Annotated in this window: 90 protein-coding genes and 6 pseudogenes (2 of these 96 only partly in view); 39 read left to right on the top strand and 57 right to left on the bottom strand. The window is 33.7% G+C overall.

Features of this window, described 5'->3' with window-relative positions:
• From OPR37_RS03080 to pyrF, 4 genes and pseudogenes are all read left to right on the top strand, one after another.
• Positions 1–524: the 3' portion of a valine--tRNA ligase gene (locus tag OPR37_RS03080; RefSeq protein WP_264684782.1), read on the top strand. 2050 nt of this gene lie to the left of the window's left edge; only the last 524 of its 2574 coding nucleotides appear in the window; the start codon falls outside the window, past its left edge; its stop codon occupies positions 522–524.
• 41 nt (positions 525–565) lie between these two features.
• A pseudogene (locus OPR37_RS03075) lies at positions 566–2656 on the top strand (zinc ribbon domain-containing protein).
• 137 nt (positions 2657–2793) lie between these two features.
• Entirely contained in the window at positions 2794–3960 is a 1167-nt protein-coding gene (locus OPR37_RS03065; RefSeq protein WP_214303371.1) for a hypothetical protein, read from the top strand.
• A 43-nt stretch (positions 3961–4003) separates the two neighbouring features.
• Positions 4004–4684 (top strand): orotidine-5'-phosphate decarboxylase, encoded by a 681-nt coding sequence (gene pyrF, locus OPR37_RS03060; RefSeq protein ID WP_012481735.1) that lies wholly within the window; start codon positions 4004–4006, stop codon positions 4682–4684.
• Positions 4685–5123: 439 nt separating this feature from the next.
• Here pyrF and OPR37_RS03055 read toward each other — a convergent pair whose 3' ends face one another.
• Positions 5124–5276: a hypothetical protein gene (locus OPR37_RS03055; protein WP_156220886.1), complete on the bottom strand. Its 153-nt coding sequence runs from the start codon at positions 5274–5276 to the stop codon at positions 5124–5126.
• Between the two features lie 167 nt (positions 5277–5443).
• Here OPR37_RS03055 and OPR37_RS03050 point away from each other — a divergent pair, with 167 nt between their 5' ends.
• From OPR37_RS03050 to OPR37_RS03025, 6 genes are all read left to right on the top strand, one after another.
• Positions 5444–6607 (top strand): phage major capsid protein, encoded by a 1164-nt coding sequence (locus OPR37_RS03050; protein WP_265016816.1) that lies wholly within the window; start codon positions 5444–5446, stop codon positions 6605–6607.
• 74 nt (positions 6608–6681) lie between these two features.
• A complete protein-coding gene (locus tag OPR37_RS03045; protein WP_264685025.1) occupies positions 6682–7239 on the top strand; it encodes a hypothetical protein in 558 nt (185 codons plus the stop codon).
• A 121-nt stretch (positions 7240–7360) separates the two neighbouring features.
• Positions 7361–7558, top strand: a complete 198-nt coding sequence (locus OPR37_RS03040) for a hypothetical protein (RefSeq protein ID WP_264685024.1) — start codon at positions 7361–7363, stop codon at positions 7556–7558.
• A 405-nt stretch (positions 7559–7963) separates the two neighbouring features.
• Positions 7964–8752: a 4-hydroxy-tetrahydrodipicolinate reductase gene (dapB, locus tag OPR37_RS03035; RefSeq protein ID WP_264377758.1), complete on the top strand. Its 789-nt coding sequence runs from the start codon at positions 7964–7966 to the stop codon at positions 8750–8752.
• On the top strand, positions 8749–9507 hold the full coding sequence (gene pstB, locus OPR37_RS03030) for a phosphate ABC transporter ATP-binding protein PstB (protein WP_264682728.1): 759 nt from the start codon (positions 8749–8751) through the stop codon (positions 9505–9507). The genes dapB and pstB overlap by 4 nt, the downstream gene beginning before the upstream one ends.
• A 68-nt stretch (positions 9508–9575) precedes the next feature.
• On the top strand, positions 9576–10349 hold the full coding sequence (locus OPR37_RS03025) for an ankyrin repeat domain-containing protein (RefSeq protein ID WP_264685023.1): 774 nt from the start codon (positions 9576–9578) through the stop codon (positions 10347–10349).
• 267 nt (positions 10350–10616) lie between these two features.
• Here the strand turns inward: OPR37_RS03025 and dxr are convergent, their stop codons facing one another.
• A complete protein-coding gene (gene dxr, locus OPR37_RS03020; RefSeq protein WP_264685022.1) occupies positions 10617–11792 on the bottom strand; it encodes a 1-deoxy-D-xylulose-5-phosphate reductoisomerase in 1176 nt (391 codons plus the stop codon).
• A gap of 27 nt (positions 11793–11819) precedes the next feature.
• Complete coding sequence (locus OPR37_RS03015; RefSeq protein WP_007302735.1) at positions 11820–12314, bottom strand: hypothetical protein; 495 nt, start codon at positions 12312–12314, stop codon at positions 11820–11822.
• A 286-nt stretch (positions 12315–12600) separates the two neighbouring features.
• Between OPR37_RS03015 and proS the strand changes: the two genes are divergently transcribed.
• Positions 12601–13860 carry a proline--tRNA ligase gene (gene proS / locus OPR37_RS03010; RefSeq protein ID WP_264685021.1) on the top strand — a complete coding sequence of 420 codons (1260 nt, stop codon included), beginning with the start codon at positions 12601–12603 and terminating at the stop codon, positions 13858–13860.
• Positions 13857–14231 carry a holo-[acyl-carrier-protein] synthase gene (locus tag OPR37_RS03005; protein WP_213863686.1) on the top strand — a complete coding sequence of 125 codons (375 nt, stop codon included), beginning with the start codon at positions 13857–13859 and terminating at the stop codon, positions 14229–14231. The genes proS and OPR37_RS03005 overlap by 4 nt, the downstream gene beginning before the upstream one ends.
• A gap of 52 nt (positions 14232–14283) precedes the next feature.
• Here the strand turns inward: OPR37_RS03005 and OPR37_RS03000 are convergent, their stop codons facing one another.
• The 5 genes from OPR37_RS03000 to OPR37_RS02980 all read right to left on the bottom strand — a co-directional run bounded on the left by OPR37_RS03000 (position 14284) and on the right by OPR37_RS02980 (position 17090).
• Positions 14284–15018, bottom strand: coding sequence for a hypothetical protein (locus OPR37_RS03000; protein WP_213863685.1), 735 nt, complete (start codon positions 15016–15018; stop codon positions 14284–14286).
• Positions 15019–15076: 58 nt separating this feature from the next.
• Positions 15077–15466 carry a phage tail tube protein gene (locus tag OPR37_RS02995; RefSeq protein ID WP_007302803.1) on the bottom strand — a complete coding sequence of 130 codons (390 nt, stop codon included), beginning with the start codon at positions 15464–15466 and terminating at the stop codon, positions 15077–15079.
• Positions 15441–15896 (bottom strand): DUF3168 domain-containing protein, encoded by a 456-nt coding sequence (locus OPR37_RS02990; RefSeq protein WP_012481716.1) that lies wholly within the window; start codon positions 15894–15896, stop codon positions 15441–15443. Before OPR37_RS02990 ends, OPR37_RS02995 begins: the two co-directional genes overlap by 26 nt.
• Positions 15897–16178: 282 nt before the next feature.
• A complete protein-coding gene (locus tag OPR37_RS02985) occupies positions 16179–16709 on the bottom strand; it encodes a head-tail connector protein (protein ID WP_007302801.1) in 531 nt (176 codons plus the stop codon).
• Positions 16710–16811: 102 nt separating this feature from the next.
• Positions 16812–17090 (bottom strand): hypothetical protein, encoded by a 279-nt coding sequence (locus OPR37_RS02980; protein ID WP_264685020.1) that lies wholly within the window; start codon positions 17088–17090, stop codon positions 16812–16814.
• Positions 17091–17784: 694 nt separating this feature from the next.
• Between OPR37_RS02980 and dut the strand changes: the two genes are divergently transcribed.
• Positions 17785–18246 (top strand): dUTP diphosphatase, encoded by a 462-nt coding sequence (gene dut, locus OPR37_RS02975; protein WP_052264873.1) that lies wholly within the window; start codon positions 17785–17787, stop codon positions 18244–18246.
• 68 nt (positions 18247–18314) lie between these two features.
• Positions 18315–18992, top strand: a complete 678-nt coding sequence (locus tag OPR37_RS02970; RefSeq protein WP_213863683.1) for a hypothetical protein — start codon at positions 18315–18317, stop codon at positions 18990–18992.
• A 99-nt stretch (positions 18993–19091) separates the two neighbouring features.
• Here OPR37_RS02970 and nusB read toward each other — a convergent pair whose 3' ends face one another.
• From nusB to yidC, 3 genes are read right to left on the bottom strand one after another with little or no spacing between them, the layout of a single operon-like run.
• Positions 19092–19574: a transcription antitermination factor NusB gene (gene nusB / locus OPR37_RS02965; RefSeq protein WP_006014794.1), complete on the bottom strand. Its 483-nt coding sequence runs from the start codon at positions 19572–19574 to the stop codon at positions 19092–19094.
• Positions 19574–20002, bottom strand: a complete 429-nt coding sequence (locus OPR37_RS02960; protein WP_052264871.1) for a 6,7-dimethyl-8-ribityllumazine synthase — start codon at positions 20000–20002, stop codon at positions 19574–19576. Before OPR37_RS02960 ends, nusB begins: the two co-directional genes overlap by 1 nt.
• On the bottom strand, positions 19980–21689 hold the full coding sequence (yidC, locus tag OPR37_RS02955) for a membrane protein insertase YidC (RefSeq protein ID WP_019236304.1): 1710 nt from the start codon (positions 21687–21689) through the stop codon (positions 19980–19982). The genes OPR37_RS02960 and yidC overlap by 23 nt, the downstream gene beginning before the upstream one ends.
• Positions 21690–21802: 113 nt before the next feature.
• On the opposite strand from yidC, the gene OPR37_RS02950 reads away from it, so the two are divergent.
• On the top strand, positions 21803–22327 hold the full coding sequence (locus OPR37_RS02950) for a TIGR02281 family clan AA aspartic protease (RefSeq protein ID WP_007302795.1): 525 nt from the start codon (positions 21803–21805) through the stop codon (positions 22325–22327).
• A gap of 5 nt (positions 22328–22332) precedes the next feature.
• Here the strand turns inward: OPR37_RS02950 and secF are convergent, their stop codons facing one another.
• Together secF and dnaA are read right to left on the bottom strand one after the other, a co-directional pair.
• Entirely contained in the window at positions 22333–23208 is an 876-nt protein-coding gene (gene secF, locus OPR37_RS02945; protein WP_007302794.1) for a protein translocase subunit SecF, read from the bottom strand.
• 157 nt (positions 23209–23365) lie between these two features.
• Positions 23366–24748 (bottom strand): chromosomal replication initiator protein DnaA, encoded by a 1383-nt coding sequence (dnaA, locus tag OPR37_RS02940; RefSeq protein ID WP_012481713.1) that lies wholly within the window; start codon positions 24746–24748, stop codon positions 23366–23368.
• Between the two features lie 326 nt (positions 24749–25074).
• Here dnaA and OPR37_RS02935 point away from each other — a divergent pair, with 326 nt between their 5' ends.
• Entirely contained in the window at positions 25075–25812 is a 738-nt protein-coding gene (locus tag OPR37_RS02935; RefSeq protein WP_007302792.1) for a type I glutamate--ammonia ligase, read from the top strand.
• Positions 25813–25815: 3 nt separating this feature from the next.
• Here OPR37_RS02935 and OPR37_RS02930 read toward each other — a convergent pair whose 3' ends face one another.
• A complete protein-coding gene (locus OPR37_RS02930) occupies positions 25816–26466 on the bottom strand; it encodes a hypothetical protein (protein WP_007302791.1) in 651 nt (216 codons plus the stop codon).
• A gap of 161 nt (positions 26467–26627) precedes the next feature.
• Between OPR37_RS02930 and OPR37_RS02925 the strand changes: the two genes are divergently transcribed.
• From OPR37_RS02925 to ubiA, 5 genes are all read left to right on the top strand, one after another.
• Entirely contained in the window at positions 26628–29702 is a 3075-nt protein-coding gene (locus OPR37_RS02925; protein ID WP_214303362.1) for an efflux RND transporter permease subunit, read from the top strand.
• Between the two features lie 87 nt (positions 29703–29789).
• Complete coding sequence (gene nusA, locus OPR37_RS02920; protein ID WP_010407241.1) at positions 29790–31343, top strand: transcription termination factor NusA; 1554 nt, start codon at positions 29790–29792, stop codon at positions 31341–31343.
• A gap of 7 nt (positions 31344–31350) precedes the next feature.
• A complete protein-coding gene (gene infB / locus OPR37_RS02915; RefSeq protein WP_264376839.1) occupies positions 31351–33672 on the top strand; it encodes a translation initiation factor IF-2 in 2322 nt (773 codons plus the stop codon).
• A gap of 9 nt (positions 33673–33681) precedes the next feature.
• Positions 33682–34032 (top strand): ribosome-binding factor A, encoded by a 351-nt coding sequence (locus tag OPR37_RS02910; protein ID WP_006015187.1) that lies wholly within the window; start codon positions 33682–33684, stop codon positions 34030–34032.
• A 3-nt stretch (positions 34033–34035) separates the two neighbouring features.
• Entirely contained in the window at positions 34036–34923 is an 888-nt protein-coding gene (gene ubiA, locus OPR37_RS02905; protein WP_007302787.1) for a 4-hydroxybenzoate octaprenyltransferase, read from the top strand.
• A gap of 486 nt (positions 34924–35409) precedes the next feature.
• Here ubiA and OPR37_RS02900 read toward each other — a convergent pair whose 3' ends face one another.
• The 4 genes from OPR37_RS02900 to mgtE form a co-directional block, all read right to left on the bottom strand.
• Positions 35410–37104, bottom strand: coding sequence for an ankyrin repeat domain-containing protein (locus OPR37_RS02900; RefSeq protein ID WP_096097158.1), 1695 nt, complete (start codon positions 37102–37104; stop codon positions 35410–35412).
• 476 nt (positions 37105–37580) lie between these two features.
• On the bottom strand, positions 37581–38597 hold the full coding sequence (locus OPR37_RS02895; protein ID WP_230609100.1) for an ankyrin repeat domain-containing protein: 1017 nt from the start codon (positions 38595–38597) through the stop codon (positions 37581–37583).
• Between the two features lie 253 nt (positions 38598–38850).
• On the bottom strand, positions 38851–42378 hold the full coding sequence (locus OPR37_RS02890; protein WP_264685019.1) for an ankyrin repeat domain-containing protein: 3528 nt from the start codon (positions 42376–42378) through the stop codon (positions 38851–38853).
• 503 nt (positions 42379–42881) lie between these two features.
• On the bottom strand, positions 42882–44252 hold the full coding sequence (gene mgtE, locus OPR37_RS02885; protein ID WP_007302783.1) for a magnesium transporter: 1371 nt from the start codon (positions 44250–44252) through the stop codon (positions 42882–42884).
• Positions 44253–44407: 155 nt separating this feature from the next.
• On the opposite strand from mgtE, the gene prfB reads away from it, so the two are divergent.
• Positions 44408–45509 (top strand): peptide chain release factor 2 gene (gene prfB / locus OPR37_RS02880; RefSeq protein ID WP_230440360.1). Its coding sequence is split into 2 segments (ribosomal slippage): positions 44408–44473 and positions 44475–45509, totalling 1101 coding nucleotides; the frame shifts between segments, so codons are not numbered across the junction.
• Positions 45510–45683: 174 nt separating this feature from the next.
• Here the strand turns inward: prfB and OPR37_RS02875 are convergent.
• Positions 45684–46970, bottom strand: coding sequence for a Na+/H+ antiporter NhaC family protein (locus OPR37_RS02875; protein ID WP_052264662.1), 1287 nt, complete (start codon positions 46968–46970; stop codon positions 45684–45686).
• 173 nt (positions 46971–47143) lie between these two features.
• On the opposite strand from OPR37_RS02875, the gene OPR37_RS02870 reads away from it, so the two are divergent.
• Positions 47144–49501: an ankyrin repeat domain-containing protein gene (locus tag OPR37_RS02870; protein WP_149168896.1), complete on the top strand. Its 2358-nt coding sequence runs from the start codon at positions 47144–47146 to the stop codon at positions 49499–49501.
• A gap of 108 nt (positions 49502–49609) precedes the next feature.
• A complete protein-coding gene (locus OPR37_RS02865; RefSeq protein ID WP_264685034.1) occupies positions 49610–50533 on the top strand; it encodes an RluA family pseudouridine synthase in 924 nt (307 codons plus the stop codon).
• Between the two features lie 7 nt (positions 50534–50540).
• Here the strand turns inward: OPR37_RS02865 and OPR37_RS02860 are convergent.
• A pseudogene (locus OPR37_RS02860) lies at positions 50541–51804 on the bottom strand (MFS transporter).
• Positions 51805–51981: 177 nt separating this feature from the next.
• Here OPR37_RS02860 and OPR37_RS02855 point away from each other — a divergent pair.
• Positions 51982–52614, top strand: coding sequence for a glycoside hydrolase family 25 protein (locus tag OPR37_RS02855; RefSeq protein ID WP_007302899.1), 633 nt, complete (start codon positions 51982–51984; stop codon positions 52612–52614).
• A gap of 98 nt (positions 52615–52712) precedes the next feature.
• On the opposite strand, the gene aspS is transcribed toward OPR37_RS02855, so the two are convergent.
• A complete protein-coding gene (aspS, locus tag OPR37_RS02850) occupies positions 52713–54515 on the bottom strand; it encodes an aspartate--tRNA ligase (RefSeq protein WP_012481816.1) in 1803 nt (600 codons plus the stop codon).
• 131 nt (positions 54516–54646) lie between these two features.
• Between aspS and OPR37_RS02845 the strand changes: the two genes are divergently transcribed.
• Positions 54647–56023 carry an ankyrin repeat domain-containing protein gene (locus OPR37_RS02845; protein WP_012481817.1) on the top strand — a complete coding sequence of 459 codons (1377 nt, stop codon included), beginning with the start codon at positions 54647–54649 and terminating at the stop codon, positions 56021–56023.
• A 60-nt stretch (positions 56024–56083) separates the two neighbouring features.
• Here the strand turns inward: OPR37_RS02845 and mutS are convergent, their stop codons facing one another.
• On the bottom strand, positions 56084–58585 hold the full coding sequence (gene mutS, locus OPR37_RS02840; RefSeq protein ID WP_264685017.1) for a DNA mismatch repair protein MutS: 2502 nt from the start codon (positions 58583–58585) through the stop codon (positions 56084–56086).
• A gap of 113 nt (positions 58586–58698) precedes the next feature.
• Here mutS and OPR37_RS02835 point away from each other — a divergent pair, with 113 nt between their 5' ends.
• Entirely contained in the window at positions 58699–61026 is a 2328-nt protein-coding gene (locus tag OPR37_RS02835) for an ankyrin repeat domain-containing protein (protein WP_265016911.1), read from the top strand.
• Positions 61027–61076: 50 nt separating this feature from the next.
• Here OPR37_RS02835 and OPR37_RS02830 read toward each other — a convergent pair whose 3' ends face one another.
• Positions 61077–63158: a heme lyase CcmF/NrfE family subunit gene (locus tag OPR37_RS02830; RefSeq protein WP_458694651.1), complete on the bottom strand. Its 2082-nt coding sequence runs from the start codon at positions 63156–63158 to the stop codon at positions 61077–61079.
• Between the two features lie 155 nt (positions 63159–63313).
• Here OPR37_RS02830 and OPR37_RS02825 point away from each other — a divergent pair, with 155 nt between their 5' ends.
• Positions 63314–64555, top strand: coding sequence for a hypothetical protein (locus OPR37_RS02825; protein WP_007302893.1), 1242 nt, complete (start codon positions 63314–63316; stop codon positions 64553–64555).
• A 214-nt stretch (positions 64556–64769) separates the two neighbouring features.
• Here OPR37_RS02825 and radC read toward each other — a convergent pair whose 3' ends face one another.
• Positions 64770–65450: a RadC family protein gene (radC, locus tag OPR37_RS02820; RefSeq protein WP_019078756.1), complete on the bottom strand. Its 681-nt coding sequence runs from the start codon at positions 65448–65450 to the stop codon at positions 64770–64772.
• A gap of 687 nt (positions 65451–66137) precedes the next feature.
• On the opposite strand from radC, the gene OPR37_RS02815 reads away from it, so the two are divergent.
• On the top strand, positions 66138–67244 hold the full coding sequence (locus OPR37_RS02815; RefSeq protein ID WP_012482049.1) for a D-alanyl-D-alanine carboxypeptidase family protein: 1107 nt from the start codon (positions 66138–66140) through the stop codon (positions 67242–67244).
• 32 nt (positions 67245–67276) lie between these two features.
• On the opposite strand, the gene OPR37_RS02810 is transcribed toward OPR37_RS02815, so the two are convergent.
• From OPR37_RS02810 to OPR37_RS02785, 6 genes are all read right to left on the bottom strand, one after another.
• The gene (locus OPR37_RS02810; RefSeq protein ID WP_007302846.1) at positions 67277–68617 is read right to left on the bottom strand and encodes a DNA recombination protein RmuC; all 1341 of its coding nucleotides are present in this window, start codon (positions 68615–68617) and stop codon (positions 67277–67279) included.
• 273 nt (positions 68618–68890) lie between these two features.
• Complete coding sequence (locus OPR37_RS02805) at positions 68891–70051, bottom strand: porin (RefSeq protein ID WP_007302847.1); 1161 nt, start codon at positions 70049–70051, stop codon at positions 68891–68893.
• Between the two features lie 100 nt (positions 70052–70151).
• Positions 70152–70955, bottom strand: a complete 804-nt coding sequence (locus OPR37_RS02800) for a hypothetical protein (protein WP_264685015.1) — start codon at positions 70953–70955, stop codon at positions 70152–70154.
• A gap of 174 nt (positions 70956–71129) precedes the next feature.
• A complete protein-coding gene (locus tag OPR37_RS02795) occupies positions 71130–71492 on the bottom strand; it encodes a hypothetical protein (protein WP_265016910.1) in 363 nt (120 codons plus the stop codon).
• 32 nt (positions 71493–71524) lie between these two features.
• Positions 71525–71992, bottom strand: a complete 468-nt coding sequence (locus OPR37_RS02790) for a hypothetical protein (protein WP_264685013.1) — start codon at positions 71990–71992, stop codon at positions 71525–71527.
• A 127-nt stretch (positions 71993–72119) separates the two neighbouring features.
• Positions 72120–72287 (bottom strand): hypothetical protein, encoded by a 168-nt coding sequence (locus OPR37_RS02785; RefSeq protein WP_264685012.1) that lies wholly within the window; start codon positions 72285–72287, stop codon positions 72120–72122.
• Between the two features lie 241 nt (positions 72288–72528).
• Here OPR37_RS02785 and OPR37_RS06305 point away from each other — a divergent pair.
• A pseudogene (locus OPR37_RS06305) lies at positions 72529–73448 on the top strand (IS110 family transposase).
• Positions 73449–73662: 214 nt separating this feature from the next.
• A complete protein-coding gene (locus tag OPR37_RS02765) occupies positions 73663–74643 on the top strand; it encodes an IS481 family transposase (protein ID WP_019078870.1) in 981 nt (326 codons plus the stop codon).
• Positions 74644–74710: 67 nt separating this feature from the next.
• On the opposite strand, the gene OPR37_RS02760 is transcribed toward OPR37_RS02765, so the two are convergent.
• Both OPR37_RS02760 and OPR37_RS02755 read right to left on the bottom strand, forming a co-directional pair.
• On the bottom strand, positions 74711–80311 hold the full coding sequence (locus tag OPR37_RS02760) for an ankyrin repeat domain-containing protein (protein ID WP_264711302.1): 5601 nt from the start codon (positions 80309–80311) through the stop codon (positions 74711–74713).
• A gap of 619 nt (positions 80312–80930) precedes the next feature.
• Positions 80931–85730, bottom strand: a complete 4800-nt coding sequence (locus OPR37_RS02755; protein ID WP_265016909.1) for an ankyrin repeat domain-containing protein — start codon at positions 85728–85730, stop codon at positions 80931–80933.
• A gap of 783 nt (positions 85731–86513) precedes the next feature.
• On the opposite strand from OPR37_RS02755, the gene OPR37_RS02750 reads away from it, so the two are divergent.
• On the top strand, positions 86514–89168 hold the full coding sequence (locus OPR37_RS02750) for an ankyrin repeat domain-containing protein (protein WP_264685008.1): 2655 nt from the start codon (positions 86514–86516) through the stop codon (positions 89166–89168).
• A gap of 450 nt (positions 89169–89618) precedes the next feature.
• On the opposite strand, the gene OPR37_RS02745 is transcribed toward OPR37_RS02750, so the two are convergent.
• Positions 89619–90638 (bottom strand): IS110 family RNA-guided transposase, encoded by a 1020-nt coding sequence (locus OPR37_RS02745; protein WP_214303242.1) that lies wholly within the window; start codon positions 90636–90638, stop codon positions 89619–89621.
• A gap of 56 nt (positions 90639–90694) precedes the next feature.
• On the opposite strand from OPR37_RS02745, the gene OPR37_RS02740 reads away from it, so the two are divergent.
• A complete protein-coding gene (locus tag OPR37_RS02740) occupies positions 90695–91081 on the top strand; it encodes an OTU domain-containing protein (RefSeq protein ID WP_264711303.1) in 387 nt (128 codons plus the stop codon).
• Positions 91082–91558: 477 nt separating this feature from the next.
• Here OPR37_RS02740 and OPR37_RS02735 read toward each other — a convergent pair whose 3' ends face one another.
• From OPR37_RS02735 to OPR37_RS02715, 5 genes and pseudogenes are all read right to left on the bottom strand, one after another.
• The gene (locus tag OPR37_RS02735; RefSeq protein WP_264685006.1) at positions 91559–93034 is read right to left on the bottom strand and encodes a recombinase family protein; all 1476 of its coding nucleotides are present in this window, start codon (positions 93032–93034) and stop codon (positions 91559–91561) included.
• 2 nt (positions 93035–93036) lie between these two features.
• Positions 93037–93468: a DUF2924 domain-containing protein gene (locus OPR37_RS02730; RefSeq protein ID WP_264377723.1), complete on the bottom strand. Its 432-nt coding sequence runs from the start codon at positions 93466–93468 to the stop codon at positions 93037–93039.
• Positions 93469–93472: 4 nt separating this feature from the next.
• A pseudogene (locus OPR37_RS02725) lies at positions 93473–93955 on the bottom strand (ankyrin repeat domain-containing protein).
• A 38-nt stretch (positions 93956–93993) separates the two neighbouring features.
• Positions 93994–94698: an ankyrin repeat domain-containing protein gene (locus OPR37_RS02720; protein ID WP_265016908.1), complete on the bottom strand. Its 705-nt coding sequence runs from the start codon at positions 94696–94698 to the stop codon at positions 93994–93996.
• Between the two features lie 168 nt (positions 94699–94866).
• Positions 94867–95241, bottom strand: a pseudogene (locus OPR37_RS02715) (phage tail protein); the annotation flags it as partial.
• Between the two features lie 221 nt (positions 95242–95462).
• Here OPR37_RS02715 and OPR37_RS02710 point away from each other — a divergent pair.
• Positions 95463–96407, top strand: a complete 945-nt coding sequence (locus tag OPR37_RS02710) for an IS110 family RNA-guided transposase (protein WP_264336326.1) — start codon at positions 95463–95465, stop codon at positions 96405–96407.
• 81 nt (positions 96408–96488) lie between these two features.
• Here the strand turns inward: OPR37_RS02710 and OPR37_RS02705 are convergent, their stop codons facing one another.
• The 19 genes from OPR37_RS02705 to OPR37_RS02615 form a co-directional block, all read right to left on the bottom strand.
• A complete protein-coding gene (locus OPR37_RS02705; RefSeq protein ID WP_265016907.1) occupies positions 96489–97442 on the bottom strand; it encodes a phage tail protein in 954 nt (317 codons plus the stop codon).
• A complete protein-coding gene (locus tag OPR37_RS02700) occupies positions 97442–98242 on the bottom strand; it encodes a baseplate assembly protein (protein WP_264685004.1) in 801 nt (266 codons plus the stop codon). The genes OPR37_RS02705 and OPR37_RS02700 overlap by 1 nt, the downstream gene beginning before the upstream one ends.
• Before the next feature lie 2 nt (positions 98243–98244).
• The gene (locus OPR37_RS02695) at positions 98245–98580 is read right to left on the bottom strand and encodes a GPW/gp25 family protein (RefSeq protein WP_264685003.1); all 336 of its coding nucleotides are present in this window, start codon (positions 98578–98580) and stop codon (positions 98245–98247) included.
• Positions 98577–98831, bottom strand: coding sequence for a PAAR domain-containing protein (locus tag OPR37_RS02690; protein ID WP_015587734.1), 255 nt, complete (start codon positions 98829–98831; stop codon positions 98577–98579). Before OPR37_RS02690 ends, OPR37_RS02695 begins: the two co-directional genes overlap by 4 nt.
• Before the next feature lie 3 nt (positions 98832–98834).
• On the bottom strand, positions 98835–99299 hold the full coding sequence (locus OPR37_RS02685; RefSeq protein WP_214303501.1) for a phage baseplate assembly protein V: 465 nt from the start codon (positions 99297–99299) through the stop codon (positions 98835–98837).
• On the bottom strand, positions 99286–99762 hold the full coding sequence (locus OPR37_RS02680; protein WP_214303502.1) for a hypothetical protein: 477 nt from the start codon (positions 99760–99762) through the stop codon (positions 99286–99288). The genes OPR37_RS02685 and OPR37_RS02680 overlap by 14 nt, the downstream gene beginning before the upstream one ends.
• A complete protein-coding gene (locus OPR37_RS02675) occupies positions 99759–100259 on the bottom strand; it encodes a phage tail protein (RefSeq protein WP_264685002.1) in 501 nt (166 codons plus the stop codon). The genes OPR37_RS02680 and OPR37_RS02675 overlap by 4 nt, the downstream gene beginning before the upstream one ends.
• Positions 100260–100565, bottom strand: a complete 306-nt coding sequence (locus OPR37_RS02670; protein ID WP_264377128.1) for a head-tail joining protein — start codon at positions 100563–100565, stop codon at positions 100260–100262.
• Between the two features lie 124 nt (positions 100566–100689).
• Positions 100690–101694, bottom strand: coding sequence for a major capsid protein (locus OPR37_RS02665; protein WP_264711305.1), 1005 nt, complete (start codon positions 101692–101694; stop codon positions 100690–100692).
• A 32-nt stretch (positions 101695–101726) separates the two neighbouring features.
• Positions 101727–102101 (bottom strand): head decoration protein, encoded by a 375-nt coding sequence (locus tag OPR37_RS02660; RefSeq protein WP_264685000.1) that lies wholly within the window; start codon positions 102099–102101, stop codon positions 101727–101729.
• Positions 102102–102176: 75 nt separating this feature from the next.
• Entirely contained in the window at positions 102177–103238 is a 1062-nt protein-coding gene (locus OPR37_RS02655) for a S49 family peptidase (protein ID WP_264684999.1), read from the bottom strand.
• A 14-nt stretch (positions 103239–103252) separates the two neighbouring features.
• Positions 103253–104665 carry a phage portal protein gene (locus tag OPR37_RS02650; RefSeq protein WP_264684998.1) on the bottom strand — a complete coding sequence of 471 codons (1413 nt, stop codon included), beginning with the start codon at positions 104663–104665 and terminating at the stop codon, positions 103253–103255.
• Positions 104665–105696, bottom strand: coding sequence for a PDDEXK nuclease domain-containing protein (locus tag OPR37_RS02645; protein WP_096097252.1), 1032 nt, complete (start codon positions 105694–105696; stop codon positions 104665–104667). Before OPR37_RS02645 ends, OPR37_RS02650 begins: the two co-directional genes overlap by 1 nt.
• Before the next feature lie 26 nt (positions 105697–105722).
• The gene (locus OPR37_RS02640; protein WP_007302777.1) at positions 105723–105947 is read right to left on the bottom strand and encodes a gpW family head-tail joining protein; all 225 of its coding nucleotides are present in this window, start codon (positions 105945–105947) and stop codon (positions 105723–105725) included.
• Positions 105940–107772: a phage terminase large subunit family protein gene (locus OPR37_RS02635; protein ID WP_264685033.1), complete on the bottom strand. Its 1833-nt coding sequence runs from the start codon at positions 107770–107772 to the stop codon at positions 105940–105942. Before OPR37_RS02635 ends, OPR37_RS02640 begins: the two co-directional genes overlap by 8 nt.
• Positions 107769–109244 carry an ankyrin repeat domain-containing protein gene (locus OPR37_RS02630; RefSeq protein WP_406848666.1) on the bottom strand — a complete coding sequence of 492 codons (1476 nt, stop codon included), beginning with the start codon at positions 109242–109244 and terminating at the stop codon, positions 107769–107771. Before OPR37_RS02630 ends, OPR37_RS02635 begins: the two co-directional genes overlap by 4 nt.
• 14 nt (positions 109245–109258) lie before the next feature.
• Entirely contained in the window at positions 109259–109744 is a 486-nt protein-coding gene (locus OPR37_RS02625; protein WP_264684995.1) for a hypothetical protein, read from the bottom strand.
• A 15-nt stretch (positions 109745–109759) separates the two neighbouring features.
• Positions 109760–110980, bottom strand: coding sequence for a DNA modification methylase (locus OPR37_RS02620; protein WP_264684994.1), 1221 nt, complete (start codon positions 110978–110980; stop codon positions 109760–109762).
• Between the two features lie 109 nt (positions 110981–111089).
• Positions 111090–111554: a RuvC family protein gene (locus OPR37_RS02615; RefSeq protein WP_264685032.1), complete on the bottom strand. Its 465-nt coding sequence runs from the start codon at positions 111552–111554 to the stop codon at positions 111090–111092.
• A 292-nt stretch (positions 111555–111846) separates the two neighbouring features.
• Here OPR37_RS02615 and OPR37_RS06300 point away from each other — a divergent pair, with 292 nt between their 5' ends.
• The 5 genes and pseudogenes from OPR37_RS06300 to OPR37_RS02585 all read left to right on the top strand — a co-directional run.
• Entirely contained in the window at positions 111847–112077 is a 231-nt protein-coding gene (locus tag OPR37_RS06300) for a hypothetical protein (protein ID WP_264377351.1), read from the top strand.
• Positions 112019–112388 (top strand): annotated as a pseudogene (gene rhuM, locus OPR37_RS06295) (RhuM family protein). The gene OPR37_RS06300 and the pseudogene rhuM overlap by 59 nt, the downstream one beginning before the upstream one ends.
• 16 nt (positions 112389–112404) lie before the next feature.
• Positions 112405–112650 carry a virulence RhuM family protein gene (locus OPR37_RS06290; protein ID WP_264376393.1) on the top strand — a complete coding sequence of 82 codons (246 nt, stop codon included), beginning with the start codon at positions 112405–112407 and terminating at the stop codon, positions 112648–112650.
• Positions 112637–112789, top strand: coding sequence for a hypothetical protein (locus tag OPR37_RS06285; RefSeq protein ID WP_264376392.1), 153 nt, complete (start codon positions 112637–112639; stop codon positions 112787–112789). The genes OPR37_RS06290 and OPR37_RS06285 overlap by 14 nt, the downstream gene beginning before the upstream one ends.
• A gap of 2258 nt (positions 112790–115047) precedes the next feature.
• On the top strand, positions 115048–115343 hold the 5' end (the start) of the coding sequence (locus OPR37_RS02585) for an AAA family ATPase (protein WP_264684993.1). 1819 nt of this gene lie beyond the right edge of the window; 296 of the gene's 2115 nt are visible here — the first part of the coding sequence; the start codon lies at positions 115048–115050; the stop codon falls past the right edge of the window.

The raw sequence follows: 115343 nt of genomic DNA, 5'->3' as shown, positions 1-115343 counted from the left end.
TAGAAGAATTTTTTTGGAAAGATTTTTGTGATAATTACTTAGAGTTAGTTAAAAAACGTGCATATGGAGATGCATTGGACAGCGAGGCAAACATGAGTGCGAAACAGAGTTTGGCATATGTACTCAATATTATTTTGCGGTTATTTGCACCATTTTTGCCATACATTACAGAGGAAATATATCATCAGTTGTATAGTTATAACTCCGTTCACAATAAAAGTAATTGGCCTAACAAGGAAGAACTTATCTATGATAAGTATTCTGAAGAAATGGGAGATAATTTCGTGCAGATATTAAACCTTGTGAGAAAAATAAAAGCAGATAATAACGTATCAGTTAAGCATCTTATACAAAAGTTGATGATAAAAGCGAGTGTAAAAGAGGATGAGTTAAATTATTCTGCTCAGCATGATTTGCAGTCAGTTTGCAATGCTGAAGTGATAGAATGGGTTGAGAGTACAGAAGCAGAGCTTATAACTGAGAATGGAAAATTTACTGTAAGTTTATTGATTGATGTAACTTAGCATTCGTATTACTATACTAATTATTTAGTTGTGAGGTAATAATGATTGGTAATTCATATAATAATAAAATTGAAGAGCAAAAAGATGATTATCATGACTTCATTCAAAGGTTTTTGTTTTTGCTCGGTAAGATAAAAGAAAAGAATAAATCAATTCACACTGCTGTAGCTAGTCTTCACATATTATCTTTTTTAATAAAATACAATGCCAATTTTAATGAAGATGAATTGTATAAAGCCGTTATCCAAGATTTCAATAATGTAAAGGAGGCGAGACTAGAGCTTCAAGATAAGGCTAAAAAAGTATTGAATGGGTATATTGAAAGTGGTGTTGAAACAGTGTCAATATATGGTAGTTGTGCAGAAGTTAAATTGGGAGCTAATAAAAACAAATTCAAAGTCAGTGAGTTTTTGAATAGTAATTTCTGTCAAGATAATGGAATTTCAGGGTTTTCAACTCTGCATAGCAATGGAAAAAATGGAATGCACGGTTTTGTTTCTGAAGAAGGAATAAGGCACTATGTTGTAACTGATAGTGCATACGAAATGACTCTGAATTGGTGTGATGAGGACGGAAAAAAGTGCACTATTATAATTAATATTGATGCTAATGGTATAGAACTTATCGAGCGTAATCGTGTTACTGATGATCAATTGAAAGCAAATAAAGATGTAAAAATAGGTAACTTATTCTTGTATCAAATAAAATTTAGAAATAAGGAGAAAGGCAATCATAAATCATCTGAGATTGTGATAGAAAATAGTAATAGAAATATTAACATTCAAACAACTCAAGAAATTGAGCGTGGCATCAAAAAAGCTCAAATAGGTAGTACTAAAATGCAAGACAAAATTGCACAAGTTGTAGATGAAAGCTTAAACGAAAGAATTAATAAATTGGAAAAAGAAAATACAAGATTAACTGGAAATAATCAAACTATATTAGAACAATTACAGCAAAAAATGAGAGAGGTAGAGGAATTAAATGGAAAGGTAAGGGAAAAAGATGAAGTTTTGGCTGAAGTAACACAAAAACTCAAGCAGCTAAGTGATTCGGTAGAGAGTGAATTTGAGGAGAAAAGAATAGAGAAGGAAAAGTTAAATAAGAAGTTAAGGGAAATGCAAGAAAAGATACAACAGTTAAGTAAAGAAAAGCAAAATTTGGAAGAATATGCTGAAGGTCGAGATGTCAGAGTAAAAAGACTAAAGGATCAAATAAGGAAATCAGAGTACGGACTGGCTGAATCAATGAATGAAAATAAAAGGTTAGAACAAGAACTGAATGATGCTCAAAAAAAGTTAAGTAATAAGGACAATGAAATCCAGAGATTAAAAAATCAATCACATGAATTAGAATCTAAAAAAGTAACAGAATTGATGACATGTTTAGAAAAGAAAGAGAAAAAAATAGCAGAGTTAGAAGCGCAGTTGCAAAAAGAAAGTTCTGAAACTTATGATTTAATACTTAAATCATCGGATTTAGAAGAAGAAAAAAGACGATTATAAGAAAAGTTAAATGAAAAAACTCAAGAAGTGATTAAACTAACTGTAGATTTAGAAGAACTAAGTAAGCAATCGGAAGAGAAAGAAACTAAATATTTCAGTAGGATTAAAGAGTTAGAAAAAATTCTTAATAAAGAAAGAAAAAACAGTGAAGAGTTGGAAAATTATAGCATCAATCTGGAGGAAGAAAGTCAAATTCAACATGAAAAGTACAAAGAGTTACTATTTGAGAAGCATTCTATAAAAGAAGAAATTTCAGATTTGAATGATCAATCTTCATTAGTTCATCAGAATCGTGTGAGCTTAGCACAAGATTTGGCAAAAAACATGATATATTTGTTCAAAGAGAATGTAAGAGAAGGAGATAAAGTGATTATATCGCAGGAAACTGTATTAGAGATTTTGAATAGATTGGAGGAATTAATCAAGAATGTTGGAGTCAGTGATCAAGAAATAAAAGGAGTAATTGAAGAAATATCTGTACAAACTAATGATAGCCTTCCTCCTTCAGATATAAGTAATGGAGATTTATCAGCACTACCAAATAAAGAGCTGGATGAAGCTTCATATTCAGAAGATTTTGGATATTCTAGTAGATGTTCTACTCCTAGATGTTCTACTCCTGTCTGATGCCACCTTGCATTTTGAGTTTAGTTAGAATATCAACTAAAGTTTATCACTGGTAAAATTGTGATAAGTGTTCTCCTCTACAGGTAAGACAATTTTAATCAATATATACAAGACTGCTGCAGTTTTGTGTATAGGTGATGAGCAATTTACTTAATAAATATAATACATTTTATTTTATAGCTAGTTCTCTGGCTACTCTCACGTTACTTACATCTTTAGCGCTTATTAATGTACCTAGTTCTTTAATTCTCGCTTTAGCTGTATTATCTGTTTTGGCTTTTATGATTTTGTATAAAATAATTATTGACACTAGTAAAGTGGAGAAGAAATTTGCTCACAAAGAGCGTGAGTTGACTCAAGAAAAGCACAATTTATACGAGGAAGAAAGAAAATTTGGTCAAAAAATAGAAACTGAGAGGAAATCTTTTCTTAAAGAAAAAAAATCTTTGGAGGAGAAATTAGAAGCAAAAATGATCCATATAATTGGAATAACAGACGAATTAGAAAAAGTAACGAAGGAGAAAGATGAGCTTGCTGCACAAGAAAAAGAACTACTCCATAAAATCTCATATTTGTGTAAACAGTTACAGGAAAAAGAAGCTAATCTAACTGAGAGGAAAAAACTTATAATCGAATTGAAAAGAAAAATAGACAATGATAAATATGAGGAATTATATAAGGAAGTAGAGAAATTATCTAAAGAAAAAGAGGAGTTATCTAAGGAAATAGACAAATTACGTAAAGAGAAACATATACTGTATATGAAAAAAGAAGAATTACATAAAAGAAAAGAAGAACTTTGTGTGAAATTAGATGAATTACAATGTAAATTTAAAGAAATTGATCAGAAAAATAAAAACTTATCTCAAGAGTTAAAAAGGAAATTTGAAGAGCTAGATAAAGCAGACGGTTTAATTAAAAATCAATCTTTTGAGTTAGACAGAATAAGACAAGATTGTAATAACGAAGTGAAAAATTTAAGAAATTCACTTTTAGAGCGAGACAGTCAAATAAAACAACTTCAATATGTGATAGATAAGATAGAAGAATCAATAAGAGAAAATGAAACAATTAAAGATTATAGCAAAAAAATAATATTAGGGGAGACTCAGAAAATAAAATTTATATTAGGGCAGCTTGTGCAATTCAAGCCAATGAAAGGTTCCAAAACATCGGAGGAAACGTCTGATTCTTTACAGGAAGATCTTGGATATGCCAGTCGTTCACCCACTCCGACCAGATTATCGTGTTCAGTGTCTGTACAAAGCATTGCAAGTGGACCAATCCCTGAATATGGATTGTAAAATGCAACAATTACTCTTATTATAAAAAAAATTATACAAGATAATGAACCCAATAATATGCGCACTGGATACACAAGATTTGAATGAAGCCATATCTTGGGCTAATGGTCTGCGTGATAAGGTTGGCATGGTAAAACTTGGGTTAGAATTTTTTGCTGCACATGGTCCTTCTGGAGTGAGAGAAGTTGCAAAATGCAATGTACCAATTTTTTTAGATCTAAAATTGTATGATATTCCAAACACTGTAGCTAGAACAGTTGAAGCAATAAAAGCTCTAGATGTTGAAATGCTAACATTGCATATCAGTGGTGGAACAAAAATGCTTAAAGAAGCACTAAGTATAGTGCAAGGAAAGAAAATAAAGCTAATTGGAGTAACAGTACTAACTAGTATGGGCAATGAAGATCTGAGTGAACTCGGAGTAGCAAGGGAGGCAAAATCACAGGTAATTTTGCTAGCAAAGCTTGCAAAAAAGATTGGACTACATGGAGTAGTTTGCTCTGCACTAGAAGCTCAAGAAGTGCGCCAAGAATGTGGTAAAGACTTTAAAATTATTACTCCAGGAATCCGTATGAATCGAGGTCATGATGATCAAAAAAGGACAGCAACACCAAAAGAAGCAATAAATTCAGGAGCTGATTATATCGTAATTGGCAGACCCATTACAGAGAGTAGCAATCCCGCAAGTAGTGCAGAGTTAATATTGAAATCCCTTACTGATTGAAGCAGGGCAGATAAGGTAGCATAGAGTAAAAGCAACAAACGGTATGTATCCGTTCAGCAGGGTGGCAAAACAAGGTAGACGAGAAAAGATAACTAAATGGGTCAGTGCTTGACCATTTTTCTTTTTTTTCTGGATTCCAGCGTCACGCACTGGAATGACAGGGCTGTGAGTGTCATCGAAGTAGCCGATACAGGCCTTTTTCTTCTGTCATCCCAGTGCCCTGAAACTGGGATCCAGTTAAATTTACAGGTATAAAAGTAATCAACGTTTCTGGTGATGATAGAAAAATGGATCCCAGCTTTATACGGCTACGTACTTTATTTGCACATTCTCCTACTCAGTGAAAAAAAGTGCTTGACACAAAAAAATGGATGCTGTATAGTACTGACAATTAAGTATAATACTTAGCGTGGTGTAATACTACACTGCTTTTTTTACTTCAACAAGTAATCATTATCATTTTTCTCCCGTTACCAAGCAGCTTACGTTCATTTGTATCTACCATGAAGCCAATGCTAGAATCCAGAAAAAAGACCGGTGAATGGCAGGTACGAGCATTATACGTCACAGTTGTATGAACGTTGTTTACCATGAGGGCGCCTCCCAGCACTGGTTGTAAACAAGCGTTTGAGTTATACTAAGCTGCCATTCACCGGTCTTTTTTCTGAATGCAGGTTGCATGACAACGCTGAGATTACTGATAAAGATTACCTTCAAATTACAATAACTATTCTAATTTTATTTTTAAAGGAGGCTATTATGTCACTTACTGATATCGCTCACCGTGTTAATGAACTTGCTTCATCATGGGAGCAATTTAAACTAATAAATGATCGTAAACTAAAAGAAATCGAAAGCAAAGGGCCTGAGCAGCTATGCAAGATAAATAGTAATATTGATAATTGCAAAGAGCGCTTAGATTTTATTGAAACCTCAGTTCAACGCCCAGAGATTAGCACAGATTTTAATACAGGTGATAAATATTTTTCTGATTATATTCGCAAAGGAATGGAAAACAGGTTATCACACAAAACCCTAAGTGGAGATGACAATGATATTGGAGGGTATTTAGTTACTCCTCATATTGTAAAACGCATAAACAAGCGTATAGCTGATTCATCTCCAATGCGGCAGATATGTTCCAAGCAAAAAATCTCTACTGAAACATTGGATTATATTATAGAAGATTGTGACCGTGCTGGTGCAGGTTGGAGTGGTGAAGTCGTAGAGGACGAAGATGGTGGCTATAAATCCAAGTATGATTTTGCACAAGACACAAGTACACCTAAAATTCAAAAGATTTCCATCACAACTTATGAGCTCTATGCTCAGCCGCAAATATCACAAAAATTGCTCGATGATGCATTTGTCAATGTTGAAAGTTGGCTTGTAGAAAAGGTTGCCGAAACTTTCAGTAAGAAGGAGAATGAAGCCTTTATTAAAGGTGATGGCACTTTTCAGCCTAAAGGAATTTTAACTTACGAAAATGGAAATGGTCATAATAAGATAGAGCAAATTAAAGCTGATAAGCTAGACAGCGACGCCATAATGATATTGTACTACTCTCTAAATGAACATTACTCTAAAAATGCATCATTTTTGATGAACAGGAGTACGTTAAAGGACGTGAGGCTACTAAAATCTGAAACAGGTCAGTATCTTTGGCAGCCGAGTTTATCGCTTGAAACACCAGATACTTTGATGGGAATACCAGTATATCAATCTGCTGATATGCCACCTACAATGATTGCAGTAGCGGATTTCAAACAAGCTTATAAGATCGTGGATAACAGAGGAATGAGAATATTGAGAGACCCTTATACAAACAAACCTTATGTTAGATTTTTTGTTACTAAGCGTGTCGGTGGGGAGGTTGTCAACACCAGTGCTATTAAATTATTGAAAATTGCAAGCAAGTACTAAAATTTTTATGAAATAGTTGACATATTATACTTTTTATGTAATAATTAAATTATTGTTAATTTAAGGAGTAAAATATGTTAGAAAAAATAAAAAACTTTTTTCAGTCGATTGCAGGAAGAATTGCATCAGTCTGGAACAGCATTAAAAACTTGTGGTCTAGTAATAAGGCAAACCTAGTAAGTGACCCTAAGGAAAGGATAGTGGCGTTATCTTTTGTAGAATTGAGCGACGGTAAAATAGGGTTGGTTATACCGCAAGGTGTAACACTTCCAAAGAATAAAGATAGATATGGTAATGTAATTGATGATGAGTTTCGTTTAGATTCACATTATAATAGAAAAGTATATATCACAGGTCGTTACGACTCGGAAATGGTGATAGAAAATGGCAAGATACGTCTATCTATAAATTCAGTTGGGACTCTAGATGGCAAAGAAGTTTATGGTGATAATAAACCAGAAGAAATGAAAAGGCTGCTAGATGTGAGCAATAAAAGTTGTATAGAAATACAATTGAATTCACCTAAAGTTATTGCAAATAATAGTAACACACCAAATTCAGAAACTACTAATGTAGAAGTAGAGCAACACGCTGCTGATACTAGTCAATCTCTTAATGCACAGTCACTATAGCAAACTGTTAAAAAGAGCACCTCCTTTGGTGCTCTTTTTCTTTATAAGTTTTCTCCATAGGGAAAATTGACAAATTAAACTTTATATATAATAATTAAATTATTAATTTAAGTAGTAAAGTATGTGGGAAAGTATAAAAAAATTTTTTAAGTGGATTGCTGATCACATAGGAATTTCATGGATTGCAAGAAAAATTTCATCAGGCTGTAAGCGGCTGTTTGGTGGTAAAAAAAGTGAAACAAGTGTTGCGAAACAAAGCATATCACAGCAAGGACAATCTTCAGGTAAAACTACTATTGAAGAAAAAAACAAGAGTTAATAAATGCTTTTACTGCATCTCTTTCTAAGTTTAGAGAAGATTTATCTGATCTTACTCTGAGGAAGTGACTACTGAATCAGAGGAGTTTTATGATGCAGAAGTTACATAACCAAGTTCAACAACTCGAGCACTAGCAACAGAAAGACATTGTGTCTCTAATCCGAGTATAGTAGGAAACGGTTATTATTAAAACAAACCCTTCACAAAAGAGCACCTCCTTTGGTGCTCTTTTTTTCTTTATAAGTTTTCTCCATAGGAGAAAATTGACTAATTACAATTTTTCGTATCAATTTTCAATAGATTCATCGATGTATAGCTATAGTTTTATCAGTGTAAGGCTAAATATGCTAAGCTTATAAAGATGACAAAGCTTCAAAAAAAGCCTAACATAGTGGAAAAAGCTTTATGAAAATCAAAGTTGGAGTAATAGGCTGCTTAGGCAGAATGGGTAAGAAAATACTCAATGAATTAATTACGAATACCAAAGTGGAAATAGCAGGTGCTGTTGCTCGCTTGGGCAGTGAGTATATAGGCTTAGATATTGGGCCTATTGTAGGCAATAATTGCAATTTAGGAATCAAAATTACAAGTTCTATTAGTGAGGTATTTGAATCGTCCGATGTTGTAATAGATTTTACAACTAAAGAATGTATGCTAGAATGCCTTAAGGCGGCCGTGAAATTTAAAAAACCGCTAGTTAGTGGCACAACTGGAATAGAAGGTCTAAATTTAAAAGAATATGCTGCTAAAGTTCCAATATTATGGTCAGCAAATATGAGTATAGGAGTTAATGTGTTGCTGAAATTGGTAAAAGAAGCTGCCAAACTTTTAGGTAATGAGTATGACGTTGAAATTTGGGAAATGCATCACAATTTAAAAAAGGATTCACCATCTGGAACAGCTATAGAGTTTGGTAAAGCAGTTGCTAACGCTGCAAAAGTGGATTTTGAGCTCAATCAATATTCACATAATAATTCAAATATAAGAGGGAAAGGAGGAATAGGCTTTGCAGTATCTCGTGGAGGTGGAGTAATAGGAGATCACAGTGTCATGTTTGTCAATTCCGATGAACGAGTAGAATTAAATCACAAGGCAATTGACCGCACAACGTTTGCTAGAGGGGCTATTCAAGCAGCAATATGGTTGTGCGAGAATAAAACTCCAGGACTTTATTCAATGCAGGATTTAGTATGAGCGATAAATACGCTTTCGTTAAAAATTTAAATCTTTGGTATGGCTCTAAACAAGTTTTATTCGATATAAATTTGAATATTTGCAAAAAGAAAGTCACAACTTTTATCGGACCTTCTGGGTGCGGTAAATCGACATTTTTGCGTTGTTTTAATCGTATGAATGATTACGTACCTGGATGTAGAGCGACTGGTGAACTGGTAATCGATGGGCTGGGTAATATATATTCACGTGATATGGATGTTGTATTGCTCAGAGCAAAAGTTGGTATGGTATTTCAAAAACCCAATCCTTTTCCAAAGTCAATATATGATAATGTTGCTTATGGGCCTAAATTGCATGGCATGGTGAAAAATAAGCAAAAATTAGATGAAATAGTAGAAAGTAGTTTAACTAAGGTTGGTTTATGGGAAGAGTTGAAAGATAGATTGCAAGATAGTGCACTAAATTTATCTGGTGGCCAGCAACAAAGATTATGCATTGCTCGTGCAATTGCAGTAAAGCCAACTATTTTATTAATGGATGAACCATGCTCTGCCCTTGATCCAATGGCAACCAACGCAATCGAAAATCTTATACAAGAATTGAAATTGAGGTTCACCATAATTATGGTAACTCATTCGATGAAGCAGGCTAAAAAATTATCTGACAGCGTAATTTTCTTTTGCAATGGCAAGATTGTTGAATTCGGAAGTACTCAAGAAATCTTTGAAAATGCTCAGTCTCCTTTAACGAAGGAGTATATTCTGGATCATTAGCTTAATAGTTGATATTTTAATTTTTTCTATGTATAATTTTATCAAGTTTGTTGTGATAGGTGGTTAAAATGTTTAGTACAAGTGAAGCAACAAAAAAGTTGTTTAAAGCTATTGAATTTCAAAATGCTAGTGGTGAAAGAATAACACCTGAGGAAGCTTGGAATCATTTTCAACAAGCATTGAAAGAAGGAGCGAATGTTAACGCTTTTGAGGATGGGATGACACCTTTGATGTGCATTGCTTCAGCTTTTGTTACTAGTAATAACGAGGAACATCAATATTTAGAGCTTATGGCTAAGTTGCTTGTAGAGCATAAAAAAATTGATGTAAATATTAAAAGCAAGCAAGCTGTTATTAAGAGAAAACCAAAGGAACATGATGGTTATCCAGTTTACGAATTTGAGGGGAGAGAAGTAGTAGATAAGGATATAAGGGGTTGTGTATACCTTGACAATTTACAACCTGTTAATGAAGGATTTATACCTCAAAATTATGCTCGTGCAGAGGAGGAAATTAAGACCGGCAAGAAGGAAAAAAATACAGCTCTACACATTGCTTGCAAGTTGGGAAATGTAGACATGGTAAAAATATTACTTACACATCCAAAGATCAAAACTAATATTAAAAACTATGAAAACAAAAATCCAAAAGATTGTATTGCAGGACATGTCAAGAAAGCAATAGAACCAGAATTCCTAAAGATAGAAGCAGTCGCTCAAAAAAGGAAACAAACTGATTGTGCTTATGCTTTTTTGTTATCTGGAGTACTTGCTGCTGGTATATGTTTCGCAGTTGATAACCCAGTTCCGTTTGCTGCAACTTCGTTGCTTTTTTTGCAATAGGATGTGGTTGTCTGTATAGAGCAAATACAGTTCTTAACGATGTAAATTTCTCTCAGGTTGATTTCGAACATGCTAAGTGATTTATCTGTTCAGGTAAGGTGTAATTCCAGCACTTGATGCTGGTTTTCATTTAATCTCATTGAATTTAGCATAAGCTCAGTTTACTTGTAAATTTTTCTGGATCCCAGTGTCAGCTACTAGGATGACAGGAGTATGAAATGGGTCTACTTGACCATTTAGTTGTCTTTTCTCGTCTACCTTATTTTATCACTCTGCTGAACGGATACCTTTATTTTCAATAATTTTGTTAGCAATAATACGGCTTTCAAAATCGATACTTGTTATGTCAGATAGTGATTTAATATCAGAGTACTTGTCAAAATTTTCTATTGTTGATTTTACTACCTCTAATATTTCTAAGAAACCGATTCGTGATTTCAAAAATTCGTTAACAGCCATCTCATTTGCAGCATTGAAAACAATACTGTTTGTATGTGGAGAAGAAGAATTTAACACTTCCATACTGAGCTTTAGTGCAGGAAAACATTTGTGGTCTGGTTCTTGAAAGGTCAATTTTCCTTGCTTTGTTAAATCTAATTTATGATTTAAAGTTGATCTTTCTGGCCAAGACAAAGCATATGCAATGGGAATTTCCATATCAGTTTCTGCAAGCACAGCAAAGCTGAACCCATCTTGATAAACTACAACTCCGTGTACTATCGACTCAGGGTGAACTACTGCTTCAATTCTATTTGGACTCATATTAAACAAATGATGTGCTTCTATTATTTCTAGTGCCTTATTCATCATTGTTGCACTATCAACTGAGATTTTCTTTCCCATTTTCCAAGTAGGGTGACTTAGTGCCTGATTTACTGTGATATTTCTTAATTGTTCAAGGCTATAATTTAAAAATGGTCCACCAGAGGCAGTGAGTATAATCTTTTCTACACATTTATCATCGTTTTGCAAAACTTGAAAAATTGCGTTGTGTTCAGAGTCAATAGGGATTATTTGTACGCTCCTTTCTTTAGCTTTTTTAAGTAGTAACTTACCACCGCAAACAATACTCTCTTTGTTTGCTAGAGCAATAACTTTAGTACCGCTTTCTATAACCTTTATAACTGGATCAAGGCCTGCAATGCCAACTATTGCAATAACTGAGAGATCAACAGGTAGAGAAGCAACATTTGCTAGACCTGGAGCACCAACTTCTACTTTGACGTTTGTACCAAGTAGATCTTCTTTTAAATCTTTGTAGAACCTTTCATCAGAAATGGCAGCATATTTTGCATTAAGTAGATTTGCCTGTTGTGCTAGCAGAGCAAAGTTAGAATTGGCACTTAGTGCTTCCACCTGATATTCTTCCTTTCTCTTTAAGAGCAAATCTACAGTCTTTTTTCCAATGCTTCCTGTTGATCCTAAAACTGAAACTTTTTTCACTAATTACAATAAAATCTTCTTAGTTATTTAGTAACCAAGCTCATGATCATCACCAACAGATGGTGAAGGACCAGGTGAAAAAGATTGGCCATGATGATCACCTGCATCATGCATATCATGCAAACCATCAGCACTATGAGCCATTTCATTGCTAGCGTGGGGATAATCATCCGGATGATGCCCCTCATCACCGTAGTCCATACCCATTCCTTCTGATGGCATATCTTCTCCACCACCACCTGAAAAATATTCAGCAAGACTTTCAAGAAATTTTATGCCAAACATATTACCTGATTTCCCAAATAACGTTACTAGACTGCTACCACTTACCAAACCTTCGAATACATTATTATAAGCAGCAATTGCTCCTTCATGAAAGTTGAACATCCACTTCATTCCATCCACAATTGTTGCAACAGAGTCACTATGACCAAGACCGAAACCACTTTTCTCACTAGCGGCTTCCTGGTGTTGCTGCTGTGCCTGCCATTCTGCAATATTTGGACCTTGTGCTTCACTCATAAACTTTTATTCTAAGCTTTAAGCTATTATTTTACCAAAAACACTGTAAAATATCAATTGTTTAAGAGAGGTTATCATAAAAATAGCTAACACTAAGCTATTTTTATGATTCTGATTACTCTATACCAAAACATCGATGATGTGCTGTGGTAACAAAGTGATGACTTGAGGTTTAAGATAGCTTCTATTTCTTCTTAGAAGACTGCTCCTCTCTCTTTCCTTTTTAAATAAGTTTACCTACAGGTCTGATTGTATTAAGATTACTTAGTACAATCAGATTTATCAAATGCGCTTATCTCAATATTACCTGCCAACTTTAAAAGAAACCCCTGCTGGTGCTGAAATTATTTCTCATCAATATTTATTACGTGCAGGCTTAATCAAGCAGACAGCATCTGGAATTTATTCTTGGCTGCCGCTTGGTCTTTTGGTACTTAAAAATATTGAAAATATTATCAGAGATGAAATTGGTGCAATTGAAGTGTTGATGCCTTGTGTGCAGCCAGCAAGTCTTTGGCGAGAGTCAGGACGTTACGATGATTACGGCAAAGAAATGCTACGTATTAAAGATAGGCATGAAAGCGATATGCTTTTTGGTCCAACACATGAGGAGGTGGTAACTGATTTGATTAGAAATACGGTAAAAAGTTACAAAGATTTACCACTTTGTTTATATCAAATTCAGTGGAAGTTTCGTGACGAAGTAAGACCTCGTTATGGCGTTATGAGAGGCAGGGAATTTCTGATGAAGGATGCATACAGTTTTGATGTAGATTACGAAGGTGCACTGAATTCATATAATTTGATGTATAAAACTTACATAAAAATCTTCAAACGAATGGGGCTTACTCCAATTGGAGTGAGGGCAGATACAGGACCAATTGGAGGAAATTTAAGTCATGAATTTCATATATTGGCAAACACCGGTGAGAGCACTCTATATTATGACAATAAACTTTTTGAATTACTAGAAAGCGAAGATATTGAAAGCCTGAAGAGCATATATGCAGTTGCAGACGATATGCATGATCCTGAAAGTTGTCCTATAACGCAAGAACAGTTAAATGTTAGCAAGGGTATTGAAATAGGGCATATTTTTTATTTTGGTGATAAATATTCGAAACCTATGAAGGCAAGTGTTACTTCTCAAGATGGAAAAAATGTTAACATGCATATGGGTTCGTATGGTATTGGAGTTTCAAGGCTTGTTGGCGCAATAATAGAAGCTTTCCATGATGATAAAGGAATTATCTGGCCAGAGGCAGTAGCTCCTTTTAAAGTTGGTTTGATCAATTTACAAACAAAAGTAACGGAGGCTGCAGATAAAATATACAAAGCTTTGAAAAGCGATGAAGTGCTTTATGATGATACGGACGAAAGTGTAGGAGTGAAATTTGCCAGAATGGATCTGATAGGCTTGCCGTGGCAAATAATTATTGGAAAGAAAGCAGTAACTTCAAATATAGTTGAAGTAAAAAATAGGGCAACTGGAGAGGTAGAGGAAATACAAGTTGAAGAAGCAATAAATCGTTTTAGCGCAAAATGATATACGGTATTGGCACTGACATAGTATATATACCCAGAATATTGAGAATATCACAAAAATACGGGGAAAAATTTCTCAATAAAGTCTATACTAAGAAGGAAATAGAGATAAGCAAAAAATATAATAGCCAAGAAGTAAGAGCAAAATATTTTGCTAAACGCTTTGCTGCAAAGGAAGCTTTTGTTAAAGCGCTAGGCACTGGATTCAGCCAAGGAATTATAATGAAAGATATAGAAATATACAGTAATATCAGGGGAAAACCACATCTTGCTATCACAAAGGATTTCATCTCGAAAGACTACAAGATACACCTTTCTCTAAGTGATGATCAAGATTATGCTACTGCGTTTGTTGTAATTTCCGTTGAGTAGATATTGTTTAGTACATACGATTTCAAAAATTTTTTTGAAATTATACTTTGACCTACACAGATCGACCTTTCTGTGAATCCTGGTTTCTGCTTTCTTCAACTTGTTTTGCAAAAGACGTCTCTTGTGTATTCATATGTTGAAGTGGTTTAGCAATTTCGCGCACAACAGCAGCAACTGCAGTTAAAAACGCCTTGAATAATCCACCTAAAACTCCACCAACTGCTTCTCTACCGTACATAAGAGCTTGCTTTTCATTGTCATCAGCAGTTTCCCCTGCCCTCCTTCGTGGATCCATTCTATGAGCAATAACTGAAAACAACACCCCCCTAATTGAAGACTTCACTCGTGCTTTTGCCTTCTGAACATCCCCATCACTTGCTACTTCATGTTTTTCCCTACTATTCATTAGCTCCTTTTGTTGTTGAAAACTTAAGATCTCTTCCATCAGTTGTTTCTTTCTCTTTTCCAGAACTCTTTTCTTGGACTCTGATTTATCGCGAGTGTGTTTTGTGGTTTCAAGTTCTACATCAATATCCTCAGATGCTGCTTGGCTATATAAGGTTTCTATGAGCCTATCTATACTTCGCTTTACTTGCATAGTCCTTTCGTAACTATCTAAATTATCAACTCCTTCATCAATTTGACTTAAAATATCCTCGAAAGGTTTTAAATACTCTTTAAATTGCTCTTCGAGCTGATTTTCATTCTTCAAATTCCTTTCTCTTCTGTCATCGCTATTCTCTTCAACATTATCATCGCCTTCTTCGAAAAGATCCTCATCATTCATAATTTTTTTTAATTTATTCCCACTTATTATTATTGTATATGAAAAAATTAAATTAACACTAATGAAAAGTGTTCACAACTTCAGCACTGGCTAAAACTACAGTGAAGCTGTCAAAAGTGGCAGGATCATAATATCTCTCATACAATTCAACCGAACACCTGAGTTTTATCTTCTCCTTAGCATTAAAACTAATCTCATAATCATTATTAGAGTTTAACATTGCAGAATTACGCAATAATTCATCAGCCAATACTGAATTTAAAATGCCATTAATTTTTATTGTAATCTTTCTACTTCCAGCACAATCAAGCACTTTTCTCCAGCCAAAAGAGGAAATATCTTTCATCTCCTCTTTGTTATTACGCAAAGTAAACCTTAAGTTTCGTATATTATTCAGCACAACAAAATTATTGTCATGACCTTTAATTTTCAGCTGTAATTTGCTCATCGCTACCTCCTTGTATTAAAATATCAAAATTAATTGTTGAATGTAAAACTTCATCATGCTGATTTATAACACAATTACTTTCCAAAATGGTCTCACTACTAATGCTCTTTACCACCAAGCCAACATGCTTTATAGCAGCAAGCATGCTGCTTATATGATAAGTATATATGTCGCATGAAAATCTTACTTTTGTAGCAAAATTAGATAGCATATGCAGGTTAACATAATTTACTATGCGCAATCTCAGATAAGGAATAGTAACCTGCTTAGGCAGGTAATCATAGATGTTAGTAACATATTTCTTTAAATCAGAGTTTGCTTTTAATGCTGCATAAATACTATCATACAACTCATTTATAATTTGAATTTTTTCCATCTCACAGATACGTTTACGAAGATTGCAATTTGCAGGTACAACAGATGGTATCATCCTAGTGCTTACTGCACGAACATTATCTGTCAAGAAGATGTCATCCCATCCCCAGACACTGGTTCACTTTATAATGATGTCGTTCCAGTAGCTCTTTCTTGTAATCCCAGTACTGGGATCCAGGAATTTTATTAAGTTGGTAAGCATAAAAGTAGCCGTTTTATTTTAAAATACAACGTTTTGATGATCATGAAAAAACTGGATCCCAGTACTGGGATGACATCGAAGGGGCTACTCGGATGACACCATCTGTTGTATCTGCTATTGAATGACAAACAGGAACTACAAAACAACCTTTGGTTCGCGAAATGGAGAATACACCTTCTTTACCTCAGATAAATGGCTACTTACTTCTGATTCACGATTTTTATAGAGAGCAGAAACATGCTGTATAATACCTAGCTTTATTTGCTCAGGAACACTATCATAACCAGCTTCATATACAACATCAGCCCTTATTATGTTCAAATAATTGAAAAATTCAATATAGCTTCCTATATCACTAAAATAATAACTAAGTTTTCTATTCTTATCAGTAGCCAATATTATTTTATTCACAGGACCATAGCTTAAATATATTCTACGAGGTATATAACCTTCATATGAAACTTGCCACGTTTGCTTTACTAGAGACTTTTCCATATGCCACTGAGCATAATCAGTTGCCATAAAAATAAAACTTGAAATCAACTTATCATCTTGATCATTTTCAATTCGTAAAAAAGATTTAACCTCTCCTAAAGTTACTGGAAAAGATTTAGGCTTAGACTTACGTTGTATATTTATGATTGGATACTTTAGTCTTGTTGACATAACAACCCTCCTTTTCTATATATAGCTAAAATAAGTAAGACTTATCTATAAAAAATCTTACTTATTTTAGTTATCACTTAATATTAAATTGCAGCAGCAACTCTATCGTACAAGTATATTGAGAAGAGAACGTATTAACGCTGTTTCTCCTTTTTTTAGGCCGGATTTTAGTAGATTGACATTCTGAGAATGAATGTTATTGAAAGTGAAGTTTAGCTCTTTAGCAAGTAGACTGCGAAATTTCTGCACACTTTCATATGCGATATTTTCAAGTTCATGTGCAAACTTATCTTGAGCTACAGCTGATATGTCTTCAACTTTCTCATTGAACTCTTCTAGCCTTCTTTCCTTACCTTTAAAATTTTTCGTAAAAGTTTTCATATTAATTGGCCTCAACTATTCTTATAATTATAATGACAATAAAAAGACTACCGAAGTAAAAAATTAGCACTACAATACTGCAAACAACAGCAGCACACCAAACCGGTTCACTTTATAGCGTAAATTCAAGTATGTCATTCAAGTAGCCCCTTTGATGTCATTCCAGCGCGTGACGCTGGAATCGAGTCTTTCAACCGTTGTGTTTTAGCATAAAGCAACTACTTTTGTGCTTACCAACCTAATAAAATTTCTGGATGCCAGTGTCTGGGCATTGACCATTTGCTGTATTCAAAAATGAATGTTCGTACAATTATGTGTCACGTGCTGGAACATAAGGTGTCATTCAAGTAGCCCCTTTTTTCTCATCCCAGTGCCCAGACACTGAGATCCAGGAACCAGCGTCACGCGCTGGAATGACACCCTCTATACAAACGTACTGTTTTAAACGTTTTATAAGCCCGTTTCAGCTTATATTAGGTAGAAATTATTGTGAAGACATAAAGTGCACATAGCGGAAAGATTTATAAGACGCCAACTGTATAATACTTTTGTCGTTTAATCTGAACAGATTGAAGGTAATAAAACACTTTGAATTTTATAGTAAGTAAGCTGAAAGATTTGTCAAGTAGTTTTCTTATCTTTTACAGGCATAATTTACATGCTACAATCAAATTTTCATAACTGGTGAATAAAAATGCAAAGAGACAAAATTAAAGTAGAAATAAAAAAGTTATCACATGGCGAAAGCCTGCCTCTTCCCTGTTATGCAACTATGCAGAGTGCTGGCATGGATCTTTATGCTGCATTGAATGACTCTGCTGTTTTAAATCCACTTGAGAGATTACTTGTTCCAACTGGAATTGTGATTGCAATACCAAACGGTTTTGAGGGGCAAATCCGCCCACGTTCTGGGCTTGCTGCAAAACATGGAATCACTGTCTTAAATTCTCCGGGCACTATAGACTCCGATTATCGAGGTGAAGTTAAAGTTTGCCTAATCAATCTAAGTAATCAGCCATATGAAATAAAAAGAGGAGATAGAATTGCACAAATTCTTATCACTCCTGTACCTGAGATAATTTGGAACAACATAGAAGAATTCTATGCAAAAGAAACTGCTCGCAATGAAGGAGGCTTCGGCTCAAGTGGTAGATAATTTATTGTTTATAAGTTGACAATAATAATTCTTTACATACAACTTTAATTAATTTAAATGAGGCAATTATGTTAATTTTTAAAAACCACCGTGGCCAGCTCCACAAAACAAATACTGCACTTTTAGTACTTACTTCTCTGTATGTTATAGGCGCAGCAGTAGCACTTTCATCACCATATTTGATGTCTTCAACTTATATACTTGCTCCACTTGCAGCTTTTGCAGCTACACCACTTGGAATGAGTGTTTTAGCATTTGTTACTGTTGCACTGATTAGTTTAGCAATATATTCCTTCATGAAAAATAATGAAATATCTGAACTTAAAGCTCCGAGAATTGTTGCTGGTAGCTCTCAAAGATACCTGATGTTGCAGGTAACAAATAAAGATCTTGAATTTATTGAAAAGAACTATAAGAACGAAAATGGTGAATATACTATAGATTTTACTAACTCAAAAGGCGAAGTATTCAAAGCTGAGAGTTATGGTCAGATCAGATATATTGATAATCCTGATCCAATCTTGCTTGGCAACACTAAACTCCTTGATATACATCAGCTATACAAGAAGAAAGGGGATAGTACATTTGAACAGATAAATTGTGGACAGGAGTTAAAAACGTTAGGTTTAAACGTTGAAGAAAATAATGTTCAAGAACTAACCATCGAATTTGTGCCAAGCTCAATTGTTAAGTCACCAAAAGTTGAACACGAAAAGCCAGAAAGATTATTAATCAGCCAAGTATAAAAGGAATAAGTCTTCCCTTCATTTTTTAGTGTTAATGACTTAAACTTATTGTAGAAACTGTCTCAAAAAATAGATATTCACATACTTGTAAGAAATTTGCTAAGGATTTTTATTTAGTCTGACTGCATCCTTTACCTTATCTAACAACCCATTAATAAAGCCAATTTTGTTTGGAGCATCAAGTAAATCAGATGCAATGTTAGTATATTCATTAATAACAATTGGTGCTGGTGTATCAAAATCAATTAACTCACATACTGCAATACGCAAAATAGATAAGCTTATAAGATTTAATCGTGAAAGTGACCAGCTTGGGTGTAAATAAGACTCTATTATTTTATCATATTCTTCACTGCTTTTTATAACCTTACATAACAAGTTTTCTAAGAACTGATGTTCAAATTCTTCACATTCAAATATATCTTTCAACGTACTTATGTAGTCCTTAAGCTCACAATTTTCCAATTTAAAAGTGCTTTTGTTGTAACTTACAAAAATATTTGAATAAGCAATTTGTACAGCAAGAAATCTTGCCGTACTTCTTTTTATGCGCCACTTTTTATCTACTGGTTTTTCCTCCATTATTTTAATTTATTGTGTAGATCTATCATATGCAAAACAGTTGAGGCTGCATGGCCACCAACGTTCTTTTTATTTTTGTCAGCTCTAATTAGTGCTTTATCTTTGCTGTCAGCGGTAATTACGCCCATACCAAGGGGTATTGCATAATGCATAATAACTTCATTTAAGCCTTCGATTACTCCTTTACAAACGTATTTATAATGATCAGTTTCACCGCGAATCACGCACCCAAGAGCTAAATAACCGTCATAATTAGCATTCTTGCTTTTTACTGCAAAGAGAATTGTAGCTGGTATCTCAAATGCACCAGGAACTTCAATTATGTCATAGCTTGCATGACTTTCTTTTAATCTATCGACTGCACCTTCAAGCAAAAGGTTCGCTATTTCGGTATAATAAATTGAATTAACTATTAGTATTTTCGACATTTATCCCGACTTTTCTTGTTAAGAAGAACTTTATTAAGTATTGTTGAACCAGAGTTATAATATTACTAAATATCCAATATATTACCAGGCCGGCAGGAAAAGAAGAAAAAATAAAGACGGAAATGTAAGGTAAAAACTTCATAACATTTACTTGAATATCATCTTTACTGGTTTGATCTTTCTCACTTAGCTTCTGCTGAATTATCATGGTAGCGCCGAAAATTATAGGTAAAATGCCTATAGAAATAGGAAAGTTATAATTAAACAACCCAAATAATGTAAAAATGTTTGTTGGATCAGAAGCTGAAAGATCCTTAATCCATAAATAAAAAGGGGCGTGTCTCATCTCTATAGTAACAAATAATACTTTATACAGAGCAAAAAATACTGGTATTTGTATGAGCATAGGGAAAATGCTCGACATTGGATTTACATTGTTTCTCTTGAACAACGCAATTGTCTCTTTGTGCTGCTTTAAGCTGTCATTTTTGTACAACTCTTTTATACGAGTTAATTCAGGCTGCAGGCTTTTCACCTTGAACATCGAAATATATGATCTATTAGATAAGGGAAGCATCAAAAGTTTGATTACTAAAGTTAGCAATAATATTGCTAAGCCAAAATTTTTCAAAACAAAGTTAAAATATTCAAGCAGTAAAAACACCGGCTTGGTTATAAAATAAAGAACACCAAAATCTACAGCCTTATCAAACAAAGGTATATTGAGAGTGTCTTTATAAGAATCAAGTAAATTCAATTTCTTTGCCCCAGCAAAAAAGTAGTTCAGAGTAGAAACACTTGCACCAGGGAGTATGTGTTTGTAAGGTTTAACAAAATCTACTTGAAACTTATCAATGTTATTAACATTCGTATGCTTAATACTTACATTTATTTGATCAGATTTTTCAGGTATGATAGCTGTAAACCAATATTTATCAGCAAAACCAAACCAACTTTTTTCACTTGTGCTGGCCTTTATTAAACGTTTCTTGGAAATATCCTTATATGTCCACTCCTCTAGTTTATTGTTAAATGCACCTAGTACTCCTTCATGTGATATCCAATAGGATTCGTTAATATTATCACGTTTACGATTGATTTTACCATAGGGAACCAAAACTACATTATCTTTTGTATTGTTTTCAATAATTTGCTCAACTTTAAACATGTAGTTATCGTCAAGGCTAATTTTCATTCTAAATAAAATGCCATTTTCATTATCCCAAAATAAATTGACCTCTTTTTGATTGAGTTTATCTGCTTGCCATACTGTTTTAGAATCTGGAACTTTAATCTTTTCATTCGGATCGAGCCACCCAAATTCTGCGAAATATACATCTTTTGATTCTGCAGGTGACAGTAACACCACTTGTGGAGAAGAAGAACTCGGTTCTAAGTGGTAGTTAGTTAAGATTAAGTCATCAAACCTTGCACCTTTCAGAGAAATTGATCCTTCAAGCATGTTATTGGTTAAATTAACTCTCTGTTCTCTAGTAGAATTAATAATTTCAGAACGATTTTGGTATATCATAGGAGCAAGGTCGTTAGAAGATTCGATATGTTCAATATTTTCAATCGATGGTTGGCTTTGGCTCGTGTTAAGAAAATTATCATAAATAATATGCCATAATACTATAATCAATATAGAAAGAATTGTTGCTAAAATTAAGTTTTTTGCTTCTGACATGAAATTAAATCGAACATACCTCCTTAAAGTATATATTAAATATTGTACTAAAACAATAAAATTTACTTATTTTTAATAATAGCTTTTAACGCTAATCTTAAAAATTTACTCTTATGGCTTCAAATTTTAATAATATGAATGCAGCAAAAAATCTAGTTATTTGGCTACTGATAATAGTCATTACTGCAATGTTTATTGATTCACAAGGGGATAAACTAAGCAATAGGTTTCTGAGCACTTTTCTACCGTACAAAGGAAGGGTTCAAAATGGCGGAAGTATTGAATTTACAAAGTCATACGATGGACACTTTTATATTCAAGCTCAAGTCAATGATCGTAATATAACGTTTTTGCTTGATACCGGAGCAACTGATATTGTTCTATCGCAAAAAGATGCGTTACATGCTGGTATTAACTTACAAAACATTCAAGACTTTAAAATATATGAAACTGCAAAAGGTCAAATAAAAGCTGGTGTTGTTCACATCCCTCAAGTTAAAATAGGAAATTTTTTAATTAATGATGTACACGCTAGTGTTAATACTCACTCTATGTCCCATTCATTACTTGGTATGAGCTTTTTGAGATATTTTCATTTCACTATTAGGGATAATAAGCTAATATTATATCGTAGTTAAACGTTCTATACTCTACTTATCAACGCTCTGCAGGTCAATATAGGAGCAGAGATAAATATTGCGGAACAGGTGCCGATTGCAATGCCAAAAGAAATGATTAAGCAGAAGTCTCTGACCACACCTGTACAAATCAGCACTAAAGGAAGAGCAGCAAGAAGAGTAGTACCTGAAGTTAACATAGTACGAAATAGTGTAGAATTAATGCTAGCATCAACTATTTCATCCATTTCTACATCTTTTCTATTTTTTTTATACTCTCGAATCCGATCGTATATAACCACTGAATTATTGATTGAATAGCCAATCACGGTAAGTAGAGCTGCAACTGATGAAATATTAAACTCAATACTCGTTAAGCTGATAAAGCCAAGAGTTAAAATCACATCATGGATCAGTGCCATTATTCCACCAAGTCCACACTGCCAGCTAAATCTAAGCCAAACATAAAAAAATATTCCAATAATTGCAATTAACATGGCTGATATCCCTTCAAATATCTGCGTTGAGCCTATTTGTGGACCAACATAATCTATTTTACGATAAGTTACTAAATTACCTAATTTGCTTTCTAATATACTTTTAACCTTTTTAATTTTATCTTCATCTCCCTCATCTTTAAACCGCACAACTAAGTTATCACCAGCTTTTGAACTCTGTATCGTAAATCCACTCTCTTTTAATATACCGAGAATAGCATCATCCTTGCTTGAAGATTTTATCTCTATCAAAATTCCACCTGTAAAGTCTATACCCAAATTCATTCCACGCAGCATAAAAGTAAGCATTGAAAAAATGATAAGAATAACGCTAACAAGTGCTGTCAAATTTCTATATTTACTAAATCTTATATCAAGATTATCTGGAATAAGTCTAATTGCCATATTTCCTACTTAAATTGTGATTTTATATACTTTTTAAGCAATCGACTAGCTATTTTCTCTTAGCTTATACTAATAATGATCTTTGATTTACTTAATCTACTTGAACAAGATATTTGATCAAAAAAATGAAAACAGCCTGGTTGTCATTAATAAAGTGCTACTTAAACATCTTTTTTAATCGATTGATTTCATCAGCAAATTTTGGGTCAGTTCTTATGAAATTTTCCACTTGTTTGACTGCGTGTATAACAGTAGCATGATCTCTACCACCAAAATTTCTTCCAATATCTGGTAAACTTTTTTGCGTAAACTTCTTTGCGAAATACATAGCTATTTGTCTCGGCCTCGCAAGACTGCGGAGCCTTCTATTAGATTGCATATCTGCAATCTTTATATTGAAAAATTCAGCTATTTTTTTCTGTATTTCTTCTATTGTGATTGACCTATGATTTGACCTAAGAAGATCAATTAGGGTCTCACTAGCTGATTCTACTGTCATGCTTCTTCCAATTAAAGAGGTATGAGCAACCTTATTTAATGCTCCTTCTAGTTCTCTTATATTGGATTTTATATTCCTTGCCAAAAATTCTAGGACATCCTTTGGAACATACATATTCATTCGTTCCACTTTCGCCTGCAATATACCAAGTCTTAATTCAAAAGTTGTTTCATTAATATCTGCAACTAATCCCCAACCAAGTCGTGATTTTATTCTTTCTTCTACTCCATCAAGATCACTAGGAGACCTATCAGCTGATATAACCAATTGTTTATTTTGGTCTATCAATGCATTGAAAGTGTGAAAAAATTCTTCTTGTGTACTATCTTTACCACTGATAAATTGCACATCATCTACCATCAATACATCTACTGATCTAAATTGCTCTTTAAATAACATAATATCTTTGCTCCGCAGCGCCGTAATATATTGATACATAAATTTCTCTGCTGATAAATATACCACTTTTCTTTTTGCTGACGGAGAATTGACTATGTCCCAAGCTATAGCATGCATTAAATGTGTTTTACCAAGTCCCACTCCACCATATAGAAATAAAGGGTTGCTTCCTGATATTGGATCTATAGATTCCGCTACACGCTTTGCCGCTGTAAATGCTAACTCATTTGACTTTCCTACCACAAAATTATCAAAAGTGAATCTGGTATCTAGTGGTGAACCAAGATTATGATTATTTTCCTCTCTATTTTTTAGTATCGTATTAGAATTTGAATTTCTTTCTTCAATTAATTGAATATCAATAGAACATACACTTTGATCTTCGCTTTGCCATAATGACAATATTTTTTCCATGTAGTGAACTGTAATCCACTCCTTTATAAATCTTGTTGGTACAGACAACAAAACTTCTCCATTTCTGTTGCTGATAAATCTTAGTGAACTCAGCCAGCTGTTATATGTTGCTTCTCCATAGAGATTATGGAGATAATTTTGGATTTTTTCCCAAGTAACATTGTGGTCCGTTACTGTAATAATCTGATCAAAAAACATAGTAGAAACCTTAGGGTTAGTTAAGTTCATATACCACACCAAGAAAGAATAATAATCAGAAAGATGCAAGATAATCAATAGCTTACTGTAAGATAAAAAGCTAACACTACTTAATACATATCTAAAATTATGAGGATTTTTTGACGAGTTGTAAAGAGTATAAAAGCACTAAAATTGATCATTTTTTTGAAATAAAAACAATCAATTTGTAAATGTCGCTTGTACCGAGGATTAGAAGTATGTTATTAAAAAATAGTAATATATTATGTATAAATAAGATATTAAATTTACTGATAAATAAGTAAAGTACTTGTATAAATATAGCTGATTTAGTATAAATTTATTGAAGTAAATTTGTGATTATATTAAGTAATTTGAGTCATAATACTGTATTCGGTATTGAACTGGAGTTTTACACTGAGGGAATAAAAAAAGAATATTTATTTCTGAATAGCATCAAAAATAAAATAGCTTCTCTTGGATTTTTTTGTGAGAAAGAGAGTTCTTTAAACCAATACGAGATAAAAAGTGATTGTTATACGAGTCCTGATAATTTAATTATGCATTTTGAGTTAGTAAAAAAATTACTGATTGGAACAGCACAAGAGTTCGATGGTAATGTTTCTTTTAAAGCAAAACCTTATTTGGATAGAGCAGGCAGCGCACTAAATGTACATGTTAGCCTCATGGATTCAAATAATAATAACTTATTTTATGGCAATAAGCAAAAATATAGTGACCACCTGATTCACAGCATAGGTGGATTATGTGCAATGATGAAAAAACATATGTTGTTTTTTGCTCCAAATGATGATTCATATTTAAGATTTCAGTACCCAGATATTCATACTCCAACTACGATTAGTTGGGGAGTGAATAACAGAACTGCTGCGATAAGAATTCCCTATTTTGGCAACGATTCCAAAAGATGCCGCCTAGAGCACCGTGTTCCTGGAGCAGATTGTAACCTTGAAAAAGTACTCACAGCAATAATTGAAGGTATAGTTTTTGGTATAGAGAACAAAATTGCTCCGCCAAATAGAGTGTATGGCATTGCATCTGATCCTCAATATAAGATGGAGAGTTTGATATAGCAACTACCTGTTAAACCCTAACCCATTAAACTCCTTTGAGGTAATTGGCCATTCTAGCACTTTCCTCACATCATTATTTACATTCCCATACTGTAATAGCAAGTCTGCAGCAGATAGTTTCTGCGTACTTTTAGATGATCCAAGCCCTATATTGGTAAGGTTGCTCGGTGGCTGCTCAGGAAGTGGATTACCAAGTGCATCCATGTGTTTAGGTAAAGGTTCCATAACAATATTTGTAGCACTAGAAACGAAATGACTATCTGTAGTATCAGCACTTTTAGAAAGTGAATTACCTTTGAAATCCATATGTTTAGGTAGTCCATTTTTCATTTCTTCTTCTGCTCTTTTATTTTTTAATTCTTCTTCTAGCTCAGTTTCAGTTCTTTTTGGTTCTTTTACGGTATCTTTTTCTTCACCTTCATCAACACTGCTATACCCTTCATCTTCTGACATATCATCAGTTTTAACAGACTTAGGTCTTGCTTTATTAAGCAATGAAAGTAATGCGTAAGTAACTGCAGCAGCAGTAACTATAATGGCTATCTTTGCAGCAATGTGAATCATTGTTAAAAATACTAAAGTTGATGAAACACCAACCAACCCAGATACGATCGCTTTATTCTTGCCTTCTATCACACTTAAAACTGCTACCACAATAATCCCTCAAGTACCATACTAAAGTCATATTATATAGAAATTTTCTTACGCTTGCAAAACTGTAAAAATTTTAATCATTTACATAAAGCTATATGAGGATTAATTAATATATAATTTATCTTAGCTATAATATGATATAAATACGTATAATGTTTGGCATGAAAAGCTTACTTGTAGAGAGGAATAGAACAGTAATATTATTGCTTATCGTGATTTTTACCTTCGGCTCATACACTTATATAAAGATGCCAAGAGAAAGCAATCCTGATATACAGATTCCTATAATTAGTGTATTTGTCGGGTTTCCTGGTATTTCTGTCGAGGATAGTGAAAAGCTATTAGTGCTTCCTATAGAAAATGAACTAAGATCCATCGAAGGTGTAAAAGAATTGAGAGCTTTTGCAACTAATGATGGTGCTCACATGATAATCGAATTTAGAACAGAGTATAATAATAAAGAAGTGCTCGATAATGTCCGTTCAAAGCTTTTAAACATAAAATCAAAATTACCTATTGAAGCAGAATCTCCGATAATCAATGAAATAGACTTGAGCTTATTTCCGATACTAAACGTTGGCTTGATTGGTAATTTGCCGGAAAGAACTTTAACTGAAATAGCACGCAAACTAAAGAAAGAAATAGAATCTCTGCCAAATGTTCTTAAAGTTGAAGTAGCAGGTATGCGTAAAGAAACAGTGGAAGTTATAATTGAGCCCACAGTTCTAACAAAATATAACATTCAATCAAATGAGATATTTCAAGCTATATCAAACAACAACAGATTGGTAGGAGCCGGATCACTAGAAAATGATACCGGTAAATATTCGATTAAAATATCAGGGTTATTAAAAGACATAGAAGATATTATGAATATTCCTATTAGATCTCAAAGTGATGCAGTTTTGAGAATCAAAGATATAGCAAAAGTATACCTTGGGTTTGAGGATCACCAAGGATTTGCTCGTATTAATGGACTACCTAGCATTGTACTAGAAATTTCAAAACGTAATGGAAAAAACATAATAGACACGGTAAATCAAGTAAAATACTTAATGGACAAAGCAAAAGATCAATTACCTGAAAATTTAAAAGTAGTTTATTTGAATGACCAGTCAAAAAATGTACGTGATGTGCTTGACGACTTGGAAAATGGTATAATATTTGCCGTATTACTAATATTAACCATAATAATGCTCTTTATGGGAACAAGGGCTGCTATTCTTGTTGCACTATCAATACCTGGCTCCTTTCTAATAGGAATAATGGCTCTTTACCTCATGGGTATTACTCTAAATATAGTTGTGCTCTTCAGTTTAATTATGGCAGTTGGCATGCTGGTTGATGATGCAATTGTAATCAGCGAATATGCTGATAGAAAGATGATTTGTGGCATGGATAAAGTAGAAGCCTTTTGCACCTCAGTTCATGATATGTTTTATCCAGTTTTATCATCAACATTGACTAAATTAGCAGTGTTTTTCCCTCTGTTACTCTGGCCCGATACAGTCGGTAAATTTATGCAGTACATACCAATTACAATAATTCTAACTTTAACTGGATCGCTAATTATGGCTTTGGTTTTTATACCAACACTTGGTGCAATATTTGGTAAACCTTCAATAACTTCAAAAAAAGAAATAATAAGAATGAGTGCTATAGAAAGTGGTGAGGTAAAAAATACTGGGCTTATAATAAGAACTTATGTACGTATGTTAGAGAAAGTCTTAGATCACCCCAAAAAATTTGTATGTGTTGTTGTGTTTGTTTTATTTTTGTCTAGTATATTATATTTTACTTTTGGTCCTGGATTAAAGTTCTTTCCGAATGTAGATTCAGATAACATTTTAATCAGCGTTAAAGTAAAAGAAAGCTTATCAGCCAAAGAACGAGATTTGATACTTAAGAAAGTAGAAGAACGTATTTTGGGTGTTGAAAAGGAAATTTATGTTTTTTATGCTCGATCAGGAAAATTTTCAGACAACGTTATTGCCAAAATTCAATTGGAACTTGTAGATTGGCGCTGCAGGCGCAAAGCTACGCAAATACTAAATGATATAAGGAGTAGTGTACAAAACATAAAAGGAGTAATAATTGATGTACAGGAACAAAAGTCAGGACCATCAGCTGACAAGCCAATACAAATTAACTTAAGCGGAAGTGCATCCAACTTGAATTCAGTAGCAGAGAAAATCCTAAAAATTATGGACCAACCTTCATCTGGATTTATAAATATTCAAGATAGTAGATCAGCACCTGAAATAGAGTGGAATATGAATATTGATAAGAGTAAGGCTACAAGCTCTGGAGTAAGTGTTGCAACCATCGGTGATTTTATAAAGATGGTTACAAATGGAGTATTAATTGGAAAATATAGACCAAATAACGCAGATGAAGAAATTGATATTGTACTACGCTTTCCCAGAAAGAATCGCAACATGAAAACTATAGATAACCTTTTTATTAATACAGCAAATGGACCATATTCTATGAGTAGCATAGTGAAATACGTTCCCGAAAAAAAGGCAAATAAACTAAGTAGGATTGATGGATCACGCACAGTAACAATCTCTGCTGACGTTGATACTGGCTATCTTGTTGATGAAAGAGTTAAGTTCATTCAAAATTCGATTACTCAAGACTGTAGTAAAGGAGTAAAGATTGATTTCAAAGGTGATAAGGAAGATCAACAAAAATCAGGAGCATTTTTATTAAAGGCTTTTATATTAGCAATTACATTGATGATATTGGTGCTAGTGGCACAGTTTAACAACATATACTATACATTTATCGTAATGACAGCAGTGTTTTTATCAACAACATGTGTATTTTTCATTTTCTTTCTTATTCAGAAAGTTTTTGTAGTTGTCATGTGTGGAGTGGGGATAATTGCTTTAGCAGGAATTATAGTGAATAATAATATACTATTGCTTGATGCCTTTCATCAGCAAATTAAGGTGCGCAAAAATAACATTAAGCAATGTATAATAAACGCTTCAATTTCTCGCATCAGGCCAATACTACTTACCGTTGCAACTACAGTTCTTGGTTTAATACCGATGATTACTAGGTTAAATATCAGTTTTTTTACGCTACAAATCACATATGATGCTCCATCAAGCCAGTGGTGGGTTGATATTTCAGCAACCATAGCAAGTGGAATATTGGCTGCAACGGTCTTAACTTTATTCTTTACTCCGGCATTGCTTATCATACAAAGACATGAAAAAACTTGACTTAAATTAGCAATCATTTAACATTTAAGATAGCGTTCTTTACCTGTTGAAGCTATAATTATAACTAATTAAATTGGATTTATTTATATGATTGCTAATCGTAAAAGCAGTGTTAAGCAGAAAAGCAACAAGAATAACATAGTTGGAAGCCTTGATGTAATAAAAACAGCGGGAGAGCTCTCACTTCAAAAAGGTTTGGATTTTAATATTATAATAAATGCACTTAAAAGTGCTATCGAAGCAGTAGCTCAACAAAAGTATGGTAGCAAAAGTAAAATTGTAGTTAATATAGATAGAAACACAGGCAAAGTTACCTCATATAGACAACTAAAAGTCATTAATGATGAATCAAATGAAAATGAGTGTGACTTAATTAAGTTGACACAAGCTAAGTTAATAAAAGAAGATGCAAAAGTTGGAGATACTATTAGTGAGTTGATTTCTCTTAACACTGATCTTGTTTCAGCAAGAATTGCCCAGCAAAAGATTTCTGAAATAATCAAAAATGAAGAGTTAAAAAAGCAATATGAGGAATTTAAAGATAAGGTAGGAGAAATGAGGTATGGCATCGTTAAACAAGTAGAATATTCAGATCTTATTATAGACATAAACGGAATTGGAGCATACCTCCCTTTACGAAACTTAATTGGTGGTGAGTCATTTCGTGAAGGCGATAAGGTTAAAGCTTACATACAGGCTGTTAAGCGCTCTGACGATGGACGTCAAATCATTCTTTCTAGGACTCATGAAGGCTTTTTAGAGGCATTGTTGAATCAAGAAGTACCAGAAGTTGCTGACGGATTGATAACAATTAAAGGTATAGCTAGAGACGCTGGTTCAAGATCTAAAGTTGCTGTTTTTTCATCTGATAAGAATATCGATCCAGTAGGTGCTTGCGTTGGAGTTAAAGGAGATAGAATAAAAACTATTATACACGAATTAAACGGTGAAAAAATCGACGTCATACATTACTCATCAGATTTGGGTCAATTTGTTATTAAAGCCATTACTCCTGCAGAAGTATCAAAGGTCATTATTGACGAAAATGAAAATTGTATAGAGTTAATAGTTGCTGAAGATCAATTGAGTTTAGCTATAGGAAAAAAGGGTCAGAATGTAAGATTAGCTTCAGAGCTTGTTGGATGGAAAATTGAGATATTAAGCACTCAGCAAGAATCAGAAAGAAGAAACAAAGAATTTAGTCAATGTTCAGTTTTATTTGCTGAAGCTTTAAACTTAGAAGAGATTATGGGCCAATTATTGGTAACAGAAGGTTTTTCAAGTGTAGAAGATATATCTAACACTTCAATTAAGGAACTTGCTTCAATAGAGGGCTTCAATGAAGATATTGCAAATGAACTTCATAATAGAGCAAATAATTACCTGAAAGCAGAGAATGATAGAAAAATAGAAGAGCTAAAAAATTTAGGTATGGAAGACGATGTAATCAACTTAGCCTTATCAATAGATAATAAAATTGCTCTTAGTAAACATAATATTAAAACTTTAGAGGACATAGCAGATTTATCAAATTATGAGTTTTGTAGCATACTCTCTTCCTCAACTAATAATAAAGACAATCTAAAAGATACAGCAGATTTAATAATCATAGAAGCACGTAAAAAGCTTGGATTAATATAAAAACAATATGAATAATGAAGATATCAGTAATAAAAAATTAACCCTACAAGGCTTAAGCAAGCTTAAATTAGACATTAATTTAAACTCTTTAGATAGTCAAAGTACTGGTACTACAATAGTAAAAAAAAGAAGAAAAATTCATTCTGCAGAAGAATATAGTTTATTTGACGAGAGTAAATTAGGCTCTTTAACTGAAAAAGAACAAATTTCCCGCATTAATGCTGTACAGAATGCTACTTTGCTGAAAGAAAGGAATCAGAGAGAACAAGAAGAGAAAATAAAAAAAGAAGAAAGCAATCAAGAAGCTGAAGATAAAAATGAATCACACTCTGTACCTAAAGAAATAAATAAGGAAGTTTTAAGTAATACTAACTCAGTTGAACAAAAAGAAGATAGTATTGAATATGAGAACAATGATAAAAAGTCTTTTAAAGCTAGCAAAGATATATACTCTAAGCATTCTAAGCTAGTAATTACACAGGCAATAGATGAAAGAAATGAACACCTCCCTGTATTTAAGCAAAAATTTGGTATAAGAAGTAAACAATCAAAGTTTACTAAGGGTAAAAATATAGCAAGAGAAGTTATTATACCAGACAAAATAACTATCAGGGAGTTATCTATTCGTATGGCAGAAGATAGCAAGAGTGTGCTAAAAATGCTCAAAGAAGAAGTTGGGGAGAGCTATAGAGTAGATGATCTAGTAGATCCAGATATAGCATGCGAAATAGCAAAAAAATTTAATCATACGGCTAAACGAGTAAGTGATGCTGATAAAGAAAAGAATTTACTCTTCATAAGCAACAGAGAAAACTTACCTAAAAGACCAAAACCACCTATCGTTACTTTTATGGGACATGTGGATCATGGTAAAACATCATTGCTTGATGCATTTCGTGAATCCAATGTTGCAGAAAAAGAGTCAGGTGGCATCACTCAACATATAGGTGCTTATCAATTAACGACAAAAAATAAGCAAAAAATTACTTTCATTGATACACCAGGGCATGAGGCGTTTACTGCAATGCGTGCACGTGGTGCCAATATTACTAATATAGTTGTGATAGTAGTTGCAGCTGATGATGGAATCATGAAACAAACAGTTGAAGCAATAAACCATGCAAAAGCAGCAAATGTCTCTATTATAGTTGCCATTAATAAAATTGATAAATCACAACCTGGCGATGTAGAAAGAATAATTAATAGTTTGCCTCAGTATGACCTCATCCCCGAAGAACTTGGTGGTGATGTTATAATTGTGCCAGTATCAGCAAAAAAGAAAATCAACTTAGATAAACTAGAAGAGGCAATTTTATTAATTGCTGAATTAATGACGCTAGAAGGAATAGAGGATTGTCGAGCACTTGGATGGGTAATAGAGTCCAAAATAGATAAAGCTAAAGGAATATCAGCTACATTAATAGTTGAAGAAGGAACATTAAAGATTGGTGACATATTGATAGTTGGTACAACATACAGCAAAGTACGCAGTATGGTTAATCACCTTGGTCAAAGAGAAAAAGCGTCACTACCTTCTACTCCAGTTGAAGTTACTGGTTTAAATGGTGTACCAAATGCTGGAGATAAATTTGTTGTTGTAAACTCTGAAAGGCAGGCTCGTGAAATTGTTGAATACAGGTTAGAATTAATCAAGAAAAAGCAAGAAGATTTAGACGACAGTAATTTAGATATATTCAGTCGTAATGATAGTGAAACAGAAGAACTATCTGTAGTTTTAAAGTGCGATGTCACTGGTTCTATTGAAGCAATATCAAGCTCAATTGATAAGCTTGGTAAAGATCAAGTGAAATTAAATATTCTACACAAAGCAGTAGGAGGAGTAACAGATTCAGATGTGCTGCTTGCAGAAGCATCAAGCGCAGTAATTTTAGCTTTTAATGTAAAAGTGGATTCAAAAATCAGAGAATTAGCAAAACAAAAAGGTATAGAAATACATACTTACAATATAATATATGAGCTTATTGAAGACATGAGGATGTATCTAACTAAAATGTTAAAGCCTGTTACACGAGAGGTTCGTGTTGGTTCTGCATCTGTAAGGCAAATATTTAATTCATCCAAAGCCGGTAATATCATCGGATGTTATGTCACTGATGGAGTTATAAAAAAAGATTCTCTAATTAAGGTAGTACGTGGCAGCAAATTGGTGCATGAAGGAAAGTTAAAAGCACTACGTAGATTTAAAGATGACGTTAAAGAAGTGGGTGTAAATTTTGAATGCGGAATATCGCTAGAGGGTAATATCGATATTAAAGTTGGAGACATTTTGGAAGCTTATCAATTAGTGCAAGAAGAAAGGACGTTATAGTAGTTGAATATGAAAAAGGAAATTAGAAACCTAAAAGTAGCATCGGTATTACATAGGGCAATATCAAAAGTCTTAATGGAAGGTAATGTTCTTAATGAAAAAGTAGTAGTATCTGATGTAAAGCTAAGCAAAGATTTGAAGAAAGCAGATGTATATATTGTGTTATCTTCATTAAACATCCAAAATGATAATGATGATATCAGCACTGTTGTTAATGAAATGAACCAATCTGCATGGTCAATACGTAAATCTATATTGTGTTATGTTGATTTGCGATTTATACCTGAGTTAGTTTTTAAGCCTGATTTAGCATTCGATAATTTTGTCAATGTAAGCAAAATATTACATAATCACACTTAATTAATGTATTTCAACCATTATTTCTCATTAATGAGAATACACAGTTTAACAGGTTTGTGGCTTGTGCTATTTTCTAGCTTAAGCGGCATTCTTTTAGCCTCAACTTCTCTATCGTATCAGGCTCTTTTTCTCCTTGTTTTGTTTACTATAGGTGCATTTTTAATGAGACCCGCAGGGTGCATAATCAATGATATCTTCGATAGAGAAATAGATGCGCACGTTGAACGAACAAAATATAGGCCACTTGCAAGTGGTGCATTAAACATAAAGCAGGCTTTGGCTTTACTTTCACTGTTACTGTCTATTGCCCTGGTAATCTTATTATTAACCAATAAAACTACTCTTATACTTGGAATAATTTCAATGTGCATGATAGTTATCTACCCCTTGCTAAAGCGTTACGTTTGGTGGCCACAATTGTTTTTAGGGTTTACTTTCAACATGGGATCACTCATGGGTTCAGCAGCAATAACAAACCAGATTAGCATAGAATCCTTGCTATTTTATATAGGATGCGTCTTTTGGACGCTTAGTTATGATACTATATACGCTCATCAAGATAAAAAAGATGATGAGAAATTAGGAATGAAATCTACTGCATTATATTTTGGCAATACAACAAAATCTTGGTTGAAAAGATTTTATTTAATATCCTTAATGGCATGGTTGTACGCTGGTATACTATCATCATTAAATAACATCTTTTATATTGCTTTACTTGCCATAGGATTCATATTTCACCACCAACACAAAAATTTCAATCCAGACGATTCTAATCAATGCATGTCCATATTTAAAAATAATTCCCAGATAGGACTCCTGCTCTTTTTCGGTATCCTTTTAGATAGAATTCTAAATTCTACTTTTGTATCCGTTCAGATGCATGGCTAATGTGTAAATATCGAAGCAAAAATGGTGTCATTCCAGTGTCAAGTACTGGGATGACAGGGGATGACACCATTTATTTCTATGGCTGTCTTTTCTATCTTATTTTGTCACCCTGCTGAACGGATTCTACTTTTTAGAACATATCTTGAAAGGAAATCAGGAAGATAATATGATAGGATCAGTAAAAAATATATACCAGGTGATGTAAGTGACAAAGAATGGAAATTTCTTGAGCCAAGAGTTGCACAAGGTGTGGCCAAGAAAGCACAAAATAAGAACAATTATTAATGTTATACAATACATAATGAAAGGTATTTGCCAGTAGAGCAAAAGATTTTCCTCTATGGAAGACAGTGTATGATTATTTTTTTAGGTGGCGTAATAGTCACACATTGGTTGAATGCATACAAAACAAAGGCTAGTGTGCCCATTGATGTTATAAGATCAAATTACCAACCTTTTACTAGATGAAATCAAAAAGCTAAGGAATTAAGCCTTACCTTGATTTATTAAACCTCTATCCTGAATTAAATGACCTTGAACAGAAGTATTACTTAAATAACTTTGAGGCTCTAAGTTTATTTGCTGTTCTTCAACTTCTAATGTACTATCTCTATTGTGTAATATCTGCTCTATTGATTGATTTACTATTAAATCTAGTTCCTTATTAAATACAACCATAAATTTGTTAAACTTCTTTGGACTTAACTTACCTGTTTCTCTATCGTGGCATGCTTGCTCTACATATGAGTTTAAAAATCCTGAAATCTCATTAAACTTACCACCCGTGATTTTTGCAGTAACCTCTTTCTGCATTTCTACACAATCAATATTTAACCGATGCATTGATACCCCACTTTTTAATGCAGCTTGTTCTACTACTTTCTCAAATTCCTCTATAATATTTAATGCATAGCCCTGTGCTTCTAATGGTGATATAGACTGAACTACTGTGGAAATATACTTCTGACCTGTGATTTTCCTTATAAATACATCTAATAAAAGAAGTACACCGTTGTTATCAATACCTTGAACTGTAATAGCTTTAGAAGGTTCCATACTTATAGCTGCCTTAAAAGGAGAAGAAATAAACTGAAAAACACCTTTAACAGTATCTACTGTAGTGTAAGCAAAAATATTGATCCATGAAGATGGCTTGCTTGCTCCGCTTGTAACTCCTATTTTATCATTTTGCAATGAATTTTCATCTTCTTTTACAATACTACGGCGATTATGGACACCTATTGATAGAGAACTGCCTTCCTCTTGTGAGTATCGATGACGCCTATGTCTTATAAAATGTTGTGTAGTTTCTTCATTTTTCCTTATTCTTTCCTCTAGAAGGTTTCGTATTTCTAAGCTGTTTTCTTCATTAAGCGTATTTGCCATGGCTAAAGCTCCTCTAGCATCAACATAATCACTTTTATCAAGAATGAGCTTAACTATATTTAAATTACCATAAGCAGCTGCAAAGTGCAAAGATGTCCAACTATCTTTATTTTTAGCGTTAACGTCAGCATGTTTACTTATAAGAAATTTAGCTACTTCTAAATGACTGCTTTTAACAGCCCAATGCAAAGGAGTATTGCCATTATTGTTCTTAGCATCAATATCAGCTCCTTTGTTTATAAGCTCTTTTACTACATCTAACCTACCATAACTTGCAGCCCAGTGTAAAGGGGTATTACCATATTTGTTTCTTTCATTAATATTAGCTCCTTTCTCTATGAGCTTTTCTAATACATCTAAGTGATCATTTTTAGTAGCCAAGTGCAAAGGAGTACTGCCATTATTGTTCTTAGCATTAACATCAGCCCCTTCCTCTATAAGCTTTTCTATTACACTTAAGCTACCATAACCTGCAGCATAGTGCAGAGGGGTATTATTGTATTTATTCTGCTCATTAACATTAGCCCCTTTCTCTATAAGCTTTTCTACTATACTGCAGCGCTGGTTAAGAGCAGCCCAGTGCAGAGGAGTAGCATCGTGATTGTTCTTAGCATTAACATCAGCCCCTCCCTCTATAAGCTTTTCTGCTACCTGTAATTCATCTGCAAGAGCAGCTAAGTGCAGAGGGGTATTGCCATTATTGCCCCTGGCATTAACATCAGCCCCTTTATTGATAAGATCCGCAACTTGATTGGCATCTCCACTACGTACAGTAGCAAATAATTCATTAATCATTTAACCCTCCATAAAAACAACTCAATTTCAAAGTAAGAAAAAAATCTTTTTCTGAATAAAACAGCTACCTCATAATATAAAGAAAAATATTTTCACTATCATATTTATTGTACATAAAAAATTAATAGCTCAATATACTTTTCATAAAATACTCCATCTCTAAAACTTGTCAATCCCTATTTAGAAGTTTTTTTGATAATCTTTAATGAAAGTTCTTAACGAATTAATACTGACTTAATAGTATATATTACTAAAAATTTAAATAAAACAACCATTCCCAACAACTAAAACCGGCTAGTGAGAGAAGAGTTCGTTTTGGGATGGATTGGTCTGTTGCTGGAACTCAAGAACTGCTGCAAAAGGAAAGCCCCAGTTTTCATAGTAATTATGATATTAAAAAATCACGTTTAAAAATACTTTATACAAGTGAGAAACACCTCTTTTTGTTTTTGCAGCAGGTTTCCATGTATCCCTCTTTAATTAAGAGACTGACTAGCTCCTTGAGTTTGTTCAGTGTTTGGGTGATGAAGATTGCTGTTTACACCCTCGTTTCCAATTGTCTCTACAAACGCCTGTAATTTTAGTTTAGGAGCGTACCTCTTTTCAACATTAAAGTCTACAAAGTAAAATAGTGTATTATTTCGGACTCCTACTCTTTCTTCTTTAAAGTCATTTTTGTGCACCTCAAAAAATCTCTCCATGCCAAAGAATTTCGCCTTTTGAAAATCATATCTATAATGTGTTGATAGAAAATCCACCAATGGTTTATTATTGTGCAGGAAAATTTCTTTTTTTACTTCATCAGCCTTATTAATTAAAATATGTGCATATTCTGGATATAGCTTTTTTAAATTCTCTTCATTATCAAATTCATTACGTACGTTTTCATTTTGCTCCCATATGCCAGCCATTTTATTAACGTCATTTTCCCTCAAAAAGTCATATAGTGACTTATTTCTTTCTTTAATCTTTTTAACTTCTTCTTCACAATTTTTAAGATGCTGTAAATAATTGTTATACCTCTCGGTTGAAGTGGTTATAAATTCATTTTTCTTTTGTAAATTTTCCTCACTTACATATAAGCCAGCAACTTCTAGTCTTGCTATGTGATTTAGTATAACCTCACAAATATCTGTAAAGCCTATTTCAGTAGCCCGATGCAAAGGAGTTTTTTTATTCTTATCTTTTGCATTAATATCTGCTCCTAAGTCTATTAGAACTTTTACTATCTCTGTATAACCCTTTACAGCAGCTATATGCAAAGGAGTTCGTTCATTCTTATCTTTTGCATTAATATCTGCTCCAGCTTCTATTAGAACTTTTACTGCCTTTGTAGAGGAATGTTCAGCAGCAGCATGCAAAGGAGTTCGTTCATTCTTATCTTTTGCATTAATATCTGCTCCAGCTTCTATCAATCTCACAATTTCCTTCATATTTAGTGTTCTAACAGCATCCAAAAGTTCTGTTGATTTCGTTTCTTCTAGTTGTGGCATAAATTATCTCTAAAAGTTTGCTTGACTTTTCTTTACTATTCCTAAATAAATTATTACTAATTTAGTATATCTTTTTGTTAAGAATTTAAACGATATATCTACTTTCAGCAGCCAAAATCAAGGGCTGTGAGAAGTGTTTTCTTTGGAATCGTATGGTCTACCACTTGTTCTACGCGAATTTATATCAATTTATTACTTTATTTCTCTGTTTTTTTGAAATTCCCCTCATAAAATTAAATAGCTTACTGTAAAATTATAGTCTTAAGTCCTTGTTTGCAGGTTGTACAGAGACGCTGTTAAATGAAGATATAGGTGACCTATGAGTTAAGTTAACTGTGCTTTTATCTTCAAATTGCAATGCTTCACTTATATTTTTTAATTTTCTTTTTTTAGGTAGTGTATGTTCATCAAATGTCTCTAGGTTTCTTTTATGTGATTGTGTTTTTAAGTATGGAGCTGAGTACACAGTAGATTGAGGTTGATAGCAACAAATACTACTTGGGTAATAATTGTTAGTATAATGGTACAAATCATCGTTGAGTTCAAGTTTCACATTAGCTCCTTGTTCTAAAGAAAAAAGGGACCTAGCGCTGTCGTAGCAATGAAACTTAACATCGTAGTTCTGAGAAATATTATTACTAATATCCTCTAGATTCGTATTAACGTTATTCATTACAAGGTAGCGAACAGTGCTTGAGTGACCATATATATCAGCAAAGTGCAAAGGAGTCGTATGATCTTCATTCTGTAAATTTATATCAGCCCCATGCTCTACGAGGTAGCGAACAATTCCTAGGTAACCATACATAGCAGCAAAATGCAAAGGAGTCATACCATCCTCATCCTGTAAATTTATATCAGCCCCATGCTCTACGAGGTAGCGAACAATTCCTAGGTAACCATACATAGCAGCAAAATGCAAAGGAGTCATACCATCCTCATCCTGTAAATCTACTGTAGCCCCGTACGCTAGAAGGTACTCAAAAATCTCCAAGGAATTATGTTCAACAGCATAGTGCAAATAACCTTTACCTTCTCCATCTTGTAAATTTATACAAATCTCTTCTTCCTCTATAAAGTATCTAACGACCTCTAAGCAATTATTTTCAATAGCATAGTATAAAACAGTACTATCAAACTGAAAATGTTCGTTATCAATAAAATACCTAACTATTTCTAGTCGATTATGGAGAGCAGCACAGTCTAAAAGGGTAAGGCTCGGGTCATCACTTACCTTAAAATTAGCCCCTTTTCCTATAAAGTATTTAACTAACGCTAAATGACCATATATAACAGCATATTCTAAAGGAGTAGATCCATCTTTATCACCGATATTAACAATTTTACTTAATTTACTTAGATCTACATTCTCGAATATAAGCTTAATAACTTCTTCATTATCATCTATGGCCAGAAAATGTAAGATATTCATTCCATAATAATCAGATTCAATAAATTCATTAACTAACTTTTTATATTCACTTGCATAATTCCAAATGGATATGATATGGCTTACATTTTTACAGTTATTATTCATCAATGATGTCATTATTTTTCTTAAAAATTCTTCTTCTCTTTTTTCTTTTCTTTGCTCTAACCTTATAATTTTTTGTACTTCTTGATGAATTTTTGCTATCCCTTTCTCTAATCCAATCAATGAGAACTGATTAAGTAGATCAAGTGCATTCAAAACCCTTTGTTGATTTTCTTTTGATTCCCTCTTGAAAAAAATTTCTTTTGTATTAATTTGATTAGGGTCCAGGTAAGCCATGAATACTAAAATAACATATGCTTGCTGTCCAACATTTTTTTCTTCTTTTATTTTATCAATGTTAACCTTCAAAGCTTTAAAAGATTTTTTATTAACAACTTGTGTCTCCAAAAAATCAGTTTTTGATTGCTGAGCTACTCTATATTCCTCCAGATATTCTCTAATACTAAGACCTTTTTGTTTAATGCATGATGTTGCTGCTTTCAAATCTAATGGAAAACAATTAAACTCTTCTATTAACTCTGATATAGATTTACCTTGTGATTCATCTTCCCCTAAGGCTTTTCGAGTAAATTCCTCGGCTTCTTCTTTTTTTAAATTACCCAACTTTATTTCTTCTATATCTTCTATTTCTTCTTTCCAATTCTTGTTAGGAGAAGTAATTAAAACGTAAGGTTTTTCTCTATTAGAAAAAACAGGAAAGCTTGATGGCAAAAAATTTTCAATCTCCTTATAACTACTAGCATCATCGAAAACAAACAAACTTTTTGTGTCTTGAAGATACTCATATACATCCTCGACAATAGATTTAATGTTTCTCTCTCTCCTTTGCTCACTTTTTCTAGAAATCCCTAACCTTTCAGCCAACCCATGAAATGAATTTGAAAGCTTGTTATATGACGAGGCATCTATCCACATAATCCTTGCCCAAGTACCCTTACGCCTTTCACTAAACCCATAGCCTCTAGCAAGTTCGCTTTTCCCTATTCCAGACTTCCCACTAATTAAGACTACTCGTGACATTTTTACTTCTTGACTACTACTGTGTAACCTTAGGTTCAAATTTTTTACCACCTCTTTTCTTTCAATGAAATTTTCTGGTGTCTTGCCAAAACTATAGGAAAATTGACGCCTATCTTCATCTTGTTTTCTAAGATGTTCTTTTACATCTTCTATATCTTTCCTTTTCACAGGATCTTGTCCATTAATCTCCTTTAATATAAAACGAGCTAATTCTTCTTTTTTTTCATCATTTAAAATATACACATATCCTTCTATGGGTGCTTTAATGGATACATACTTTTGTTTTACCTCTTCCCACTTTCTTAACTCCCATTCAAAGGGAAGCCGATAGCCGTATTTTTCAGCACATCTATATTCCTCTAGATTATGTTCCTCAGAATTATATTGATAATAATTAACAGTTTCATCTTCTTCTTTTTTCTTTATTCCTACCCATTCATACAATTCTGAGGTTACTAAACTTTCACCACCTTGCTCATCTTTTATTTCATATCCAGGACGCGTAAAATATCCTTTCTTTTTTGACTTATCTAGAACAACACCTTGTGTTATAAGATCAACAGAAAAGTCTTGTTCCTCAGAAGTTAAAAGGTAATTCATTGTTCTATGTACAGCATCTATTGCTAACTTCTTAACTCTCCTATGATAAAAAGAGGGATTGATATCTACAACCTTTATGAATGGTTCCTCAAACCTGTGAAAAATTTCTAAGCCAGCTTTTACTAAAATCTCTCTCATTTCAGCTTTGTAGCAAGGTATAATTATTGTAAAAATATTTTTCGCTCTTTTCTTATGCTGTTTTCCTATAACACAATAATTGATACTCTCATTAACTTTAACACTAAATAATTTTAGTGGACTTGCTGGAATAGTATTATTCAAAATAGAATTAAAGCTGGCTGAAACTTTACTTATTTTTTGTATATTTGAATCTGGTTCTGCCTCCTCAAAATATTTAGATAATTTTTCCTCGAATTCTTTAACAAAAGTCTTAACAAAAAAAGTTGCTTTTTCCACTACTTCATTATCTGTAAGACTTATAACATTGGCTGTATCATTCGATGCGCTATACCATACACTACCGCTGCTTATAGATGAAGATCTTGTTACTCCAAGACTCTCTTGACTTGGTCCACACTGAAGTTCTCCACTAGATAATCTATCTTCATGATCAAGACCTCCTTTTGCTCCTATTGTTGACTCATCATCTACATAATCAATTCGATCATCTGCTACTTGTTCTCCTTTATTTCCTTTACCTAACATAAAACCCCCTATATTTTAATATTCATACTTGATTATTTTACCGTAAATCTCTTTTCTGAAGATTGGTTTTAATATCTAATTCATTTGATTCTTATACAGCTGTACTAAACTGCTCTACAAATTTACTGTAGAAACCTCACGGTAACCCCAGGTAACTTTAATTGCTGAGTAACAGTGTGCTTTTCTTTTGACTTCTGACTAAATTAGATATACTCTTAAAAAATCGAGAATTGCTTTCTGAGTGATATACATAATACAATGCATCTAACTCACACCTCATGTTTTCATTACGTTAGACTGCATTGTAGCTAAAAAGATCTAGCAAAGCAAGAATTTTTTTGCATACTTTAGCATCTTATTTTAGTTTTTATTTTAAAACTAAAGCAGCTCAGTTTCATGTACTTTTACTTCTTTATCGACTGTTATTTTTCTTCTTCAATGCACCTGTGAGTAATGATAACGTGGCAGTTAAAGCTTGTAAAGCAATTTTTATATAGCAAGATTCAGCTATTTAATAAAAAGATCGTGGCTAGACCAAAAAATATAAGAGCTGAGAGAATATCAGTTGTTGCTGATGTTAAGATTGAAGACGAAACAGCAGGATCGGATCTTAAACGATGAAGCATTATAGGAATAAAAGTGCCGATAAATGTTGCAATGATCGACATTGCAATCATGGAAACTACGAAAATGATCTCTACTTTTAAACTATGGAACCTTATTGCTAATACTACGAGCGAAATTGTAGATAAAATCACTCCATTTATAAGACCTATTAAAAATTCTTTCATCAGTATTCTTTTTGCATTTTGCTCAGTTAGATATTTTGTTGCGATTGCCCGGATAGTTAGTGTTACTGTTTGGGATCCTGCATTTCCGCTCATCGATGCAATGATTGGCATAATTATTGGCAGTACTATAAAACTTTGTATTACGTTATCGAAAAAGCCAACTACTATAGAACATATTGTTGCAGCTAAGAGGTTAAACAGTAACCAAGGTAGTCTTTTAATTATAGTTTTATGTATAGGGGCATTTATATCAGATTTAGAAGATACACCGCTTATTTTAAGCACATCCTCTTCTGCTTCTTGTTGAACAATTTTGATTACATCTTCAATAAGGATTACACCTATAATTTTACCATTCTTATTTACTACTGGAGCTGATAATAGAGAGTAATCTTTAAATATTCTTGCTACTTCTTCTTGGTCCATTCCAGTTTTAATTATTTTTATATCTTGACTCATTATCTCTTTTATTATTGTTTCTCCTGAGTGAGATATTACCTTATTTAAGTTGAAAATGCCTATGGGTTCTAATTTTGAGTTAATGATGAAAATTTGATAAAATGTTTCTGGTATTTTTTTATAGTTGCGCAAGAATTCCATTAGCTGATTTATCGTCCAATAATATGGAGCTATAACCATATTTTTATGTATCAACCTTCCTGCACTTTCTTCTGGGTATGATAACAATTCCTCTACTAATTTTTGAGTTGCATTGGGTAAGTAGTTAAGTATATTTTCTATAGACTTTCTATCTAAATCTTTCACTATAGCTACTATGTCTTCTATATCAAGAAGCATTAGTAACTTTGCTGTATTTTCTATTCCCAATATTTCTATGATCTCTACTTGTAAATCTGGTACTACATGTACTAAGGCATCACTTAACAAATGTTGATCGAGGATATTAACTAATTTCTCCCTGTGATCATTGATCGAAGTAGATAAAAAATAAGCTAACTGAACGCTATCTATCGTTTTTACAATATTACGAACATTCTCTAATTCTTGATTATCGAGAGACTCTATTAAATCATCAATAGCCTTTTTGTCTAAACCATAATGAGAACTTGTTTTAATATTCATTACTTTACCTTATTTTTTTAATAAATATACACACTTGATTTTATTGAACATTCAAGTATAATAAAATTATTTTGAATTAACTATTATATGGTTAAATTTCTATTTTGTTTGCTGTTATTGTTAGTGATAATAAATATATTAAAGTCTAAAGTATAATGAAAACCCATCCAGAAATCCTTGAATACTTTCAAGGCTTAAATAAAAGTATTTCTCTTATCAGGAGGTGTCTTTGACATAGAAAAATTGAAGTTGCGTCTTGAAGAGCTGGATTCTCAAGCGTCGAATGATAATCTGTGGCAAGATAATCAAAAAGCACAAGAGATTTTAAAAGAACGCTCTAAAATTAAGCATGAAATAGAATCGTTTTCAAAGCTAGAAAGCGATTACAACGATTCTATCAGCTTGATGAAATCTGCTATTGATGAGAATGATGAAGAATTTTTTTCTGAAGTTAAAGGTGAGTTAGTAAAGCTAGAGAAATTAATCAAACTTAAAGAGACAGAATCCTTATTTACTGGTGAAGCAGATAACAATAACTGCTTTTTAGAAATCCACTCAGGAGCCGGTGGAACAGAGAGCAATGATTGGACTGAGATGCTCATGCGCATGTATACAAGATGGGCAGAAATTTATCACAATTTTAAAGTTGAAGTTGTAGAAAAATTAGATGGTGATGCAGTTGGTATAAAATCTACAACAATAAAGATCATCGGAGAAAAAGCTTACGGGTGGGCAAAAAGCGAAAGTGGAGTTCATAGATTGGTTAGAATATCACCATTTGATGCAAATGGTAAACGTCATACCAGTTTTGCAAGTGTAGGAGTAACTCCAGTGATTGAAGATTCAATAGATATTGTTGTGGATGAAAAGGATTTAAAGATCGACACTTACCGTGCTTCTGGAGCAGGTGGTCAGCATGTCAATAAGACTGAAAGCGCGGTACGTATTACGCATATTCCAACAGGCGTTGTAGCTCAATGCCAAAATGGTCGTTCTCAACATAAAAATAAAGATGAAGCACTTAAACTACTTAAAGGACGTTTATATCAAATTGAATTGGAAAAAAAAGAACAGAAAATGGCCGAAGAATATGGCAAGAAATGCGATATAGGTTGGGGCAGTCAGATCAGATCGTATGTTATGCATCCATATCAAATGGTAAAGGATTTAAGGACTGGACATGAAGTTGGCAATATAAATTCCGTTTTTGATGGCAATATAGATTGTTTCATAGTTAGTGTATTGGAGTTAAAATGAGATTTATTAAAAAGCTAAGTTTTATGCTCTGCTAATAAGGGGAAAAGAAAACCAAAATCTATTGAGAAAAATGGAACAATTTTGTGAATATATCTATTATCCAAGTAGCTGATGAAAATGGCAACTCGTTTCTTATGGGCACAAAAATGTAATATGAAGAGAAATCTTCGTACATTAAGTTGTAGCCGCGCAACGTCTGCCATTGATGATTATTTCACCTACTGTAACTGCTGCTAAAATAAAGCAGTAATAAACTTGTGTTAACAAAGAAATAGGTGAGACAGAAGCAATGCTACCTGCTAGCAGCAGCTGGGAACCATAAGGCAAAATGCCTTTTGTAACGCAAGCAAAAATGTCTAACAAGTATGCACTACGGTATGACGGAATATTATGCTTTTGCGCGAGCCTTTTTGCAATATCGCCACTTAATAAAATAGCAATGGTATTATTAGCAACTAAAACAGTAAACATAGATGCTATGCCCGCTATTACAAATTCAGCTTTAGTTTTTGTGATATTGCTTTCATCGATAAGTTTGTGTAATGCCTTTTGACCCTGCTTGTACATTATATGACTCAATCCGCCAATAAATAGAGCAAATATCACTATCTCGTTTACTTTTTTGAAACCGTCATATATGTCATGAGAGAGTTGAATGATAGTATAGTCAAAAAAAGCCATCCCTAATACACTAGCAACAATTATATTTATAGTTATTGTTACTAAAGTAGTAACTTCAAATAACCCCATGATTATTAAAGAAATATAAGGAATAATCTTTATTACTGATAAATAATCTAAATTTGATGTAGGAATAATTTTTGTACTATCTGCCATAATTGCCAGATAGACAAGCGTTATAATGCTGGCAACAAATGCTACTTTAGAATTCACTTTAAGTTTATCCTTTATCGTGGCCCCCTGTGAAGAAACAGATGCAATAGTAGTGTCAGATATCATTGAAAGATTATCACCAAATACGGCACCTCCAACTACAGTTGCAGTTCCTATTTCAAGACCAAAAGCCCCATTTTTTGCTAAGTTAACAGCTATTGGTACCATTAATACAACAACTCCCATAGACGTACCAATTGCAGTTGATATAAAAGCGGAAGCCAAAAATACTCCAGGCAGTAGTAATCTTGCTGGAAGGAATTTGAGAATTAAATCAGCAACAGTATCTGCACTACCAATTGATTGAGTCACCACAGAAAATGCTCCAGAAAATAGAAAAGTTAAACACATAGTAAGGGTGTTTTTATCGCCCATACCCTCGATGACAGTATCGATGTGACGTTGAATTTTACCTGCACTGCATGCAACAGCAAAAAATAGCGCCGGTAGTAGGCAAATTACCGGTGAAACTTGGCGAAGCGGATTATCAATTCCAATAAAGAAAAAATAGACACCACTTCCAAGGTATAAGATTAAAAAAATAACCAAAGGAAAAAAAGCTGTCATTTTACTGCCTTAAAAGCTATGATTATAATCAATTAAGTGATTTCAGGCAAGCTTGGTTTTCTGTAAGTTAATAACAGTCCTTTTAGACTCTCAAGTTACGCTATGGAAAATGCGTTGACTATTCTACCATAATATATAGCATCAAAAAATACTCTATAGTATGAGGTAAAGCCATGGTAATGACATATGAACAGTGGAACATAATATTAGGTGTAATTGATCAAGAGGTAAATTTAAGTGAAGACAATGTAATTGAAAGAATAAAAGAGCTATTAAAGGAAGTAAAGATACTAGGGCAAGCAGAAATATTAAGAATGTTAGAAGAGATATCGCATGGATTAGAAGTACCAAGCAAGATTCCAAGAGTACAAGAGACACAAGAGCCATTAAAAAAGAGACTAAAGGTGGTAAATGTACCGCAGACAAAAGAAGAAGCAAAAAAGATACTAAAGGAGTCAAGGGTATCAAATGCTCAACAGATGGTAAAAAGAATGCTAAAAAGGTTAGGTGTACAAGAGACATCAGAAGAATCAAAAGCAGTGGCGCTAGAGGATGTGCTAAATGCACGAAAGATCTCAGAAAAGGTACCAGTGATGCTAGATGTAGGAAAGATATTAGAGACACTAAAGGCACTAAAGAGAGCAAGTAAAAATGTGTATAGAGAGTGGGAGAAAAATAAGTTTGATGTAAATCATTGGTTTAAAGTAGATTGTTTGCATGAACGCTTTTCATACACGTTATTGTATTTAGCTATTGATTTTAAGCTGAACAATTTAATAAATGCTATGCTTAAAGTAAAAGGAATCGATATTAATGCACCAAGTCCGTTTTCCGAATGGACTGCTTTACATTGGGCTGTTGAAGATAGGAACACAGAAGTAGCACGCAAGCTAATAGAAAAAGGGGCAAATGTTAATCAGTTGGATTCATCTCAACGAACTACTTTATATCAGCCAGCTGTAAATGGCGATATAGAAATAACAAAAATCTTAGTAAAAAATAATGCAGATGTTAATGCAGAGGATCTAGCGAGATTGACTGCTTTATATAAGGCTGCCGATAATGGCCATGAAGAAGTAGCAAAGTACTTAATGGAGAATGGAGCAGATGTTAAGAAGAATGGAGCGCTTAAACTTACTCCTTTACATATTGCTGTTGCAAATGTTGATGAAGCAATGGTGAATTGTATAATAAAAAATGATAAGAATATTGTTGAAAATATTGAGATAGTAGATGTATTTGGATGGAGTCCTTTATATTGGGCTGCTGCAAAGAATAATACATTAATATTAGAGATCCTATTACAGGCCACATCACGATATAGAGCAAGTGTTGATATAGAGGATAAGTTAATTGGGCGATCTCCCTTACATATTGCTGCTACGAATGATAATGTGGAAGCAGTAGAGCTCTTAATAAACTATGAAGCAAATGTTAACCATAAGGATGCATGGGGATGGACTCCTTTTAATTGTGCTGCCGCAAAAGGCAATAGAAAAGTAATGAATTATCTAATAGCCCATGGAGCAAGTATTGAGACAAATGATCCACAGAAAATATTACTTTCTATTTGTCCATATAATTATCTAGAAGCAGTAACTACTATAACACAACTTGGAATATGGAAGGATGTGATGAAATTGATGGTAGCTGAGTTTTTACGTTGTGCTGCCGGACATGGTGATACACTAATGGTACATGCTCTATTAGAATCTGGAATAAATGCTAATGCACGTGACGATTTAGAATCAACTGCTTTACATAAAGCTGCCAAAGGTGGCCATGCGGAAGTAGTAAGGACCTTAATTTTATATGGAGCAAATGTTAATGCACAGGATAGCTCAGGGCAATCTCCTTTAGCTTATGCTTTCGAACATAGACACTGGATAGTAGTAATGACTTTACTATGTTATGGCGCAAGTACTTTATTGCCTGATCACTGCGGTGAAACTGTAAGAGATTTAGCTGAACATCAAGGCATAAGTAATCTTCTAGTGGAAGCAGAACAAAGAGCACTAGATATACTTACGCGGCTTAACTTAGAATCAAGTATACTCAGAAACAAAAAATTAATGACAGTGCAACACATAGAATCACATATGTTGAGAGAAATAGAATCACATAATCTATCTATCAGCTTTGAACGTATGATAAGAGATCAAGCTAATCAAATTGAACAATTACAGTATAACGCTAAACTTAATGAAAAAGGAGTAGCATTTATAACTGACCACATTAAATGTGTGCAGTTAGAGACTAACACTAAAGCGTGTTCAGCTGAAATGGATGGAGTAAAAGAACAAATATTACATAGTCCTTGCAGGTGGTCATATCGCACTAAAAATGTTAATGTAAGAAGAGTAACATCTTTAGCTAACGGCATTGAGTGTATGAAGTTAGGGCCTAACACTGAAGCGTGTCAAGGCCCTAGTACTAAAGAGCCTAATACTCACCTCTCTATGATCGAGAAACTATCATTGTTACCACTTTACTCAGCTGTAGGAAAATATGAAGCCGTTATAAATAGTTAAATAATCCTCTAAATTCCAGCACGTAGCACTCGATGCAAGTAGCTGAAACTGAGAAGTACATTAGGTATGTTAGATTTTAGTTTACACAATAAAATTTTTATAAGTAAGATGTCAGAAGGTATCAAAACCATATTAGTAGAAGACAATAATGTTAGGCTCGATAGGTACATTAGAAGAATTTTTCCCAATTTGAAACAATCTGCAATTGAGAAGTCTTTAAGGAAAGGATTAATCAAGGTTGATAATTGCACGGCAAAATCCAGCGATAGGGTAAGCTCTGGGCAAACTATAATGATAAGATACTTAGACTATATTGAGAACACTAATTCTGACTGCAAATATAATGAAAAGTTAGTGAATCTACTAAGAGAGAACATATTATATGAAGACGAATATATACTAGCTATAAACAAACCCGCAGGGGTCATTGTTCAAGGCGGCATAAAGGTAAAAATTAGCATTAGTGATTTGCTTGATCAAGTAAGAGAAGGGGAAGTATTTAAAATTGTCCATAGACTTGATAGAGATACAAGCGGAGTAATAATATTCGCACGCAATGCCAGCGTTGCCAAATACCTTATGGAAGAATTTAAAGGACGGAGGATAAAAAAAACTTACCTAGCATTAACTTTTGGTATACCGAGCAAAGATAATGGAACAATAGACTATCCGTTGGTGAAAAAATATATTTCAGGGCAAGAAAAAGTAGTCGTTGATGAAGATTCACCTCAAAATGCCACTACGCATTTTTTAATTATAGCAAGGTTAAAACATAATGTTGCTTATTTAAAATTACAACCAATTACTGGCAGAACTCATCAATTACGTGCACATTTAGCTCATATAAATTGTCCTATTCTTGGTGACGGTAAATATGGCGGTAAAAAAGCTTTTATTGATGGAGTAGCAAATCAGATTCACCTACATTCATATTCTTTGTCTTTAAAATTGCCAAATAATAAAGAAGTCACTATTACTGCTCCTGTCCCTAAACATATCGAAAAATCTATTGAAGCGCTATCTTTTGACTAAAGCGATTTCACCAATCAATTTTTTTGTCTTTGGCTTTAATTTGAAGTACAGATATTAGGCTAATCAATGCACAAACAGTAAGGTAAATCCCTGCGGCAAGTTTTGTTTCGGTTTTTTCTATAAGCCACATGCATATCGATGGAGAAAGGCCGCCAAAAATACCTGCAGATATGTTATGTGCGAGGCTAAAGCCGGTGCACCTAACTTTTGTTGGAAATAACTCGCAGGCAAGAGAATTATATATTCCAAAAGATGCACCTATCGGCACACTTATCAACAGAAAAGAGAGCGTGACAATATAGTGGTTATCATTTGATAATAGCGAAAGTACCGGCAAACCGGCGCAAGCTAGAGCTACTAATGTAGGAATCATTACATTTTTTCTTCCAACTTTATCAGACAGTATTGCAAATAGCACTGCGGACGTTCCAAATGTAATTTCAACTATAATCCTTACTACATTTTTAATATCAATACCTGACAGAGTAAGCGCTTTTACAGATATGTTATAAAACATTATTACCGAATAAACGATTGCATTTTGAGCGATACCAAGCCCAATTGCTAATATAAATGCTTTTTTGTAGGTTTTGATTAATTCTAAAAATGGAGAATCAGATAAGCTTCTATTTTGATCATGAATTTTATATGCTAAGCTCTCTTCCATTATATATCTTGTTAAAAAGCCTATTATGCCCATAATGAAGCAGAAATAGAAGGGCAACCTCCAGCCCCAAATTTCATAATTTTCACCTGTAAACTTTTTGCAAATAGCTATCATTACAAAGCATGTGATAGAACCGAGAGCACCACTAAACGCTTTCATGCTCCCTAAGAATCCTAGATTTTTTTTATCGCTTGAATGCTCTATTAAAAAAGCAGAGTTAACACTTGTTTCTCCACCTGCTGCCATTCCTTGTACTATCCTACAAAACAGAAGCAGTATAGGAGAAAATATTCCTATTTCTCTAAAGCTAGGTATAACCGCAATTGCAGTAGACGATATCGAAGCTAATATTACGGAAGTCAGTAAAATTTTCCTCCTGCCATACTTATCTCCAATGTAACCAAAAATAAACGCACCAAGTGGTCTAAATCCAAAGCCAATTGCAAAACTGCCAAGGAATTTGATTTTTTTTATGTAGTCGCTTTCTGATGAAAAAAAAAACGTCACTTATTATATGCGTCAAAACTCCAAACAGAGTTATTTCATACCATATAATCATATTGCAGATTATACTTGATAGTATTGCTTTTTGAATATCGCTCATAATTTTTAACTCACTATAATTTAACTTACTAATAACAAGTATTTTTGTCTATAGATTGTAGTTTAGAACTTTGTAACTGTTTTAGTATAAAATTGTTTACAATATGCTCACAAGATATTCATTAAATTTTCACTATTATATTCTATATTCAACATTTATTGTAATTATGAGGTTAGTATGAGTGAAAAAGGTATAGACGTATCTCATTGGAATGGAGAGATTGATTGGTTGAAAGTTGCAAAGGATGAGGTAAGGTTTGCATTTGCCAAAGCAACTGAGGGAGAAACTTTTCAAGACACTAAATTTGGACAAAATTTTCAAAGTATGAAAGATAATAATGTGCAAGCTGGGGCATATCACGTATTTAGGATGACCTCAACACCTGAAGGTCAGTTGAATAACATAGTTAACGAACTTAAAAAAGCTAATTTTGAGCCAGGTACAAATAAGTTAGCTGTTAGTGCTACAACTGGTATTTGCGAAGGAAGAACAACAAAATGTGATGATCCTACAAAACACACTAACACACAGAGAGCCGAAAAACTTCATTCTTTATTGACTCAATTGAATGAAAAAGGATACAGTCCAATTGTATATGCTTCACCAAAAACGTGGAATGATTACTATACACAAGAAGAACATAATTTTTCTCACTACCCATTATGGGTTGCTGATTGGAGAGGAAGATCGGAGCCTGAATTACCTAAAGATTGGAAGGATGCGGGTAAAAACTATACTTATTGGAATTACACCTCTCAAGGAGAAGTAAACGGAATAGAGGGCCAAGTCCCGCTAGACCAAACTTTTTGATATCCTAAAACTATAAAGTAGTGCTAGGGCCTAGCACTACTTTAACAGAATTCAATATTCTTGTTTTTTCCCCACCTAAACTCAAGTTATATACAACTTTATTCAACAACCTTTAAAGACAACTCACGTAAATGCTTATCATCTACTTTAGAAGGAGCGCCCATTAGAACATCTTCTCCTTGCTGATTCATAGGAAAACAGATTACTTCACGAATATTCGGCTCATCTGCAAGTAGCATAACCATTCTATCAACCCCTGGCGCTATTCCACCATGAGGTGGCGCTCCAAACCTGAATGCACGCACAAGCGCGCCAAATTTTGTATCAACTTCCTCTTTACTGTAGCCTGCAATGGCAAAAGCTCTGTACATAATATTCAGTTTGTTATTACGAATTGCTCCACTTGACAGCTCTATTCCATTGCAAACAAGATCATATTGGTAAGCAAGGATATCCAGCGGATCTTTTTCTTCTAAATCTTTCAAGCCACCATGTGGCATAGAGAATGGGTTGTGAAAGAAATCTATTTTTTTGCTCTTATCGTCATATACAAAATATGGAAAATCAATAATCCAACAGAATTTGAAGATATCGTCATCTATTAATCCCAATTCTGAACCTAAAAGAGTGCGCACTTTCCCTGCAATTGTTGCTGCTTCATTTTCCTTATCAGAAGCAAAAAATACACTATCTCCGGGCTTTACATTCGTTATTTCTTTTATGGAATTTAGCCTATTGTCATCGAGGAATTTAGCAATTGGCCCTTTTGCGATGCCATCTTTATCAAACGTTATATATCCAAGACCTTTAGCACCGAATTCTTTTTGCGCATGTTCTATTTTTTTATCAAAAAAACTGCGTGGTTCCTCTGCTGTTTTAGGAGCAGGGATGGCTCTGACTACCATACCTCGCTCGATATTGCTTTTGAAAATATTGAACTCTGAATCACGGAAAATTTCTGTTACATCGCTAATTAATAATGGATTACGCAAATCTGGCTTATCAGATCCATATTTGAGCATTGCTTCTTTGTATGTAATACGTGGAAAATCTTTATCGACAGACTTGCGAGAAAATTTCGCGAACACTTTATATAAAGTAGATTCAATAACCTGAAATATATCTTCTTGAGTTACAAAAGACATTTCAAGATCTAGCTGATAAAACTCCCCAGGAGAACGGTCAGCCCTTGCGTCCTCATCACGAAAACAAGGTGCAATTTGAAAATATTTATCAAACCCTGAAACCATAAGCAACTGCTTAAAAATCTGTGGAGCTTGTGGTAATGCATAGAATTTACCAGGATTTAGTCTGCTTGGCACTAAATAATCACGTGCTCCTTCAGGAGAAGAGGCAGTAAGTATGGGAGTTTGAATATCTAAGAATCCTTGCTCTATCATGAGCCTCCTGAGCTCTGAAATGATCTGTGAACGTAGAATAATGTTATTACGAACCTTTTCACGTCTTAAATCAAGAAAACGATATTTAAATCTCATGTTTTCTGGGTATTCTTGCTCACCGGCGATACTTGCTAATATACTCCTTTCTTCTTTTGCTATTTCTTCATCACAGTGGAACTCAACTTCAGATTCAACTTGTAAATTACTAACTATAACTTCAATTTCTCCTGTGGAAATAGAGCTATTTACCGTATCTTCAGTTCTAGCTTTGACTATTCCTGTGACAGTAATCACACTTTCTGATTTTAAATTCGAAATTTCATCAAAAAAATCTTTATCGTTATTGAATACCAACTGAGTAATCCCATGAAAATCTCTTAAATCAACAAAGATTAGGTTACCATGGTCACGTTTACGGTACAGCCACCCAGAGAGAGTAACTTCCTTTTCTACATCATTCTTCCTTAATTCATTACACTCGTGAGTTTTATAACAGTTCATTTAATTGAAATTTCTAGAATACAAAAAGATTATAAAATAAATTAACCTTTGGGCAAGATAATATCTAAAGATCCTTTATAAGCAATTCTGATTTAGATATACTTTTTTATTATGTGTGTTGAGGTGTATTTATGAACCCTGAAGAATTAAAAGAAATTTTAGCTAAAAAAGAGAGGGTGAATGCTGTAATAAAAGATCTTGTTGATACTGTCACCAAAAATGATTTAGAAAAAGTAAAGTCAATTTTTGAGGAAAATAGTTCCATTATTCGAGATGTTGTCACTGAGGTTAATTCCCAAAGCGGTACAAATTTATTAAAGTGTTCTACTAATAACAAAATGGCCGAATATCTAATAGAAAAGGGTATAAGCTTTAGCGCTGCAGTCACAAAGGCAGTTAAAAGAAGAGATTTAGAGTCAGTAAAATCAATCTGTCAGATTAACAGCTTAATAGCTAAAGATGAGTTATCGCAAAATCCTGAGCCACTAGAATCTGCAACTTATGATCACAAATTTAATGATAAAATTGCAAGGTATTTGATTGAACAAGGTGCAAATCCTAATGCAACTGATCATCTTGGTCGTTACTTACTTCATCTGCAAACTGCACAAGGCAATTTCGAAGGAGCTAAGGCTTTAATAGAAAACGGTGCGGATGTTAACTTAATAAATCAAGAGGTAAAAAGCTATCAGAACTTAATTATTGGTGGTAGTGCGTTAAAGGGTCAAACTGCGTTGAATTTTGCAATTAGAATATATTACAGACATAAAGACATAGACGATCAAAAATCTGATAAAACCTTAAAATTTATAAGTTATTTAATAGAACACAAAGCAAACTTAAATATCAAAGATTGTAATGAGATGGTCCCTTTAGATATTGCTATATTTCATAATTCTCCAAAGATAGTAGAATTATTGATAAAAGCTGGTGCTGATCTTAATGTTGGAAGGAAAAAAGCAGAAGGTGTTTTAAAGTATGCAATTACTGAAGGGCATATAGATATAGGGAAAGCTACAATTCGATATATTTTGGAACATGACTCACACTGGTTAACAACTTCAAATAAACCAGATCTTCTCAATGACCAACAAGAGTTATCAAACTATTGGGATGAATATAAAGCTCAAGTTAAAGAGCTTCATGATATAGTGGGAGATAGAATTGACTTGACTGGTGACGGCTCTACCCGTCCTATAATGAGAACAGTGAGTGGCTTTTTAGATCATGAAAGTAGAAAAAATCTAGTAAAATCATCATTTATATCTAGTGCTGAGGCACCAGAAAATTTTTGTCCGAGAAAGCTGGCTGTTATAAGTGTAGCTGCAATAACTTGCGCTTTAGCATTATATTTTCTTGCTCCATTAATCATTGGGTCTTCTGCTGGAATTGGTACTCAACTAGCATTAGGAGCTGTAGGTGCAGTTGTAGGTGGTGGAATTGGAATCTTGACTAATGTGGCAATCGATCAATGCTACGTTAATTCAGTTACTCAGAAAGCTGACTAAAATTAAAGCGCCATAGATTGCTAAAATCCATAATTGTGGAGTAATATAATGTTACTTTCCTCAAGCCTTTAGCTCCTCAAATACTTCTCTTGCTCTGTTTAAAACAGAATCAGGAAAACCAGCAAGTTTTGCTACATGTATTCCATATGACTCATCTGCAATGCCTTCAATTACTTCATGTAAAAAGATGACTTCTCCTTTCCATTCTTTTATTTTCATACAAAAACATTTCACATTTTCTAAGTATTCACCTACTTTAGTCAATTCATGATAATGAGTTGCAAAAATGGCGCGGCACTTATTTACATTGTGAATATGTTCAATCACCGCCTGTGCAATAGATAATCCATCATACACCCCTGTGCCCCTACCAATTTCATCAAGTATCACCAAGGAACGGTCCGTTGCCTGATTTACTATCGTTGCTGTTTCGATCATCTCTACCATGAAGGTAGAATAACCAGCTGTTATATTATCCGTTGCGCCAACCCTGCTGAATATCTTGTCAATCACTCCTACATGCGCACTCTCTGCTGGCACAAATGACCCCATGTGAGCTAAAACTGCAATGAGAGCGTTTTGCCTCAAGAAAGTGCTTTTTCCAGCCATATTAGGACCAGTAATTAGATGTATACCAGCTAAATTGATGCTATTTGCAATGAATTTATCGTTAACTTCAACCACTGGGTGTCTTCCGCTACAGATATTGAACTCTTTGCTGTCATCAATAATGGGTTTTACGTAATTATTTTGCACTGCAAGCTCTGCAAATGCAGTTCTAATATCAAGTTTTGCCAAAGCATTTGCAGCAAGAGCAATTTTTTCAGATTCTTTAGCGACTTCACTACACAGTTCACTAAAAATTTTCATTTCTAAGCCGATTGCAGCATCACGTGCCGTAAGAATTTTATTTTCTAGTTCTTTCAATTCATTAGTAGTGTAGCGCATGCTATTTGCTAAGCTTTGTCTATGAATAAATATATCCGAAGTTATTTTGTGATTTGCCGACACTTCAACGTAATAACCAAGTATATTGTTGTGTAATATTTTGAGTGCAGCAATGCCAGTTAGGTCGCGATAAGATTCACGGAGCTTAGTTACCAACTTGTTACTGTTGTTCAATATATAAGATAACTCAGATAATTCTGAGTTGTATTTTGGATTGATAAATCCTCCTTCTTTTACGGAACTGAGGTTGTTATCAAGTATAGCGCTGTTTAGAAGCTCGAATAGATCTTTATGATTACCAAGACTTTTATGTATTGTGCTTAGTTCACTCTCGTCACTACTTATCACCTGAACTGGTTCCTTTTCTCTGGTCAAGCACTGGAATGACATCTGAGAGTTAATTTCTGATTTTTCACTTAAACAATAATTATGCAAGGTAGACAGAAACTCAGACAATTCTAAAGTCTTTCCTAGGCCTATTTTCAATAGGTTCATATCCTTTGGTGAACCACGCCCTAGTATTAAGCGCGATAAAGACCTTTCAATATCCGGAATGTTAGATAATATCTCTCGTATTTTTCTGCGTGAATCATGATTATTTACAAAAAATTGAGCGGTGCTGAGCCTCAAATTAATTGCCTTAGAGCAAGCAAGGGGTGAAGCGAGCATTTGTTTGAGCAGGCGTCCACCAGAAGCTGTAACTGTATGATCAATAACTGAAATTAGTGAACCTTTCTTTTCACCAAATTGAGTTGAAAACAACTCAAGATTTCTCCTTGCTGAAGCATCAATAAGCATGAAATTTTGTTGCTTATAGGTTTTTGGGAATTCAAGCCTTGGAATGGAGCCCCTTTGCGTTACTCTGACATATTCAAGCAGTGCACCACACGCCATGATTTCTACTTTGCTGAAATTTCCTATACTCCCAAGTTCCCTGATTTTATAAAACTCGCATAATGTTCTGTGAGATTTACTATACTCAAAAAAGCTCTGTGCGTGTTGCGTAATTGATATTTTATAATTTTTTAAAATCGATCTAATTTTTTCATCCTCAGTGAATTTTTCAGAAATTAATAATTCTCTTGGTGATATACGCAATAAATCACTATCTAGAGCTTTCAAACTCGTTAAAGTGTGAAAAAATTTTCCCGTCGATAATTCAAGCCAACTCATAGCATATTCGTCATTTTGTTCAACTATGGATGCGAGATAATTATTGCTTTTATCCTCCAGTAGTGAATCTTCTATAATTGTACCTGGAGTTACAACTCGCACTACATCACGCTTTACTATGGATTTATAGCCCCTCTTTTTTGCTTCATCAGCAGTTTCTAATTGGTCACAGATTGCTACTTTGAATCCTAAATCTATTAGCTTGTGTAGGTAAGATTCGCTACTGTGTGCTGGCACTCCACACATTGGTATTTCTTGCCCATTTGAATTGCCCCTCTTGGTTAGCACTATATTCAGCAATTTCGCAGCTTTAATAGCATCATCGAAAAACAATTCATAAAAATCGCCCAGTCTATAAAACAATAGATGATCCGTGTATTGAGCTTTCAAATTTAAATATTGCTCCATTACAGGGGTATTTTTTTCTCTTATTAAGTTCATAACATTTTTAAATATGTTAGCAGCAAACCACTTACTCTGGTGTTGGTTATTTTATTATGGATCAATAATTTTTTTTAGCTATAGTACAAAAACAAATAGTTTGAGGTAGAATTATGGAATATGAACGGTTGTTAAAAATATTAAGGACAATAAGTGACTTAAATGAGAACAATATAATCGAAAGGGTAAAAGAGGAATTGGAAAAAGAAGATCCAGACACGTATAAAAAGTGGCAAGATAATGGATTTAACATAAATTATACATTCGATGATCAAAGTACATTGTTACATATAGCTGCTAGAAATGATCTTGTAAAGATAGCAGAGCTTTTAATAAAAAAAGGGGGTAATGTTAATACAGCAGATCAAGATGGATGGAATACTTTACACTTTGCTGCTGCAAGTAGCAGTATAGGAGTGGTAGAGATTCTCATAGCAAACGGGGTTAATGTTAATGTAGCAGATCAAAATGGGTTTACTCCTTTGCATTGTGCTGCTCACAATGAAAATAAAGAGATAGTAGAACTCATATTAGACAAGGGGGCTAATGTTGATGCAGTAAATCAAAATGGGTGTACTCCTTTGCATTGTGCTACTATCAATGGACATGAAGAAATAGTAGAACTCCTATTAGAGAAAAGGGCTAATGTTGACGTAGCGGATGAATACGGGCGTACTCCGTTATGCTGGGCTATTAGAAATGGCTATTCAGAAATAGCAAGAATTCTACTTGAAAACAAAGCAGATCCTTTATTGGGACATAAAAGTTTTAACACATTAAAGCTTTTGATTGAATTAATAAAAAATGATTTTAAGCACTCTAAGAAAGCAGAAGAAACACAGCAACAAGAAGATGATGAATATGAATTGATTAAATACTCGTTGCTACTTCGCAATGACTGCTCCTTAACGGATGTTGTCGAAAGAAGTGCATTTGGCAAGCTGATATCTACGTGGCTTGTTGACATGTCCAACTTAACAGAGAGTCAGAAGGAATTGAATAAAAAATTCTTAAGTACTTTTAAAGACTTTTCACATGTTACTTATAAGGATTATAAGAACGATGTTGAAAAAATTAAAAAATTTTTACTAGATCATAAAAGTAATCAAGATCTAAAAACCATTCTCAACCTTAAAAGAGGAGAATCTAAACTGACAATACTGCATATTCTATCAAGTATGGAATGTAGCAATTCAGAAGAATGCATAGATTTACTGTTGAATTCAGGTGCTGATCCTAATGAAAAGGACGACACAGGAAGGACGCCTTTGCATTATGCTACTCGTTCTGGTCATTGTGATACAATTATCAAATTGCTTCTAAGGAAAGGAGCTAATCTTGATATAAAGGATAAAAAAGGTAAAACCCCAATAGAATTTGCAGTTAATAACCCCCACCTTAATATTAAAGAGTGCTTTTTAACTGATGATGTTATTTATGGAACTTTTCGTAAAAAAACACAAGCTGACTATAATGGAAAAAAGTATTTGCGCAAAAGTGTAAATCTATGGGGGAATGATTTTCTACTAGATGAGCAAGATCCAGATAAATATTTTTGTAAATTAGATGAAGTTCAAGACATAAATCAGCTAGAACAGGTTGTAAATGAAGCTATAAAATCTAGGGTAAGGTTCAATCTTACTTGTGAGGGAAATATATATGAAAATACTTATGAGAATAAGTATAATTTTACAGATTATGTAATAAGAAGAATTAGTGAATTAAAGATTTTTCAAGTTGAAAGGGACATAGAAGTTGCTAGTCGCATAGTATGTAATTTGGTAAAAAGAGGTGCAGTACTTGAAACTCTAAGTAGTATAATTGTAATTGATAAACTAGAGAAGTTTAAAGACCACAAAGCTAATCTGAAAGAAGCACGTAAAAGCTATATACATTATTCTCTAAGGTTTTTGGAAGCTGCAAAAAACGCAACTACTGGTAAGGTAAAAGAGGCAAAAATGGACAACTTCACTTTCTGCTTGAAATACTCAAAGAATAGTATAGTCGAGGTTGCAAAAATCATAAATGGAACAGATGAAAGCACAGAATTTCGAAGAGACGTGATAGCAATCGGTGAAAGCGAGATAGAAATTTTAACGGAAGGTGGGGTAAGAAATTATACTGACCTTATAGGTAATATAGTACTGACTTTTCATACTGATTTGGGAAAAGTAGATGCTAGATTGTATTCTGATGTGCAAGATGAAGGAAAAATTATAGTAGAAGTGAGTAACAAGGAGGAAATATTGGAAAAGTTTAAAAATTATAAAGAAGAGTTAGGTGAGAACTGCTTGCTTGGTGGTTCTTCTGTCTACGACGCTATTAAGCAGGGATATTTTAAAAGGCCTGAGGAAGTAGATTCCATATATCATGTAAGTTCTTCATTAGAAAATATATCTTTATTTCCTATTGTACAACAGAACACAGAGAAAATTCGCTAGCGAGGTTAGTGTTGCTTAGCTTAAGTTTAAATTGCCAAAAAATGCAAACTTTATGATACTGAAGGAACTACTTTTTTGGTAGAAGGCAAAGCAGCAAGGAGCGAGCCAAAAGCGATAAGAAAGGATCCTAGCCAGATTATAGACATTCCAGGTTTATAGTGCACTTTAGCTGCGATTTTGCTCTTACTCTTATCAATCTCTCCAATTACAACATAAATATCAGAAAATAAATTGTGGTAGATACTGCTTTCAACATTTTTCTGACCTTCCGCAAGGTAAAATCTATATTCAGGAGTTACTTCACCTAATATCTTATTATTCAGCAAATTCCTGATATCCATTGTACCCCTCACTGCATGGAAATTTTTTTCTTTTATTAGCTCAATATTTCGTAAAGTAACTTTAAATTTATTGACTGTTATGCTGTCTCCTATTCCCAAGTAGTTTTCTTTTTTCTCCTGCCAACCAACGGAATAAGATATACCAAGCACTAGAATTGCCACTCCAGCATGAGCAAGCATCATTCCATAGTAGGACTTAGAAACTCTTCTTGCTAATAAAATTGATTCACCAAATGCTACCTTAAATAAACAAATTCTTTTACTATATGCTTCTAAAACAAAGATTAATAATGCTATGGAGATGGTAATTGATAGCACAATCATTAGCTCCATGTGAAAGATAAACGGCAAAATAGCTGCAGCACTACAAAATGAAAATCTATATTCACGGAATATTGGCAATAGACTATTTCCCTGCCAACTGCAGTATTGCCCTATCATGGTGAGTACTAGAATAGCTAGTGCAATAGAGTTAAATAAAGAATTGTAATATGGTGCTCCAACTGAAATTAATTCACCGGTTAAATACTCAAGCACTGTAGGGTATAAAGTGCCAACGAACACGATGAAAAAGGCAGTGATGAATAATAAATTGTTCATCAGCATCATCGTAAGGCGTGAAAAGAATCTTCTACCTTCTGTCACTTGAGTAGCAGATTTCTTTTCAGATTCCAATATCGAATACTGGAAAGATGTGTGATTCTTTCTCGTAAACACTACAAATATTACTAAGCTACTGACTGTAATTACACCAAGTAGAGCTAATATATACAGTCCATATCTTGGGTCATCTGCAAACGTGTGCACTGAGGTAAGTATTCCTGAGCGGACTAGAAATGTTCCAGTCACACTCAATATAAAAGTTGTAAGCGTAAGTAAAATAGCGAAATTCCTTAAAGTATTGAAATTTCGTACAACGAGCAACAAATGTGTCAGCGCCACTGCAATTAGCCAAGGCATCAAAGAAACGTTTTCCACTGGATCCCAGAACCAAAATCCACCCCAACCGAGTTCACGATATGCCCACCAGCTACCCAAGCTGATGCCCAAAGTGAGCAGCGACCAAGAAATAAGTACCCAAGGCCTGACAATTTTAGCCCAAACATTTCCTTCAGTATTTAAAATTAATCCAGCTATAGAGAGCGAAAAAGGAATGCTAAATCCAAGGTACCCCAAATATAATACCGGTGGATGAATAGCAAGGCCTATATCCTGCAATATCGGATTAAAACCCAGTCCATCTGTTTCAATGCCTGGCATTTTAGTGAAGGGGCTGGATTCAAGTAAAGTGAACAGTAAAAAACAAAAGCAAATCAAGCCTTGGGTGATAAGAGATATTTTTTTTAATTTACTACCATTAGTTCGTTCTGGTGTCATTCCAGTGCTTGACACTGGAATCCAGTTTTTATTACACTGCCATTTGATGTACTCATTTGCAATTAAATTGTCTGGATCCAAGTAGTCAAGCACTGGGATGACAGAAGGTATATAAATATCCATTAGTAATAAATACATGACAAGCACTAAGGTCCAAAGCAACATAGACCCTTCTTTATTTCCCCAAACACCACAAATCTTATAGATTAAAGGTTTTGTTGTGTGTGAGTGGTAATATACGTTTTCAAGTGAGAAATCATTTTTAATGTGGCAGTAGATCAAAATAGCCATTGATGCTGACACACAAAAAAATATGGCAGAGGAGACGAATCGGTAAGAACTAAACGGTAGAAACAAATACGTTAAAGATAACAAACAGGCTACCAATAACAATATATTCCCAAATTCAGGCATAAGATTCATATAATGATATTACTAATAATAAATTGGGAGTTAAAGTTTTAATATAGGAACAAAGTTAATCTTCAATTATATTAATAGTAAGTAAAAATTAAGCATTAAGCTTTTATACTTTATATTATATAACATTAATATTGTGAGGTAATATTATGGGCACAACTAAGATTAGTGAATTTCTATTCAATATAAAAGGTAAAGTGGCAAAACAACATGCTGAACCAATAATTGAAAAAAATCTCTATACTATTTTAGGATTCAAAGATGTAGAAGATTTAGAACATAAGACAAGTAAGTCCGTTAACAAAAAAATTTGGCAGCTATTTATTGATTGCTTTACAAAGGAAATAGATTATGTAGCAACTAAGCAAGTTGTAAAAAACGTTGTTTGTAATATTGCCAAAAGTGCCCAAGGCAATGCTTTTACTGAAGCTGAAAGCTTAATCTTAAACGAAAAACAAGATAATAAAAAGAGAGAAAGAGCGATTAAAAAAGCTACTAGTATTTTAAAAAAAATCAATCCAGAAAAAGCCTTCAATGAACTTTCAGTAATAAAAAAACAAGCCGAAGATTTTTTACAAACCGATTTTTATAAGGCGCAGAGCAAACCACTGCCAGGATTTGCTACATCTGGTGCACAGCTTTTTGCGGAAACTTTGAAATATATAGAAACACTAGAAAAATTATCAGAAGTTAAAAAGGAAGATTTAACTAAGAGTTTCCTATTAAATTATATTAGTTCACTGAACAAAAAGTATCCTAAATCACAAGGTAAAAGGGAAGATGCTATACGAATACTATCAAGCGATGAGTTGAAGAATTTTTATAATAAAGGTGTAGAGGAAGGAATACTACAACCGCTGGTATCATATAAAGAATGCAGAAATCTGTATGATAAAATGAGCCAAACAAAGGATGAATGTATAATCAAAAAAGAAGAACATGAGAAAGCAAGTAAGTCAATAACCAGTATAATTAGTGACATAAAAAAATGTAGAGAAGCAGTCCTTAGTTGCAAAAATTTTCAGAGCTCCTACATAAAGGAAAAAGCAGAACACCCATTTAGAGGCACCTCATGTCAAAAAATGATTGATATATATCAAGAGAGAATTGCTGGATATCAGGAAAAAATTCGTCAAAACCTAAACCAAATAAGAGCAATATTAAAAGATACGCCGCAAGATGTGGAAAAATTTAAGGAAATAATCAATTGTGTGCATGAAGCAGAGCAGTATGATGAAATTTTTGATTCGGCTTTAATTTGTTTATCGAACATACAGAATAAGCTAGATATTCAACCAGAAAATCCCCTAACAGAACTCAGAGCTTCACAAATCAACGTTGAAATTGAGCTAACTAGGCTCTGTGAACAAAATATTAGAGTAAGCATGTGAGTGCTTCAACAAAATTCAAAAAACCAATAAAGACCTCATAAGTCTTATCAAAATAGGAGATTTCTAATAGTGGCAAATACCATGTATTTCTTTCAATTTGCCACTACCTAAATCACACATTGTCTTCCAGAAGGAAAATTTTTGTTCCACTGGCAACCACCTCATGTATAGCTTTACTTTCATAATAAGAAAAATGGCAAAAGCAATTTTAGATCTACTCTAATAAAAGCCTATTTTCCTTGAAACTAAAATAGCTACTAAATGTGATAATAATATGATCTATTAATTCTATTCCTATGCTTTTGCAAGCTTCTGCAAGCTGTCTAGTGAGAAACATATCGCTACTTGAAGGCTGTATATCTCCACTTGGGTGATTGTGGGATATTACAATCGATGTTGAGCCAATCAAAAGAGCGCGTCTTATGATCTCTCTAACGTAAATAGGAGTTTGATCTACTGTACCAAAGTTCTGCAGATCTTCCGCTATTAGACGATATCTTTTATTCATATAGATGACGCGAAAATTTTCTTTATTAAGGCTTCCTATACTTACTTTTAAATAATCAAGCAAATTTTCCCAGTTATTGATTATAGGTAGGTCCTTTATTTCTTCTCGTGCAGAACGAACAAAAGCCTGTTTCACACAAAAGATAGCAGATATGGCTGCATTATTAACTCCTTCAATATTTTGCAGTGCTTCTAAATCGGCATTAAAAACTTTATTTAAACTGCCCAAATTTTCTATCAAACTCTTTGCTACTGGCTTTACATCGATTCTACTATATGCTGAATATAAAATGTGTTCTAAAATCTCATAATCAAGCAATGATTGTCCGTTATCTAAAATAATTCTCTCTCTTAGGCGCTTTCTATGACCTTTTTTGTAATCTTTCATTATTCATGAATTGCTTATCTCTTATAATAAGAAATTGAATTTTTAAGTAAAATATTTAATAAAACACATGAAGCATAATTGTAAATTTTTGAAGACAGCAAATGAAAGTAGCCCCTCTCTTGTCATCCCCTGCTCCCTCCTTCTTGTCATTCAAGTAGCCTCATCCCAGTGTCCCTTCTATATATCATCCCAGTGCTCCTTCTATGTCATCCCAGTGCTTGACACTGGTTTCTTACCAACAAAAACCTAGCATAACTTTTGTGCTCAAAAAATTTCCAGTATCAAGTGCTGGCCTGAAGCTTTAGCTGTAAATGTTAAGAAATTTACCAAGCGAAAAAAAAAGGCAAAAAAATCCCCGTGTAACGAGTTTTGACCCTATAATAATGTAAATTGGCGCTGTAATAATGTGCTAACGCTTAAAATAAGCGCGTTTTGGCTGAATGTAGAAAAAATAAAAAAGACATGCAGCCGCTATAATTTTTATGTAATTTGCCAATAAATATCTGAGTTTTTTACTGAATTTTTGTTGTTGAACCCGCGCGGATCGAAAACAAGGATAAATACTCTTATTGTCATAATAAGGGGGCTGGCGCAGTTTGTCAAGGAAGTTTTATGCGAGAGATCTATTGAAATGCTCGTGCAAAATCATACTATTAATTAGTACACTATAAATTTAAAATTATAAATATGTTAAGCAAATTAGTAACTTTGCTATTAATTTTTATATTTCCTTTTTACTCATACTCATATCAGTTTAGAACCAAAGCAAAGCAAGCAATTGTCTTAGATTTAGCTTCAGACTCGTTCATTTTTGAACACAATTCCAGGGAAAAAATGGCCCCATCTTCAATGAGTAAGTTAATGACTTTATATGTAGCTTTTGACTATCTAAAAGCTGGAATAATAAAAATGGAAGATAAATTTCGAGTAAGTAGAAAAGCATGGGAAAGGAAAGGCTCTTCTATGTTTTTGAAAGAAGGTCAATTTGTTACGGTAAAAGAACTACTTGAAGGAATTACAATTGCCTCAGGTAATGATGCATGCATAGCGCTAGCCGAGGGTATCGCAGGATCAGAAGAGAATTTTGTTGCTGAAATGAATGAAGTTGCACAAGATTTAAATCTTAATGATAGTCATTTTGTTAACTCAAGCGGGTGGCCAGATGAAAACCATTTTATGAGCGCAAAAGACTTGGTAACACTGGCAAAAAGGATTTTTACTGATTTTCCTGAATACTATGATCTATTCTCTGAACAATATTTGACATATAACGATATTGTACAAAAAAATAAAAATCTTTTACTTTTCCATGATATTGGAGTTGATGGTCTAAAGACAGGTCATACAAGTGCTGGTGGTTATGGAATTATAGTATCTGCAAAACGGAACGATAGGAGAATTTTTGCTGTTGTGAATGGTTTGGACACCGAGAAAGAGCGAATAGAGGAAGCAAAAAGACTAATACAATATTCCTTAAATCATTTTAATACCAAGAAAATATTTGCTAAGGATAGCGTAGTTGAAGAAATAAATATTGTTTATGGAAAAGATAAAAAGGTGCCCGTTACAGTTGCAAACGATGTTACCATAACTTATAACCGCAGATTACATGATAAAATTAAAGTGCGTATTGAGTATAAAGATATGGTACCCGCACCAATTAAAAAAGGTCAAGAAGTGGGCAAAATTTTTGTAGAAATACCTGGTACTGAGCAACAAACTATACCTGTTTATACAGCAAATGATGTGCAGAAATTGAGCTATATAAAAAAAATTTTTAGAAAGTTGTTTTAATCAGCAAATGTAAGTTAAGGAGACCTGAAATACTAATCTACTTTCAACCTCTCAGCATGTAAACTGCGTGGTAAAGATTCCAACTCTTTTGCAGCAGTGAGTTCTTTATTTTTTGCATGTATACCAAGCTTATTGAATTCTCGGGCAGCAGGAAACACTCTTGCCTCAAGCGAACCAGCAGTTTTATTGTAATGATCAACAGCACTTTTTAAGCTTCTGCGTAAATTATCAAAATTTTCGCCCATTGTGCAGATTCGCTCATATAAAATATGGCCTAGTTCACTTATTTTCTTTGCATTTTCAGCTATCATCTCTTGCTTCCATCCATAGGCTACTGCCCTAAGTAGCGCGATTAAAGTGATTGGTGTTGCAATAATTACTTTTTTTTCTATTCCAATTTCTATCAAAGCTGGTTCACATTCTAGTGCTGCACTGAAAACCCCTTCTCCTGTTAAAAAAAGTACCACAAGCTCTGGCGTATTTTCAAATTGGTTCCAATATTCCTTTCTGCCTAGATCATTTATATGTTTTTTTATTGCCAGAGAATGATTCTTCAATTTTTCCTTTTGTATCTGTAAATCATTTTGCGACATAGCATCCATGTAAGAATCAAGTGGTACTTTAGCATCTATTATTATTTGCTTTCCTGATGGCATTTTTATTATCAAATCAGGACGCAACAAATTGTCCTCATTTTTATCAATTACTGAAGCTTGAGTCAAAAAATCGCAATATTCAATCATTCCCGCCATTTCTACTACTCTTTTTAGCTGCATTTCACCCCATTTTCCCCTAATGTGAGGCTTCCTCAGGGCGTTAGCAAGGCTAGAAGTTTGACTCATTAATGCTCCAATTTGCTCCCTTAAACCTTCATAGGCCCCTACCCTCTCCTTCTCTAGGTCACGTATTTCACTATCGAATTTTTCTAACTTTTCTTTTATTGGAGTGACAACTTCGTTGATCGTTGCTTGCCTTTTTTTGAAATCACTTTCTGTTTCTTTTAGCTTACTATCGATTACTTCCTTCGCTAAATTCAGAAAATTATTGTTGTTTACCTGCAAAGCATCAAGAGAGAGAGCTTTAAAAGTGTTTGTAAGCCTCTCCTCTGCTTTTGTCAGTAATTCTATTTCCTTTTTCTTTTCCTCACGCTCTTTTTGTAGAATTACTTCAAGCTCTGCTTTTTTGACTTTCAACCCAACTATCTCTTCATCCTTATTCAGTAAAGTTCGCTTTGCCTCTTGAAGCTCACGCTCTAATTTAAGTTCAAGATTTGCTTTCTCCTCACTTAGCTTTCTATTCTTTTTTACGACGAAAAAGAGAAATAACAGTAAAAAAAGAAAATTTAACCCGAGAACTATAGAATTGAGAAGCATCAGAATACAGAAAAAACCGCACTCACAATACTATCTAATTTTTCTATATATAAAAAAGAAAAAAGAGAATCAAATGAGGTACTCTTTTGTGAAGGATTTGGTTTACTAATTAATAATCGCCTACACTTGGATTAGTGACATAATGTCTTTTTATTAAAAATCTTATATAATAGTTATTTTTATCATATCAAATAGCACATATATTAACAACTCGATTTTACTCTCATTGCTTACTATTTACCACATTACAACACTTACAAACCGGTTATTTCATTAAAAACTTAGCTTCAGCCCAGCCAAAAGCACATACCCGGAGTTATTACTTTCGATTTCAGGTTCTTTGGTACTAAATTTTACAATATCGAAGTAGTATGAAGTGCCAAGAGCTAATGGATATTCAAGACTGAAAGCCTGTGATGTTAATTCGTTTGTACCTTTGCCTACAATATCCCTGCTACTACTAAAATATGTTAAGCTCACTTTACGAGAATCAGAATGATAAGCAACACCTGCATTTATATAATTCATATTACTTGTTTCAGGACTACGTTTCTCACCAGATTTACCGCCATTACCGTACGAAAAAATGCAATCAAGTTCAAAAAGTTTTAGCTTCAAGCCAAAATTCCAGTGTAGCAATTGATTACGGCATTTATAATTTTCAGAAGTACCATCCGAGCAATCAGTTAAATTTTCTCTTGCAAACTCACCAGTAAAAGCAGTAGTAAAATTTATTTCATCTGATAAGCCATTTTTATAGGAAAGACCAGCGGCTATTAGATTGTTATATTGCAAATTATTTTTTCCTGGAACATAACTGAGTCCAAGTTGAAAGTTATAGATTTCAGGAGAAATATAGTTTATCGTTGGTTGTTTTAACTTCAGCTCTAGTCCATTATAGTCGCTGTAAATATTGGGTTTTACCCAAAATACCTCATCTTTATCATACCCAGGATCATTATCTTTTTTTTCATTACCGCGCAAATTTGAGTAATTTGTCCAATGACCATTTATTCCTCCGGCAGCTGTGTAAATTTTTGAAGTGTTAATTAACATACTCTGACTAACTAAACTTCCTTTACCATATTCAATTGATCCAAATTCCTGGTTCTTTATGATAAAATACCACTTCTCCATTTCTAACTTTTCTATGTCTAGTGCCTTTAAGTTTGCAATACCAGAAACTCCTACCTTAACATTAAACCCCAGTTGTGTATTTGGATAAACTTGCTGCAAATAAAGAAAGCGCAGGTCTGAATAGCTTGAGGTCTTGTCTTTTGTAGAGCTAAAAGAATCTTTATTGAAAGCGTAGCCAAATCTTAAATCTACTTTTCCATCTAGTTCTACATAAAACATCTCCTTATCCAGAATTACCCTAGCGTTAGCACTTCCTCCCACAAGTAATGATAAAAATAGTGTGATTAGTAACCTCATAGGTAAGCTTAAATTCTTAATATAAGCTTAACAGAAATAAAAAACAATCCTTATATTGTGTAGAACTTAGATACTACAAACCAATTAATGACAAAAGCGTTTAAGCATTCTTCACACTATGTTTTTGAATTATATTTCCATAAATAATTGATATGCTTGATAGTTTTCGCTTTAATAACTGCTTGTTAATGGAAGAATGTATACGATTAACTATTTTAGATGTGTTATTTGCATCACAGTTCATCAAAATAAAAAGTACCTTATTCTCATCAATACATCCTAAAAAATCATCACTACGGCAATTTTTATAAAAATGTTCTATGATAATTTTTAGTGTATCATTTTCCTTATTACAACTGCTGTTTAAACCTATTATTCCTATAACTGCATTAATTTGATATTCAAAGGCAAAATTCAATATGACATATAACTCCAAAATCGTTGAATCATTGTCTGGTATATCAAACAAGTTGTGTTTTTTATATTTCTTACCCATCAGATATTTATCCCTAAACATTGCTAGCTTATGAAACAGGCTAATGTCACGTATCAATAGCTCATAATTAATCTTGCTATTAGTAAATTGCGTTGTGCGAAAAACTTTTACCTTTGTTTTTATATCTTCTCCTTTAGCGTCGATTAAAGAAAAGCCTATCACTTTTGGCAATATATCGGGCAAATCGCGCCCATCTTCAGTATACTCCAAATAGCTTTTCATATCTTCAGCTGCTCTTGCACTTAAAATATTGATTAACGGCTTATTAAGTAAATTCCCTTCTTCACATTTTAATAAATTCCTTGCTGCTTGATTGAGTCCCAAGATTAACACGTTTTTTTTCTCATTATCCTGAGAAACAGATATCACAGCATCATCTTTCCTTCTTGCCGTTATAAAATCTTCCATGCTTTCATTCTATAAAATGTATTTACCAGTATAATAAAGTTGTATTAAGATTTATTTACCTATTGATATACTTAATCAAGTATAGGCAAGCATAACATAACCAGCTATTTCTAAGTGATGATAAAGGAAGCAAAATTACAAATGTAATTTTGCTTGTTTTCTTTAATACCTTCATCACAACAACTGATTTTGCTGTATTGGATTAGATGGTTGAATATAACCTAAACTACTGTGACACGATTCTTCGTATGACGGTGGTGATGAACACGATTCCTCGTATGAAGGTAGTAGTTCCTCAAGCGGTGCTGAAGGTTGTACTTTTTCATAATTGTCAGAAGGAAAATTGTCTGATTCTTTATTATTAGTTGCCTTATCCATACATTTTACTGGTTGCTCTATATAGTCTTGTATTTCTTTTGTAAAACTATGATTTAGATAACAACTTGTTAAGTAAGCTACACCTGCTACTGTGAGTGCTAATGATGCAAAAACTAAAGGTGAAGCTCCTATACACCTAAAAACCTTTACTTTATACATACTCATATGAGCAGGTGGGTCAATGGTTGTTGCTAAAAAAATAAAAAACCAAGTGAAAAAAATATTAACAAGCAAATTCCACCCAATGAACAAGATCCTAACGCTACTTCTTTTAATGATTTTTCGTTTTTCTTTTTATTATTAAGGCTTCGATACATTTTATTAACGTTAGTATTGCTAATATAATCTTCTAGTTCTTTTAAAATTTGAGTCTTTAACTCTTCAATCTCATTATCTATTAACGAATAGTATTTTTTATACCGCTGCTTCAATTGAACGTCTAATACTGATTTACCACCATTGAGAAGATTTAAAATGTCTTTTTTGCATAACTCAATCTCCTGAGAAATTTTAGAATCGTTTTGTTCTTTTATATCTTGATCCATTTTAGCCTGTAGTTTTTGACCAAAATCTTTAAATACAGTTCTGCAAGAAAGGTATTTTAATATAATAGGTAAAGCCAGCTCATTTCCCTTACTAAGCAAAGATAAAAGATTCAAAGCGAAAGAATTAGGTACTGCTTCTCTTGGTAGAATTAAGTGAAATCTTGGAGAGTAGACCGGCAGAACTTCCCCAGTCAGTCTCTCGCAAAACTGTACGTAAATCTCTCGATTTATACAGCTTCCATTATTCAGCCTTTTGACCTAACCCTAATGTCCAGTGGTAGAAAGTCTTTGGATTCTCTTCTTTTATTTTTCCTAGAAGTTGCCTTGCTAGTCTTTTTCCAAGTTTCGGATATTTCTTTCTTGTCCACTTTTCTAGATGTTGCTCTACATTGTTAAGAGGTTTATACACCTCCGATTGGTAAAACCTGCCATAGTACTGATACTAGCCTCTTACTATTGGATTGTATATTAAATCAAAGTTGCAACGCTATAATGAGCAAGCTGTCAATTGGATTGATAGAAATCGTAGGAATCTCGGTACACTCCTTGCTTAAAAAATGTAGTACGAACGGTAGGGGGACCTAAAAGATCGAATCACAATCCTGTACATCATTTATATTGTTATTTGATTATAATTTATAGGTGCAAAAATGGCTAGAACAGTTTTTATGGGTATTGATGTTTCAAAAGAGACACTTGATATTTCAATCAACAATAAACATCAGCGTATAGAAAATGCAGAAAAAGCTATATCTGAGTTTATAAAGTCAAAAATAGTTAATATATTTGTTGAATTATGTGTAAACAGGCGGTTATGAAAAACTTGTCGTAAAATTGTTACAAGAACATAGTATAGTTGTTCATAGAGCTCACCCAAACCGGGTATATGCGTTTGCGAAAGCTTGTAACCATTTTGCAAAAACAGACAAATTAGATGCAAAATTGCTAGAAAAGTATGCTGAATTTATCACAAAAAACGATGAGGTAGTAGAATGTATAGTTTCACAAAAACAAGAAGAACTAAAAGAACTAAGAGCAATTGAGCGTAATCTAAGCGATGCAAATATGTGTCGTTTACATAATGTGACAGGAAAAGCCAGAAAATATATAGTAAAGCAGATAGAATTTGCCAAAAAACAATTAGAGCAAGTTAGGCAAGACATAGAAGACATAATAGACTCTGACCCTGGTTTGAAGGAAAAAAGCAAACTTCTAACTAGCTATAAAGGTATTGGACGCAAAATTGCGAGTATCCTACTCATAGAAGTACCTGAGCTTGGTAGATTAGATAATAAAGAAATAGCCTGTCTAATTGGAGTTGCACCAAAAACTAATGAAAGCGGAAGAGGTAAGCAAAGCTCAAATCATAGGTGGCAGGTTTTATGCTCGAAAAGCATTATACATGTCTGCTGTGGTCGCAATGCGTCATAACAGGAAAATGAAAGCTCTTTATCAGTGCTTAGTTGCTTCTGGCAAAGCCGCTAAAGTTGCATTAGTTGCTGTCATAAGAAAAATCATTATTTGTTTAAATGCCATGGTAAAAAACAATAGTTTTTATCTTGACGCTTAAGACGGTAGATTCCAGTACTGGAATGACAGGAGCAGAAACTGGAATGACAAGAAATCTAATATTTTCACATTTCCTGAACAATGCTTATTTGTGTGATTCATATAGGTTATTACAATAAAAATGTAAGATCAAATAGAAATTTGTACTTGTGATAGTTTATATACCTTATTACAATTATGGTGGGAAGTATATCAACAATAAAAGCCGCAAGTAAATGGACTCTAAAGTTAAGCTACGCCTGAATTGGGTAAACCTATATAAAAAATTAGGTCATGCAGGAAGAGTATGTCAGCACTATAATATTTCACGCTTTACCTTACGCAAATGGTGTAAACGTTACAAGGAGTTTGGTGAAAAAGGATTAGAAAATCTTAGTAGCAGGCCTAAAACCTCACCTTTACAAAAAACCAATATATCTAGTGATCAACTTATTCTCCACTTAAGAAAAACTAGAAAATTAGGAGCAAGACGTATTCAAACTGAATTGAAACGTTTACATGATCTCTCTTTTTCATTGGCTACTATACACAAAGTTTTCAAAAAATATGATGTAAGTCTTTTACGTATTAAACGTCATTACCGCAAACAAATAAAGCGTTACAACTGTAAAGTACCAGGAGAGCGTATACAGATGGATGTATGCAAAATAGCTTCTGGACTTTATCAGTATACCGCTATAGATGATTGTACACGTTATAAAGTTGTTACATTGTACCCAAGACGTACTGCAGAAAACACTCTAGATTTTCTTGAACAACTAAGAGAAAAAATGCCATTTCATTGTCAAAGAATTCAAACCGATAGAGGACAGGAATTTTTTGCTTATGGGGTGCAAGAATATTTGAAAAAATGGAAAATCAAATTTCGTCCTATCAAGCCATTTTCCCCGCATTTAAACGGTAAAGTGGAAAGAGCTCAGCGTACAGATTTAGATGAATTTTACAGTAGTGTTAACATCAAGGATCCTGACCTACAAATTAAACTCAGAGATTGGGAAAACCATTATAATAGACAACGTCCTCATAGCTCTCTTCAAGGGAAAACTCCATGGGAAAAATATAAAGAGCTAGAAAGTACAATTCCTTGTTTAAGTGAAGTGCAAAAAAATTACATTCCGTCAAAGGAGCCTTTTGTCATGCAAAATTACAAGCATGATCAAAGATTAAAGTCAATTCAAAAACACAACGTTACTTAACTATTTAAAATTCAGACTTAATCTGACAAATCAGTTGTTATGACCTATATGAATCACACAGATAAAATTAAGCAACTTGACCAGCAGAAGTAACTCCTCTCAGGCTCTTATTATCCGTAGGTTCTATAGTAATGCTGTTAAGTGAAGATATTGGCCGCTGTGACTTTTTCAAATTGCTATTTTCCCATTGTATAAATCTTTGTATTTGATCGTCATAATGATTCAGTTTATATTTCAGCTCAATGAGTGACCCTTCTCTGTCTAGTGATAGATTTACAGTCTTCTGAACACCTAGAGATGTCACTCTCATATTTTCCAAATTTCTTCTTTTAGGTGATATACACTGACCCTTCACTGAGCCTGATAAAGTACAATCTTGCAACTCTGAGACTTGCTGCTGATTATCCATTTTTCTCCTTTTAGTTTTTGTACTCTCTGTGTCTAGAAAACTTTTGTTTTCTAGCAGTAATTCTTCACTTGATACTGAAGAAGAACTTTCGCTATTTTTTTCTACATAAAGCTCTTTTAAAATTGAGACACCCTTAGCATTCAAATCAGATTTTTCAAATTGTAAGAGCGATTCTCTTTTTTCTATCTCATTTCTTAAATATGTTAACTTGTCTTCACCTTCAGTAAATAATTCTTGTATAGCATTTACAGTTCCTAAAGTGTCAGGATGATTTACTCCTATCACTTTCTCCTGTAATTCTTGCAATTGTTGGAGTTCTTGTAATGCTTTTTCCTTATCCCCTAAGCAGCTATGTAAAACAGCTATATAAAACTTCACAGATAGTACGTTAGGATGATTATCTAAAAATCCATAATTTTTTTGTAGCTTCAGTACTTCCTCAAAATATCGCAATGTTTTTTCTCTTAATTCCCTCTGAATGACTTTTTCTACTTCTATTTCAACAAAATAAGGAGCAGGTTGTAAGTACTGACTACCTTCTTGATTTATTAGAACATCTTGTAGATTCCTAAATAAAGCTTGTATACTCAATTCACGAGGTAAATCCTCTTTATGTGATAACTCTCCTTCATTTATAGTTACTTTTTTTCTTTCTTGAACCATAAAGAAATATGCTAGGGCATAGATATATTTTGTATCTAAATTATAAAGTTCATATATCTCGGAAGGATAAAGATAAGGATCATCATCGGAGTAAAAATCACCTAGTTTAAGGAAAATTTCATCTCTCAGTCGTCTTACATAGTACAAAGTTGTAAATGCATCAGTATATCTTTTTTGCATCACAAATACTTCAGCTATAATAACTGCTATATCTAGATGTTCTTCCATAAGTTCCATGATGTCTTCTCCATATAAACTATTGACTATAAAGTTATTGTATTTAACGTATGACAATGCTTCTTTATAATTTTTTTGTTTGAGATAAGTAGAAAGTATTTTTTTATCCAAAGTAAGAGAAGGAAATGTATCATTTACCTTCTCGAGTTTTTTTAAATCCAGAAAGATTTTTAACGCTCTATCATATAGTCCCAAACCAGCTTGCGCGCAGGCAAACTCATATTTAATTAATCTTGAATATCTATCATCTACAGCAAGTAATTGATATAATTGTGACGTGAGATTGATAACTTTTTTATACTCATGTAACTCATTTAAGCTACTCAAAACTAAACAAGGAAAATTCTTATTTTCTTCTATTAGATAGTCATATTTTTGACTATGATCAAACAAGGATAAGAGATGAACTACATCTAAAAATCCTCCTTCAGCTTCAGATACCAGTTCTATGACACAACTTAATATGTGTTTTTCCTCATCTATGCTAAGCCATGAACGCACTACTTTTTTGACCGATTCATGCATAATGTAAACCTTGTATTTATCTGATCCTTCTACATAAATTATGGAATACTGCTCTAGCAATTCGAAAATGGAGTATAGTCCATCCTCATATCTAATCCAGGTAAGAAATAAACTGGGATCAATTGCACTATGATCAAAATAAGCCATAATACTTAAAATTTTTAGAATTTTCTCTCCAGAACTCATCTTTTCTATTGTTTCCATCGAGATTAGTAATGTTATTTGCAATATTCTATCGTATTCATTTTGTCCAGTGTTTCGTGGAAATTTCTGATTAAACCTTTCGTATTCTATTAAATATTCAAAAATTCCAAATGCTTCGCTCAAAGAGCTTGATCCTTTGTTTTTAATACATGCTGCTGCTAGATTTATAGCCAATGGAAAACATTTTAGTTTTCTTATGAGCGCTTTTATTTGTTCATCTTGCGATCTATCTGCCATCTCTAAAATTATTTTGACAAGTTGTACAGCTTCTTTTTCTTCAAGACTATCTAAAGATACTTCTGCTATATCTTGATAATCTTGATCAGAAGAAGTAAACAGGCAATCAAAACCACCTCTTTGACCTCTGATCTTTAAAATCCTCTCTAGATCTTCTTTTTTAACTCCCTGAAAAAGGAATAGGCATTTTTTCTTTTCTTTATTTCCTACTCCTCCTTCCATAAACATGGCTAACCTATCTCGGGTAAAGGAAGCAAAAGAACTTTCTATGGATAATATATCTTGAGTACTCACCTCATAGGCATGAAGATAAGCTCCTTTGTTTTCTTCAACAAACTTTCTAGCTAATTGAGTTTTACCAATACCAGATGGACCTACTATTACTACCGCTCCCCCCTGCAATTTTGTATATATCTCATCTATTTGTTCTTGCCTTCCAGTGAATTCTTCTACTGGATCACATACATCCTGAAAATTCATTTTACCAAATAGAAATCCTAATTTTTTTACATTTGATAATCTTTTTATACTAGACCGAAAACTCCTAGATCTTGCTGCATTATCATGCTCTGATTCAAGTAGGTTGCTATAGTCTTGAGCGACTGTTTCAGCATGCTTTACAAATGCTTCTTTTACTTTTAGATAATAAGATAAATTTGGAATTGTTTTTAAATTGTTTTCCATCGAATATATAACATCACTATTTTTTCCAGCCCTTTCTATTATCTTTTTGCCTTTCCTTATTCCTTCTCCTTCAACTAAGTATCTCATATTCATATCTAAACTTTGTTTGCATCCTTGACAGAAAAGTAAGATATACTCGCTTAAAACGCTTACCTCTTGTTCAATATGAGATTTAATTTTTACTATAAGATCCTCAATTACCTTTTTGCTTGGCATTTGGATTTCTTTATTGACAATATAAAATACCTGCTCCACTTTAGCCTTAAACTCTTGTATATTTAAGGCATCTAAAGTATACACATAATTTTCAAGTTCTACGTTTGTAGTTTCTACTCTAATATATCTTGTCTCATATGTTCTTTTCGACTTTTCACCCATAAGGGAACGGCGATAACCATACTGACTAGATTTATCTTCACTTCTTTTTCTATAATATATAAAAGAGCCTTCACTTCCTTCTGCAATTCCGATATTTTCATATAAATCTTTAAGGTTATAACTTATTTCTCCATACTGCGCAGACACCTCTTGCAAATATGTATTGAGAACAAGGGTTTCAGCTATCCCTAGCTTGCTCAAATCTCCCTTGTATTCTTTCTGAATATAATATTCGATGATCTTATCTACAATGTCATCTGCTATCTTTGAAACATGATCAAAGCCTATTTTCTCAAACTGCATTTCAAAACTTTGAAAAATATTGCATCCAGCATCTACTAATATTTTTCTAAAGCCCAGTTTATATTCATTAAATGTTTCTATTAAGTCTGATAGATTAATAAAATTTTTTGTCGCTTTTATTACATTACCTGTTCTCAAAGATGCCCTCATACCAAACATTGCCAAGTCATCTGTATGTATTGAACATCCAAAAATACTCCGCACAGATCTATTAGTGTTCATTCCATCAAAAAATATTCTGTTCCCCTCTCTCAGCATACTCGCAAGCACATCATATATAATGATCCTCGTTTCAAATGATTGAATGAAACTCAGAACAAACTTCATCAAATTTGAATACTCTACTTGATAAAATTGATAATGATTACCTCCTTTGTAGGATAAGTGTATTTTATTACAGTATTTTTTCTCTTCATTGTATATAAGATCTTTTGAATCTTTCTGAGACACTATTATCGCTGTATTTAGTAGATCAGACATTGAATTTATTTCATGCTTTCCACCCCAAACTCCAGTAAGTTCCATGCACTTTAAGTATGTGTCAAATACAAATTCTTGAACTTGATTACGTTTTTTTATCTTATTAAGTTCAGTACAAATTTCCTTTACTGCATTTTCGTCAAAAAAATTGGGTTGGAGTTTACTAATATCAATATTATACTGCTTAATTTTTTCAGCACCGAATTCATGTTCAAACTCTTTTTTAAAGGTACCTCCTGTAAAATAACTTCCACTGTGACTCTCAAAAAGATCCATAATTTCAACCTTATTTTCAAATCTTCTTTGGCTGAAATATACTGCATCAGCAACCTCACAACGAAATGTCTTCGTTACTAATTGCTTCATTACACTATCTTCATAAATATTTGCATTACTTTGCATTAGCCTTTGAATTGAATGTACATCATGGTCGCTCGCAAATAATTCTTTAAACCTTTCATGGAAGGCATAATCATCAAATTTTACGGGAGCTAAGTAAGCTAAAGCAACAGACCAAAATAAGCAGCTGCCATCTCCCGGTACATCAACTTCTTCATATGAAATAAGTGGTTGCAGTATCTTAGCGATATCTTTTCTGTTATTATCTTTAGCAATATCTATAGGAGTCTTTCCCTCTCCATCTAAAACATCAACTTGCGCTCCTATCTTTAGCAAAAATCTGACAATTGTTAACTCTCCCAGGCAAACAGCAATATGCAGCGGTGTATCACTGCATTGATTCACTCGAAAATTAACGTTTAGACTCGGATATACCTTAAAAAAACTTTTCAGCTTTTCAAGCTTTCTATCTTCTAGAATACTAGAATCCTCTATAATATTAGTAAACTCTCTTATTAATAGTGTCTCGCTCAAGATTGGCTCAAAATGGAAACCTCCTTTATTTATTATATGTATAGTATTTTTTTCATTATAATCTGTACTTACAGGTTTGGATGTTAACTCATCAATAAGATACCCTGACCATCCACATATATGAAGATCTTCAATAACATGCAGCTTAATATTATATTCATTACAAATCATACTTCCCTCAATTTCAGGCCTACCCCATATAGGAATCTGCAACGTACTTCCATACTTTAAATCAGTTAACAATAAAAACACGTCTTTATTGTCCCTCTGCATTTTTTCTATATCTTCAATACTGTATTCTATACCAATCAAATAAGTCTTCCATAATTCATCATCATTAATACCAGGCTCTGGGAGTATTACTGTAGAATCTTCACGGTTTCTAGCATCTGCTATAATCTTTTCTTTCATTTCTTGACTAATTAAAGCTTGCTTCCTACAAACTTCTCTCAAAGATTTCACAGTAAAGTTTGTTCCAGGATTTAATTGCTTAAGTCCCTGTGCAACTGCATCAAAGAAACAATCTCCTCCTCCAATTGCTTTTCCTATTGTAAAACCTTCTGGCAGCTTTAATATTTGCTGACTGCTAGATAGTAGTGTGTCTTCTTTTTGCATTCTTATTAACCTAGATTGATTATCTATTACTTGTTCCTTTGTATTTTCTTTACCTAACATAAAGCCCCCTATATTTTAATATTCATATTTTGATGATTTTGTCGTAAACCTCTTTTCTAAAGATTGGTTTCAACATTTGATTCTTATACAGCTGTACCAAAACAATTTGCTGTAGAAACCTTAAGTTAATTTCAAGTAACTTTGATTGCTGAGTAACAGTGTGCTTTTCTTTTGATTTCTTACTAAACTAGATATATTCTTAAAAAAGCCAGGATTGCTTTCTGAATGATGTACATAATACAATGCATCTGACTCAATACCCCATGTATTTATTATGTTAAACTCGACTATAGCTAAAGAAATCTAGCAGAACAAGAACTTTTTTCATGTTTTAATATTTTTTTAAAACTAAAGCCAGTGCTTGTAAAAACACGTCTATTCTTTTACTACAATGTACTTTTTCTATTTCTAAATACTAATTTAACAAAAACTAAAACAATTTCACATATCACTACAACCATTTCCAGCAACCAATACTGCTACCCGTGAGAAGACTTTTCTTTGGGATGGATTGGTTTACCAAGCGATACATACGAACTTTTCTTTATATCAATTTATTACTTTATTTCTCTGTTTTTTTTTAAATTCCCCTAATGAAATTAAATAGCTTACTGTAAAATTAGCTTCCTTTTAAGTTCTTGTTATTCACAGATTCTACAGCAACACTATTAAATGAATATGCGGGCATCTCACTATTTATATTAACAATGCTTTCCGTTCTATCAGCAAGACCTTCAAATTGCATTGACATGTCAGATGGTGGATTCTGACTACCTTGAAGCAATTGTATATTTGATGCATTTTCTTCAAATGTTGCACTTATATTTTCTAATTTTCTTTTTTTAGGCTCGTTTAAATGCGCAGATCTCCTCTGTTTTCTTTCATGCAAAAAATTCTTGAGTTTAAGTTTCACATTAACTTCTTCTTGCACTAAAGAACAATATTCAATAAGGTGGCAAGCAATATCTGGGCGGCCAATGACAATGGTAAGAGCATAAAATAAAGGACTCATACCACCTTCGTCCTGTATATTTATATCAGCCCCTTTTTCTACAATGTATTCAACAATACCTGAGTGACCATATATGACAGCATAGTGCAAAGGACTCACATCTTTTTTATCCTGTTCATTTACATTAGCCCCCTTTCCTACAATGTATTCAACAATACCTGAGTGACCATATATGACAGCATAGTGCAAAGGACTCATACCATCTTTGTCCTTTTCATTTACATTAGCTCCCTCTTCTACAAGATAGTTAATAACATTTGAATAACCACGTATAGCAGCAAAGTGCAAAAGACTCACACTACCTTTGTTCCATGGATCTACCCTAGTTCTTTGCGTTATAAGGTACTTAATATTATCTAAGTGATCACACACGGTAACATAACATTCAAACCTCATATTATTTTTATCATGTAGATTTACATTCATACTCATCACCTTTTTCTTTATAAGGTATTTAGCAATATTTAATCTAACACTTTCAGCAGCATGGCAAAAAGGACTTATATAATCTTTATTCTGTAGATTTACATTGGCACCTTTTTCTACAAGGTGGATAACAATATCTAAACGACCATTTTGAGTAGCAAAGTACAAAGGAGTTATACCATTTCTATCACATGAACTTACATTGGCACCTTTTTCTACAAGACATTTAACAATATCTATATTACCACTGATAACAGCATAGTGCAAAGGACTCATATCATTTTTATCATGTAGATTTATATCAGCTCCCCCTTCCTCTACAAGGTATTTAACAATATCTAACCGATTCTCCTCAATAGCAAAATGTAAAGGCCCTGCACTTTCATCCTGTAGATTTACATTGGCCCCTTTTTCTACAAGATATTTAACAATATCTATATTACCACTGATAACAGCATAGTGTAAAGGAGCACCACCCTCTCCACTCAACTTATCAACCTCCCAATATTTATTGTCAATAAAATGCTTAACTACTTCTAATTGACCAGATAGAGTAGCCCAGTGTAAAGGGCTAAGGTCGCGATTACCTCCATCCAAATCACTTCCTTTCTCTATAAAGCATTTAACTATCTTTAAGTGACCATGCATGGCAGCACAGTCTAAAGGAGTAAATTTCATTTTATCAACAGCATTAACAATTTTACTTAATTTATTTGAATCTACTTTCTTTAATATACGTTTAATAACTTTCTCATTACCATCTTTGGCTAGTAAATGTAAGATAGTACTTCCATCATAAAGATAATCAATAAATTCATTAACTAACCTGTAATATTTACTTGCATGACTCCAAACAGATATAGCGTGATTTGCATTTGTAAGGCAAAATGATGTCATAATCTCTCTTAAAATTTCTTCTTCTGTTCCTGCTTGTTCTTTCTCTAATCTTATTGTTTTTTGTACTCCCATATGAACTCTTGCTATTGATTCCTCTAACTCAATCACTGAGAACTTATCAAGTAGATTAAGTGCATCCAAAACCTTTTGCTGATCGTTTTCTGATTTCTTATGAAGAAAAATTTCTGCTGTATCAATTTTATCAGGACTCAAGTAAGCCATAGAGGCTAAAATATCATGCGATTGTTGTCCAACATCTTTTTCTTCTTTTATTTTACCAAAGTTGATTTGCAAAGTCGTAAATAATTCTGGAGAGATATCTTGTTTCTTCAGACGATCAAGATTTGATTCTTTCATTACTTTACTATAGCATTCTAGGTATTGACTAATACTAATATTTTCTTCTTTAATGTATTTTGTTGCTTCTTTCAAAGCTAATGGAAAATAATTTAACACCTTTACTAAGTTTACCATCTCGTCAATCTGTAAGTGTGAGTTATCATCTATTCCTAAGGTTTTTTCAATAAACATCAAGGCTTCTGCTGAAGAAAATCCTTTATCCAAATTTATCTTTTCTATCTCTTCTTTCCAATCCTTATTGCGAGAAGTAATTAAGATGTAAGGCTGTTTTCCACCAAAAATGAAACCATAAGGCGGTAAAAATTTTTTAATCTCCTCATATTGATTGGCGTTGTCAAAAATAAAATAACTTTCCACATCTTGAAGTTTCTCATATACATTATCAACAATAGATTCAATTCTTTTCTTTTGAACATCATTGTAATCTACTTGCTCTCTACCTTCCATACCAGAATTTATTTTTTGTATACCTTGATAACCTTCTGTAGGAATTCCTAATTTTTTAGCTAAACTATAAAATGAATTTGAAAGAGTGCTACATGATTTGGCATTTATCCATATAACGTTACCTTTACTCTTTATATTATGTGCATAACTTTTAGCTAGTTCACTTTTTCCTACTCCATAGCCTCCATGAATTAAGACCATTCGTGGTATTTCTTCTTGTTTTTCAATGTCTAACTTCTCGTTTAACATCTTTAACATATTTCCTCTTTCTACAAAGAATTGTGGTAAATGGTCCAAATTAAAGAAAAACGGACGTACACTTTCCTCTTTTTTTGTTTGGAAATTCTTGATCTTTTCATACAGTTCTTCTATATCTTTTCTTTTCGTTGGATCGTTTCCATTAATCTCTTTTAATATATTATCAGCCAATTCTTTCTTTTTTTTCTCATTTAAAATATGCACATACTCTTCTTCTTTAGGTAAGTTAACAAGCCTATACTTTTTGTCTACCTCCCACCACTTTTCTAATTCCCATGTAAAAGGAAGTCTATATCCATATTTTTCAGCATTATCATGTTTCCTCAACTGATAATATTCAGTAGTATCATAATTTACTTTTTTTATTCCTACTCCTGTATATAATTCTGGGGTTATCCAAATTTTACCACTTTGCTTATCTTTCACTTTATATCCAGACTGAAATGCTTCTGACTTAAAAAGTTTCGCTGGTTTTTTTAAAACTTGCTTAGCAAATGTTCTCGCTTTTGATTCACCTAAAACAACACCTTTTGTTATAAGATCAACGGAAAGTTCTTCTTTATTATCTGAAATATAATTTATTACTCTAGATACAGCATCTATTGCTAATTTCTCAATCCCTCTCTCCCAAGAAAGGCTACTAACATCCATAATCCCAGTAAACTGCCCCTCAAATTTTTGAAAAATTTCCAAACTAGCATCTACTAAAATCTCTCTTGTGCTACCTCCTAAAGGCATAACTGTTGAAGAAACACTTTTTGCTCCTTTCTTATGCTCTTTTGCAGAAAGACAACCTATCATTTCAATTGCTTTATCAGGAATTATTCGCATACCTGGTGTAATAGCACTCTTTATAGTTGAATCAGCCAGACCTAATATTTTACCTGTTTTTTTTATTTTTGAACCTGGTTTTACTTCTTCAGAGTATTGAAATAGTTTTTTTTCGAATTCTTTAACAAAAGTCTTAACAAAAAAAGTTGCTCTTTTCACTATTTCATCATCTGTAAGACCTATATCCTCTACCGTTAACCTACAATCAACCAATGCACTATACCATGTACTACTGCTGCTTATAGATGAAGCTCTTGTTACTCTAGGACTATCTTGACTTCGTTCATGCTGAAGTTCTTCATCAGATAATCTGTCTTCATAATCAACTGTTGCTTCCATTATTGACTCATCAGGCAACACCTCTACACCAGGGCTAGATTCTTTATAATCTTCACAGTCCATTTGATTGTCTGTGACATCTTTCATTTCTGCTTCGAAATTTTGTCGAAAATAAACAGACTCACTGTCCAATTTTTTTTCACTAGCCATGGTTTTATAATAATAAAGTGACGTTTGCTGTACTGTCCCTCTTAAGATTGGTTGAAAATGAAGATCTCCTTGATTTACTATATGTATAGTGTCTTTTGTATAGTAAACTTTCTTACTAAGAATCTCGCTATTTAATATATCCTTTTGGTAACCTTCCCTATCAATAATGTGATGCATTATTACATTTTCTCCATCAGAATTAATAGCTGCTTCAATAAAATGCAACCTTACCTTATATACTATACAAATTATTCTTCCCTCAATCTCTGGTAGACCCCATATAGGTACATTTAATTTTAATCTATCTATTACTTTAGATCCTTTCTCAATATCATTTGCGGTAAACTCAATTCGTGAAATATAATAAGAAATACTTCTATATTCATTTTTTAAAGCTTTTTTAAGCCACGACGAGTCAATATCAAGTTGACTCTCTGCAAACAGCCTACAAATAAGTCTTAAAGATTTTACAGTAAAGCCCTTATGAGGTTTAAGCTGTTCAAGTCCCTGTGCAACTGCGTGAAAGAAACAATCTCCTCCTCCGATTGCTTCCCCTATTGTAAAACCTTCTGGCAAATCTAAATCAATCGTTACTTGTTGACTACTAGATGGTAGTGTATCTTTTTTTTGCTCTCTTATTAACTTAGATCGATTAACTGCTTGTTTAAAATAATTTACAGAATTCAATGTCTTTAACACAATACTCCCACATATTTATTACGTAAAATGCAACTTTATTATGACTAATAAAGATCTAACAAGGCAAGATTTTTTGCATGTTTTAGCATTTTATTATAGTTTGTATTTTTAAAACTAAACCAATACAGCCATTTCCAGAACCCAAAACCACTATTGTGAGAAGAGTTTGTTTTGGGATGGCATGGTCTACCATGTGTACCATACGAACTTTTTTATACTCTGACTTTGCTATACGCTAAAAGTAGCAATATTAGACCATTTCATCCATATCTACATACGAACTATTTTGCCTAACTTTATTGCAAAGATTTCAAACTTCTATTTTTATAACCTTATTTTTAAGCTGCTTGTTCTCACAAAGATACGCCCTTTTTTGAAGGAGTAAACAATTGAATTTTTTATAACACTAACTAGCATGGTACTTTCACTAAAATATGTTTTGAAAAAGTTAGTTGACCTGTAAATAGTTCTCTACTAATATTGGCATGTATTTGTTTATTCTGCTGAAGTTGCTCTATACAGGTTTGCTGTAAAAACTTCAGCAGTTTCCGTACTCCTTTAAAGCATCATATTCCTATATATTCAATATAGCTGGTGTTCTCAATTTTGTTGATCTATAGTAAAATTGGCTAAAACTTCCAGTAATAAACAACTTTTAACCTAGCAGTACTCACCATAAAAACTTAACAAAAATATGAGTAGTAAAAAGATTATGTTGAAATTAGCTTGACACATACTACACATTCTATATAATATATCCTATATCTAGAGCTAGCAGGTAATATGGGTACAGGGCCAGTAAAATATATTGCAGAACCTATCAGTGAACAAAGCAAACACACTGATGAGCAAAAACTGAAGTGTGACCTAAGTGCTGGACAAGAGTGTTCAGAAATAGGTAGCCCAAAAACAGAAGCAACTGAATTACCAGTAGATAGTTATTATGAATTCATTAAGCGAGATTTATTTTGGGCTGATAGAAGTTTGATAGATGATAAAAAATACTTAGAGGATTTAATAGATGAGTGGCTTATTCATGCACCTAACTTAAAACTGGAAGAGAGTCAAAAAAAGTTAAATCAAAAATTACTCAATAGTATTATAAAAGATTTTAATATGGGGAATTATGACTCATTTTCAAATCTTAAGCAGTTTTTAGAAAGTAACGAGAAAAATAAAGACCTGAAGTACGTTCTTAATCTAAAAAGAGGACATCTAGGAACAACAGTATTGAATGTGTTTGTCGCACACGATGAAGCCATTCATCCTCTTCTCAAAGCTGGTGCTGATTTAAATATGCAGGATAATAAAGGTAAAACACTTTTGCATGATACTGCTATTTATTCCAGTGAGTATGAAGGTCTAAAGTATCTCTTAGATGCAAAAACTGATCCAAATATACAAGATAAAAAAGGTAATACACCTTTACACTATTATGCTGCTAATTGTAATGATTATAGCAGAAAGGTTATGGATTTACTCATAAGCAAAGGAGCTGATTTAAACATAAAAAATAACAATGGAAAAACCCCACTGCAAATTGCAATTGATAGCAACAATATTATAGAGTGTTTTTTAACTGACAACCAAAAAAAGTTAAGAGACCAATTACGTAAAATGGTTAAAGCTACAGATTCTGATGAAGATTGGGATAATCCTTATGGTCCAGGTGTTGAAGATCTGAAAAAATTTTTAGATAAACATAAAAATAACCAAGATTTAAAGATAGTTTTAAATGTTAAGGGTGATAGTTCAATTTGGCCGTTTTGTCAATTTCCTGATGTAAAAGCTTTACTCTTAAAAGCAGGAGCAACTGACTTTGTAGGTAATAAGCAAGATAATTGTGAAAAATGTGATAGTCTCTTGTCAGAGATGTATCAAACAAATCAACTTGCTAAGCTAAATAAGTTTTTGAGTAAGGTAGTAAAAGCTAAAAGCATGATTGAACTACAGGAAGTTGTAAATGAGATTATAGCTTCTGGAATGAGATTAAATTTTGCTAAAGACAAAGATTATTACTTTGCAGATCACGTACTAGAAAAAATTGCTAAGTTAGAAGGAAGCTATGGAATTGCCAGTGATATAGTATGTGCATTAATATCGAGAGGAGCAAAGTTAAAAAACTCAGATAGTTTAAAAGTCATTGATACAATAGAACGAGAGTTTAAAGATCATAAAGCTAATGTAATCAAGGCTCATGTAGAGTACATTAATTATGCTGAAGAATTTTTTAGAGTTGCAAGGGATGCTACCAGTGGTCAACTGTGTGATGGAAAAATCGATAACAGTGTATCTTACTTAGAATACTCAGAGGATAGTATAATAGATGTTGCAAAAATCACAGATAGAACAAGGAATTTAGGAATACCTCAAGGAGAAAAAGGATATGGAAGGAGTGTAATAAAAATTGGCAAAAGTGAGGTAGAAATTATAACCCAAGATGGCATAAGGAATTACACAGATCTTACAGAAGGCAGCGATATAGTATTAACTTTCTATACCAGTTTGGGAAATATAGACGTTAGACTGTATCCTGACGTACAAGATAAAAGCAAAATTATAGTAGAAGTGAGTAATAGAGAGGAAGTATTGGAAAAATTCAAAGGTCATGAAGAAGAATTAGGCGAGGATTGTGCACTTGGTGATTATGATGTCTACTATGCTATTGAACAGGGATATTTTGAAAGGTCTGGAAAATTAATGCATCCTGAAGTAATAAGCGAGTCTAACAACAAATGGACAGAACGTGAAGAGTTAAGAAGGGATTCTATGGAGGAAATTGCTAGAAGGCATAAGTTATTACAAGATTTACGCAATATTGAGTCTAATATTGTAAAAAAGGAGAAGAATTTTGACGTAAAAACTTACCTGATAGATATCTTTAAAATTTTATCTAGGTTCTATGAAGAAAAAGGGGATATTTCTAAAACAGACTTAGCTAAAGCAGCAGAAAAGGAAAGTAAAAAATTGGGGTTAGAAGGTAAATACAACTGGAGTAAGATTTTTAGTTTAGAGGAAGAAATTATTGAAAAGGCAGAAAAACAAGGTGATAAAGAGCAAAAATCAAACATACCTGATGACTTCTATTTAGGGCACGCAATCAATAATGGAAGCTGTTTTTTTGATTCATTCAGGCAAAGTCTGGAACAACAGAAGGGAATCAAAGTTACTGTAGAGCAGTTAAGGAATGAGTGTAAGAGATTTGCGCAAGACAATCCTCCAGAGTGGTTTATAAGTAAAATTGGCAATGACTTTGATGAGGTTGAAGGTGAGTTCGTAAATCGTGGAATTACGTGTAACCAATATATCAATAGCATTGGAAAGAATGAATTTTGGGGACGTTCCGATATCGAGGGCAGAATACTTTGTGATAAGTTCTCTAATTGCATAAAAGTCAACAATAATTTTTTGTATCATGAAAAATATTTTTTGATGTAAAATTCAGCTCTAATACAACCTTTTATTTATTATTGTATTATCTTATTCAATCAAAAGAGGTTTTATTGGCAATAAAAACATCAACACTAATTTCCAATTAATCTCTTTTAAACTATGTAGCCAATGAATATGTGGATAAATACGTCCACACAAACTTAAAGTATTTATCCACATATTCATTAAGCTTATAAAAACTAAGGTATCATTCTTTTCCTCTATAGTCTTAATGATTTTACATAAGTTAAAAGTAGCATGCTTCCATTGTTCTCTCCGCGGTCTAATATGGCTAATTCATATTGTAGCCAAGCCGCACTATACTTGTTAGGCGGAAGTGGACGGCAACATGTACGCCACGAAGTCTATGCTTCAACTTATCCTCTTGCTTATCCCTTCCATCGGCATTGCTATCTTTACTTTCAGTAAAATTATTGTTTTATACTTCTTTAGTGTTTATTGATAGCAAAACTCTTTTCTATCGATTAGCATCTTATGCATAATCACGGCTAATTTTCTTGCTACTGCAACAATTGCTTTTTTCATGCCCTTTTTCTTTTTAAGCTTCAATCCCCAGCTTCTTAATTTAAATGTCCTTTTACATTTTACCAGTAAGACCTGCGCGGCTTCATATAACATATTCCTACAGTCCACTGGTCCCATTTTTGATATACTTCCGTGTCGATCAATCTCACCAGAAGCGTACTGTCTTGGACTTAATCCCATATAGGCTCCAACTGTATAAGATGTTTCAAACCTATGCAGATCATCTATTGCAGCTTTATATGTCATTGCTACTATAATACCAACTCCTGGAACAGTAGTTAATAATTTACAATCCTCATCTTTTTTGCTTTGTTCTGAGAGCATTTTATCAAGTTTTCTTATTGATTCTTCTATTATTTCTAAACTATGTACTAATGATTCAATTGAGGTTTGGCTAATTTCATCTAGATTATTAACCATTTCTTGCACTTTTAAAGCAAAGTTTGCAGAACTAAGACGTTGATTAACTTTTATCCCGTATATTTTCAGTAATCCCCTTATTGTTCCCGCAATTTGCTCTCTGCAACGTATTAATTGTCTTCTGCTTCCAAGTATTATTTTAACCTGACAAGCTTCGTCTGATTTTACTAATACCTCCTTAAATAGCCCAACTCTCATCATTTGTGCTATGCCTCTTGCATCATTTTTATCATTCTTATTGATTCTCGCAGATAATGCTGCTGCCATATGCCTTGCATCTACACAAGTTACTGGTAATCCAAGATTCCTCAACTCTTTGCACATCGATATTGATAATTGCCCGCTTTCTATTCCTATGGACTCGTATTTTTTGTTTTGACCAAGCAGAAACTCAGCTATTGCACTGCTTTCACTTGCAACAACCCCTTCTTTAACAATTTTTCCTTTCTCATCAATGATACTAATAAAAGTTTCTTTGAGTGAGACATCTAACCCGCTATAATGTTTCATGAGACTACTCCTACTGTAAAAGTTTAAATTATTCTTGAAGAACTAATTCATTGAATTTGTTACTTCGTGCTAAAATAATGGAGTATGTCTCTCCATCATTCAATAGCAATTACAGTATGTATGGTGTGAAATTGCATGTTGCAGAAAGTAACCCATTGCACACTATTGATAAGCAACAAGATCCGTTCTTGCATCAGTTAATAGATAGCTCAGGATCAAAAGCAGGTAAGATAGATTATAGTCACAATAGTGTCTTACATATGGTAAATGGAGGCCATGATCATTTTCAACCCCTACTTTATAGAAATAAGGCCTTGGCAAAACAAACGCAAGAACAAAAAGATTCCTTATGCTATTCAAGCTTGCCAAGCTGTAGTATGGATGAGTTAAAGATAGAAAAAGCATCTCATCAACAGAAGGCACTGCTTGTAAGTAGACCATAGCTTTGTATATGATTTGTTACACAGCAATGATGGGAGAAGTTTATTTAGTAAGTTGAAAAAGAAACTATTTTATTTAAAAAGTTTACTTAATGTTTATGGATTTTCAAGTACACTCTCAGATTCAAAAGGGGCTATAGATTGCTCGACATGTACTATTTCCTGGAGTTGTGTGCTGAAGTTTAGAGTATTGCCTTTTTTGATGTTTAAAGAATTTTCCTCTAAATCTACTATTAAAATATGCAGCTAAAATTGGATACATCTTCTACCATTGTTGCACCTAATATGCTAAAATCTTCATCACTTATATTGATTTTCTACATAATTGATTTTGTAACATTTATTTGCTCTTCTATATCAATTTCAACATCTTTTTGTGTGGCCCTTTGTAGTAGCTCCTTTTGCAATAACCTTTTTTAATTTTCTGGCACATACTTTTTTCGATGTTTTTTCATATTGTTGTTTTTATAAATGGTATAATTACGACGCTGAGCCGTAAAATTTCTCCCTTTGCTCACTCCACAGCATCGGTATTTCCCTCAAATCAGCTAACTTCAAACTCCTTGGCTGCCTCCCATTTACTATGTCTTCTTTAATCTTCGGAGCTAAATAATTTAATCTCAAAATTTGCTGTATACGTCTTGTACCTATATTAATTTTGGCACTCAGCTCTTTCACACTTCTATATTTTCCTTCTTCTAGTTGACGTTTCCAGGAATGGGCTCTTACCACTGCTTTCAGTAGCGCATTATTTGTTTTTCCTTCTGGCTCTACTACTGTGCATTTGTTTCCTTTCTTCTTCATTGGTATAAATTTTTCCTCTGATTCAGAACATACTTCTATTCCATCTTCTTTTACCATTACTCCCTTTATTAACTTTTTCACTACTTCTTTCTGTTCTCTGAAACTTAAATTTTTCCATTCTTCTCCCCATTTTTCATATAGCTGCTCTGTCTTTCTCATTACTTCTTTTTCCACCTCTCCCGCTACTATAGTTCTGTTTATTGATTCACAACCTTTTCCCCTTAAATGGTTATTGCACACGTAATATCGGTACCTTTTATTTTCTTTTTTTGCATACGTTAGTGTCATATTTACACCACAGCTCTTGCACTTAATTATTCCCCTAAGCAATGCTTCCTCATATTTTGCTTTTCTATATGGTTGATTCTTTATCAATTCCTGCGCTTTTTGCCATTTTTCTTCCTCTATTATTGCTTCATGCTTTCCTTCATACTCTTTCTCATAATGTCTTATCTTTCCCACATATATTGGATTTGTTATTATTCTTCTCACCGTCGCTTTCTTAAAGATATCTGATTTTGTTCTGTAACCTTCTCTATTTAACTCTCTTGCCAACTCTGCCATTGACTTCAACTCCAAATATCTTTCAAATATGTGCCCTACTATTTTCGCTTCTTTTTCATTTATTATTAATTCCTTATCTTTTACATCATACCCAAGCGGTAAAGTTCCTCCCATCCATAAACCTTGTTCTTTTGATGTTGCTATTTTATTTTTTACTCTCTCTACTATCATCTCTCTTTCTAGTTGTGCTGCTCCTGATAATACTGTCTGTACGAATTTTCCCATTGGCGTATTATTGTCAAATATCTGTGTTACTGCTACAAAATTTACTCGGTGCCTTCTAAAAAATGACGTTACTTCTATGCTGTCTTTTGTTTCTCTTGATAACCTATCTAGTGTATATACTACTACACAGTCTATCTCTCCTCCTCTGACATCTTCAAATAATTCCTTTATCGCTGGTCTTTCTAAATTTTTTCCTGAATATCCTCCATCATCGTACTTTTTTGCCAATGCTACCCAGCCTTCTTTGCTCTTTATATACTTTTCACATGCTACTCGTTGCGCATCAAGACTGTTAAACTTTTGTTCTAGTCCATCCTCATTTGACTTTCTCGTATATATTACACATCTTACTTCTTTTAGCATTTTCAACTTCCATTTTTTTCACGCATTCCAAATAATAAAGGGCCGTTGTAACTCATTCCCATTATTTTTCCGGCTACTGCTGACAATGACGTAAAAAATTCTTCTCTGTAGATTAAACCCTTATCTGTTACTATTACCGCATGCGTCTCTTCCCCTCTCTCTAATATTAGCTCTGTTCCTGCTACTGGCAGTTTATCGCTACTTATTCTTTTTCCCTTCTCTAGCCGATCTGCCAGATACTCTAGTCTTTTTAATCCTTTTCTTGACATTTCTCCATACGCTTTTTCCTGCATTCTATAAGCTAATCTTGGTATCAGATATTTCTTTGAGTATCTAGGCGCTTCTTCCCCAAATACCTTCTTCCACGTTTTTCTCAGCTCACCCAAAGGTTTTCTCTCTAAATTCATTACTTTCTTTTCTGTTTCTCTTTCCATATTTTCAGCCTCTCATAGAAGGTTCTATTTGTTCAAATAACTTTTCAATTCTGTCCGTTTCTTTCTTCAATATCTCGGTTATCTCTTTGCTATTTTTCGCATAATCCATTGCTGTCATTCCAAATTTATCTGCTTACTCTATTTCAACCCCTGCTTTTACTAGCTCCTCCACTATTTCCACTTTCCCCACCATACATGCAAGGTGCAATGGAGTGCATTTATTTCCATATTCTTCCGCATTTACATTCCCTCCTGATTTTATCAATTCTCTCACGGTTTCTAGACGTTTCTCCGTTACCGCTAGATGCAGTGCTGTATATCCTTCCGCATCTGCTACATTCACATTCGCTCCTTTTTCAACTAATAACTTCACTGTTTTTGCGTCTACCGCGTAATGCAGAGCTATTCTGTCTCTTGCATAAATATTTTTATATGAGTTCTCTGATAATTCTTTTGCTGATTTATTAAATTTGCCAAGCTTTAACATAATCCACCTCACCTTTTCTTTAAAATCAAGTCCCCTTTTTAAGCCTTTCTTCCTACTACATTTTCTACCTCATCTATCATTTCATTCACTTGGCTGATTATCTTGCTTGCTAAATTTTGACATTCTTCCTTTATTAGTGATTTGTCTCTCTTCCTTATTTCTTCTATCTCTATTATTTTTAACTCCGGCATATAGCTCCCATTCAACATGTCTGCTATTTCTCCTACTAGCCTCTCTATTCCATAGCACGTCAGTTCTCTACTTTTTGTTATTCCTCCTTTTTCTCTCAGAAATTTACTCGCCCTTTTACTTTCTTTGCTATCACATAGACGATACTTTTCACTTTCCCAGATGTAATACATTGGTGTTGCACCATACTTATTCAGTTGATTAACTTCAGCTCCTGCTTTTACTAGCTCTTTTATTATTTCAACTCCTCCTATTTTGCATGCAGAGTGGAGTTGCGTACATCCAGTGACATATTGAGTGGCATTTACTTCTGCTCCTTCCCTTAGCAGCACTTTTACATTTTCTAAGCTTTTCGCAAATACTGCACAGTGTAGTGGTGTATAACCATTTTTATCTCTTGCATTTACCTCTGCCCCTTTTTTTATTAATAATCTCACTGTTTTGTAATCAGAGATTTCTACTGCTTGGTGCAATATCGTCTCTCCTTCTTCATTTCTTTTATTAATATCGTTACTTGATACTTCTTTAAAAAACTTACTCTTGCTAAAACTCATTTCATACCTCACAAAATTAGCTTTTCTAGCGCCAGACAAATTTCTTATATTTACCTGCTGCTATTCAAGTCATGTCCGTTTTAGCATGAGAAAGCAAGTCTTTTTCTTTTTATTTCATACATTTTTACCTATTATTAATATAATATATGAGTATCTAAATATAAGTACTTAACTTATTAGAGATATTATTCGACTATCTTTCCAACTTCTGTGCAAATGTCGATGTTCATGCCACTTCAGTACTCCTGGATAAAATACTAAAATGTGCTTTTCTAATTCGTGTATTGAGTCTTTTTGCTCTGAATCCAAATCATTTTTATAGTAAACGTTGTGTTCTGTTAAAACATATTTTCTGACCTTCTGATCTGTATAATTTTCTACTTTATAGTTGTGAGTAACGCTAAATCTTTCTAAAATTGGCTTGTGTTTTAAACTCCAATGCTGCCCTGAAAGTTTATCGCTTCCCAATACAAATTTATTTCCTCTTTCTTCTACGCTACTAACTGGAAAGCACGTATTTATGTCTCCTAAATCCCAACTGTTGTAAGTTAAAAATATGATATAAAGGAGATAAGAGGGAAGATAACCCTACTCACTATAGGAATAGAGTTATCACGGGCGTGTGCGACCGACCAACTGTTGGTATTATAACCGTTCGGATCAAGGTACACTAGCCCATCTCTCGATACGTTTGAATAGTTGCATGGGACATATGTATGCACCCGTTTACAATCTTAAATTAATTAAAACTAATCGAGGTTATTATGATTACATCTTATCAAAATTTTATTGGCATTGATATTGGAAAATTTAAAAATGTTGTTGCAGTTCACAAACAGAAGAACGCTGTCGAATTCGACAATGATACTGCTGGCTGGCAACAATTGTTTCAAGATTTTTCAAATATCTTACCTAATTCTTTAGTAACTCTGGAAAACACTGGAAAATATGAGCTTGGCTTAGCACATTTTCTTGTTGATAAAGATATTGCTGTACATCGAGCTAATACTCGCAAAGTAAAAAGCTTTGTTCTATCTCATGGAACTTTAGCAAAGTCTGATCAATCAGATGCAAGAGCCCTTGCTCAGTATGGGTTTGAACGCTATAGTACTCTATCTCTATTTGCACCTATGTCAAAAGAACAAACAACCTTAGTTGCACTTTGTCAACGTCGTGATGACATTACAAAAATGAGAGCTCAAGAGAAATCTAGGCTTGCAGCACCTGAAAACGACCATATAAAAGAAAGCTGTCAGAAAACTATTGAATTCTTTAATAGCCAGATAGATGAGCTCAACAATACCATACAAAAAATTATTGATGAGAATCCAGAGTTACAAAAGCGCCAAAAAATCCTTAAAACAGTTCCAGGAATAGGTGCAAAATTATCTCAAGATTTTCTGTGTCTAATGCCAGAACTTGGTTATGTAAGTAGGGGAGAAATTGCAAGTCTTGCTGGAGTTGCACCTCATCCGAAAGAAAGTGGTAAAACTATTGGTTATCGCAGAATAAGTGGTGGCAGAAGCAACGTTCGTGAAAAGCTTTTTACAGCTGCGATGTCTGCTTCAAGGTCTAAGTCTGCGCTTGGTGCCTTCTATTCAAGGCTTGTTGGTAAAGGTAAAAAGAAGATGGTGGCTATGACAGCTCTAATGCGTAAAATCATAGTAATTGCCAATGCGAGGCTTAAAGAAGCAGTCAATGTGAATTAAAAAAATCTGCATAGAAAATAGGTTAACGAATATGTGGATAAATACGTCTACACACATTTAAAGTATTTATACACATATTCGTTAACCATAAGATCTAAGCAGTAACTGTTGTTTGATACAAAATTTTTCTATGATTAAGTTAGGGTTTTTATTGTCAAAAATGCACTTTTTACTCGAATAAAAAACAAAATTACAAACAAAAGTTGTAATGAAACTAAATTCAAAAAATTTTAAAAAACATAGTTGATCTGATAATACTATCTGCGCTTTTGCAAATTTAATCGATGGTAATAAACTCTGTGGTAATGGATATAGTGCTTTTAAGTTGTACCACAAATGATCTCTTTCATAGATGCCTTTATAATCCCTTGTGTGAGGCTCGGTTTCTCCAAGGATTGCTACATCTAACCGATATATGTCATTACTAAATGCTTGCTCATAATGAATCCGAAAAGTGCTAAACTTAAAATTTGGATTTAAGCTTTTTAGCTCAAATGTGTTCTTTCTACCAAATGACAACACTGGTCCATCTTTTTCAACTTTTCTACCTGAATAGTCTGACAATAAGCTGCCGAATAAACTTTCATCTAAAATAAACCTATCAACGTTATAGTGATCATTGAAAATCCTCATTAGCCGCGATCTTGCTGGTAACGATAGTTTTGCAAGTTCTACTACTGCATCCACAAAAAAGTCATTTGGCACATCCTTTATTCCAATTTGCAGCTCAAAAAAATGTTTTCCAGGCGGTTCTTCAATAATTGTAATCTCATCTATATTGGCCCATTTTAGAGCTATTTTTAATGATGCGAGCGTTCCTCTAACTCTTTGAAACTCTATTCCTTCTTTGATTGTTTTCTTTTTATCTTTTACCCATGAGAGAATCTCTTCTAATCCGTATTCCTCAATTAACCATGGTAATATTTCTTTCTCTAAGTTGAACTTGAACCCTTTTATGCAGCTCGAATCTACTTTGTAATCTATTGCTTCAACTATTTCACGCTCTTGTTTTGTTGAGTTTTGTGGAAGCAGCATCAGTTTTTCCTCACCAGTTCAATTCTCAAATTTTCTAACTTAGCACACTCATTGCCTGCTACAACAACATCTTTTTTTGGTTCGATTAATTCTACATTCTCTACACCCTCTACAAATAGGTTTGCTATTATCCAAGATCTGGTCACATTCCATCCTAGTCTTTTGTTTGCTTCGAACTTTTCGATAAATTGTTTTTTTATTTCTTCCTCTGATATTACAGGACTTATGCTCATTCTGCTGTGAATATCTATTTCTATAATATTGCAACCAATTACTGTTATCGTATCTGTTAGTATCCTTATATCATCTCTAGTAACTTGCTTTCTTACAATTTCAAGTAGCTCTTCTAACGCTATGCCAGTTTGTGTTGATAAGATTGAAATTTGTACTTTTCCTGGTATAGGTGATTCTACTAGTGCATCTTTTACTCTACTATCTGCTGACAGTGCATGATATTTATAATATTCCTTACTTCCTCCTGTTGACCACCCCTTTATTTTTGCTTTGATTCTTTTTCTAAATCGTTCGTCCTCTTCTTCTTTCTGCCTCTCCACTCCATAAAACTCAGCTAAATTATCAAGATCTTCTCCCGTTGCAAATTTTAGTAAATTGCTCTTTACTGCTTCATTTATTCTTTGTCTTAGTAACAATTCCCTCCATGCTGCTACCTCCAGAATCTTTATCGCTGGATCACTTTCTACTAATGCTGAAAAGGTTTCATCTCTATTTACTAACTCTTCCTTCATCCGAGAAAAAATCTCTTCAAAGTTCAGTGGTTCGATAATATTTGGCTGCTGCATTTTTAAACAACTACTCCATTAATATTTATGAACTTACCTTCTGAAAGATAGACACCTTCTAAATTCAATGTTACTCTCCCTTCTTTTACTCCTTCAACTTTTACTTTTTCTAACTTAAATCTCTTTTCCCATTTTTCCAAAGCTTCTGCTGTTGCTGCATATATCTCAAGTGTTAAATCTCTATTTATTGGCTTATCTACTAATTCAAATAATCGAGAACCATACTCTCTTCTCATAATACGTGATCCAATAGGAGTGGTTAAAATATCAGTAATTGATTGTTTTAAATGTTCTATTCCTTCCAATTCCTTTCCCGTGCTAGCATTCATGCCTCTCATTCTGCAAATACATTTTTGCTAACACCTATCACTTTAAAACTACACGATACCAAGTCTCCTGTTCTTGTTACTCCCATACCGTTCACAAATACGCTGTTTGACCCTTGCGTTAGTGTCTCCCCTATAGTCAAGATATCACCCCTACGACACACAGATCTACTATTTACAAATACGTCTTCACTTCCACTCATACAAACATGAACCGGTATTCCTGTACAATTATCCCCTACACAAACGATTGCTTTACCCATATGCTAGTTTAGATCTATTCTCCTTCCCTTAAGTTTTATTCTTTCTTTTGTCATTTCTATACTCGATTCTCCAGCTTTCAGTGTTATTTTATCTACTACTTCAATCTCTAAATGATGTTTATCTTTATCGTATGACAACTTTGTTCCATCTTGAAATGTTAAGCTACTCACCTCTTTTTTATTCTCTGATGCAGGGTATTTTTCCTGGTATATCCCTCCTAACACCACTCCTAACGATAATTCGCCAAGAGGAGAAAATATCATAACCTGTTCACCGATATCTGGTGGAGACCAATCTCTATCTTTTCCTGCTTTGCTCGTTATCCATGGTAAATAATCTGTTAAAAATTCTCCTATTTTAACTCTTACTTTTGCTTTTTCATAATCTATTTCTTTTACAACTCCTATACGAACAATGTTGGCCACTTTCCTCTGTAGTTCCGAAATTGCAAAATTATTTTCTAACATTTATTTCACCGATTTCTATTTTGTGTGGCATAAATTTTCCTTCTTTCCAAATAGATCGCCCTACGTGTATTGTATGCACCCATTCAACCATCCACACGAGATATGCATCTAATTCTGGCCTAAAATCATCTCCTCCTCCTGATATAAATTCTCCTGGTGAAACATTTTTCACGTTCCAAGTATTTTTATTTACTACTCTTGCTACTTCTGCTGCTAATGTTCTGACAATAATAGCTGCATTTTCTATTGTGCTATCAATCACAATTCGTGCTTCAAATCTTGCTTTCAGTGCTAATTCTTCTGTTCCTGGATCTTTTCCCGATTCTAAACTCACAAGCTCTACAAATAACGCTGGCGCTAATAATTCTTTTCTTATCGATGGATAAATTTCACAAGTTTGAATTGCTGGTATTTCTCTCTTCAGCGTAGTGCAGATTGCGTTATGCAAATCTTTGAAATTCATACACTTTCTGTAATATAACTTAATTCACGTTCAAAAAACTTTGTAAAGACTTTCTCAACCTCATAATTAACAAGATTTCCTATTATCCTTGAAGCCTCAGGTTCGAGTGGCAATTTAACTTCCTTTATTGGCAATGCTGCTCTTCCTTCACGTTTAAACATACCGCTATTTCCTTTTGGCATAACTGCTGCAAATCCTCCTATAAACTCATGCTTTCCTACTTTCGATCCTCTTCTTGTTTTTTGTATCTTGCCAATTGTCGATGCTCTAATGTCATAGAGATTTGCTCTAATCAACACGTCTAATCTGCTAGTTTTCGCCTTAAAAATTCTTAATCTCTTTCTTATCAAACCTAAGTTTATTCTCTTTTCCTCACTGATTTCCTTAGCTGCTTTTGATTTTAGCCATATTGCTGTTTTGTTTAATGCACTCACCATTGCTTTTTCCACTTTTTTCCTTTCAGCATCTATACTTTGTATAATACTACCGGTACGCATTTATACTCCTGACGCTCGAATTTTCCATATCATTCCTGAATTATCTTGCAGCGGTGGAGAATATACTTTATATTTACGGTCACCTATAACAAAAACATCTCCTACTATTGGCCTTAACACATCAAACGCACTTACTTCTAACGCTAAAGTTTCTTCCACAAATTGTCCTTCACCAATCTCGTATAATTTATCTGGCTGTTGCTTTAATACTTGTACCATATATGACTTATCCTTTGACTCATATAAAGCTATCTCCCCTAAATGGATAAGACAATCTTTCAATAACCTCTTTACATTTTCCTGCATACCATTTTCTATTCATTCAAATTCACTTCTAAAGGCTTCTAAAAATATATTGCATCCTTATATTTTTTTAGCATACTCAACACATATTAAAACCATAAGTAGAGTTTTCTACGTGAGGGCTCTACTATGTTGTTACTATTTTTACCAAAACGGACGGACGGTGGCACATTGGCAATGGATTCGACTGCGTATGTAAATCAGTTCCTCTATCAAATCTCCTTGGTTCTTGTTTTGCATATAGTGGCTGTCCAAGAGTATTTACTGTTTCATTAAAATCTGCTGGTGCAAAATATGTTGTAAATGTGCTTGCTGTTCCTAGTGGAAAACAGTGTCCCGTATCTCTTTCTATAAATCTTCTTACGGTTCCTTCAGGATCAGTTGCTTGCCCTCTATATTCCTCAAATGTAATTCCACAAAACGTAAATCCTGACCTCATATCGTTCCTTAGCGCTGCTCCTTCTTGCCATCTCTCATATGCTTCTTTTACTTTAGCATGAGAAGTTAGTGCATCAAAAAACTCAGGACTTACCAAGGCATGAATTCCGGTCATATATTCACCACTTAGATTATCTTCTATATGCCGGAGTACTTCCAGACACTTACGTTTTACATCTGTTGTTGCTGTTCCCAGTGCAAAATTTACTACTTTTGGTGCTATTTCAAATTCGTTGTACAAATTTAATAATTCTGACCCGTCAGCATCTAAAATTATTCCTTTCAGCGCTCCCATTCGTAAATGCTCTAATGTTATTGCATGTTTATTTCTCATTAGTTGTAAATGGTCAGTTATTACGTCTGCTAGCGCTTTAAGTTCACTTTCTGATCCAAATGCCCTTATTCCTTGTACTTCTTCTGGCAGCACTACATCATCATGCGGAATGTGCGGAATCGTAAATGTTCTTACCTTTCTTTTTCCTCTTTTTCCTACTGTTGCTGGCGCTCCGGGTAACTGCGTTGGTAGTAAACTTAATACTCCGTTTTGCTCTTCTATAGTAATATGTCTAAATCTTACTGACTTACTTGGAAACAAATTTAAATTCTCAACACGTCCATAATTTATCGGCAATATATTCAGCGCATTTGTTAGTGCCGTCATGCTAAATGCTGTATTTGTAAATGGATTTTGCATTTTTTCTCTCCCTTTTTTCCTATTAATTTTAGTTAAACTCCCTTGCGAATGATGATCCCTCGTGCTTCAAGTTGCTTTATTGCTGCAGCTTTCTGCTCTTCAGTAATATTTGTTGGCCATACAACTGCATGATCTGCTAGCATTGCACTGCGAGTAATAATTACTCCTTTAATATCAGAATCTTTGCTATGTATATCGGTTGTAATTACTCCTACTGCTGTTTGTGTGCCGTCTGTTCCAGTGGGGTTCAGCACTCTAATAAAACCATCATCTGTCTTCTTGGCAACTACTGCACCAAGCTTAAGATTTTGACCTTTAGCTACTGTTATTTGATCTCTTGAATATAGACTTGATGCCTCATACTTTAATAAGTCACCTAGATTATTTTGTTCAGTTATACATGTCATATTTTCTTTTCTCCTTTTTTCCCTTTAGTTTACCGCCATGTTTGTAGTTGTTGTACCCGGCGGTTATAAAAAAACTTAAATACTTGATTGTGCTCTAGCTTTAGCTACTTGCATCATCAACTCCTCTCCTGAATTCTGTGGTATTGCACTCAGTATCTCTGTCTTTTTCGTTCGCTCTGCAAGTAACTCCATTAAAACCTCCCTTGCCTGCTCAACACTTACGCTTTGCTCAATAAATTCTCCTATTTTCTCTGGCATTCGTGATAAGTTACATAAACGTATTAATTCAAGAACTTCATTACGATACTTAGTTAAATTATCAGTTTCTAGGTCAGTTGTAGTTCGTTCATTCATAGTAATACTCCTGTTTTTATTAATAGATGAAAGAATTGTCATTCCGTCTGCAAGGCCTATTTCTACTGCTTTCTCGCCAAAATATAGACCTGCTTCTGTTGATCGAATCTTTTCAATTGAAAGACCTCTGTTCCTTGCTATTAGCTGCAAAAACATTTCATATAGTCGGTCTACTTCTTTTTGTAAGCTTTCCAGACTTTCAGACGTCATTGGCTCATGCGGATTTAAATCATTCTTTCGACTGCCAGCAAAGATTGTGGTGTATTTTATTCCCTGTTTTTCATCAAACCCACTTTGATCTATATGACTTGCTATTACTCCAATACTGCCAACACCAGAAGTGCGGGTGAGAAAAATCTTTTCAGCGCTAGAGGCTATAGCGTACGCAGCAGAGTATGCATCATCATTTGCTAATGCCACAATTCTCTTTTTTGCTCTTGATTCATAAATAAAATCAGCCAGGTCAAATATACCGTTTACCTCTCCTCCGGGGCTGTCTATTTCCAGTATAATTGTCTCTATGCTACTATCTGCTAATGCTTGTGTAATTTGTTCTTCTATTTGCTCATATGATGTCATTCCCAGAAAGACGTCAAAAGCTCCTGGTTTTTTGGTCAAAATTCCATGTATTTCTATTACTGCTGTTTTTTCTATATTCTGATTTACTGCATGTTTTATATTTTTAAAGATAGGTTGTTTTCCGTTATATAGTGACAACAGGTCAAAGCTTTTTTGCTCTATCATCATCGGCCTACATAGCCAGTTGGTTTGTAAAATTTCCATAAAGTAAACGAGATTTATTTTGTTTGTGTCCTGACATCAGAATCAAAGAAAAGGTTGAGAGAATCAGCACGCTTTTGATCTTCTGCTATTTCTTGGTCAATTTCTTCTACATCGTAACCCATTTCTGATACTACTTCTGAGCGACTCTTGAAGCCATTTCTTACCGCCATTTGCTGTGCTTGCTGGTCTTTCAGTGGATCTACCCAATCAAATCCCTGTGGTATCCATTTTACTTCTTCTTTCGCTGCTTTTACTACTTTTTCATCTATACTCAGTTCTCCACAAAGTACTGCTAACTCTAGCCATTTACTCCATACTGGTCTGCAAAATTGAAATACCATAATGTTATGTTGCAGCATAGCACATCGACGACGAAACTCTATTAATCCTGCTCGAATGGATGAATAATTAACACCTGTTAAATCTCCTGTTAGCTGCTCATATGTTATTCCTGTACCTATTGCTATTGCCCTCAGTTGCTGTCTCATGAATGCTTCATAACTTCCTCCTACATCTGATGGCTCTGAAAATTTTATGTCCTCTCCTGGGTCTAAAAGTTGCATTGTTCCAGGTTCTAGGCCAGATAGTGCTACTCCTTGCTCATTACTTTCACCTTCTCCTAAAATATTTGCTTCAGGATCGAGCCTTGTAATAAACCCTGCAAACATTGCTGCAGTTTTCTTTCTCACCAGCTCTGCATCATCATATTGATCAAGCTCATAAAGCTTTAGCAGTATATTAGAAAGCCATGGCTCTCCTCTAATTTGCCCAGGTCTTAATGGTCTATAGATATGTAAAACATCATTTGCTGGCACTCTCACTGATTCACCAAACGAGCTTTCTCCTGGATGTTCTCTAAATAAGTAATATGCCTCTCTTTGCCCAAGCCTGTTAAACTCAATGCCATTACGGATTATGTTACCATTTGCTAAAGTTTGATTTGTTTTATTATCTAAATGTTCAGATTCAAGTACTTGTAATTGCAGAGGTACACACAGACCATCTTCAGGTTTTCGGATCCGCAGACGTACAAAACATTCTCCTCCCTCTATCATACTTCTGCATACTAGAGCTTGTAATCCATAAAAATCACTTATTCCACAGCTATCTGCTTCATCTGTCCATTTTAGCCATAATTCTTGCACCTTCTTTCGAAATTCTCCATCTCTTGCTTTTGATTGCGGTTTTATTCCTGTTCCAATAGAGTTACTTACTATTGTATCAATAATATTTGCTGCATATGGATTTTTTCTTACCATATCACGAGAGCGGCTACGCAAGTGCTCAAGGCTTTGAGACAGCAAATTGTTTATACTTCCCGCTTCTCCTTGCCAATACATTACCCTTCTTCCTGAGCCTGCTGCATCCCATGCTAAACTTTTTATCTTTGGTTTGCTAAATAATTGCTTGAACGATTTTAACAGCATTACTTTTCCTTATCTGAAACTTTGGATAACTCAGCCTCTAGCTCTTCTATTGTTGGCAAGGCTGTCTTTACATTCTCTGGTAGATTTTCAGTAATTTTATATTCTGCCAACCCTATCGGTTTATTTATGTCTTTCAGTGTATACTTAGCTAGCACGTTATCCTTTGACTTGCATAAAATTAATCCTATAGATGGTTGATCTGTCTCGTGCTTTAGTAAATCATCAACGGCTGAAAGATAAAAATTCATTTTACCTGCATATTCTGGCTTGAAATCTTTGTCTTTTAGCTCAATTACTACAAAGCAACGTAACTTTAAATGGTAAAACAATAAATCAATATAGAAGTCTTTATTTCCAACATCTAAGTGAAATTGCCTACCTACAAATGCAAATCCTTCCCCTAGCTCAAGCAAAAACTTCTCTACATGGCCTACAAGACCTTTTTCCACTTCTCTTTCATGAGCGTCATCTCCTATACTCAAAAAATCAAAAATATATGGATCTTTTAATGTATAATGTGCTAAATCTGACTGGGGAGAAGGTAACTTATCTTTGAAGTTAGTAACAGCTTTTCCTTGACGTTTGTGCAATTCACGTTCGATTTGCATCACCATTATACTACGTGACCAACCGTGCTCTATAGCTTTTTGAAAATAAAATAGTCTTTCTTTTGGATCTTTTACTTTATCTAAAATAACTACAATATGAAACCAAGGCAATTGTGCAGCAACCTGCTGCGTAAATTCAGTATCTTGATATTCTGCAGCAAATTGACGCATATAAGTAAGATTCCTAGCACTAAATCCCTTCATTTCTGGAAATGCGCTTCTCAAATCCTTACTTAGCTGATCTATGATTTTAGCACCCCAACCATGTTCTTTTTGGCGCCTTAAGATCTCTGTACCAATATAGTGATAAAGCACAATGAGTTTGCTATTTACTGCTAGTGCTGCTTTATAACGACTAGTAGCAATCTGTTCTTTGAGCTGCTCTAAAAATTCTGTATATTCTTTTGCTATAATTTTTGTCATACGGTTCCTTTTAACGATTTTTATCATTATATGATCCCTTTACTCGTTGAAAAAACAATCTTTCTCTTCGGTTTCATTCCAACAATCTTTAGCTCAGCTTTAATACGTTGTCTTAAGTTTAGTAAATCATTTATCTGAACTTCAGCATATCTCACTACATGGTCACCATATGCAATTGATACTACTCGCTCTCCGTTTTGCAGCTTCTTTATCGCTTCTTCGACTTGAACTAAATACTCTTCGTTATACATTTTCCAGCCACTTACTCTGTCTTACTTTCTTAGGTTTTTTACTTTCTATTTTTCCACTTAAACTATTCCATTTACTCTCTGGCCAACGATCAATCCCAAGTGCTATTGATGCTGCTCTTGCGTAAATTCGGCAATCTAGTACTTCATTTCTTTCTCTTACCTTTTGCCACTCTTGTTTGGTATAACCTTTTACTACTTTGCTGACTAATTGCTCTGCCGTTAGCTGCTTAAAATATTCAGGTGCATACTCCGGAAAATGACAATATCCTGCTGGCACTTTTTCTTTTTCCCCGTTTTTTAAAACATTAAGTAGTTGAAAAAGCTCTGATTTTAATATCGATACTCCTACTGGCCAGAGCTTTATTCCTCTCTTTAGCTTTTGACCACCAACTGTTATATCTACTCTACTTGGGCTGCTAAGTGGTACTAATGCTTTATTTACACCTTTTACTGCCATTACTCTTCCAGAGCCTTGATGACCTCTTACCCAATTGTATACTTCTTGTGTCGCATACCCAGCATCAACCGCCATCATACTTATCATGTATTCAAGACCATTTTCACCGATAAAATGATGACTCAGAAGCTCCGAAAGCTTTCCCCATACTTCTCCACCTCCTGTATCTCCTTCAAATACTCGATAGTCTATTGACCAACTTTCGCGGCTTTTTCCCCAGGCTACAACTTCTACTTCTAAACGATCTTTTTGAACATCAACTCCTGCTGTGAGAACTACTTCGCCTTTTGGTACTGTGCCAATCTGAAAAAATTCTCTTCTGTTGAATAATTGCTTCCAGTCTGGTACTTCTCCCTTATCTACCCAGGTTTCTCCAAGCGTTGTGTTGATCCAAACTTTCAGTAATTGTTCACTTTCCTTTGCATGCAGAAAATCCTCTACTGCTTGTTGCCAACTATACCAGCCAACTGGACTATAAAGACTTGAAAGATGAAATCCTTTTTTCTCCCCTTCTTTTGCCTCTGTAGCTCTCCATTCTCCACGTTCTAGCATCTCTGTCTTTTGATGATTTTCTATTTTGCCGCTACATTCAGTGCAGACATAATGTGCTGTTCTTGAGTCGTTGTTTTCCCATTTTATTTGTGACCATTTTAGAACTTGATAGTAATTACAATACGGACAGGGAACAAAAAAATATCTCTTATCTGTTGCTTCAAATTCTTTCTCAATTCTGCTTATTCCATGAATCGTTGGCGTTGATACTAAAAAAATCTTTCGTCGTGCAAATGTATTAGTTCGGGCTATGCTGAGTAAAACTGGATCTCCTTCTCCTCCTGAATCTCCTGGGTAGGCATCTATTTCATCAAGAAAGAGATATTTTACTGGCATAGATCTCAGTGCTACACTGCTATTTGCTCCGGTTATTACTACTATTCCACCTGGAAATTCCTTACTTTGTACAGTATTCCCTGAATCTCTTGATCTTGGGTCTTTTACTTTACTTTTTAAACATGGCGTACTCTCTATTAATGGTGCAAATCTTCCCTTTGACCAACGTTTTCCCATTTCGACTGTTGGCTGTACTACTAGCATTGGTCCTGGTGTTTGATCGATGATATAGCCAATCCAATTGTTGCCAGCTTCTGTTCCTCCAATCTGCGCTCCTTTCATGAATACTATTTTTTCAGCCGGTGAAGAAGGAGAAAGTGAATCCATGATTTCTTTTAAATAAGGAGTTCTTTCCGTTCTCCACTTCCCTGGCTCTGATGCTGCAGTTGGCGCTAAAACTCGATACTCATTCGCCCACTCTGATACTTTAAGCTCTGGATCTGGTCTTAAACCTTCAGAAAAAGCTCTAGCGTATATCATTGTCTGCATCTACTCATAATTGGTTCTATCTCAATATTGTTAACAGTAGAGTTTATTCCTCCACACTCCTCCAATTCCATAAACATCTTTTTCTGAAATTCGTTTTCTATATATCTTTTGCTCATCTCACTTATCATTATTGCTATAACAAGCGCAAATACTCCTGTTATTGTTGCAAAAATGATCGCACTGCTTATTGTTGTTGCTGTTAAACCTATATATGCTGCCATTGCTACTGCACTTACTGAGGTAAAAACACAGATCGTACTATTGTATTTTCTTACTTTTGCATCTCTATGCTCCATACACCTATAATAAATTGGTACAGATCTGCCTATCTCATCTGGTAATTTGATGCTCTTTTCTTTAAATAAAGTTTTTAGTAACTCTAAATTGTTTGATTTGATTGCTAAGTGCAAAACAGGTGTATAATTTGCTCCTTTTTTCAGCAATAACTTTACTACATGTAAATGCCCTTTTTCCGCAGCAAGATAGATCGGTGATAGACTCTTATTATTTGAAATATCAATATCAATTTCTTCTTTTAAAATTGCATCTACAAGCTCAATTTCTCCTCTTTGTGCAGCTAAATGGAGTAGACTATTCTTTTCAGAACCGTATTTATTACTTATCAAAGCCTTCTTTATCTCAGGTTTAGCGTAATCAAATGGTGTCTTACCATTATCATCCCTGATTAAAGGATCTATATCCTCTCGAGTTAGTAAAACCTCTATTGTTTTAAGTCTTTCAGCGTAATGTAGTGGCGTTTTATTTTCGTAGTCTTGCAAATTTACTTGAGCATTAGGCTCCTTTATTAAGGATTTGAGGATATCAAGACATAAATCTCTTTCATCGTAATTAGTATTACTTACAGCTATATGCACAGGTGACAATTTCATTGAGTTTTGTCCTATGCGCGTGCTATTTACATCTACTCCGAGCTCGAGTAATAACTTTACTATTTCCAGTTTTTTATTATTAACTGCATAGTGCATTGGTGTCTGATTTCGTGCATCAAAGACATCTATTTCAGCTTTTCCTTCTCTTATCAAGATCTTTACAACTTCTGCATGTCCTATTCCTGCTGCTAGATGTAATGGAGTATGATGCAAAGCATTTCGTACATTAACGTCAATACCTTTTCCTATCAAATATCTAACTGCATTAACTTCACCTATCATTGCAGCTAAATGAAGTAAACTATCTTGCTCTGATCCGTATTTATTGTTGATTAGCGCTTGTAATATTTCTGCTTTTTTCCCTTCTTTGGCGTAATCAAGAGATGTTTTACCATCATTATCTTCTATAAAAGGATTAATGTTCTTTTTCGTGAGTAACAGATCTACCATACTTAATTCGTCAAATTCTATAGCGCAATGTAGTGGGGTTTTTCCATTTAATCCTCTAACATTAACATCTAATCCTGGTTGATTGATTAGACACTTTATTAACTCTAAACTTAGCCATTTTATATTCAAAATCTTTTTTATATTTGAAATTTAGTATTAGATAATTCTTGTAATGAGTTTGTAATCTCTTCAGTTAGCGCCATATGAATCTTTTCAGTGTCACTCAGTGATGCAAGCAGTGCTGAAACTCTATTTGGAATATTAAGCAAATTATTACGGACAACTCTTGCTACGTTAAATGCCTCACTTTTTACTTCTTCTACTGCTACAAGTTCTCCTATCTCAGCCTTAGCTTTTGCCTCAAGCAATTTGCCACGTTCCATCTCATTTTTTATTCGCGTTTTTAGCAACATTGTGGAGAGGTTACTTGTATTTTCGTTTTCTGGATTTTTCCTCCTCAGTGGCTGACTTGGATCTCGTATTGCTGCCACCGCTTCATTTGCTTGTTCTCTATTGATCAAACCATCCTCCAACTCAACTATTCCTTTCTTTACTAAATAACAGACATATTGCTTTGAAACTCCTATCTCTCTTGCCCATTCCGTCTGCGTGATTTTTTCCACTCTTTTTGCTCCTTTTTACGAATTTTCTTCTTGAATTTCTGCAAAAGTTTTGTCAGTACCAGAAAGAATTGCTTCCCTACCTGTGTACACTTGCCAACGTTTTATGGTTACATCTACAAATTTTGAATCTAGCTCTATTGTCCTACAAATTCTTCCTGTTCTCTCACATGCAATCAGTGTACTTCCAGAACCGCTAAATGGATCAAGTACTATGTCTCCTGATCTGCTGCTGTTTACTATTGCTCTCTCCATTAGCTCTACTGGCTTCATTGTTGGGTGCAGTGAGTTATGTATTGGCTTATCATAAAACCACAGATCACTTTGATTTCTACCGCCATGCCACTCACGTTTATTGCCGCTTTTCCATCCATAAAGCATTGCTTCGTATTGTCTTTGATAATCTGATCTTCCTAGCGTAAAGTGATTCTTCGCCCAAATGATAAAAGTTGACCATTTCCCTCCCGCTTCCTCAAATGCTTTTTGCAACGTTGAAAACTCTGATGATGATATGCAAATGTAAATTGCACCTTTCGTATATGCTAAAATATGGGAACAGATATCGTAGAGAAAAAGTTCGTACTTTTCACCTTGATTATCGTTTAGTATTTTTTTATCTTCTCTTTCCTGACTGCTACCGTAATCAACGTTATATGGAGGATCACAAATAGTAATGTCTGCCATTTTATCATCTAACAGTGCTTTATATGATTCAATTACAGAGCTATCACCACAATAGATTCGATGATCACCTAAAATCCATAGATCACCTGGTTTTGTTATTTCTACCTTTTTGTCATCACCAACCAAGTCAGAAAAATCTTCTTTTTCACTATCTAAATCATCAAGGAAATGTTGAACTTTTTCTAATTCAAATCCAGTCATTTTAAGATCAAACTGTAAATCTTCTAACTCTTGAATTTCTACTTTCAAAAGCTCATCATCCCACTTTGCCCAATTAGCTGATTGATTTGCCAGTAATCGAAAAGCTTTAGTTTGTGGTTCATTTAAATTATCACTTAAAACCACAGGAATACTTTCTATACCAAGTTTTCTTGCTGCTTTAAGTCTTAAATGACCATCAACCACAGTACCATCGCTTTTTGCAACTATTGGTATACGAAAGCCAAATTCCCGAATAGAAGCACACATTCTGTTGACTACATCGTCATTTTTACGTGGATTACGCTCATATTCGACCAGATTTTGAGTAGGATAGTAGTGGATTGCTAAATTCATATAATTACTGTACTAATTAAAAAGTTAATATTCAAAATATCTCTGACGCTAAAGAAGGCCTGGGGTCAGCACCACCAAACCCGCCAGTATGGCCGAAAGGACCCACTTTTTATGGATTTTTCATCTTATTAATATCTTTACTAAAATCCATAACATAGCACATCAAAGCTAAAGCATCTGCTTGATTATCATCTCTAGGTGAAAAACCTTTTTCACGTATCGCTTCAATAACTTCACTCTTACTTGCATTACCTTTGCCTGCTATAAAGCGTTTTATAGTTTTAACATTAACACCTTTGTATGGTACGTGATGTTCTTCACACCAAGCAGACAGCACTGCAAGAAAACCACCATAGCAATGAGCTGCATCAGTTCCTAGATGTCTTCTTACTTCCTCAAAATACACTGCAGAAATGTCTTTCAAAGAATTAAGCCAATTACGAAAATTTAAGAAGCACATACCGCCTCCACTGAAACGACTACCATGAAAGCCTTTGCTTCCACTTTCAATTATTCCATCTGTTAGAATTGCCCAGCCCGTTTGCTTGCCAAGGTCGAGTGTTAGGATTGACATTTTCTTTGTGTTTGAAGCGTATAGAGGTAAACTAACCTCGTTGAAACAATGCCCTTCTATTATATATATACCGGATTTCTTACTACTTTTTCCGGGATTTTCTAAAAAAAAAGTTAAAATAATTTCAAAACTGCTCACCAGCTAAAGAATAAAGTAGATAGTTCTCTATTTTTAGAGTTTTACAGTTGCTTGTCTTTTTTACAAATAACCTATATGCTACTTGAAGTAAGGTAGAGTAGATATGATAATAAATGAAAACGAAATTTTATTATATACAACTCCAGATGGAGACGTGAGAATTGATGTTTTGTATCGAGATGAAAACATTTGGCTTACACAAAAAAGAATGGCGGAGTTGTTTGATGTTAATATTAGAACAATTAGTGAGCATTTACAGAACATATTTGCTAGTCAAGAGTTAGATAAAGATTCAGTTATCCGGATTTCCCGGAATACTGCTGAAGATGGTAAACAGTACCCTACACAATTTTATAATTTGGATAGCTATTGGTTATCGAGTTAATTCTAAAAAGGCTACATCTTTCAGAGTATGGGCTACAAAAATTTTGAGAGATTTCATCATCAAAGGATTTGCATTAGATAGCGAACGGCTAAAAAACGGCCTAAAGTTTGGCAAAGACTACTTCAATGAATTACTTGAAAAAATCAGGAGCATCCGAACGTAGGTTTTACCAGAAGATTACCGACATTTATGCTGAATGCTCTGCAGACTATGATCCAAATTCAGAAATAACAAAACAATTTTATGCAAAAGTACAGAATAAATTATATTGGGCGATTTACGGCTTGACTGCAGCAGAGCTATCGAGTTGATCATAAAAAACCACATATGGGACTAACTACTTGGAAAGATGGTCTAGGTAATAAAATTCATAAGAGTGATGTAAGTGTTGCAAAAAACTACTTGACTGAAAAAGAATTAAGTGAACTAAATCACATTGTCTCAATGTATCTAGATTATGCAGAACTTCAAGCAAGAAAGCATCGGCTAATGAAAATGCAGAATTGGGTTGAAAAGTTGGATGCATTTCTATTGTTCAATGATTATGAAGTACTTAAAGATGCTGAGTGCTGAAGTTGCAAAAGCTCTAGCTGAAGGAGAATACGAAAAGTATAGAGTTATACAAGATAAATTACATGAATCTGACTTTGATGAATTAATTAAAGCAAGTAAAGAAAGTGAGAAAATAACTACAACAAAAACCAGCTTGTAGTTGAGCTATCTGTGTTTGACATCTTGCTTTTGTTTTAATTTCAAGGGGGGTGAACCACCCTTTAGAAAGCCCTATCTGCCAATAAATAGTGAAAACATAAATCTTTGTCTCCATTATACGAGATAAAATTAGAGACGTAAATAAATAAATTTTGATCTTTGTCTCCATTTTAAGCGGTACATAAGTTTTAGATGCAGAAAAAGCTCAATAGAAAAAAATGATTCATTTCTGTAATTTTAGACACCTATGCCTAAAGAACAAACAAATCATATCCTCTTTTTCCGGAATACTCAATAAATTGGCTGAAATCTTGAACGGAATACATATTGTAATTTAATTGTTAGGACATTTATATTATAAGCAAAGCAGAAATTTAATAACTAAAGGAGAAAACCTATGTTTTAAAGCTAGCCACAACTTTTAAGCAAAAAAATACTCCCCTGATTAAAGATCGCTTATAAAACAACTCTAAACTCAACTAAAAGGTATTTTAATTAATCTTACTATCACGAAAGAAACTTACATATAAGTTTAACACGGTTTTCATGCCTTGTAAAGAAAATTTTTTAAAAAGAATTTAACGTTTCCTGTCTCAAATCCTTTTTTTTTAGAGAGCTATCTATAAGAGTTAAAAAATTAAAGAATAAATAAGAATGAAAAATATAAAATATAAATAGGGTATTATTATATACCTTATTTTTATTATTTATAATAATAGGGTTTTTCTCTAAACTAAGAAACACTCAAAATCAGCCAAGGAACAGCCTTTTATGATATTATAGTAGTTTGCTTGACTTGTAACCTTAAATTATGTTAAACTCCCCTACAGTAGCCCACTTCTCAGCTTAATGAGATTTCATTTTCCAATCTAAAATGGCTTAAACTGCCAAAAGTCTATATAATCTCGAATCTAAAGTACTTAATTCACAAATAATTATTATTAATAGTTTTACTAATATAGCATTTTTACGGCTACCTCTTATAGACGGAAAATCTCTCACCTGGGTATATTGTAAACACGTTAAGCTCTATTAAAGTTTAATAGAAAAATCGTAATAAAAAAAATTTTAGAGCAATTCATATTTCAAACCACATTTACAGTATATATCTGTTATGGAGGAGAAGAAAAGTAGTAGATAGCTTATTTGATTATGTAAGTGTCTCATAAGGAAAGTATAGTATATTTTGCAACATAATGCAGATGCAACTTATAGGTGGCCTTTTTGTTTAAAGTTAAAATGAAATTAAATTTTGTAATTTTTTTGAGGAGTGTAAGTTGAGAGCAGAGCTAAATTTTCAATACCACCATTGTCCTTTACAGAATTTGCGTTACCTGTTCATTTTTGTAATTTCAATGAAAAATTTTTAGAGCAAATCATATTTCGGACTGCATTTTTAGTCGTTAGAAAAGTAGGTCATTTAGTGGAGTATGAAAGCGGAGTTGTGCAAAATTTTTTAAAAAAGTGAACAGTTTTTAGAATTTTTGTGAACATATATAGTAAGGAAATAGTGTAAGTTTAAAGTCAGATGTTTTTATAATAAGGAGTAAACGTGTTTTGGAAAAATTTCCCTCACTTCCGGAAAGATCGATAAGGGATCCGGTATACTATAGTCAATGGTACAGAAATATAAGCATCTCTTGAGTTATGTTAATAAGTGAACTTAGTTTATGCAGTAAGCAACTGTTATAAATTTTCTAGCATATAGGTATATTTACTTATTAAAGTAAGCTTCAAAATGCAAATCATTTGGCAAACCTACCAAATAACCAGATGAACTTACAAAGAGAAATACAAGAAAATCAATACCTTAAGAGAATTTCAAATGGCAAATAAAATTTCATTTGGCAAAATTGCCAATCGGCTCCAAAGCTGCGTATATGTGGAGGTTTAACCAAAATGTTAAATGGCAAATTTCCTTATATATAATATATATTACATACTATAAATATGTAATATATCAATGTGACAAAATAGAAGCATTATGATTATTTAATAGGAAGTTGACATAGTGAGGAAAATATTGTAGAATTATATTAGAGTATTTTGTCTTAAAAGAAGGAAAACCCTAAGAGCCTTCAATCTTACCTTTACTATAAACCTGAACTAACTTCCTTCACTTATTAATATATTTTTCAAGCTTTGCCAAGAGAACCACCTACTGCATTTTTTACTTCATGATAAGAGAACAAGACCGCAACCAATACAGCCTTGCTCAAAAACCTTTCAAACACTTAACTTTAAAAGGAGCTTCAACCTATGGTACAAGATTTTTTAACTGATGTCAAAGAAAAAAATACTTTAAATTATGATTTTAACAACGCTGTCTCACATTTAGAACCATTAGAGCAATTTGATGTAGAAGAAATAAAAAGACAACTATTATTAAACATCAGATCATGCCTTTCTTATTTATTTCCAAGAGGAACTTTTCATGGTGACAAATTTCAGATAGGTGATGTACAAGGTAATAAAGGCAAAAGCCTCAAAGTTGAATTAGCGTATGGCAAGGTCGGATTATGGATTGATTTTGCAACTGGGGACGGTGGTGACAT

It is taken from the genome of Wolbachia endosymbiont (group B) of Lycaena phlaeas, assembly GCF_947251875.1.
In the GTDB taxonomy this organism is placed as follows: Bacteria; Pseudomonadota; Alphaproteobacteria; order Rickettsiales; family Anaplasmataceae; genus Wolbachia.
This window is presented reverse-complemented; position numbering and strand designations above follow the sequence as displayed.

Bases quoted from the DNA above. Each gene is read 5' to 3' on its own strand.
- OPR37_RS03065 (WP_214303371.1), top strand. From the start codon at position 2,794: ATGAGCAATTTACTTAATAAATATAATACATTTTATTTTATAGCTAGT.
- pyrF (WP_012481735.1), top strand. From the start codon at position 4,004: ATGAACCCAATAATATGCGCACTGGATACACAAGATTTGAATGAAGCC.
- OPR37_RS03055 (WP_156220886.1), bottom strand. From the start codon at position 5,276: ATGGTAAACAACGTTCATACAACTGTGACGTATAATGCTCGTACCTGC.
- OPR37_RS03050 (WP_265016816.1), top strand. From the start codon at position 5,444: ATGTCACTTACTGATATCGCTCACCGTGTTAATGAACTTGCTTCATCA.
- OPR37_RS03045 (WP_264685025.1), top strand. From the start codon at position 6,682: ATGTTAGAAAAAATAAAAAACTTTTTTCAGTCGATTGCAGGAAGAATT.
- OPR37_RS03040 (WP_264685024.1), top strand. From the start codon at position 7,361: ATGTGGGAAAGTATAAAAAAATTTTTTAAGTGGATTGCTGATCACATA.
- dapB (WP_264377758.1), top strand. From the start codon at position 7,964: ATGAAAATCAAAGTTGGAGTAATAGGCTGCTTAGGCAGAATGGGTAAG.
- pstB (WP_264682728.1), top strand. From the start codon at position 8,749: ATGAGCGATAAATACGCTTTCGTTAAAAATTTAAATCTTTGGTATGGC.
- OPR37_RS03025 (WP_264685023.1), top strand. From the start codon at position 9,576: ATGTTTAGTACAAGTGAAGCAACAAAAAAGTTGTTTAAAGCTATTGAA.
- OPR37_RS03015 (WP_007302735.1), bottom strand. From the start codon at position 12,314: ATGAGTGAAGCACAAGGTCCAAATATTGCAGAATGGCAGGCACAGCAG.
- proS (WP_264685021.1), top strand. From the start codon at position 12,601: ATGCGCTTATCTCAATATTACCTGCCAACTTTAAAAGAAACCCCTGCT.
- OPR37_RS03005 (WP_213863686.1), top strand. From the start codon at position 13,857: ATGATATACGGTATTGGCACTGACATAGTATATATACCCAGAATATTG.
- OPR37_RS03000 (WP_213863685.1), bottom strand. From the start codon at position 15,018: ATGAATGATGAGGATCTTTTCGAAGAAGGCGATGATAATGTTGAAGAG.
- OPR37_RS02995 (WP_007302803.1), bottom strand. From the start codon at position 15,466: ATGAGCAAATTACAGCTGAAAATTAAAGGTCATGACAATAATTTTGTT.
- OPR37_RS02990 (WP_012481716.1), bottom strand. From the start codon at position 15,896: ATGATACCATCTGTTGTACCTGCAAATTGCAATCTTCGTAAACGTATC.
- OPR37_RS02985 (WP_007302801.1), bottom strand. From the start codon at position 16,709: ATGTCAACAAGACTAAAGTATCCAATCATAAATATACAACGTAAGTCT.
- OPR37_RS02980 (WP_264685020.1), bottom strand. From the start codon at position 17,090: ATGAAAACTTTTACGAAAAATTTTAAAGGTAAGGAAAGAAGGCTAGAA.
- dut (WP_052264873.1), top strand. From the start codon at position 17,785: ATGCAAAGAGACAAAATTAAAGTAGAAATAAAAAAGTTATCACATGGC.
- OPR37_RS02970 (WP_213863683.1), top strand. From the start codon at position 18,315: ATGTTAATTTTTAAAAACCACCGTGGCCAGCTCCACAAAACAAATACT.
- nusB (WP_006014794.1), bottom strand. From the start codon at position 19,574: ATGGAGGAAAAACCAGTAGATAAAAAGTGGCGCATAAAAAGAAGTACG.
- OPR37_RS02960 (WP_052264871.1), bottom strand. From the start codon at position 20,002: ATGTCGAAAATACTAATAGTTAATTCAATTTATTATACCGAAATAGCG.
- yidC (WP_019236304.1), bottom strand. From the start codon at position 21,689: ATGTCAGAAGCAAAAAACTTAATTTTAGCAACAATTCTTTCTATATTG.
- OPR37_RS02950 (WP_007302795.1), top strand. From the start codon at position 21,803: ATGGCTTCAAATTTTAATAATATGAATGCAGCAAAAAATCTAGTTATT.
- secF (WP_007302794.1), bottom strand. From the start codon at position 23,208: ATGGCAATTAGACTTATTCCAGATAATCTTGATATAAGATTTAGTAAA.
- dnaA (WP_012481713.1), bottom strand. From the start codon at position 24,748: ATGAACTTAACTAACCCTAAGGTTTCTACTATGTTTTTTGATCAGATT.
- OPR37_RS02925 (WP_214303362.1), top strand. From the start codon at position 26,628: ATGAAAAGCTTACTTGTAGAGAGGAATAGAACAGTAATATTATTGCTT.
- nusA (WP_010407241.1), top strand. From the start codon at position 29,790: ATGATTGCTAATCGTAAAAGCAGTGTTAAGCAGAAAAGCAACAAGAAT.
- infB (WP_264376839.1), top strand. From the start codon at position 31,351: ATGAATAATGAAGATATCAGTAATAAAAAATTAACCCTACAAGGCTTA.
- OPR37_RS02910 (WP_006015187.1), top strand. From the start codon at position 33,682: ATGAAAAAGGAAATTAGAAACCTAAAAGTAGCATCGGTATTACATAGG.
- ubiA (WP_007302787.1), top strand. From the start codon at position 34,036: ATGTATTTCAACCATTATTTCTCATTAATGAGAATACACAGTTTAACA.
- OPR37_RS02900 (WP_096097158.1), bottom strand. From the start codon at position 37,104: ATGATTAATGAATTATTTGCTACTGTACGTAGTGGAGATGCCAATCAA.
- OPR37_RS02895 (WP_230609100.1), bottom strand. From the start codon at position 38,597: ATGCCACAACTAGAAGAAACGAAATCAACAGAACTTTTGGATGCTGTT.
- OPR37_RS02890 (WP_264685019.1), bottom strand. From the start codon at position 42,378: ATGTTAGGTAAAGGAAATAAAGGAGAACAAGTAGCAGATGATCGAATT.
- mgtE (WP_007302783.1), bottom strand. From the start codon at position 44,252: ATGAATATTAAAACAAGTTCTCATTATGGTTTAGACAAAAAGGCTATT.
- OPR37_RS02875 (WP_052264662.1), bottom strand. From the start codon at position 46,970: ATGACAGCTTTTTTTCCTTTGGTTATTTTTTTAATCTTATACCTTGGA.
- OPR37_RS02870 (WP_149168896.1), top strand. From the start codon at position 47,144: ATGGTAATGACATATGAACAGTGGAACATAATATTAGGTGTAATTGAT.
- OPR37_RS02865 (WP_264685034.1), top strand. From the start codon at position 49,610: ATGTCAGAAGGTATCAAAACCATATTAGTAGAAGACAATAATGTTAGG.
- OPR37_RS02855 (WP_007302899.1), top strand. From the start codon at position 51,982: ATGAGTGAAAAAGGTATAGACGTATCTCATTGGAATGGAGAGATTGAT.
- aspS (WP_012481816.1), bottom strand. From the start codon at position 54,515: ATGAACTGTTATAAAACTCACGAGTGTAATGAATTAAGGAAGAATGAT.
- OPR37_RS02845 (WP_012481817.1), top strand. From the start codon at position 54,647: ATGAACCCTGAAGAATTAAAAGAAATTTTAGCTAAAAAAGAGAGGGTG.
- mutS (WP_264685017.1), bottom strand. From the start codon at position 58,585: ATGAACTTAATAAGAGAAAAAAATACCCCTGTAATGGAGCAATATTTA.
- OPR37_RS02835 (WP_265016911.1), top strand. From the start codon at position 58,699: ATGGAATATGAACGGTTGTTAAAAATATTAAGGACAATAAGTGACTTA.
- OPR37_RS02830 (WP_458694651.1), bottom strand. From the start codon at position 63,158: ATGCCTGAATTTGGGAATATATTGTTATTGGTAGCCTGTTTGTTATCT.
- OPR37_RS02825 (WP_007302893.1), top strand. From the start codon at position 63,314: ATGGGCACAACTAAGATTAGTGAATTTCTATTCAATATAAAAGGTAAA.
- radC (WP_019078756.1), bottom strand. From the start codon at position 65,450: ATGAAAGATTACAAAAAAGGTCATAGAAAGCGCCTAAGAGAGAGAATT.
- OPR37_RS02815 (WP_012482049.1), top strand. From the start codon at position 66,138: ATGTTAAGCAAATTAGTAACTTTGCTATTAATTTTTATATTTCCTTTT.
- OPR37_RS02810 (WP_007302846.1), bottom strand. From the start codon at position 68,617: ATGCTTCTCAATTCTATAGTTCTCGGGTTAAATTTTCTTTTTTTACTG.
- OPR37_RS02805 (WP_007302847.1), bottom strand. From the start codon at position 70,051: ATGAGGTTACTAATCACACTATTTTTATCATTACTTGTGGGAGGAAGT.
- OPR37_RS02800 (WP_264685015.1), bottom strand. From the start codon at position 70,955: ATGGAAGATTTTATAACGGCAAGAAGGAAAGATGATGCTGTGATATCT.
- OPR37_RS02795 (WP_265016910.1), bottom strand. From the start codon at position 71,492: ATGTATAAAGTAAAGGTTTTTAGGTGTATAGGAGCTTCACCTTTAGTT.
- OPR37_RS02765 (WP_019078870.1), top strand. From the start codon at position 73,663: ATGGACTCTAAAGTTAAGCTACGCCTGAATTGGGTAAACCTATATAAA.
- OPR37_RS02760 (WP_264711302.1), bottom strand. From the start codon at position 80,311: ATGTTAGGTAAAGAAAATACAAAGGAACAAGTAATAGATAATCAATCT.
- OPR37_RS02750 (WP_264685008.1), top strand. From the start codon at position 86,514: ATGGGTACAGGGCCAGTAAAATATATTGCAGAACCTATCAGTGAACAA.
- OPR37_RS02745 (WP_214303242.1), bottom strand. From the start codon at position 90,638: ATGAAACATTATAGCGGGTTAGATGTCTCACTCAAAGAAACTTTTATT.
- OPR37_RS02735 (WP_264685006.1), bottom strand. From the start codon at position 93,034: ATGCTAAAAGAAGTAAGATGTGTAATATATACGAGAAAGTCAAATGAG.
- OPR37_RS02730 (WP_264377723.1), bottom strand. From the start codon at position 93,468: ATGGAAAGAGAAACAGAAAAGAAAGTAATGAATTTAGAGAGAAAACCT.
- OPR37_RS02720 (WP_265016908.1), bottom strand. From the start codon at position 94,698: ATGAGTTTTAGCAAGAGTAAGTTTTTTAAAGAAGTATCAAGTAACGAT.
- OPR37_RS02710 (WP_264336326.1), top strand. From the start codon at position 95,463: ATGATTACATCTTATCAAAATTTTATTGGCATTGATATTGGAAAATTT.
- OPR37_RS02705 (WP_265016907.1), bottom strand. From the start codon at position 97,442: ATGCTGCTTCCACAAAACTCAACAAAACAAGAGCGTGAAATAGTTGAA.
- OPR37_RS02700 (WP_264685004.1), bottom strand. From the start codon at position 98,242: ATGCAGCAGCCAAATATTATCGAACCACTGAACTTTGAAGAGATTTTT.
- OPR37_RS02695 (WP_264685003.1), bottom strand. From the start codon at position 98,580: ATGAGAGGCATGAATGCTAGCACGGGAAAGGAATTGGAAGGAATAGAA.
- OPR37_RS02690 (WP_015587734.1), bottom strand. From the start codon at position 98,831: ATGGGTAAAGCAATCGTTTGTGTAGGGGATAATTGTACAGGAATACCG.
- OPR37_RS02685 (WP_214303501.1), bottom strand. From the start codon at position 99,299: ATGTTAGAAAATAATTTTGCAATTTCGGAACTACAGAGGAAAGTGGCC.
- OPR37_RS02680 (WP_214303502.1), bottom strand. From the start codon at position 99,762: ATGAATTTCAAAGATTTGCATAACGCAATCTGCACTACGCTGAAGAGA.
- OPR37_RS02675 (WP_264685002.1), bottom strand. From the start codon at position 100,259: ATGCGTACCGGTAGTATTATACAAAGTATAGATGCTGAAAGGAAAAAA.
- OPR37_RS02670 (WP_264377128.1), bottom strand. From the start codon at position 100,565: ATGCAGGAAAATGTAAAGAGGTTATTGAAAGATTGTCTTATCCATTTA.
- OPR37_RS02665 (WP_264711305.1), bottom strand. From the start codon at position 101,694: ATGCAAAATCCATTTACAAATACAGCATTTAGCATGACGGCACTAACA.
- OPR37_RS02660 (WP_264685000.1), bottom strand. From the start codon at position 102,101: ATGACATGTATAACTGAACAAAATAATCTAGGTGACTTATTAAAGTAT.
- OPR37_RS02655 (WP_264684999.1), bottom strand. From the start codon at position 103,238: ATGGAAATTTTACAAACCAACTGGCTATGTAGGCCGATGATGATAGAG.
- OPR37_RS02650 (WP_264684998.1), bottom strand. From the start codon at position 104,665: ATGCTGTTAAAATCGTTCAAGCAATTATTTAGCAAACCAAAGATAAAA.
- OPR37_RS02645 (WP_096097252.1), bottom strand. From the start codon at position 105,696: ATGACAAAAATTATAGCAAAAGAATATACAGAATTTTTAGAGCAGCTC.
- OPR37_RS02640 (WP_007302777.1), bottom strand. From the start codon at position 105,947: ATGTATAACGAAGAGTATTTAGTTCAAGTCGAAGAAGCGATAAAGAAG.
- OPR37_RS02635 (WP_264685033.1), bottom strand. From the start codon at position 107,772: ATGATATACGCTAGAGCTTTTTCTGAAGGTTTAAGACCAGATCCAGAG.
- OPR37_RS02620 (WP_264684994.1), bottom strand. From the start codon at position 110,980: ATGAATTTAGCAATCCACTACTATCCTACTCAAAATCTGGTCGAATAT.
- OPR37_RS02615 (WP_264685032.1), bottom strand. From the start codon at position 111,554: ATGTCAATCCTAACACTCGACCTTGGCAAGCAAACGGGCTGGGCAATT.
- OPR37_RS06290 (WP_264376393.1), top strand. From the start codon at position 112,405: ATGGGACTAACTACTTGGAAAGATGGTCTAGGTAATAAAATTCATAAG.
- OPR37_RS06285 (WP_264376392.1), top strand. From the start codon at position 112,637: ATGCTGAGTGCTGAAGTTGCAAAAGCTCTAGCTGAAGGAGAATACGAA.